The 115,343-nt window shown below is 56.7% G+C and carries 98 protein-coding genes and 6 tRNA genes (2 of these 104 only partly in view); 45 read left to right on the top strand and 59 right to left on the bottom strand.

The window, feature by feature from the left end; all coding sequences use genetic code 11:
- The 3 genes from E0L16_RS05965 to E0L16_RS05955 form a co-directional block, all read right to left on the bottom strand.
- Positions 1-49: the 5' portion of an EAL domain-containing protein gene (locus E0L16_RS05965; protein WP_131636522.1), read on the bottom strand. Its footprint begins 2,141 nt before the window's first position; 49 of the gene's 2,190 nt are visible here — the first part of the coding sequence; its start codon is at positions 47-49; its stop codon lies beyond the left edge, outside the window.
- Positions 50-260: 211 nt separating this feature from the next.
- Positions 261-336: transfer RNA gene (locus tag E0L16_RS05960), tRNA-Ala, on the bottom strand.
- A 41-nt stretch (positions 337-377) separates the two neighbouring features.
- A tRNA-Ala gene (locus E0L16_RS05955) sits at positions 378-453 on the bottom strand.
- A 217-nt stretch (positions 454-670) separates the two neighbouring features.
- Here E0L16_RS05955 and E0L16_RS05950 point away from each other — a divergent pair.
- Positions 671-1,033, top strand: coding sequence for a YfeC-like transcriptional regulator (locus tag E0L16_RS05950; RefSeq protein ID WP_063868121.1), 363 nt, complete (start codon positions 671-673; stop codon positions 1,031-1,033).
- A 1-nt stretch (position 1,034) separates the two neighbouring features.
- Positions 1,035-1,421: a YfeC-like transcriptional regulator gene (locus E0L16_RS05945; protein WP_203464997.1), complete on the top strand. Its 387-nt coding sequence runs from the start codon at positions 1,035-1,037 to the stop codon at positions 1,419-1,421.
- A gap of 51 nt (positions 1,422-1,472) precedes the next feature.
- On the opposite strand, the gene gltX is transcribed toward E0L16_RS05945, so the two are convergent.
- Complete coding sequence (gene gltX / locus E0L16_RS05940) at positions 1,473-2,888, bottom strand: glutamate--tRNA ligase (protein WP_063868117.1); 1,416 nt, start codon at positions 2,886-2,888, stop codon at positions 1,473-1,475.
- A gap of 258 nt (positions 2,889-3,146) precedes the next feature.
- On the opposite strand from gltX, the gene E0L16_RS05935 reads away from it, so the two are divergent.
- From E0L16_RS05935 to E0L16_RS05915, 5 genes are all read left to right on the top strand, one after another.
- A tRNA-Val gene (locus E0L16_RS05935) sits at positions 3,147-3,222 on the top strand.
- A gap of 41 nt (positions 3,223-3,263) precedes the next feature.
- Positions 3,264-3,339: transfer RNA gene (locus E0L16_RS05930), tRNA-Val, on the top strand.
- Positions 3,340-3,368: 29 nt separating this feature from the next.
- Positions 3,369-3,444, top strand: a tRNA-Val gene (locus E0L16_RS05925).
- A 4-nt stretch (positions 3,445-3,448) separates the two neighbouring features.
- Positions 3,449-3,524, top strand: a tRNA-Lys gene (locus E0L16_RS05920).
- Positions 3,525-3,661: 137 nt separating this feature from the next.
- Positions 3,662-4,003: a FlxA-like family protein gene (locus E0L16_RS05915; protein ID WP_107533451.1), complete on the top strand. Its 342-nt coding sequence runs from the start codon at positions 3,662-3,664 to the stop codon at positions 4,001-4,003.
- Here E0L16_RS05915 and E0L16_RS05910 read toward each other — a convergent pair.
- On the bottom strand, positions 3,994-4,935 hold the full coding sequence (locus tag E0L16_RS05910; protein ID WP_131636521.1) for a LysR family transcriptional regulator: 942 nt from the start codon (positions 4,933-4,935) through the stop codon (positions 3,994-3,996). The genes E0L16_RS05915 and E0L16_RS05910 overlap by 10 nt on opposite strands.
- A gap of 89 nt (positions 4,936-5,024) precedes the next feature.
- Here E0L16_RS05910 and E0L16_RS05905 point away from each other — a divergent pair, with 89 nt between their 5' ends.
- On the top strand, positions 5,025-6,020 hold the full coding sequence (locus E0L16_RS05905; RefSeq protein ID WP_131636520.1) for a bile acid:sodium symporter family protein: 996 nt from the start codon (positions 5,025-5,027) through the stop codon (positions 6,018-6,020).
- On the opposite strand, the gene E0L16_RS05900 is transcribed toward E0L16_RS05905, so the two are convergent.
- From E0L16_RS05900 to zipA, 3 genes are all read right to left on the bottom strand, one after another.
- On the bottom strand, positions 6,017-6,232 hold the full coding sequence (locus E0L16_RS05900) for a DUF3820 family protein (protein WP_131636519.1): 216 nt from the start codon (positions 6,230-6,232) through the stop codon (positions 6,017-6,019). The genes E0L16_RS05905 and E0L16_RS05900 overlap by 4 nt on opposite strands.
- A 1-nt stretch (position 6,233) precedes the next feature.
- Positions 6,234-8,249, bottom strand: coding sequence for an NAD-dependent DNA ligase LigA (ligA, locus tag E0L16_RS05895; RefSeq protein ID WP_131636518.1), 2,016 nt, complete (start codon positions 8,247-8,249; stop codon positions 6,234-6,236).
- Between the two features lie 68 nt (positions 8,250-8,317).
- On the bottom strand, positions 8,318-9,331 hold the full coding sequence (gene zipA, locus E0L16_RS05890) for a cell division protein ZipA (RefSeq protein ID WP_131636517.1): 1,014 nt from the start codon (positions 9,329-9,331) through the stop codon (positions 8,318-8,320).
- Between the two features lie 229 nt (positions 9,332-9,560).
- Between zipA and cysZ the strand changes: the two genes are divergently transcribed.
- The 5 genes from cysZ to crr all read left to right on the top strand — a co-directional run bounded on the left by cysZ (position 9,561) and on the right by crr (position 14,352).
- Entirely contained in the window at positions 9,561-10,322 is a 762-nt protein-coding gene (cysZ, locus tag E0L16_RS05880; protein ID WP_131636516.1) for a sulfate transporter CysZ, read from the top strand.
- A 163-nt stretch (positions 10,323-10,485) separates the two neighbouring features.
- Entirely contained in the window at positions 10,486-11,457 is a 972-nt protein-coding gene (gene cysK, locus E0L16_RS05875; RefSeq protein WP_006811453.1) for a cysteine synthase A, read from the top strand.
- A gap of 317 nt (positions 11,458-11,774) precedes the next feature.
- Positions 11,775-12,032 carry a phosphocarrier protein Hpr gene (gene ptsH / locus E0L16_RS05860; RefSeq protein WP_000487600.1) on the top strand — a complete coding sequence of 86 codons (258 nt, stop codon included), beginning with the start codon at positions 11,775-11,777 and terminating at the stop codon, positions 12,030-12,032.
- Between the two features lie 45 nt (positions 12,033-12,077).
- Positions 12,078-13,805: a phosphoenolpyruvate-protein phosphotransferase PtsI gene (gene ptsI, locus E0L16_RS05855; protein ID WP_006811455.1), complete on the top strand. Its 1,728-nt coding sequence runs from the start codon at positions 12,078-12,080 to the stop codon at positions 13,803-13,805.
- A 43-nt stretch (positions 13,806-13,848) separates the two neighbouring features.
- Positions 13,849-14,352 (top strand): PTS glucose transporter subunit IIA, encoded by a 504-nt coding sequence (crr, locus tag E0L16_RS05850; RefSeq protein ID WP_022648946.1) that lies wholly within the window; start codon positions 13,849-13,851, stop codon positions 14,350-14,352.
- Positions 14,353-14,396: 44 nt separating this feature from the next.
- Here crr and pdxK read toward each other — a convergent pair whose 3' ends face one another.
- The 10 genes from pdxK to E0L16_RS05800 form a co-directional block, all read right to left on the bottom strand.
- Entirely contained in the window at positions 14,397-15,233 is an 837-nt protein-coding gene (gene pdxK, locus E0L16_RS05845; RefSeq protein ID WP_063868102.1) for a pyridoxine/pyridoxal/pyridoxamine kinase, read from the bottom strand.
- Between the two features lie 5 nt (positions 15,234-15,238).
- Complete coding sequence (cysM, locus tag E0L16_RS05840) at positions 15,239-16,150, bottom strand: cysteine synthase CysM (protein WP_131636515.1); 912 nt, start codon at positions 16,148-16,150, stop codon at positions 15,239-15,241.
- 113 nt (positions 16,151-16,263) lie between these two features.
- On the bottom strand, positions 16,264-17,358 hold the full coding sequence (gene cysA, locus E0L16_RS05835; protein WP_131636514.1) for a sulfate/thiosulfate ABC transporter ATP-binding protein CysA: 1,095 nt from the start codon (positions 17,356-17,358) through the stop codon (positions 16,264-16,266).
- Complete coding sequence (gene cysW / locus E0L16_RS05830) at positions 17,348-18,223, bottom strand: sulfate/thiosulfate ABC transporter permease CysW (RefSeq protein ID WP_131636513.1); 876 nt, start codon at positions 18,221-18,223, stop codon at positions 17,348-17,350. Before cysW ends, cysA begins: the two co-directional genes overlap by 11 nt.
- A complete protein-coding gene (gene cysT / locus E0L16_RS05825; RefSeq protein ID WP_107533459.1) occupies positions 18,223-19,056 on the bottom strand; it encodes a sulfate/thiosulfate ABC transporter permease CysT in 834 nt (277 codons plus the stop codon). Before cysT ends, cysW begins: the two co-directional genes overlap by 1 nt.
- Complete coding sequence (locus E0L16_RS05820) at positions 19,056-20,069, bottom strand: sulfate ABC transporter substrate-binding protein (RefSeq protein WP_131636512.1); 1,014 nt, start codon at positions 20,067-20,069, stop codon at positions 19,056-19,058. The genes cysT and E0L16_RS05820 overlap by 1 nt, the downstream gene beginning before the upstream one ends.
- Before the next feature lie 176 nt (positions 20,070-20,245).
- A complete protein-coding gene (locus E0L16_RS05815; protein WP_131636511.1) occupies positions 20,246-21,145 on the bottom strand; it encodes a Dyp-type peroxidase in 900 nt (299 codons plus the stop codon).
- 92 nt (positions 21,146-21,237) lie between these two features.
- The gene (locus E0L16_RS05810) at positions 21,238-21,813 is read right to left on the bottom strand and encodes an RpoE-regulated lipoprotein (protein ID WP_063868091.1); all 576 of its coding nucleotides are present in this window, start codon (positions 21,811-21,813) and stop codon (positions 21,238-21,240) included.
- A 63-nt stretch (positions 21,814-21,876) separates the two neighbouring features.
- Positions 21,877-22,326: a DUF2919 domain-containing protein gene (locus E0L16_RS05805; RefSeq protein WP_107533460.1), complete on the bottom strand. Its 450-nt coding sequence runs from the start codon at positions 22,324-22,326 to the stop codon at positions 21,877-21,879.
- On the bottom strand, positions 22,313-22,738 hold the full coding sequence (locus E0L16_RS05800) for a GNAT family acetyltransferase (RefSeq protein ID WP_003861292.1): 426 nt from the start codon (positions 22,736-22,738) through the stop codon (positions 22,313-22,315). Before E0L16_RS05800 ends, E0L16_RS05805 begins: the two co-directional genes overlap by 14 nt.
- A gap of 212 nt (positions 22,739-22,950) precedes the next feature.
- On the opposite strand from E0L16_RS05800, the gene amiA reads away from it, so the two are divergent.
- A complete protein-coding gene (gene amiA, locus E0L16_RS05795) occupies positions 22,951-23,826 on the top strand; it encodes an N-acetylmuramoyl-L-alanine amidase AmiA (protein ID WP_023314619.1) in 876 nt (291 codons plus the stop codon).
- On the top strand, positions 23,826-24,725 hold the full coding sequence (hemF, locus tag E0L16_RS05790; protein WP_131636510.1) for an oxygen-dependent coproporphyrinogen oxidase: 900 nt from the start codon (positions 23,826-23,828) through the stop codon (positions 24,723-24,725). The genes amiA and hemF overlap by 1 nt, the downstream gene beginning before the upstream one ends.
- A 64-nt stretch (positions 24,726-24,789) precedes the next feature.
- Here hemF and maeB read toward each other — a convergent pair whose 3' ends face one another.
- Positions 24,790-27,069, bottom strand: a complete 2,280-nt coding sequence (maeB, locus tag E0L16_RS05785) for an NADP-dependent oxaloacetate-decarboxylating malate dehydrogenase (protein ID WP_131636509.1) — start codon at positions 27,067-27,069, stop codon at positions 24,790-24,792.
- A gap of 286 nt (positions 27,070-27,355) precedes the next feature.
- Here maeB and tal point away from each other — a divergent pair, with 286 nt between their 5' ends.
- A complete protein-coding gene (gene tal, locus E0L16_RS05780) occupies positions 27,356-28,306 on the top strand; it encodes a transaldolase (RefSeq protein ID WP_063868086.1) in 951 nt (316 codons plus the stop codon).
- Between the two features lie 19 nt (positions 28,307-28,325).
- The gene (tkt, locus tag E0L16_RS05775; protein WP_131636508.1) at positions 28,326-30,314 is read left to right on the top strand and encodes a transketolase; all 1,989 of its coding nucleotides are present in this window, start codon (positions 28,326-28,328) and stop codon (positions 30,312-30,314) included.
- An 81-nt stretch (positions 30,315-30,395) separates the two neighbouring features.
- On the opposite strand, the gene E0L16_RS05770 is transcribed toward tkt, so the two are convergent.
- From E0L16_RS05770 to aegA, 3 genes are all read right to left on the bottom strand, one after another.
- Positions 30,396-31,439, bottom strand: coding sequence for a DUF1176 domain-containing protein (locus E0L16_RS05770; protein ID WP_131636507.1), 1,044 nt, complete (start codon positions 31,437-31,439; stop codon positions 30,396-30,398).
- Positions 31,440-31,549: 110 nt separating this feature from the next.
- A complete protein-coding gene (gene nudK / locus E0L16_RS05765; protein WP_131636506.1) occupies positions 31,550-32,140 on the bottom strand; it encodes a GDP-mannose pyrophosphatase NudK in 591 nt (196 codons plus the stop codon).
- A 67-nt stretch (positions 32,141-32,207) separates the two neighbouring features.
- A complete protein-coding gene (aegA, locus tag E0L16_RS05760; protein ID WP_131636505.1) occupies positions 32,208-34,184 on the bottom strand; it encodes a formate-dependent uric acid utilization protein AegA in 1,977 nt (658 codons plus the stop codon).
- A 152-nt stretch (positions 34,185-34,336) separates the two neighbouring features.
- Here aegA and narQ point away from each other — a divergent pair, with 152 nt between their 5' ends.
- Positions 34,337-36,031 (top strand): nitrate/nitrite two-component system sensor histidine kinase NarQ, encoded by a 1,695-nt coding sequence (gene narQ / locus E0L16_RS05755; RefSeq protein WP_131636504.1) that lies wholly within the window; start codon positions 34,337-34,339, stop codon positions 36,029-36,031.
- Positions 36,032-36,172: 141 nt separating this feature from the next.
- Entirely contained in the window at positions 36,173-39,286 is a 3,114-nt protein-coding gene (gene acrD, locus E0L16_RS05750) for a multidrug efflux RND transporter permease AcrD (RefSeq protein WP_063868071.1), read from the top strand.
- A 108-nt stretch (positions 39,287-39,394) separates the two neighbouring features.
- Here acrD and ypfM read toward each other — a convergent pair whose 3' ends face one another.
- Positions 39,395-39,454 carry a protein YpfM gene (ypfM, locus tag E0L16_RS05745; protein WP_102751470.1) on the bottom strand — a complete coding sequence of 20 codons (60 nt, stop codon included), beginning with the start codon at positions 39,452-39,454 and terminating at the stop codon, positions 39,395-39,397.
- 387 nt (positions 39,455-39,841) lie between these two features.
- On the opposite strand from ypfM, the gene E0L16_RS05740 reads away from it, so the two are divergent.
- From E0L16_RS05740 to E0L16_RS05730, 3 genes are read left to right on the top strand one after another with little or no spacing between them, the layout of a single operon-like run.
- Positions 39,842-40,198: an ArsC family reductase gene (locus E0L16_RS05740; RefSeq protein ID WP_131636503.1), complete on the top strand. Its 357-nt coding sequence runs from the start codon at positions 39,842-39,844 to the stop codon at positions 40,196-40,198.
- 3 nt (positions 40,199-40,201) lie between these two features.
- Complete coding sequence (gene dapE, locus E0L16_RS05735; RefSeq protein WP_131636502.1) at positions 40,202-41,329, top strand: succinyl-diaminopimelate desuccinylase; 1,128 nt, start codon at positions 40,202-40,204, stop codon at positions 41,327-41,329.
- Between the two features lie 24 nt (positions 41,330-41,353).
- Positions 41,354-41,551: a YpfN family protein gene (locus tag E0L16_RS05730; protein ID WP_000383991.1), complete on the top strand. Its 198-nt coding sequence runs from the start codon at positions 41,354-41,356 to the stop codon at positions 41,549-41,551.
- Between the two features lie 64 nt (positions 41,552-41,615).
- Here E0L16_RS05730 and ypfH read toward each other — a convergent pair whose 3' ends face one another.
- The 6 genes from ypfH to dapA all read right to left on the bottom strand — a co-directional run bounded on the left by ypfH (position 41,616) and on the right by dapA (position 48,073).
- The gene (gene ypfH / locus E0L16_RS05725) at positions 41,616-42,311 is read right to left on the bottom strand and encodes an esterase (protein ID WP_131636501.1); all 696 of its coding nucleotides are present in this window, start codon (positions 42,309-42,311) and stop codon (positions 41,616-41,618) included.
- A 73-nt stretch (positions 42,312-42,384) separates the two neighbouring features.
- On the bottom strand, positions 42,385-44,331 hold the full coding sequence (locus tag E0L16_RS05720; RefSeq protein ID WP_131636500.1) for a tRNA(Met) cytidine acetyltransferase TmcA: 1,947 nt from the start codon (positions 44,329-44,331) through the stop codon (positions 42,385-42,387).
- Positions 44,331-45,200, bottom strand: a complete 870-nt coding sequence (ypfJ, locus tag E0L16_RS05715; RefSeq protein ID WP_063450479.1) for a KPN_02809 family neutral zinc metallopeptidase — start codon at positions 45,198-45,200, stop codon at positions 44,331-44,333. Before ypfJ ends, E0L16_RS05720 begins: the two co-directional genes overlap by 1 nt.
- Before the next feature lie 120 nt (positions 45,201-45,320).
- Positions 45,321-46,034: a phosphoribosylaminoimidazolesuccinocarboxamide synthase gene (purC, locus tag E0L16_RS05710; protein WP_001171626.1), complete on the bottom strand. Its 714-nt coding sequence runs from the start codon at positions 46,032-46,034 to the stop codon at positions 45,321-45,323.
- Between the two features lie 109 nt (positions 46,035-46,143).
- A complete protein-coding gene (gene bamC / locus E0L16_RS05705) occupies positions 46,144-47,178 on the bottom strand; it encodes an outer membrane protein assembly factor BamC (RefSeq protein WP_063868060.1) in 1,035 nt (344 codons plus the stop codon).
- A 16-nt stretch (positions 47,179-47,194) separates the two neighbouring features.
- On the bottom strand, positions 47,195-48,073 hold the full coding sequence (gene dapA, locus E0L16_RS05700) for a 4-hydroxy-tetrahydrodipicolinate synthase (RefSeq protein WP_063450481.1): 879 nt from the start codon (positions 48,071-48,073) through the stop codon (positions 47,195-47,197).
- 145 nt (positions 48,074-48,218) lie between these two features.
- Between dapA and E0L16_RS05695 the strand changes: the two genes are divergently transcribed.
- Entirely contained in the window at positions 48,219-48,788 is a 570-nt protein-coding gene (locus E0L16_RS05695) for a glycine cleavage system transcriptional repressor (protein WP_000213743.1), read from the top strand.
- Positions 48,788-49,258 (top strand): thioredoxin-dependent thiol peroxidase, encoded by a 471-nt coding sequence (gene bcp / locus E0L16_RS05690; RefSeq protein WP_045141746.1) that lies wholly within the window; start codon positions 48,788-48,790, stop codon positions 49,256-49,258. Before E0L16_RS05695 ends, bcp begins: the two co-directional genes overlap by 1 nt.
- Before the next feature lie 82 nt (positions 49,259-49,340).
- Here bcp and E0L16_RS05685 read toward each other — a convergent pair whose 3' ends face one another.
- Positions 49,341-50,405, bottom strand: a complete 1,065-nt coding sequence (locus E0L16_RS05685) for an AI-2E family transporter (protein WP_063868052.1) — start codon at positions 50,403-50,405, stop codon at positions 49,341-49,343.
- Between the two features lie 220 nt (positions 50,406-50,625).
- On the opposite strand from E0L16_RS05685, the gene bepA reads away from it, so the two are divergent.
- Both bepA and arsC read left to right on the top strand, forming a co-directional pair.
- Positions 50,626-52,089: a beta-barrel assembly-enhancing protease gene (bepA, locus tag E0L16_RS05680; RefSeq protein WP_131636499.1), complete on the top strand. Its 1,464-nt coding sequence runs from the start codon at positions 50,626-50,628 to the stop codon at positions 52,087-52,089.
- Between the two features lie 13 nt (positions 52,090-52,102).
- A complete protein-coding gene (gene arsC, locus E0L16_RS05675; RefSeq protein ID WP_131636498.1) occupies positions 52,103-52,459 on the top strand; it encodes an arsenate reductase (glutaredoxin) in 357 nt (118 codons plus the stop codon).
- Here arsC and E0L16_RS05670 read toward each other — a convergent pair.
- A complete protein-coding gene (locus tag E0L16_RS05670; RefSeq protein ID WP_131636497.1) occupies positions 52,456-53,280 on the bottom strand; it encodes a helix-turn-helix domain-containing protein in 825 nt (274 codons plus the stop codon). The genes arsC and E0L16_RS05670 overlap by 4 nt on opposite strands.
- 147 nt (positions 53,281-53,427) lie before the next feature.
- Between E0L16_RS05670 and celB the strand changes: the two genes are divergently transcribed.
- From celB to E0L16_RS05655, 3 genes are read left to right on the top strand one after another with little or no spacing between them, the layout of a single operon-like run.
- The gene (gene celB, locus E0L16_RS05665) at positions 53,428-54,747 is read left to right on the top strand and encodes a PTS cellobiose transporter subunit IIC (protein WP_131636496.1); all 1,320 of its coding nucleotides are present in this window, start codon (positions 53,428-53,430) and stop codon (positions 54,745-54,747) included.
- Between the two features lie 3 nt (positions 54,748-54,750).
- Positions 54,751-55,707 (top strand): glycosylasparaginase, encoded by a 957-nt coding sequence (locus E0L16_RS05660; RefSeq protein ID WP_131636495.1) that lies wholly within the window; start codon positions 54,751-54,753, stop codon positions 55,705-55,707.
- A complete protein-coding gene (locus E0L16_RS05655; RefSeq protein ID WP_131636592.1) occupies positions 55,707-57,125 on the top strand; it encodes a leucyl aminopeptidase family protein in 1,419 nt (472 codons plus the stop codon). The genes E0L16_RS05660 and E0L16_RS05655 overlap by 1 nt, the downstream gene beginning before the upstream one ends.
- Positions 57,126-57,208: 83 nt before the next feature.
- On the opposite strand, the gene E0L16_RS05650 is transcribed toward E0L16_RS05655, so the two are convergent.
- From E0L16_RS05650 to E0L16_RS05635, 4 genes are all read right to left on the bottom strand, one after another.
- The gene (locus E0L16_RS05650; RefSeq protein ID WP_211482948.1) at positions 57,209-57,910 is read right to left on the bottom strand and encodes a DnaA inactivator Hda; all 702 of its coding nucleotides are present in this window, start codon (positions 57,908-57,910) and stop codon (positions 57,209-57,211) included.
- A 96-nt stretch (positions 57,911-58,006) separates the two neighbouring features.
- Positions 58,007-59,296: a uracil permease gene (gene uraA / locus E0L16_RS05645; protein ID WP_131636494.1), complete on the bottom strand. Its 1,290-nt coding sequence runs from the start codon at positions 59,294-59,296 to the stop codon at positions 58,007-58,009.
- An 82-nt stretch (positions 59,297-59,378) separates the two neighbouring features.
- Positions 59,379-60,005 (bottom strand): uracil phosphoribosyltransferase, encoded by a 627-nt coding sequence (upp, locus tag E0L16_RS05640; RefSeq protein WP_040074548.1) that lies wholly within the window; start codon positions 60,003-60,005, stop codon positions 59,379-59,381.
- 217 nt (positions 60,006-60,222) lie between these two features.
- A complete protein-coding gene (locus E0L16_RS05635; protein WP_131636493.1) occupies positions 60,223-61,653 on the bottom strand; it encodes a 6-phospho-beta-glucosidase in 1,431 nt (476 codons plus the stop codon).
- Between the two features lie 266 nt (positions 61,654-61,919).
- Between E0L16_RS05635 and purM the strand changes: the two genes are divergently transcribed.
- The 4 genes from purM to ppx all read left to right on the top strand — a co-directional run bounded on the left by purM (position 61,920) and on the right by ppx (position 67,426).
- Positions 61,920-62,957: a phosphoribosylformylglycinamidine cyclo-ligase gene (purM, locus tag E0L16_RS05630; RefSeq protein WP_063450491.1), complete on the top strand. Its 1,038-nt coding sequence runs from the start codon at positions 61,920-61,922 to the stop codon at positions 62,955-62,957.
- Complete coding sequence (purN, locus tag E0L16_RS05625) at positions 62,954-63,595, top strand: phosphoribosylglycinamide formyltransferase (RefSeq protein WP_112791615.1); 642 nt, start codon at positions 62,954-62,956, stop codon at positions 63,593-63,595. Before purM ends, purN begins: the two co-directional genes overlap by 4 nt.
- Positions 63,596-63,823: 228 nt before the next feature.
- A complete protein-coding gene (ppk1, locus tag E0L16_RS05620; RefSeq protein ID WP_006811494.1) occupies positions 63,824-65,884 on the top strand; it encodes a polyphosphate kinase 1 in 2,061 nt (686 codons plus the stop codon).
- 3 nt (positions 65,885-65,887) lie between these two features.
- Complete coding sequence (ppx, locus tag E0L16_RS05615) at positions 65,888-67,426, top strand: exopolyphosphatase (RefSeq protein WP_063868035.1); 1,539 nt, start codon at positions 65,888-65,890, stop codon at positions 67,424-67,426.
- Between the two features lie 4 nt (positions 67,427-67,430).
- On the opposite strand, the gene E0L16_RS05610 is transcribed toward ppx, so the two are convergent.
- The gene (locus E0L16_RS05610; RefSeq protein ID WP_131636492.1) at positions 67,431-69,671 is read right to left on the bottom strand and encodes an EAL domain-containing protein; all 2,241 of its coding nucleotides are present in this window, start codon (positions 69,669-69,671) and stop codon (positions 67,431-67,433) included.
- A 366-nt stretch (positions 69,672-70,037) separates the two neighbouring features.
- Here E0L16_RS05610 and E0L16_RS05605 point away from each other — a divergent pair, with 366 nt between their 5' ends.
- Positions 70,038-70,208 (top strand): YfgG family protein, encoded by a 171-nt coding sequence (locus E0L16_RS05605; protein ID WP_064910267.1) that lies wholly within the window; start codon positions 70,038-70,040, stop codon positions 70,206-70,208.
- Positions 70,209-70,495: 287 nt separating this feature from the next.
- On the opposite strand, the gene E0L16_RS05600 is transcribed toward E0L16_RS05605, so the two are convergent.
- A complete protein-coding gene (locus E0L16_RS05600) occupies positions 70,496-71,332 on the bottom strand; it encodes a MipA/OmpV family protein (protein ID WP_131636491.1) in 837 nt (278 codons plus the stop codon).
- 203 nt (positions 71,333-71,535) lie between these two features.
- Here E0L16_RS05600 and E0L16_RS05595 point away from each other — a divergent pair, with 203 nt between their 5' ends.
- From E0L16_RS05595 to oqxR, 3 genes are all read left to right on the top strand, one after another.
- Positions 71,536-72,213: a response regulator gene (locus E0L16_RS05595; protein WP_112791776.1), complete on the top strand. Its 678-nt coding sequence runs from the start codon at positions 71,536-71,538 to the stop codon at positions 72,211-72,213.
- Positions 72,213-73,601 (top strand): sensor histidine kinase, encoded by a 1,389-nt coding sequence (locus tag E0L16_RS05590; protein WP_131636490.1) that lies wholly within the window; start codon positions 72,213-72,215, stop codon positions 73,599-73,601. The genes E0L16_RS05595 and E0L16_RS05590 overlap by 1 nt, the downstream gene beginning before the upstream one ends.
- Positions 73,602-73,754: 153 nt before the next feature.
- Positions 73,755-74,234 (top strand): efflux pump transcriptional repressor OqxR, encoded by a 480-nt coding sequence (gene oqxR / locus E0L16_RS05585; RefSeq protein ID WP_063868028.1) that lies wholly within the window; start codon positions 73,755-73,757, stop codon positions 74,232-74,234.
- A 66-nt stretch (positions 74,235-74,300) separates the two neighbouring features.
- Here the strand turns inward: oqxR and oqxB are convergent, their stop codons facing one another.
- Together oqxB and oqxA are read right to left on the bottom strand one after the other, a co-directional pair.
- On the bottom strand, positions 74,301-77,453 hold the full coding sequence (oqxB, locus tag E0L16_RS05580) for a multidrug efflux RND transporter permease subunit OqxB (protein ID WP_063868027.1): 3,153 nt from the start codon (positions 77,451-77,453) through the stop codon (positions 74,301-74,303).
- Between the two features lie 23 nt (positions 77,454-77,476).
- Positions 77,477-78,652, bottom strand: coding sequence for a multidrug efflux RND transporter periplasmic adaptor subunit OqxA (gene oqxA, locus E0L16_RS05575; RefSeq protein WP_063868025.1), 1,176 nt, complete (start codon positions 78,650-78,652; stop codon positions 77,477-77,479).
- Positions 78,653-78,987: 335 nt separating this feature from the next.
- Here oqxA and E0L16_RS05570 point away from each other — a divergent pair, with 335 nt between their 5' ends.
- Entirely contained in the window at positions 78,988-79,341 is a 354-nt protein-coding gene (locus E0L16_RS05570) for a helix-turn-helix domain-containing protein (protein WP_107533486.1), read from the top strand.
- A 412-nt stretch (positions 79,342-79,753) separates the two neighbouring features.
- Here the strand turns inward: E0L16_RS05570 and E0L16_RS05565 are convergent, their stop codons facing one another.
- The 3 genes from E0L16_RS05565 to guaB all read right to left on the bottom strand — a co-directional run bounded on the left by E0L16_RS05565 (position 79,754) and on the right by guaB (position 84,134).
- Entirely contained in the window at positions 79,754-80,134 is a 381-nt protein-coding gene (locus E0L16_RS05565; RefSeq protein WP_131636489.1) for a membrane lipoprotein lipid attachment site-containing protein, read from the bottom strand.
- 888 nt (positions 80,135-81,022) lie between these two features.
- A complete protein-coding gene (gene guaA / locus E0L16_RS05560) occupies positions 81,023-82,600 on the bottom strand; it encodes a glutamine-hydrolyzing GMP synthase (protein ID WP_006811514.1) in 1,578 nt (525 codons plus the stop codon).
- 67 nt (positions 82,601-82,667) lie between these two features.
- Complete coding sequence (guaB, locus tag E0L16_RS05555; protein WP_039270203.1) at positions 82,668-84,134, bottom strand: IMP dehydrogenase; 1,467 nt, start codon at positions 84,132-84,134, stop codon at positions 82,668-82,670.
- A gap of 159 nt (positions 84,135-84,293) precedes the next feature.
- Between guaB and xseA the strand changes: the two genes are divergently transcribed.
- The 3 genes from xseA to E0L16_RS05540 are packed head-to-tail and all read left to right on the top strand — an operon-like array spanning position 84,294 to position 87,095.
- Positions 84,294-85,667, top strand: a complete 1,374-nt coding sequence (xseA, locus tag E0L16_RS05550; RefSeq protein WP_107533506.1) for an exodeoxyribonuclease VII large subunit — start codon at positions 84,294-84,296, stop codon at positions 85,665-85,667.
- 58 nt (positions 85,668-85,725) lie between these two features.
- Positions 85,726-86,745, top strand: coding sequence for a M4 family metallopeptidase (locus E0L16_RS05545; RefSeq protein ID WP_131636488.1), 1,020 nt, complete (start codon positions 85,726-85,728; stop codon positions 86,743-86,745).
- Positions 86,745-87,095 carry a protealysin inhibitor emfourin gene (locus E0L16_RS05540; RefSeq protein WP_063450506.1) on the top strand — a complete coding sequence of 117 codons (351 nt, stop codon included), beginning with the start codon at positions 86,745-86,747 and terminating at the stop codon, positions 87,093-87,095. Before E0L16_RS05545 ends, E0L16_RS05540 begins: the two co-directional genes overlap by 1 nt.
- On the opposite strand, the gene E0L16_RS05535 is transcribed toward E0L16_RS05540, so the two are convergent.
- The 16 genes from E0L16_RS05535 to E0L16_RS05460 all read right to left on the bottom strand — a co-directional run bounded on the left by E0L16_RS05535 (position 87,092) and on the right by E0L16_RS05460 (position 110,320).
- Entirely contained in the window at positions 87,092-87,313 is a 222-nt protein-coding gene (locus tag E0L16_RS05535; RefSeq protein ID WP_131636487.1) for a zinc ribbon domain-containing protein, read from the bottom strand. The genes E0L16_RS05540 and E0L16_RS05535 overlap by 4 nt on opposite strands.
- A gap of 58 nt (positions 87,314-87,371) precedes the next feature.
- On the bottom strand, positions 87,372-88,913 hold the full coding sequence (locus E0L16_RS05530; RefSeq protein WP_131636486.1) for a peptide MFS transporter: 1,542 nt from the start codon (positions 88,911-88,913) through the stop codon (positions 87,372-87,374).
- Between the two features lie 301 nt (positions 88,914-89,214).
- A complete protein-coding gene (der, locus tag E0L16_RS05525) occupies positions 89,215-90,687 on the bottom strand; it encodes a ribosome biogenesis GTPase Der (RefSeq protein WP_022648998.1) in 1,473 nt (490 codons plus the stop codon).
- A gap of 112 nt (positions 90,688-90,799) precedes the next feature.
- On the bottom strand, positions 90,800-91,978 hold the full coding sequence (gene bamB, locus E0L16_RS05520; RefSeq protein ID WP_063450509.1) for an outer membrane protein assembly factor BamB: 1,179 nt from the start codon (positions 91,976-91,978) through the stop codon (positions 90,800-90,802).
- Positions 91,979-91,988: 10 nt separating this feature from the next.
- Complete coding sequence (locus E0L16_RS05515) at positions 91,989-92,609, bottom strand: YfgM family protein (RefSeq protein ID WP_063450510.1); 621 nt, start codon at positions 92,607-92,609, stop codon at positions 91,989-91,991.
- 13 nt (positions 92,610-92,622) lie between these two features.
- Positions 92,623-93,897, bottom strand: a complete 1,275-nt coding sequence (gene hisS / locus E0L16_RS05510) for a histidine--tRNA ligase (protein WP_107533511.1) — start codon at positions 93,895-93,897, stop codon at positions 92,623-92,625.
- A gap of 81 nt (positions 93,898-93,978) precedes the next feature.
- A complete protein-coding gene (gene ispG, locus E0L16_RS05505; protein WP_003860619.1) occupies positions 93,979-95,097 on the bottom strand; it encodes a flavodoxin-dependent (E)-4-hydroxy-3-methylbut-2-enyl-diphosphate synthase in 1,119 nt (372 codons plus the stop codon).
- Positions 95,098-95,123: 26 nt separating this feature from the next.
- Positions 95,124-96,128, bottom strand: a complete 1,005-nt coding sequence (rodZ, locus tag E0L16_RS05500; protein WP_063868017.1) for a cytoskeleton protein RodZ — start codon at positions 96,126-96,128, stop codon at positions 95,124-95,126.
- Positions 96,129-96,419: 291 nt separating this feature from the next.
- Complete coding sequence (gene rlmN / locus E0L16_RS05495; RefSeq protein WP_003860623.1) at positions 96,420-97,586, bottom strand: dual-specificity RNA methyltransferase RlmN; 1,167 nt, start codon at positions 97,584-97,586, stop codon at positions 96,420-96,422.
- Between the two features lie 147 nt (positions 97,587-97,733).
- A complete protein-coding gene (gene ndk, locus E0L16_RS05490) occupies positions 97,734-98,165 on the bottom strand; it encodes a nucleoside-diphosphate kinase (protein ID WP_131636485.1) in 432 nt (143 codons plus the stop codon).
- Between the two features lie 124 nt (positions 98,166-98,289).
- Positions 98,290-99,165, bottom strand: coding sequence for a 4Fe-4S binding protein (locus E0L16_RS05485; protein WP_131636484.1), 876 nt, complete (start codon positions 99,163-99,165; stop codon positions 98,290-98,292).
- Positions 99,165-99,953, bottom strand: a complete 789-nt coding sequence (locus tag E0L16_RS05480) for a dimethyl sulfoxide reductase anchor subunit family protein (protein WP_131636483.1) — start codon at positions 99,951-99,953, stop codon at positions 99,165-99,167. The genes E0L16_RS05485 and E0L16_RS05480 overlap by 1 nt, the downstream gene beginning before the upstream one ends.
- Positions 99,946-100,575, bottom strand: coding sequence for a DMSO/selenate family reductase complex B subunit (locus E0L16_RS05475; RefSeq protein WP_131636482.1), 630 nt, complete (start codon positions 100,573-100,575; stop codon positions 99,946-99,948). The genes E0L16_RS05480 and E0L16_RS05475 overlap by 8 nt, the downstream gene beginning before the upstream one ends.
- Positions 100,572-102,950, bottom strand: a complete 2,379-nt coding sequence (locus E0L16_RS05470) for a DMSO/selenate family reductase complex A subunit (RefSeq protein WP_345788982.1) — start codon at positions 102,948-102,950, stop codon at positions 100,572-100,574. Before E0L16_RS05470 ends, E0L16_RS05475 begins: the two co-directional genes overlap by 4 nt.
- Positions 102,951-103,038: 88 nt before the next feature.
- Positions 103,039-105,366, bottom strand: coding sequence for a peptidoglycan glycosyltransferase PbpC (gene pbpC, locus E0L16_RS05465; RefSeq protein WP_131636480.1), 2,328 nt, complete (start codon positions 105,364-105,366; stop codon positions 103,039-103,041).
- A 1-nt stretch (position 105,367) separates the two neighbouring features.
- Positions 105,368-110,320 carry an alpha-2-macroglobulin family protein gene (locus tag E0L16_RS05460; protein ID WP_131636479.1) on the bottom strand — a complete coding sequence of 1,651 codons (4,953 nt, stop codon included), beginning with the start codon at positions 110,318-110,320 and terminating at the stop codon, positions 105,368-105,370.
- 289 nt (positions 110,321-110,609) lie between these two features.
- On the opposite strand from E0L16_RS05460, the gene E0L16_RS05455 reads away from it, so the two are divergent.
- From E0L16_RS05455 to E0L16_RS05440, 4 genes are all read left to right on the top strand, one after another.
- Positions 110,610-112,154 (top strand): PTS transporter subunit EIIC, encoded by a 1,545-nt coding sequence (locus E0L16_RS05455; protein ID WP_107533519.1) that lies wholly within the window; start codon positions 110,610-110,612, stop codon positions 112,152-112,154.
- 12 nt (positions 112,155-112,166) lie between these two features.
- Entirely contained in the window at positions 112,167-113,534 is a 1,368-nt protein-coding gene (locus tag E0L16_RS05450; protein WP_112791755.1) for a 6-phospho-alpha-glucosidase, read from the top strand.
- A gap of 89 nt (positions 113,535-113,623) precedes the next feature.
- Positions 113,624-114,469, top strand: a complete 846-nt coding sequence (gene sseA, locus E0L16_RS05445) for a 3-mercaptopyruvate sulfurtransferase (protein ID WP_131636478.1) — start codon at positions 113,624-113,626, stop codon at positions 114,467-114,469.
- The gene (locus tag E0L16_RS05440; protein WP_063450521.1) at positions 114,469-115,239 is read left to right on the top strand and encodes a MurR/RpiR family transcriptional regulator; all 771 of its coding nucleotides are present in this window, start codon (positions 114,469-114,471) and stop codon (positions 115,237-115,239) included. Before sseA ends, E0L16_RS05440 begins: the two co-directional genes overlap by 1 nt.
- Positions 115,240-115,256: 17 nt before the next feature.
- Here the strand turns inward: E0L16_RS05440 and sseB are convergent, their stop codons facing one another.
- Positions 115,257-115,343: the 3' portion of an enhanced serine sensitivity protein SseB gene (gene sseB / locus E0L16_RS05435; RefSeq protein ID WP_131636477.1), read on the bottom strand. The gene runs 690 nt beyond the window's last position; only the last 87 of its 777 coding nucleotides appear in the window; its start codon lies off the right edge, out of view — the gene reads right to left on this strand; the stop codon is at positions 115,257-115,259.

Raw genomic sequence — 115,343 nt, 5'->3', positions numbered from 1 at the left:
CCAGGGCAATCATAAATATTTTTACATTATTGTAAATTTTTCTATTCATTAATCCGTGTGATCTATTTAACCATCGTCTTATTGACCGGATGGATAATAGGTTTATTAATTACACGAATCAAGTTCAGGTCTATTTATAGACTTGTTTATTGATTTGGATTGAGGTGATGTATAGAAAACGACATTGCTGGCAACAAAAAGAGTCTAAACATTTTACAAGATATAAAAAAACCCCCGTCTTGCGACGAGGGTTTAAATTTTGGTGGAGCTAAGCGGGATCGAACCGCTGACCTCTTGCATGCCATGCAAGCGCTCTCCCAGCTGAGCTATAGCCCCACATGTTACTTTACCTACCGCACTCTGTTGGGTTCAGAGTTTGGTGGAGCTAAGCGGGATCGAACCGCTGACCTCCTGCATGCCATGCAGGCGCTCTCCCAGCTGAGCTATAGCCCCATCGTAAAGCTGTCATGTTGACGGGCGGCATAATATGAATTCCGCCGCAACGTGTCAACGGCAAATTCAGCCTCCGCCTTTCAACCGCCGAAAAATCATGCAAATGAATCACTTTGCGAGCCTGCTCGCAGCCAGGAGTTAAGCTTGTCACGTTTTCACGTAAAACGGTGCTATAAAATGAACCACTAATTAACCCCACAGATATTCAGGAAATTGTATGATCAAGGAACGAATGACGCCAGAAGAGTTAGCCCTGCTGACTGGCTATAGCCGACAGACCATCAATAAATGGGTACGTAAAGAGGGTTGGATTACATCGCCAAAACCAGGCGTTCAGGGTGGCAAGGCGCGTCTGGTACACGTCAATGAAAAAGTGCGCGACTTTATTCGCAGCGCACGCAGGGTGACAGAGTCGCCGGAAATGCCAGATAAGGCGTACCACGACGGTTCACTTCACGCCCTGCTCATGACGCTGGCGAATGAAATGACGCCGGATGAGCAAAAGCAGATGACATCGCTGTTACTGCGGGAAGGGATTACCGGATTGTTACAACGCTTAGGGATTCGCGACCAACGCTAATATGAAAAGATTACGCAGCAAAATGACCACGGAAGAGCTGGCGGACAGTCTGGGCGTAGCCCGACAGACCGTTAATCGCTGGATACGACAAAAAGGATGGAAAACGGAGGGGATTAATGGTGTTAAAGGCGGAAGAGCGCGGGTGATATGCATTGATGCGCACGTGAAGGAGCACATCATAAGCCTTCCCGCCATGCGTAACCGTCAGGCTGTTTACCACGTTGCGGAAAGCCCTTCCCTCTATGGCGTGGCGACCTCACCCAGCCTGCTTCCACAAATCATCGACTCGCTGGAAAACATGACGGCTGTCGAACAGGAACGTTTGCGCGCACTGCTCGCGCGTGAAGGTTTGCAGGGTTTCCTTACGCGTCTTGGTATTGCTGAATAACAGGCAAAAAAAACGGCAGGTCACCCTGCCGTTATGTGTATTACGCGGGCATTACTGCTGGCTTTCGCGCTCAGCGATAAAGCCTAGCGCCTTGTTGATGCGCGCAACGCTACGCGATTTACCAATTGCATGTACGGTCACGTCCAGCGCCGGAGACTGGCCTGCCCCCGTTACCGCAACGCGCAGCGGCATACCGACTTTACCCATGCCAATTTCCAGCTCATCAGCAGTAGCCTGAATCGCGTGGTGCACATTTTCCGCTGTCCATTCGGTAATGGCTTCGAGCTTGTCTCGCACCACTTCCAGCGGCTGACGCGCAACCGGACGCAGGTGTTTCTTGGCCGCGTCCGCGTCGAACGCGTCAAACTCTTCATAGAAATAGCGGCAGCTTTCGGCAATCTCTTTCAGCGTTTTGCAACGCTCGCCAAGCAGTTTCACCAGATCCGCCAGTTCCGGGCCAGTACGGGTATCGATGTTTGCCTGCTCAATGTGCCATTGCAGATAAGTCGCCACATATTCTGGCTGCATGGTATTGATGTAGTGATGGTTCAGCCACAGCAGCTTGTCGGTGTTGAAAGCGCTGGCGGATTTGCTCACCGAGTTCAGAGAGAACAGGTTGATCATCTCTTCGCGGCTGAAGATCTCCTGGTCGCCATGGGCCCAGCCCAGACGCACCAGGTAGTTCAGCAGCGCTTCCGGCAGATAGCCGTCATCACGGTACTGCATTACGCTCACCGCGCCGTGGCGTTTGGACAGTTTTTTGCCGTCGTCACCGTTGATCATCGATACGTGCGCGTACACCGGTACCGGCGCGTTCAGCGCTTTCAGGATGTTGATCTGACGCGGGGTGTTATTGATATGGTCTTCACCACGGATCACGTGCGTGATTTCCATATCCCAGTCGTCCACCACTACGCAGAAGTTATAGGTTGGCGATCCGTCAGTACGACGAATAATCAGATCATCCAGCTCCTGGTTGCTGAATTCGATCGGGCCGCGGATCTGGTCATCAAAGATAACAGAGCCTTCCTGCGGGTTAGCAAAACGCACAACGCACGGCTCATCGGCAGCATGCTCGCTGTGGTCGTGACGGCAACGACCGTCATAACGCGGTTTTTCGCCTTTTGCCATTTGCTCTTCGCGCAGTGCATCCAGACGCTCTCTGGAGCAGTAGCACTTATAGGCCGTGCCCGCGACCAGCATCTCGTCAATGACGTCGTTATAGCGGTCAAAACGTTTGGTCTGGAAGTACGGGCCTTCGTCCCACTCCAGATTCAGCCAGTTCATCCCATCCATAATGGCTTCAATTGCTTCCGGCGTTGAGCGCTCAAGATCGGTGTCTTCAATACGCAGCACAAACTCACCTTTGTTGTGGCGTGCGAAAAGCCAGGAATAGAGAGCGGTACGTGCACCACCGACATGCAGATAGCCTGTCGGGCTCGGCGCGAAGCGAGTTTTGATTTTCATGAAATGGCCTTACGTTATAAAGATGCCGGTAATCGGCAAATCCTGGGAAGAAAACAATGGGCAATATTCTATCACTGTGGGCCGATTCCTCAATGTCGATAACTTTATCCGGTTCGAGATTGCTGTTTTTGTTTAGAAATCATGCGCCACAGTCCGTTTTGCGATCGTTTTGACTAATTTTACGACGAACGAATAAAAACTTTAGAAAATGCGTTGACTCATTTTCAACTCTCCCTATAATGCGACTCCACACAGCGGGGGTGATTAGCTCAGTTGGTAGAGCATCTCCTTTACACGGAGGGGGTCGGCGGTTCGAGCCCGTCATCACCCACCATCTACTTCGGTAGACTCGCAGTGTAGATAAGAATTGAGATTGGGCGATTAGCTCAGTTGGTAGAGCATCTCCTTTACACGGAGGGGGTCGGCGGTTCGAGCCCGTCATCGCCCACCATTCTCACCTTATCGCAGCAGTTCCGAAATGGGCGATTAGCTCAGTTGGTAGAGCATCTCCTTTACACGGAGGGGGTCGGCGGTTCGAGCCCGTCATCGCCCACCATTTCGGGTCGTTAGCTCAGTTGGTAGAGCAGTTGACTTTTAATCAATTGGTCGCAGGTTCGAATCCTGCACGACCCACCAATGTAAAAAAGCGCCCTAAAGGCGCTTTTTTGCTATCTGCGATATAGCACATCCTCATTGCAGCCAGACCGCTTGTTTTACTCAAGATCACGCCTTCTTTGCCGATACCTCTATTTTATGGCGAAAAGGATCTCAATATGACAACTCTTAAGCCCGTTTCTCTGTCGGCGATGGACATCGGCAGCGTAGACAACAGCTCCGGCGGAAACGACATTGCTTCCCGGATCACCCGTCTGACCAAACAGATAACGAAAGTCACTCAGCAGCTCAAAGAAGTCGCCATGGGTGATGCCACGGCAGAAGAGAAGCAAAAGCAGCAGGAATTACTCGAATCTCAGCTGGCTATGTTGCAGGCACAGCTGGCGCAATTGCTGCGTCAGCAGGCAGAAGAGGCAATGCCAAAACAGGAAAACGGTCAGGCCGTGGCGGAAGGCATCAATAAGCCCTCCGCAGACCATAAGGTTGATATCTACATCTGATCGCTGTTTTCGTTAAAGAGCGGATCGCGCGTGCGGGCCTCCATCAAACGCCCGGCCTGCATGCGCACCACATCCCAGCAGGCGTGCGCCGCTCCAGAAAGAGACCTGTTTTTACGGCGTACCAGCATCAGCTGGCGTTCAATACAGGGCAAGAAACGCTTCACCGTTAAACGACTCCCCTGCGGCAGTGGCAGCGCCAGCGCCGGCAGAACGCTGATGCCAATCCCCGCTTCAACCATCGGAAACAGCGTGGCAGGATGCCCAATTTCCTGCACAATGGTTGCCTTAACGCCCTGCGCGGCCAGTGCGGCATCTATCAGCGGACGGCTGCCAGAGGCATAATCCTGTAGCACCAGGTTTGCCCCCTGCAAGGCTTGCCAGGTCACCTGCGGCAGCGATGCCAGGGGGTCATCATCGCGGCAGAGCAATAAAAAGGGCTCCGAGAGCACCACTTCACATTCCAGGTCGCTTACCGCTCCGGGGTCAATGACAATTCCGAAATCCACCTCTCCCTGACGAATACTCTCCAGCACCCACTGCTGCGGCCTGTCGTGCAAAACAAAATCGATATCCGGATAGCGGTGATTACTTTCCGCAATGCACTGAGGAATAAGATGCGCCGAAATCGTCTGGCTCGCCGCAACTCTCACGGTGCCGGAAAGCTGTTGCCCGAGCCGCCCGACATCCCGCAGCGTACTGTTCAGTTCATCCAGCAGCCTCTCCAGACGCGTTGCCAGCTGCTGCCCCGCTTCGGTGAGCACCACTTCTCGCGTCGTACGGTCAAGCAGCTTCACCCCCGTTTGCGTTTCAAGCTCCTTAACGCTATGGCTCACCGCCGACTGGCTGAGGCCAATCATCTCCCCTGCCCGGCTAAAGCTGCGAGCCTGCGCGACGGTGACGAAAACGCGAAGCTGACGTAACGAATAATTCATCTGTTTAATTCATGAATGGATGCAATAAATCAATTTTATTTCTCAAAGGGAAGAAAGCACAATAGCGGCATCTGTTTTCAGGAGTGATTATGAAACTTTTTCGTATCCTTGATCCGTTCACGCTGACCCTGATTGGAGTCGTTTTGCTGGCCTCGTTCTTCCCGGCGCGAGGCAGTTTTGTGCCCATTATTGAAGGCGTGACCACGGCAGCCATTGCCCTGCTGTTCTTTATGCATGGCGCCAAGCTTTCCCGGGAAGCCATTATTGCAGGCGGTAGCCACTGGCGACTGCACCTCTGGGTAATGTGCAGCACCTTTATCCTCTTCCCGTTACTGGGCGTACTGTTTGCCTGGTGGGCGCCGGTGAATGTCGACCCCGCGCTGTACTCCGGCTTCCTCTATCTGTGCATTTTGCCGGCCACGGTGCAGTCCGCTATTGCTTTTACCTCGCTGGCGGGCGGCAACGTCGCGGCGGCGGTTTGCTCTGCTTCCGCTTCCAGCCTGCTGGGGATCTTCGTTTCACCGCTGCTGGTCGGTCTGCTGATGAACATGCACGGTGCGGAGGGCAACCTGGAACAGGTGGGTAAAATTTGTCTGCAACTGCTGCTGCCGTTTGTGCTCGGACACTTATCCCGCCCCTGGATTGGGGAGTTTGTGGCGAAACACAAAAAATGGATCGGCAAAACGGATCAAAGCTCCATTCTGCTGGTGGTTTACACGGCCTTTAGCGAAGCCGTTGTAAACGGCATCTGGCACAAGGTGGGCGCCGGATCGCTGCTGTTTATTGTGGTGGTGAGCATTGTTCTGCTGGCCATTGTCATCGCGGTAAACGTCTTTGTGGCCCGCAGGTGCGGCTTCAATAAGGCCGATGAAATCACCATCGTCTTCTGCGGGTCGAAAAAGAGCCTGGCTAACGGGATCCCGATGGCCAATATCCTGTTCCCGACCTCGGTCATTGGGATGATGGTGCTGCCGCTGATGATTTTCCATCAGATCCAGCTGATGGTGTGTGCGGTACTGGCGCGGCGCTATAAGGCGCAGACGGAAAAGCTGGCGCAGGAAGAGACCCGCGCCGCGAAAGCTTAAGGACGCTTCAGGGGCTGAACCAGCTGGGTCAGCCCCTCAGTTTTGATCATTAACGTGATAGCCATCAGCTCGCCCAGTCGCCCGGCGGGGAACGCATCCTTACGGGCAAACCACAGCAGATACTCTTCCGGTAAATCAATCAGCCTGCGGCCCTTATATTTACCGAACGGCATCTCCGTATTGGCGATCTCAACGAGCTGCTCTTTTTCCACGTTATTCTCCTAACAGGCGCATCATTTCGTCTTCGTCGATCACCTCGATGCCGAGCTCCTGCGCTTTGGCCAGCTTCGAGCCGGCCGCTTCCCCGGCAATCACCAGATCGGTTTTCTTCGACACGCTGCCCGCCACTTTCGCCCCCAGCGCCACCAGGCGGGCCTTCGCGTCATCGCGCGAAAGCTGACTCAGGCTACCGGTCAGCACCACCGTTTTACCGGCAAACGGGCTGTCGATTTCGTCGGCATTCACCACTACCGGGGCGGGCCAGTGAATCCCCTGCTCCAGTAATTTACCGATCACCTCACGGTTGCTCTCTTCGGCGAAGAAGTTAAAGACGTGGGTGGCGACCACGATGCCGACATCCGGGACTTTCTGAAGCTCGTCGATGCTGGCTTTCTCCAGCGCCTCCAGCGTGCCGAAATACGCCGCCAGCCCCGCCGCCGTCGCCTCCCCGACTTCACGAATGCCGAGCGCGTAGAGGAATCGGGCAAAGGTGGTGTTTTTGGCTGCCTCAAGTGCGTTAACGACGTTCTGGGCGGATTTCGGTCCCATACGATCGAGGCCGGTCAGCTTGCCTGCCGTCAGCGTAAAGAGGTCCGCTGGCGTATGGACGTACTCTTTCTCAACTAACTGGTCGATGATCTTGTCACCCATTCCGTCCACGTCCATCGCCCGGCGTGAGACGAAGTGCTTCAGGGACTCTTTACGCTGTGCGCCGCAGATTAACCCGCCCGTACAGCGCGTTACCGCTTCACCTTCCACGCGCTCTACGTCAGAACCACATACCGGACAGTGGGCCGGAAACTCAATGGCGCGGGTGTCGGCAGGACGCTCTGACTCCACAACGTTGACCACCTGCGGGATCACGTCGCCCGCGCGTCGAATCACCACTTTGTCACCGATGCGCAGGCCCAGGCGGGCAATTTCATCGGCGTTATGCAGCGTGGCGTTGCTCACCAGCACGCCGGCCACCTGTACAGGCTCCAGACGCGCTACCGGCGTAATCGCCCCCGTACGCCCTACCTGAAACTCCACGTCGCGAACGAAGGTCATCTGCTCCTGCGCCGGGAACTTAAAGGCCACCGCCCAGCGCGGCGCACGGGCCACAAACCCTAACTGTTCCTGCAACGCCATGGAGTTAACCTTGATCACCACGCCATCAATATCAAACCCGAGTGTGGGGCGATCCTCTTCAACCTTACGGTAGAACGCCAGCACCGCCTCCGGAGAGTCGCAGAGCTGCACGCGGTTGCTTACCGGTAACCCCCACTCTTTGAACTGCAATAAGCGCCCGAGATGGGTATCTGGCAGCTCGCCGCCCTCCAGGATCCCGACGCCGTAGCAGAAGAAAGTAAGCGGTCGCTTCGCGGTGATGCGCGGATCGAGCTGACGCAGAGAACCTGCCGCCGCGTTACGCGGGTTAGCAAACACTTTTCCCCCGGTACGACGCGCTTCTTCATTGATCTTTTCAAAGCCCGCCTGCGGAAGGAACACCTCCCCGCGCACTTCCAGACGGGCTGGAATGTTCTCGCCACGCAGCTTAAGCGGGATCGCACGTATGGTGCGCACGTTGGTGGTGATGTCTTCCCCGGTGGTGCCATCGCCGCGCGTTGCGGCACGCACCATCACGCCGTTCTCATAAAGAATGCTGACGGCCAGACCGTCCAGCTTCAGCTCGCAGCACCAGCTCAGATTGTCGACACTCTTCAGGCGATCCTGCACGCGCTTATTGAAAGCCAGAAAACTCTCTTCATCAAAAACGTTATCCAGCGACAGCATCGGCACTTCGTGACGCACCTGACTGAAAGCGCCCAGCGGCTCGGCGCCGACACGCTGCGTCGGGGAGTCTGGCGTAATCAGCTCCGGGTGCTGCGCTTCCAGCTCGCGCAGTTCACGCATCAGGCGGTCATATTCCGCATCCGGCACTTCCGGTGCATCCATAACATGATAGAGATATTCATGATGGCGAAGCGTGGTTCGCAGTTCAGTAAGTTGTTGTTCGATTGAGTCCATATCGCACCATCAATGAGAAAAACCCCCGACAAGCGGGGGTTGAGGAGGGGTTGACGTTAACGCGACGATTACGCGTTCGCTTCCTTAACTTCGCGGATGCGGTCCTGATATTCGCGCAGTTTCTGCGGCGTCATCATTCGACGCTGATCGTCGAGCACCACACCGCCCACTTCGTCGGCGATGTGCTGAGCGGACTGTAGCATCAGCTTAAAGTTTTGCAGTTCGTCACCGTAGGACGGCACCTGCATAAAGATCGTTACGCCTGGCGTGACGAAATCACCGGTCATTTCCGGGTCAAACGTGCCTGGATTCACCATATTGGCCAGGCTAAACAGTGCCGGGCCGCTGCCGTCAGGACTGAGGTGGCGATGGAAAATATTCATGTCGCCGAACTTGAAGCCTGCCTGCTGGATGCTGTTAAGCAGCACGTCACCGTTCAGATGGGTGCCGTGATGGGCAGCCACGTTCATGATGATCACTGCTTCTTTACGCTGCGGCTTTTCAACAACCGGTTCTGGCGCTGCTACCGGCTCTGGCTCAACGCGCGGAGCGGGCTGTGCCGCAGGCGGTACGGGTTCAGGCTGCGGTTGCTGCACTGGCTGCGGCTGCTGTACCGGCTGTGGCTGCTGAGCCGGCTGTGGCTGTTGCACTGGCTGAGCAGGCTGATGCACAGGTTGCGGCTGTACAGGCTGTGGCGCAACGGGCTGCGGTTGCACAGGCTGCTGCGGCGGATGACGCACAGGTTCTTCCACTGGCGGCGGCGCTGGCTGGCGCGGCTGGGCAGAGGCATACGGTGGTTGATACTGATGCTGCGGAGCGCGGGGAGCTTCATGCTCTCCATGCGCTGCGCCGGGCGCAGTATTGACCCGATGAACACGGACTTCACCCACGCCGTCGTCGTCAAGGCCGTCGACGTCGTCTTCAACGTCATCGTCGTCACGACTGGACTTCATGCGCTTCAGTGGACGATCGCGAAACATAGAGGAACGCTCTTTACGGCTGGTCCAGAAACCATGTACCAGTAAAGCGATTATGGCGATCGCGCCAACAATGATTAATATCAGACGCAAATCCTGCATCATTATATTCTCTGTTGTTCTAACACCTTGCCACCACGGCAAACATTTACTCACTAAGAGTATTTGCCGTTTACGTCAAGTGCAAGTGTATGCAGAGCATTCACAGCATAAAGATGAACTAAATCGTGCTTTTTGCTGGTTTTTCGAACATTTCCGAACTGGTCATTGGCCCGTAACTGGATAATATAGGCGGGCAATTCCACTGGTTGTGTAAAAAGGAGTACAGCCTGGTATGGTTTCAACATCTTCTTCTACCCCACGTAGCGGGGTCTGGTATTTTTCACAGGGCTGGAAACTGGTCTCCCTGCCGGGCATTCGACGCTTCGTTATTTTGCCGCTGCTGATCAACATTCTTCTGATGGGGGGCGCGTTCTGGTGGCTGTTCACCAGGCTGGAAAGCTGGATCCCTTCCCTGATGAGCTATGTGCCGGAATGGTTACAGTGGCTGGACTACCTGCTCTGGCCGATAGCGGTCATTTCCGTGTTGCTGGTTTTCGGCTATTTCTTTTCGACGATAGCAAACTGGATAGCCGCGCCGTTCAACGGTCTGCTGGCCGAACAGCTGGAAGCGCGCCTGACCGGTGCGACCCCGCCTGACACGGGCGTACTGGGGATCATGAAGGATATCCCCCGCATCATGAAGCGCGAATGGCAGAAATTTGCCTGGTACCTGCCGCGCGCGATTGTGCTGCTTATCCTTTATTTCATCCCTGGTATCGGCCAGACGGTGGCCCCCGTACTGTGGTTCCTGTTCAGCGCCTGGATGCTCGCCATCCAGTACTGCGACTACCCGTTCGATAACCACAAGGTGCCGTTTAAAGAGATGCGCACCGCCCTGCGCACTCAGAAGGTTGCCAATATGCAGTTCGGCGCGCTCACCAGCCTGTTCACCATGATTCCATTCCTGAATCTGTTCATCATGCCCGTTGCCGTTTGCGGCGCGACGGCGATGTGGGTGGACTGCTACCGTGCTAAGCACGCGTTATGGAAGTAATGCAAAAATGTGTAAAAGAGGGGTGGCTTATGCCGCCCCTTATTCCATACTGATCCCCATTATTTCCTTGCAGCATATAGATATGCGATTTCCTTACTTCCCCATACTTATTCAACAGGTATGCTGAGTCGGTATCCCAATTTCATACAGTTAAGGACAGGCCATGAGTAAGATTTATGAAGACAACTCGCTGACTATCGGTCATACGCCCCTGGTTCGACTGAACCGTATCGGTAATGGACGCATTCTGGCGAAGGTCGAATCTCGTAACCCAAGCTTCAGCGTGAAATGCCGTATCGGTGCAAATATGATTTGGGATGCTGAAAAACGTGGCGTGTTGAAGCCCGGCGTTGAGCTGGTGGAACCGACCAGCGGTAACACCGGTATTGCCCTGGCCTACGTTGCAGCGGCGCGCGGCTATAAGCTGACGCTGACCATGCCTGAAACCATGAGCATTGAGCGTCGCAAGCTGCTGAAAGCGCTGGGTGCAAATCTGGTCCTGACCGAAGGCGCGAAAGGCATGAAGGGTGCGATTCAGAAAGCGGAAGAAATCGTCGCCAGCGATCCGGCAAAATATCTGCTGCTTCAGCAGTTTAGCAATCCGGCCAACCCGGAAATTCATGAGAAAACCACCGGTCCGGAAATCTGGGAAGATACCGACGGCCAGGTTGATGTCTTTATCTCCGGCGTAGGTACCGGCGGTACGCTGACCGGCGTGTCTCGCTATATTAAAGGCACGAAAGGTAAAAAAGATCTGATTACCGTTGCCGTTGAGCCAACCGACTCACCGGTTATCGCTCAGGCGCTGGCGGGAGAAGAGATTAAGCCAGGCCCGCACAAAATCCAGGGCATCGGCGCAGGCTTTATTCCGGGCAACCTGGATCTGAAGCTGATCGATAAAGTGGTTGCCATTACCAATGAAGAAGCCATCTCCACGGCGCGTCGCCTGATGGACGAGGAAGGCATTCTGGCGGGTATCTCTTCCGGTGCGGCGGTTGCGGCTGCCCTCAAACTTCTGGAAGATGAAACCTTTACCAATAAGAATATTGTGGTTATCCTGCCTTCTTCGGGTGAGCGTTACTTGAGCACCGCACTGTTTGCCGATCTCTTCACGGAGAAAGAACTGCAACAGTGATGCCAGTATGTTAAAAACGCGTAAAAAAGCACCTTTTCAGGTGCTTTTTTGTGGCCTGCTTCAAACTTTTACCCCTCCTGGCATTGCTTCACCCCGTTGGGTCTGGTATTTAAACCAGCAATTATTTTGATGCGCGAAATTAATCAGTGAACGAAATAGCGCTGCTGAATCGATTTTATGATTTGGTTCAAGTCTTGCTTTCACTGCATAATGTTTAATGACGATTGAAACGTCAGCGCTAACAATACAGGCTAAAGTTAAGTCGCCAGGCTAGACTTTAGTTCCACAACACTAAACCTATAAGTTGGGGAAATACAATGTTCCAGCAAGAAGTTACCATTACCGCTCCGAACGGTCTGCACACCCGCCCTGCTGCTCAGTTTGTTAAAGAAGCGAAAGGCTTCACTTCTGAAATCACTGTGACTTCCAACGGCAAAAGCGCTAGCGCAAAAAGCCTGTTCAAACTGCAAACTCTGGGCCTGACTCAGGGTACCGTTGTTACCATTTCTGCTGAAGGTGAAGACGAGCAGAAAGCAGTTGAGCATCTGGTTAAGCTGATGGCTGAACTCGAGTAAGTTTACCGGGTTCTTTTCAATATCAGTCACAAGTAAGGTAGGGTTATGATTTCAGGCATTTTAGCATCCCCGGGTATCGCTTTCGGCAAAGCACTGCTGCTGAAAGAAGATGAAATCGTCATTGACCGGAAAAAAATTTCTGCCGACAAGGTTGATCAGGAAGTTGAACGTTTTCTGAGCGGTCGTGCCAAGGCATCTGCGCAACTGGAAGCGATTAAAACTAAAGCTGGTGAAACTTTCGGTGAAGAAAAAGAAGCCATCTTCGAAGGGCACATTATGCTGCTCGAAGATGAGGAGCTGGAGCAGGAAATCATAGCCCTGATTAAAGATAAAGGCATGACGGCCGACGCGGCTGCGCATGAAGTTATCGAAGGTCAGGCTTCTGCCCTGGAAGAGCTGGACGATGAATACCTGAAAGAGCGTGCGGCTGACGTACGTGACATCGGTAAGCGCCTGCTGCGCAACATCCTGGGTCTGGCCATCATCGATCTGAGCGCGATTCAGGACGAAGTGATCCTGGTTGCCGCTGACCTGACCCCGTCTGAAACCGCACAGCTGAACCTGAACAAGGTGCTGGGTTTCATTACCGATGCAGGTGGCCGTACTTCCCACACCTCAATCATGGCGCGTTCTCTGGAACTGCCAGCTATCGTGGGTACCGGTAGCGTCACCTCGCAGGTGAAAAACGACGACTATCTGATTCTGGACGCCGTAAACAACGTGGTTTACGTCAACCCAACTAACGATGTGATCGAGCAGCTGCGTTCCGTTCAGGAGCAGGTTGCTACCGAGAAAGCAGAACTCGCTAAACTGAAAGACCTGCCGGCCATCACGCTGGACGGCCATCAGGTTGAAGTGTGCGCTAACATCGGTACCGTACGCGACGTTGACGGCGCTGAGCGCAACGGTGCGGAAGGTGTAGGTCTGTATCGTACTGAATTCCTGTTCATGGACCGCGACGCACTGCCAACTGAAGAAGAGCAGTTTGCCGCGTACAAAGCGGTTGCCGAAGCGTGTGGCTCACAGGCCGTAATCGTTCGCACCATGGACATCGGCGGCGACAAAGAGCTGCCGTACATGAACTTCCCGAAAGAAGAGAACCCGTTCCTGGGCTGGCGTGCCGTGCGTATCGCCATGGATCGCAAAGAGATCCTGCGTGACCAGGTTCGCGCTATCCTGCGTGCATCCGCTTTCGGTAAGCTGCGCATCATGTTCCCGATGATCATCTCTGTTGAAGAAGTGCGTGCACTTAAGAAAGAGATTGAAATCTACAAGCAGGAACTGCGTGACGAAGGTAAAGCGTTTGACGAGTCAATTGAGATTGGCGTGATGGTGGAAACACCGGCAGCCGCGACCATTGCGCGTCATTTAGCCAAAGAAGTTGATTTCTTTAGTATCGGTACCAATGATTTAACGCAGTACACCCTGGCAGTTGACCGTGGTAATGATATGATTTCACATCTCTACCAGCCAATGTCGCCGTCTGTACTGAATTTGATCAAGCAAGTTATTGATGCTTCTCATGCAGAAGGTAAATGGACTGGCATGTGTGGTGAGCTTGCAGGCGACGAACGTGCTACACTTCTGTTGCTGGGTATGGGTCTGGACGAATTCTCTATGAGCGCCATTTCCATCCCGCGCATCAAGAAGATTATCCGTAACACGAACTTCGAAGATGCGAAGGTATTAGCAGAGCAGGCTCTTGCTCAACCGACAACGGACGAGTTAATGACGCTGGTTAACAAGTTCATTGAAGAAAAAACAATCTGCTAATCCACGAGATGCGGCCCAAATTACTGCTTAGGAGATAAGTCTAATGGGTTTATTTAGTAAACTGTTCGGTGACAAAAGCAATAGCGACTCCGGAACTATTGAGATTGTTGCTCCGCTCTCCGGCGAGATCGTCAACATCGAAGACGTGCCGGATGTAGTGTTTGCTGAGAAAATCGTTGGTGATGGCATTGCTATCAAACCAACTGGCAACAAAATGGTTGCTCCAGTTGACGGTACCATTGGTAAGATTTTTGAAACCAACCATGCGTTCTCTATCGAATCTGATAGCGGTATCGAACTGTTCGTTCACTTCGGTATCGACACCGTTGAACTGAAAGGCGAAGGCTTCAAACGTATCGCGGAAGAAGGCCAGCGTGTGAAAGTTGGCGACCCGGTGATTGAATTCGATCTGCCACTGCTGGAAGAAAAAGCGAAGTCTACCCTGACTCCGGTTGTTATCTCCAACATGGACGAAATCAAAGAGCTGATCAAACTGTCTGGCAGCGTTACCGTGGGTGAAACCCCGGTTATCCGCATCAAGAAGTAATTCTTGCCGCACGGTAAAATGGCGCCTTCGGGCGCCATTTTTGTTTATGCAGGCAGAATAAGCTCGTCGTAGCCTTTCGACTGCGTGTAGATCATCACGTCAGTCACTCTGTCACCTGCCATGCGAATGGCGTCAGCCACGGTTTTCCCGCCGACGATACCGCTCACCAGCTCCGAACAAAACAGATCGCCTGTCCCTTTCAGGTCCGTCTCTACGCGCGGGTGCGCGCTTACGGTAACGCCCTCTTCGCTGACCAGCACCACATGAATATTCTGCGGATCGTCAGCCACTGGCGCGCTGGTAATGGCTACCCACTTCAGCGTGTCGGAGAGCAGCCCCTGCGCGGCGGCGATGGCGCTCTCTGGCGTACGGCACGATTTACCGCTCAACACTTCCAGCTCAAACACGTTGGGCGTAATGCCCTGGGCCAGCGGCAGCAGGTGCTCACGGTAGGCTTCAGGAATTTCAGGTTTCACGTACATCCCGCTGTCGACATCCCCGATTACCGGGTCAACCAGCACCAGCAAATCGGGATGCTGTACCTTTATCGCCTTTAGCCACTGCGCCAACAGCACGATCTGGCTGGCGCTGCCCATATAGCCGGTCGTGACCGCTTTTAACTCACGCAGGATCTCCCGCTCTTCCAGCGCCTTAAGGTAGCCGCTAAACCACTCATCCGGGATGACACCGCCGTAGAAGGTGTCGTAGTGCGGCGTATTGCTGAACAGCACCGTTGGCACGGCGGTAACGTTCAGCCGGTGGGTGCGAATATTCGGCACCGCGATGCTGTTGCCTACGCTGCCGTACACCACCTGCGACTGTACGGCGACAATATCGGTTTGCTGCGCCCGGGTATTATCCCGGAATAAAATCATCTCCATGACGCTTAGATCCCCGCCCCCTGCGAATAACTCTCTTCACCAAAGACGCCGGTAGACAGGTAACGATCGCCGCGATCGCAAATAATCGCAACCACCACCGCTCCCGGCGTGGAATTGGCCACCCGGATCGCGCCCGCTACGGCACCGCCAGAGCTGACGCCGCAGAAGATGCCTTCACGCACGGCCAGCTCACGCATGGTATTTTCCGCCTCGCGCTGATGAATATCCAGCACCTGGTCCACAAGCTGCGCATTAAAGATGCCCGGCATATACTCCGCGGGCCAGCGGCGAATGCCCGGAATACTGCTTCCCTCTTCCGGTTGTAGGCCGACAATCGTCACCGGGCTTGCCTGCTCGCGCAGAAAGCGTGACACACCGGTGATCGTGCCCGTGGTGCCCATGCTGGAGACAAAGTGGGTGATACGCCCGTCGGTTTGCTGCCAGATTTCCGGGCCGGTGGTGGTGTAGTGCGCGTACGGGTTGTCCGGGTTATTGAACTGGTCGAGCAGCTTGCCTTCCCCTCGCCCGGCCATCGCCAGCGCCAGGTCGCGCGCCCCTTCCATCCCCTGCTCTTTGCTCACCAGAATCAGCTCGGCCCCGTAGGCGCGCATGGCGGCCCGGCGCTCCTGGCTCATGTTGTCCGGCATCAGCAGCTTCATGCGATAGCCCTTCAGCGCGGCAATCATCGCCAGTGCGATACCGGTATTACCGCTGGTGGCTTCAATTAACACGTCGCCGGGCTTTATCTCGCCGCGCTTTTCGGCCTGGACAATCATCGACAGCGCCGCCCGATCTTTTACCGAGCCTGCCGGGTTATTGCCTTCGAGTTTGACCCAGATTTCGCTGCCGTTGTTCGGCACCATGCGCTGAAGTTTGACCAGAGGGGTGTTGCCGATGGTGTTTTCTAATGTATTCATGATCGCTGTCCAATAAAAAGCCCGGTGGCGCGCAGCGATCCGGGCCTACAGACGTCATATTGTAGGCCGGGTAAGCGCAGCGCCACCCGGCAAAACTACGTAATCCTAACCTATCAGGCTGACTCCGCCAGAGCAATATCCTCGCGCGTCTCGATGCGCTCGTTGCCGTGATAAATGCGCGCGTGTTGCAGCCCCACAAACAGGCGTTCCCCCCGGTGTGGCGGCTCATCGTCACGCATAACCACGGTCAGCGGCTCGGTATACCAGCCCAGCGGCTGAACGACCAACTGGGTGTAGTGACCTTTAGGGCTCGCTTCCAGCACCTGCACCGGGAGCGGTGAATCCAGGCTGGTACGGCGGCTGACGTCCACTTCCCACGGACGCAGGAACAGATCGACCGGCCCCTGATGCCCCGGGGTGTAGCCCAGCGGCCAGCGGTGCGCCCCAACGTGAAACTGACCGCCGCGAATGGTGCCCTGAAGACGGTTCACCTCGCCCATAAACTCCAGCACGAAGCGGGTCGCCGGTTCACGCCAGAGCTGCTCTGGCTCGTCAACCTGCTCAATGTTGCCCTGACTCATCACCACCACGCGGTCGGCCACTTCCATCGCCTCTTCCTGATCGTGGGTCACGAAAACGCTGGTGAACTGGAGCTCTTCATGCAGCTGACGCAGCCAGCGGCGCAGCTCTTTTCGCACCTGCGCATCCAGCGCGCCGAATGGTTCATCCAGCAGCAAAATTTGCGGCTCAACGGCCAACGCGCGCGCCAGCGCCACGCGCTGCTTCTGTCCACCTGAAAGCTGGGCCGGGAAACGGTCCGCCAGGTGAGCCAGCTGCACCATCTCCAGCAGTTTGGTCACTTTCGCTTTGATGGTGGCCGCATTCGGGCGCTCACGACGCGGCAGTACGGTCAGGCCAAACGCGATGTTGTCGAATACCGTCATGTGGCGGAACAGGGCGTAATGCTGGAACACAAAGCCCACCTTACGGTCGCGGGCGTGCAGGCGGCTAACGTCCGTACCGTGGAAGCGGATATGTCCGCTGGTCTGATGTTCAAGCCCGGCGATAATACGCAGCAGCGTGGTTTTACCGGAGCCAGACGGCCCCAGCAGCGCCACCATTTGTCCGGAAGGGATATCCAGCGAGATATCATTCAGCACCTGGGTGCGACCAAAAGACTTCTTAATATTGGCAATCTCAATGCTCATGATTTCCCTCCTGATGCTGACGTTTTTCCTGATTCTCTAAACGCCACTGCACCACACTCTTCAAAAACAGGGTCAAAATCGCCATCAGCGTCAGCAACGCTGCGGCAGTAAAGGAACCGACGGTGTTGTAGTCCTGTTCCAGTAATTCAATCTGTAGCGGCAGCGACAGGGTTTCGCCGCGAATCGAGCCGGATACCACCGACACCGCGCCAAACTCACCAATCGCACGGGCGTTGGTCAGCACCACGCCGTAAAGCAGCGCCCAGCGGATATTCGGCAGCGTCACGCGGCGGAACATCTGCCAGCCGGTGGCGCCCAGCAGCACGGCCGCTTCATCCTCATGGCTGCCCTGGCTTAACATCACCGGCACCAGCTCGCGCACCACGAACGGACAGGTCACAAAGACCGTCACCAGCACCATGCCCGGCCAGGCGAACATAATTTGCAGGTCGTGTTGATCCAGCCAGCCGCCCAGCGGGCCGTTAGAGCCGTAAAACAGCAGATAGACCAGACCGGCCACCACCGGCGACACCGCAAACGGGATATCCAGCAGGGTCAGCAGCAGCTGACGCCCCGGGAAGTTAAAGCGGGTCACCAGCCAGGCCAGCAATACGCCAAACACCAGGTTCACCGGGACGGTGATCAGGGCAATCATCACCGTCAGCCAGATGGCGTTGAGCATGTCCGGATCGGCCAGGTTTTGCAGCGCGGGCATAATCCCTTTGCTGAAGGCCTGAACGAAGATGTACACCATCGGCACAACGAGAATGAAGGCAGAGACCAGCACGCCCGTACCAATCAGAAACCATTTGCCCCAGTTGATGCGGGGCGCGTCATAGCGCTTCAATTGCGTAACTTCCGCCATCAGTGACCTACCACACGTCGACCAAAGCGACTTTGCAGAGTGTTAATCGAGAACAGCAGCAGCAGCGACGCGGCAAGGATCACCGAGGCAATCGCGCTCGCGGCCGGATAATCAAACTCCTGCAAACGGACAAAAATCATCAGCGAGGTCACTTCGGTTTTCCACGCGATGTTCCCGGCGATAAAAATGACCGCGCCAAATTCACCGAGGCTGCGGGTAAACGAGAGCGCAACACCCGCCAGCAGGGCCGGAGAAAGTTCCGGCAGCACTACCTTGCGGAAGCTTTGCCAGCGCGTGGCCCCCAGCGTTTCCGCGGCCTCTTCGTATTCGGGGCCTAATTCTTCCAGCACCGGCTGCACGGTACGCACCACAAACGGGATGCTGGTAAAGGCCATCGCTACCGCGATACCGAGCCAGGTATAGGTCACTTTGATATCAAACTTTGCCAGCCATTCGCCGTAGAAGCCGTTTACGGAGAACAGCGACGCCAGCGTCAAGCCGGCCACCGCCGTCGGCAGCGCAAACGGCAGATCCATCAGCGCGTCGAGCAGCGTACGGCCCGGGAAGCGATAGCGGGTTAAGATCCACGCCATCAGCAGGCCAAACACGCCGTTGAAAATCGAGGCCACGAACGCCGACAGCAGCGTGACCTTGTAGGCCGCCACCACCTGCGGGTTAGTGACCACTTCCCAGTACTGGGACCAGCTCATCTCAGAGAGCTGCACCACCAGCGCGCTGAGCGGCAACAGCAAAATCAGACAGACGAACAGCAGGCTGGTCCCGAGGCTTAAGGTAAAGCCCGGCAGCACGCGTCTGGAGGAGACTGCAAACATTACTTACGCCCCGCCGCCAGCAGTTTGTCTAACTCACCGCCGCTGGCAAAATGGGTTTTCATCACCTCAGGCCAGGCGCCGAAATGGTCTTCCACGCGGAACAGCGCGGTCTGCGGGAATTTATCCTTCAGCTTGTTCATTACGTCCGGATTGTTGACGCGGTAGTAATAGTCAGTAATCACCGTCTGCGCCTGCGGGCTGTACAGATAGTTGAGATAGGCTTTAGCTGCCTTTTCGGTGCCGTTAGCCTTAACGTTTTTATCCACCCACGCCACCGGGAACTCGGCCAGAATATTAGTTTTCGGGATAATGACCTCAAAGCCCTGCGCTTCATATTGCTTGCGGATGTTGTTCACTTCGGATTCGAAGCTGATCAGCACGTCGCCCAGCCCGCGCTCGGCGAAGGTGGTGGTTGCGCCACGGCCGCCGGTATCAAACACCTCGACGTTTTTCAGGAACTGGGTCATAAACTGTTCGGTTTTCGCTTTATCGTTACCGTCAGCTTTGTCCGCCGCGCCCCACGCTGCCAGGTAGGTATAACGCGCGTTGCCGGAGGTTTTCGGGTTCGGGAAGATCAGCTTTACGTCACGACGCACCAGGTCGTTCCAGTCGTGAATGTTTTTCGGGTTGCCCTTGCGCACCAGGAAGCCCATGGTGGAGTAGAACGGTGAGCTGTTGTTCGGCAGGCGGCTTTGCCAGTCCGCCGGGATCAGCTTGCCTCTGTCGTGCAGGATCTGCACGTCCGTCACCTGGTTATAGGTCACCACATCCGCCTTCAGCCCCTGCAAAATGGCCAGCGCCTGCTTGGACGAGCCGGCGTGAGACTGTTTGATGGTCAGCTTGTCGCCGTTGTTCTCTTTCGCCCACTGCTGTTCGAAGGCGGGATTAAGGGCGGCAAACAGCTCGCGCGAAACATCATAAGAACTGTTCAGTAACTCAGTTGCCTGCGCCTGCGCCACCAGCAGTAAGCCTGCCAGTGCCAGCGATCCTTTTTTCAGTACAGTAACGGCCATTGCGCGCCCTTATAAATGTGATGACTATCTTATAGTCATAATATTTATAACGGAGTCTAAAGGAGTAACGGTTTTATATACCGTTTGGTGATTTGGAAGCAGAAAAGGGAATAAGGGGTGCGGGAGAAATTGCCGGGTGGCGCTAACGCTTACCCGGCCTCTATGTGGAGTGCGTTTTACAGCGCCAGCAGGCGCTCCACGGACGGCGCAAAGTAGTAGCCGCCGGTGACCGGGCGGGTGAAGCGCAGCATGGCGTCGCGCTTGCCGTCGGTATCGCCAAACATGCTCAGCAGCTGCTGTTCAATGTTATAGAGGCGCGCGCAGTAGGCGCAGAAGTACAGGCCATGCGTACCGCTTGCGGTGCCGTACGGCAGGCTCTGGCGAACAATCTTCAGCCCCTTACCGTCTTCTTTAAGATCAACGCGGGTCAGGTGGGACGTCACCGGACGCGCATCGCCATCAATCTCTTCATTGGCATCTTTGGTGCGGCCAATCATCATCTCCTGGTCATGCACGCTCATGCGGTTAAGCTGCTTGAGGTTGTGCTCCCAGCGCTGGACAAACACATAGCTGCCGCCCGCGTCCACGCCGTCCTTGATAACAGCCACGTCACGACGCGTCTCTTCCCCGGCCGGGTTTTCGGTGCCGTCGACGAAGCCGCTTAAATCGCGCTCTTCCACCCAGCGGAAACCGTGGATTTCTTCCTGCACGTTAATGCTGTCACCAAAAGCCTCAATTGCTGCCTGAGCGACGGAGAAGTTCACGTCGTGGCGCAGGGAGAGAATGTGGATCAGCACGTCGTACTGGGTGGCTGGCGCGAGACCTTTACCATAAGGCATGAAGTCCTTCAGCTCTTCCGCGCCTTCGCCGCCGCTCAGCTGACGCCAGACGGTGTTGCCAAAGGCCACTACCGCGCCCAGATGGGCTTCCGGGAATTTGGCCTGGAAGGTGGCCAGTTTATCAACGAAAATTTTGCTGGCCCCGCGCAGGGCATCCACGTCCCCGTTGACGTTGGCTTCAATCCAAATCGCCGCGCGGCAATGTTCTGGCAAAATGCCACTCTGAACCTGAGACATCGCTCCTCCTGAAAAAAAGATGCCACGACAGCGTGGCATTGATGGCGGCTATTATACCCGGATTTCAGCGAGGCGGTTTGCTCAGGCGCAAATTACTGCTTCCAGATAATTTTGCTCACTTTCCACTTTTTCAGGGTGTCGTCAGACGGCATTAACCCTTCCGGACCGTTCCAGGTGCCGCTGAAAACGTAGCTGATGTGCTGGCTGCCTTCGGCCTTACACTCAACCGCGACGCTGTCGTCCGACGGCGCGCTGGCGCAGTGGCCAAACGCTTTCTGATACAGTTCGCCAAACGGCGTTCCCACCTTCACGCCACCCGAGGCTGGAATAGCCTCATCCATCACCGCGATGCGGTTTACCGTGCCTTTATCGCCGTTAATGACCATCGCCACCTTGTCGTCTTTCAACGCTTCGAAATAGCGCACGATGTTGCCGTTCTCGGTTTTCATGCCGCTGCGCAGGCGATAATCACCGCCGATGGCATCCTGAATGGCGTCCTGATCCAGTGCCGTCGAGGCGGTGATGTTGCCCACGCCCTGCTCGGTCACTTCCATTGAGGAGCCAAACCAGTTCCACGGATAGGCCGCAGACCAGTTGATGGAGGAGAGCGTGGAACAGCCGGTTAACGCCAGCGGGAGAGCGCATAAAAGTAAACGCAGCGATTTCATTGAGACGTCCTTACGTAGTAAATCAACGCTTGTTGGAGTGCGGTATCGGCAAAAAGTGCCGTGTTAATCTGACTCTTGCGTAAAACAGGCGCGTAAACGGGGGTTAGTGAGTAACCACAGCAGCGCGACAATATCCGCCACCACCAGCGCAATACCGATACCGGAAAGCGGCTCGCCGTACAGCCAGAGCACGGGTTGCCAGACCAGGAGCACAACCTGCGCCAGGATCAGCAGCCAGCGAAGCGCGCGCCAGACGCGAGGAATGGCCTGCCGCCGTCCGCTGCACAGAAATGCCAGGACCGCCGGTACGCCGGGCAGCAACCCCAGCCAGAACGCATCGTGATCGGGATAAAAGAGATTCAGTAACGTATCGCCCTGCCCGCGCGACGCGCCAGCCATCACGAACAGCACCCAGGTTCTGGCCTGCAACAGCAGAACGCACCAGAACAAAAAAGGCAGACGCAGACGACCGTGAACATCATAGTCGCCGGGGTGGAACTCAGTACTCTTCATCTTCGATCAGGCGCTTACCCAGCGTCAGCACGTCCGCGTGCTCGTAGCCCAGACGTTCATACATGCCCAGCACCACGTCGTTATCTTCCCGGACCATAATCTGGATTTTCGGGCAGCCACGGGCGATCAGCTTCTTTTCCAGACGGTTAAGCAGCGCGTTGGCGATGCCGCGCGCGCGATATTCCGGGTGTACGCCCAGATAGTAGGCCGACCCGCGGTGGCCGTCATATCCGCCCATCACCGTCCCGACCACCTCGCCGTTCACTTCCGCGACCAGAAACAGACTGACGTCGTGATTCACCTTGCGTTCGATATCCATTTCCGGATCGTTCCACGGACGCAGCAGATCGCAGCGCTCCCAAAGGGTGATCACCTCTTCGAAATCTTCCTGGCGAAAAACGCGTATCTCCATGGTATTAACCGCCTTTTCGGGTTTAAAAACAGTGATTATGGCGTGAACGCCGCGTTTAGCCAATAACCAGCGAAAATCGTCTAAAAATTTGGCATAATGTCACTTTGTCACGTATTGAAATGAAAAGTAAAACAATTCTCAATAAGGACTGTCGTAACGGTAAACACGATACGATATAACACCAGGACCTCATTTTTTAGTATTCAGGCCGCATGAGCACATTCAAACCATTAAAAGCACTCACATCGCGTCGTCAGGTTCTCAAAGCGGGGCTGGCGGCCTTAACGTTAACGGGCATCGCAAAGCAGGCTCAGGCAAAAGAAGAGAGCACGCTTAAAACCAGTAACGGACACAGCAAGCCGAAAACCAAAAAAGCCGGCGCAAAGCGTCTGGTCATGCTCGATCCGGGCCACGGCGGGATCGACACCGGCGCCATTGGCCGAAACGGTTCGAAAGAAAAACACGTCGTGCTGGCAATTGCAAAAAATGTGCGCGCAATTTTACGCAGCAACGGTATTGACGCCCGCCTGACGCGCACGGGCGACACGTTTATTCCGCTGTACGACCGCGTGGAAATTGCCCACAAGCACGGCGCCGACCTGTTTATGTCCATTCACGCGGATGGCTTCACAAACCCTTCCGCCGCCGGCGCGTCGGTGTTTGCGCTCTCCAACCGCGGCGCCAGTAGCGCCATGGCGAAATACCTTTCCGACCGCGAAAACCGCGCGGATGAAGTAGCCGGTAAAAAAGCGACCGACAAAGATCATCTGTTGCAGCAGGTGCTGTTCGACCTTGTGCAGACGGACACCATCAAAAACAGCCTGACGCTCGGCTCGCATATCCTCAAGCGGATCAAGCCCGTGCACCGCCTGCACAGTAAAAGCACCGAGCAGGCCGCGTTTGTGGTGCTGAAGTCCCCGTCCATTCCGTCCGTGCTGGTTGAGACCTCGTTCATTACCAACCCGGAAGAAGAGCGCCTGCTCGGCACCAAGGCGTTTCGTCAGAAGATCGCGAACGCCATCGCCTCCGGGGTGATCAGTTATTTCAACTGGTTCGATAACCAAAAAGCGCACTCCAGGAAACGTTGATGAAACCCAATGCACAGCTGGTCAAAACCTTCCTGATGCAGTTGCAGGATGAAATTTGCCAGAAACTGACCGCCGCAGACGGCGGTGAATTTCAGGAAGACGCCTGGCAGCGCGACGCGGGCGGCGGCGGGCGCAGCCGCGTGCTGCGTAACGGCGGCATTTTTGAACAGGCCGGCGTCAACTTCTCCCATGTACACGGCGAGGCAATGCCGGCATCCGCTACGGCGCATCGGCCCGAGCTGGCGGGGCGCAGCTTCGAGGCGATGGGCGTCTCGCTGGTGGTGCATCCGCATAACCCGTTTGTGCCGACCAGTCACGCCAACGTGCGCTTTTTCATCGCGGAAAAACCGGGAGCCGATCCGGTCTGGTGGTTTGGCGGCGGTTTTGACATGACCCCCTATTACGGCTTTGAAGAGGACGCCGTGCACTGGCACACCACCGCGCGCGACCTCTGCCTGCCGTTTGGCGAAGACGTTTACCCGAAATACAAAAAGTGGTGCGATGACTATTTCTATCTGAAGCACCGTGACGAGCAGCGCGGCATCGGCGGGCTGTTCTTTGACGATCTGAATACCCCGGATTTTGATACCGCGTTCAGCTTTATGCGCGCGGTGGGTGACGGCTTTACCGACGCCTATTTGCCGATTGTCGAACGCCGCAAAAATACCGATTACGGGGTGCGCGAACGTGAGTTCCAGCTTTACCGCCGCGGGCGCTACGTAGAGTTCAACCTGGTGTGGGATCGCGGGACGCTGTTTGGCCTGCAAACCGGTGGACGCACGGAGTCCATTCTGATGTCGATGCCGCCACTGGTGCGCTGGGAATACAGCTACGCGCCAAAAGAAGGCAGCCCGGAGGCTGCCTTGAGTGAGTTCCTTAAAGTACGCGACTGGATTTAACTGCCGGATGGCGCTGCGCTTATCCGGCCTACTCAATCCCCAGGTCGGGTAAGCAAACGCGTCATTACAGCGGCTGCGTCTGCGCCTCAACCACCGCCAGCGCCACCATGTTCACGATACGACGCACGGAGGCAATCGGCGTTAACACATGCACCGGTTTTGACACCCCCATCAGTACCGGCCCTACGGTCACCCCTTCAGAACTCGATACGCGCAGCAGGTTGTAGCTGATACGCGCTGCTTCCACGTTCGGCATAATCAGCACGTTCGCCGAGCCTTTCAGCGGGCTGTCCGGCATGCGCTCGTTACGAATGCTCTCCACCAGCGCGGCATCGCCGTGCATCTCGCCGTCAATCATCAGCTCCGGCGCGCGTTCGCGCACCAGCTTCAGCGTCTGGCGCATCTTGCACGCCGCAGCGGATTTGGATGATCCGAAGTTAGAGTGCGACAGCAGCGCCACTTTTGGTTCGATACCAAAGCGGCGCACGGTTTCCGCCGCCATCACGGTGATCTCCGCCAGTTCGTCCGGGGTTGGATCGTCGTTAACGTAGGTATCGGCGATAAAGGTGTTACCGCTCGGCAGCAGCAGCGCGTTCATAGCTCCGGCAGTATGGACGCCCTCGCGATAGCCGAAGATCTCCTGCACCACGCTGAAATGCTCGTGGTATTCACCGATAGTGCCGCAGATCAGCGCATCCGCCTCACCGCGGTGTACCATGATCGCGCCGATCACCGTGGTATTGCTGATCACCGCCCGCTGCGCCTGCTCCTGGGTGATCCCGCGACGCTTCATGATCGAATAGTATTCGTTCCAGTACTCTTTGAAGCGCGGATCGGATTCGTTGTTAACGATCTCAAAGTCCACGCCCGGCTTAATTTGCAGACCCAACTTCTGAATACGCATCTCGATCACGCTCGGACGACCAATCAGGATCGGTTTCGCCAGCCCTAAAGTGATCAGCTCCTGCGTGGCGTGCAGCACGCGCGCCTCCTCCCCTTCCGCCAGCACCACGCGCTTCGCGTCGGCGCGCGCCTGGGAGAAGATCGGCTTCATAAACAGGTTGGTTTTGTAGACGAACTCGGTGAGCTTATCGACGTAGGCATCGAAATCGTCAATAGGACGCGTCGCTACGCCGGAGTCCATCGCCGCTTTGGCCACCGCTGGCGCGATCTTCACGATCAGACGCGGGTCAAACGGTTTTGGAATGATGTAGTCCGGACCGAAGCTCAGATCCTGATCGCCATAGGCGGAGGCGACCACTTCGCTCTGTTCGGCGTGCGCCAACTCCGCGATGGCGTGAACGGCGGCCAGCTTCATCTCTTCGTTGATTGCCGTGGCGCCCACATCCAGCGCGCCGCGGAAGATGAACGGGAAGCAGAGCACGTTGTTCACCTGGTTCGGATAGTCCGAACGGCCGGTGCAGATGATGGCGTCTTCACGCACCGCCTTCGCCAGCGGCGGCAGAATTTCCGGCTCCGGGTTTGCCAGCGCCAGGATCATTGGCGCGCGCGCCATCTTCTGCACCATCTCCTGGGTCAGCACTTTCGGGCCTGAACAGCCGAGGAAGATATCCGCGCCGTCAATCACGTCCTCAAGCGTGCGCTTGCCGTCGTCTTCAACCGCGTACGCCGCCTTGGTTTCCGCCATGTTCGGCTCGCGGTCTTTGTAAATCACGCCCTTGGAGTCGCAAACCACGATGTTGTGTTTCTGCATCCCCAGCGCCACCAGCAGGTTCATACAGGCGATGGCCGCGGCGCCCGCGCCGGAGACCACCATGCGCACGTCGGAGAGATTTTTCTCCACCACGCGCAGGCCGTTGAGAATGGCGGCGGTACTGATAATCGCCGTGCCGTGCTGGTCGTCATGGAACACGGGAATGTTCATACGCTCGCGCAGCTTCTGCTCGATATAGAAACATTCCGGCGCTTTGATATCTTCCAGGTTGATGCCGCCGAAGGTCGGCTCCAGCGCCGCCACCACGTTGATAAATTTATCCGGATCCAGCTCGTCCACTTCGATATCGAATACGTCGATACCGGCAAATTTCTTAAACAGCACGCCCTTGCCTTCCATCACCGGCTTACCGGCCAGCGCGCCGATATTCCCTAACCCCAGCACCGCCGTACCGTTAGAGATCACCGCCACCAGGTTGCCGCGCGCGGTGTATTTGTAGGCTGCCAGCGGATCTTTTTCGATTTCAAGGCACGGGGCAGCCACGCCCGGCGAGTAGGCCAGCGCCAGATCGCGCTGGGTCGCCAGCGGTTTGGTAGGGGAAACCTGGATTTTACCCGGAACAGGAAACTCGTGAAAATCGAGAGCGCTTTGTTTTAACTGATCATCCATCTTGTTATTCCTTTCACGTTTCGGCCAAAAAGGGTGATGTCGACGGTCCTGTGCACACCCTGGTGTGCCGCATAGTATCGCCGCAGGCAGGCTCCTAAACTTTGAAGGCTGCCAAACTCTCACCATTGCAGAATAAAAATTGTTATCAATTTATAACAGCCATGTTACCCGTCTCAGAGGGCAATGCCTCCCCCGTCTGCTATGCTTTTTTGTTAAGTCCATCATGATTTTCTCAGAAGTGTGAACTAACGCACTCGACTAACTCTTTTATTTCCAAGGAGTAATTATGAACCAGCTAGACGGCATCAAACAATTTACCACCGTGGTTGCAGACAGCGGCGACATCGAGTCGATTCGTCACTACCAGCCGGAAGACGCGACCACCAACCCCTCGCTGCTGCTCAAGGCGGCGGGGCTTGCGCACTTTAGTCATCTGATTGATGACGCCCTTGCCTACGGCAAACAGCGCGGGAAAACGCAGGAGCAGCAGGTCGCCGAAGCCAGCGACAAGCTGGCGGTCAATATCGGTGCGGAAATTCTTAAAAGCATTCCGGGACGCGTCTCCACCGAAGTGGACGCCCGGCTCTCGTTCGACCAGGAAAAGAGCATTAACAAGGCTCGCCGCCTGGTGGAGCTCTACCAGGAGCAGGGAATCGATAAGTCGCGCATTCTGATTAAGCTCGCGTCCACCTGGGAAGGTATCCGCGCGGCAGAAGTGCTGGAAAAAGAGGGGATCCACTGCAACCTGACGCTGCTGTTCTCGTTTGCCCAGGCGCGTGCCTGTGCCGAAGCGGGCGTGTTCCTGATCTCCCCGTTTGTCGGACGTATTTATGACTGGTATCAGGCGAAACAGCCGATGGATCCGTACGTGGTGGACGAAGATCCGGGCGTGAAATCGGTGCGTAATATCTACGACTATTACAAGCAGCACCGCTATGAAACCATCGTGATGGGGGCAAGCTTCCGCCGCACCGAGCAGATCCTCGCGCTCGCGGGCTGCGACCGCCTGACCATCTCCCCTGACCTGCTGAAAAAGCTACAGGAGAGCGATGAAACGGTGATCCGCAAGCTGGTGCCAACCTCTACCGTGCTGCCAAAACCGAAAGCCATGACCGAAGCGGAATTCCGCTGGGAGCACAATCAGGACCCTATGGCCGTGGAAAAACTGGCGGACGGCATCCGTCAGTTTGCCGTCGACCAGCGCAAACTCGAAGATCTTCTTGCCGCCAAACTTTAACCTTGCCACGGAGTGAACTATGTCCCGTAAAGAGCTCGCCAACGCCATTCGCGCCCTCAGCATGGATGCCGTACAAAAAGCCAATTCCGGCCACCCTGGCGCCCCCATGGGGATGGCTGATATCGCTGAAGTGCTGTGGAACGACTTTCTGAAGCACAACCCCACTGACCCGACCTGGTATGACCGGGACCGTTTTATTCTCTCCAACGGTCACGCCTCAATGCTGCTCTACAGCCTTCTGCACCTTTCCGGCTACGACCTGCCGCTTGAGGAGTTAAAAAACTTCCGCCAGCTGCACTCCAAAACGCCGGGCCACCCGGAAATTGGCTACACGCCGGGCGTTGAAACGACCACCGGACCGCTGGGCCAGGGGCTGGCGAACGCCGTCGGCCTGGCAATTGCCGAACGTACGCTGGCCGCGCAGTTCAACCAGCCCGACCACGAGATTGTCGATCACTACACCTACGTCTTTATGGGCGACGGCTGTCTGATGGAGGGGATCTCCCACGAGGTCTGCTCGCTGGCGGGCACGCTGGGGCTGGGCAAGCTGATTGGCTTCTACGATCACAACGGCATCTCCATTGACGGAGAAACCGAGGGCTGGTTTACCGACGACACGGCGAAGCGCTTCGAGGCCTATCACTGGCACGTGGTGCACGAGATCGACGGCCACGATCCGGAAGCGGTGAAAAAAGCGATTCAGGAAGCGCAGAGCGTCAAGGATAAACCGTCCCTGATTATTTGCCGCACCACCATCGGCTTCGGCTCGCCGAACAAGGCGGGCAAAGAAGAGGCGCACGGCGCGGCGCTGGGTGAAGAGGAAGTGGCGCTGACCCGTCAGAAACTCGGCTGGAAACACCCGGCCTTTGAGATCCCAAAAGAGATCTACAGAGCCTGGGATGCGCGCGAGGACGGTGAGAAAGCGCAGCACGCGTGGAACGAAAAATTTGCCGCCTACAAAAAAGCGCACCCGGAGCTGGCCGCCGAGTTTACCCGCCGCATGAGCGGTGGCCTGCCGGAGGACTGGGAGGAAAAAAACCAGTCGCTGATTGAGAACCTGCAATCCAACCCGGCGAAAATCGCCACCCGTAAGGCGTCGCAGAATACGCTGAACGCCATTGGCCCGATCCTGCCCGAACTGCTGGGCGGCTCGGCGGACCTGGCGCCAAGCAACCTCACCATCTGGTCCGGCTCTAAATCCCTGAAGGAAGACATTGCCGGGAACTACATCCACTACGGCGTGCGCGAGTTCGGGATGACCGCTATTGCCAACGGCATCGCCCACCACGGCGGCTTCGTGCCGTACACCGCCACCTTCCTGATGTTTGTCGAATATGCCCGTAACGCGGCGCGTATGGCGGCACTGATGAAAGCACGGCAGATCATGGTGTATACCCACGACTCCATCGGGCTGGGTGAAGATGGCCCGACGCACCAGGCGGTAGAGCAGCTGGCGAGCCTGCGGTTAACGCCAAACTTCAGCACCTGGCGTCCGTGCGATCAGGTTGAAGCGGCTGTGGGATGGAAGCTGGCCGTTGAGCGCCATAACGGCCCTACGGCGCTGATCCTGTCGCGCCAGAACCTGGCGCAGATTGAGCGCACGCCAGAGCAGGTGAAAAATATCGCCCGCGGTGGATACATTTTGAAAGACAGCGGCGGCAAGCCGGACGTGATCCTGATTGCCACCGGTTCCGAAGTGGAAATCACCGTGAAAGCGGCGGAGAAGCTGACCGCCGAAGGTCACGCGGTGCGCGTCGTTTCTCTGCCTTCAACGGATATCTTTGACGCGCAGGATGAGGCGTACCGGGAATCGGTGCTGCCTTCGAACGTTGCAGCGCGCGTGGCGGTGGAGGCAGGTATTGCCGACTACTGGTATAAGTACGTGGGGCTGAAAGGGGCGATTGTGGGCATGCGGGGCTACGGCGAGTCCGCCCCTGCCGATAAGCTGTTCCCGTACTTCGGCTTTACCGTTGAGAACGTAGTGGAGAAGGCGCTGAGCGTGCTGTAGTGCGATCTGCGTTGCCGGGTGGCGGCTGCCTACAAATCGCCAAAACGTAGGCCGGGTAAGCGGCAGCACCACCCGGCAAAACTACCTCGTGATCCACAGCGTGGGCCAGGCATCTGGCCCATTCCAGTTATCACAGCTTGGCTCTTCCGCGTAGCGCACCAGGCGGAAACGCTGGCCGTTAAAACGCCAGCGGGTCTGGATCCCACAGTCGCCAATCCCGCGTCCCAGCGCCAGCGTCGTCAGCTCGCGCGTTTTTTCATCGAAGCTGGCATTCATCAGCTCCATGTCGCTACTTTGGCTGGACGGGATAAACGGCAGGCGCAATTTCACGCTCCTGGCCGCAAAGGGTTTTTTACGCGACACCAGCCACGCCAGATCGACGGTATTGTACGCCCCCGCCTCACAGCTGATGATCATCAGCGCTTTGTCATCGGTCAACGCGGTAACGCGCACTTCGCGTCGGTTCGGATCGAGGGAGCACTGGCTGTGGTTCATGCGCCAGGTACCGTAATCCAGCAGATCGTTCAGTTCGCGATGGGTCAGCGGCGTTGGCGTCGGGTTCACCACGGCCACCTTTTTTAAGGCGGGTGCAGGCGGCACACTCAGCGGTGGACTGTCCCCTTTTTTAATCCATGCCGTTTCGCTGCCGACGCGTTTTTGCTGGGCGTCGATAAACAGCAGCGCAGCTTTCAGACCGGCCAGGGAGATCGTCTGCTTCCCGCCGCGCAGGGTCAGCGCCTGTCCTTCCTGAATGGTTTTCAGAAACGTGGTGATGGTGCCCGTATCGTCTGTTTTAAGGTGCCAGGGGGTTAACTGCCAGTGCTTCGACGTGAACGTAAGCGGAACATTGTCGAGCAGCAGGCGCGGGGCGATGTCAGGCTCTTTCACCGGAGGCGCAGAAAGCCCGCCGAGATCGATGCGCAGGCTGGCGTCCGTCTTGGCTCCCGCGCTGCGGCTCAGCGTCATGACCAGACCGCGATGCTCGCCGGTGTTTCGCGCCACGCAAAAATTCTGGTTATTGCAGGTAACCTGCCAGTCTGAAAAAGACTGCTGCGCAGGTGCGGCCCACGCCAGAGGCGCAGGAAGCACGCAGATGAAGAAGAGAAGAAAAACGCAGTAGCGCATGAATGGCACGGCCCCGGAAAACGAAAAGGTCAATCTGGGGCGTATCTTCGTGCCCTGGACGGGCTGGCTCAATCGGATTTATCGGATAGATTTATCTGAAATACAACTTATCACGCTCGCGGCGAAGCGCTCATCAGCCCGCTGGTTTGCAGATACTGCAACAGGATCACCGCTTTACCGTCGCGGATCTCGCCGCGTTTCACCATGTCGACAGCCTGAGCAAAAGGCATTTCCAGGACTTCAATGTCTTCGTCATCCACGCCGCCGCCCCGGTGCGTGCGCTGGGCATCGGTGTATTCCGCAATGAAGAAGTGGACCAGCTCGGTAACGCCGCCAGGGGACATAAAAAGCTCAAAGACTTTTTGCACCGCACCCACTTCAAAACCCGTCTCCTCGATAGCCTCTTTGCGGATACACACTTCCGGCTCATCGTCATCAAGCAGGCCTGCGCAGGTTTCAATCAGACGTCCGTCCGCGTTGCCATTGACCCACGTGGCGATGCGAAACTGGCGGATCAGCACCACGCTCTGCTTTTCACGGTTATACAGCAGAATGGTTGCCCCGTTGCCCCGGTCGTAGACTTCGCGTTTGTGGCGAATAACGTCCCCGTTCTTGCGGGTCAGATCGTAAGTGATGTTACGCAGGACAAAGTAATTTTCAGAAAGGATTTTGTCTTTAATAACGCTAATGTTCAGGGACATACGGGCTCCACGGCAAAATGAGTCTGTTTATACTACGCCGTGAAGCCCGCTTTGTCGCCCGTCGGCGTTAATGCATGCTGCGCGGCGGCACGCCAAGCCAGTCCATGATCCCCTGCGCGGCGTGGCGCCCTTCCGCCATCGCGGTGACCACCAGATCCGCACCGCGCACCGCATCGCCGCCGGCAAAAATCTGCGGATTCGAGGTCTGGTAGCGATAACGGCTCTCAACGGACGCCCTGATACGCCCCCGCTCGTCGGTGTCGACGCCCTGTGCCTGAAGCCACGGCATGGCGTGCGGAGTAAACCCGAACGCCATGATGACCGCATCAGCAGGCATCACAAACTCGCTGCCCGCCACCGGGACAGGCCGCCGCCGCCCCTGCGCGTCCGGCTCGCCCAGCGCGGTGCGCAGCATTCGAATGCCGTTGACCTTGCCGTCTGCATCCAGCGTAAGCTCAACCGGCTGAACGTTAAATTCAAACGCCGCGCCCTCTTCTTTCGCGTTTTTAACCTCTTTTTTGGAGCCCGGCATGTTGGCCTCGTCCCGCCGATAGGCGCAGGTCACCTTCGCCGCGCCGTGTCGAAGCGCGGTACGCACGCAGTCCATCGCCGTATCGCCCCCGCCCAGCACCACCACGTTCAACCCCTGCGTGTCGATAAACGGCGCGTCAGCGACGGGCTCAAGACCCATTACGTTCCGCGTGTTCGCCACTAAAAACGGCAGCGCGTCATACACGCCCGGCGCGTCCTCATGGGGAATACCGGCTTTCATGGAGCGGTAGGTCCCTACGCCGAGGAAAACGGCATCGTAGTCGTTTTGCAGCTGTGCCATCGACACGTCTTTCCCCACTTCGCAGTTTAGCTCGAAGCGGATACCCATCGCGCTGAATATCTCTCTGCGCCGCGCTAACAGGGATTTATCCAGCTTGAAGGCCGGAATACCGAAGGTGAGCAAGCCGCCGATTTCCGGATGACGATCGTAGACCGTGACCTCAACGCCGCTGCGCACCAGTACGTCGGCGCAGGCCAGCCCTGCCGGACCGGCACCGATGATGGCGACGCGCTGACCGACCGGCATAACGTGGCTGACGTCCGGCATCCAGCCCGCCGCCAGCGCCCGATCCGAAATATGCCGTTCGATATTGCCAATGGTCACCGCACCCGACGCATCCCGCAGGGTGCAGGCGCCTTCACATAATCGATCCTGGGGGCAGACGCGCCCGGTAATTTCCGGTAAACAGTTGGTCTGATGAGAAAGCTCGGCCGCGCCGACGATGTCCCCCGCCCTGACCCGTTCAATCCACTGCGGAATGTGGTTATGCAGCGGGCAGGTCCACTCGCAAATGCTGTGCTCGCCGCATTTCAGGCACCGGGATGCCTCGCGGTGCGCCTGTTCCGGGCGAAACGGCAGGGAGATCTCGTTAAAATGGCGGGCGCGCGCGTCGGGGCTGAGCTTGTCCGGTTCACCGCGCGCCGGGGTATTTTGCCTCTGCTGCCGTTTGGTTTGCGGGCGTTCTGCCTGAACCGCTTCGCTGTGCCACGGCTGCGCGTCCAGCCTTGCACTGCGCTCGCGCCGTGACTTCGCCAGGTTCTCCAGCACCGCCGGGGTAGCCAGCGTGAGCACGTTTGCCGGGCAGTTTTCGACGCAGGCCGGACCCTGCGGCCTTTCCAGGCAGAGGTCGCATTTATGCGCCGAGGCCTTCACGCGGTCATTCTCCAGCGGGGTGACCAGCATGTCCATCGTGCCAAACGGACAGGCCACCACGCAGGCTTTACAGCCAATGCATTTTTGTTGATTCACCTGTACGCTGTCGCTGTGTTGCGTGATAGCGCCGTTCGGGCAGCTTTGCGCGCAAGGCGCGTTTTCGCAGTGGTGACAGGTGACGGGGCTAGTGCGGGTAGCGGAGGTAAGGACCGTAATGCGGGGATGAAAATGGCGCTCGCTCAGTACGTGCTGTTCCCCGTTGTGCGCCATCACACAGGCGACTTCGCAGGCGCGACAACCGATACACTCCTGACCGTTGACCATAATAAAACGATTCATAACTACACCTGTTTTTGGTTCAATAACCTTATTTTTTCTATTGTTATCGTATTTACCCACAGCGGCATGGCGACGCAATGTTCAAATGCCCAGGAAGCCGAACTATTTCCAGTGAACCTGTGGCAGATCAATTTTATTCAGGAAGCTGATGAGTGACCGTTAAACGCCCCGTTTCGGGAAGCCTGGCTCGGGCTTTCTTTTTGATGATTGTATTGTCCGTGTTAATCAGCGCCATTGCGCTGGTCACGCTCGCCAGCAGCCAGCGCGACGCCGAGGCGATTAACATCGCCGGATCGCTGCGCATGCAGAGCTACCGCCTGGGCTACGAGATGCAGCGCGCCAGCTCGTCGCTGGCAGAACACCGCGCGGTCTGGCAGAAAACCCTGAGCGCACCTGCGTTGCAGAAGTTAAACCGCTGGTATGTGCCGGAGGACGTCAAGCAGCGTTACCGGCAGCTCCACCTTGCCTGGCAGGAGATGGATAAGCGCATCGCCAGCGGCGACACCGGGTGGTATCAGAACCACATTGAGGATTTCGTTGGCCGAATAGATGCCTTTGTGCTGGCGCTTCAGCACTACACCGAACATAAAATTCAGCTGGTCATTTTCATGTCGCTGACCGGCGGGCTGGGCATTTTGCTGCTGGCGCTATTAACCCTGCGGCGGATCCGGCATCAGGTGGTGGTGCCGCTGAATAATCTGGTGGCGGCGAGCGAGCGTATCGAACAGGGGCAATTCGATACCCCCGCGCCGGATACCGCGCTGCCTAACGAACTGGGCCAGCTTTCCCGTGCCTTCAACCATATGTCGGCGGAACTGCACACCCTGTATCGTTCCCTTGAGCAGTCCGTTGCCGAGAAAACCCGCCATCTGAATGAAGCGCATCAGCAACTCGACATGCTGTTCAAATGCTCGCAGGCGCTGAATACCGGGCAGATAGACAGCCACTGCTTCCGGCATATGTTGCAGATTGTGCATGAATACACGCAGATGAATTATCTGCAATTGCGCACCAGCGACGACTGGCGGCTGTGCGAAGGGCAGGAAACACCGGGCGAGAAGATGCACACGTTACCGGTGTTAATGCAGGATACCCTGTACGGCGAACTGCGCTGGCAAAGCACGACGGGCGATGTGCCCCTGCCGCTAATGGAAAGCGTGGCGACGATGCTGGGCCGGGGGCTCTATTTCAATCAGGCGCAGAAGCACTATCAGCAGTTGCTGCTGATGGAGGAGCGCGCCACCATCGCCCGCGAGCTGCACGATTCGCTGGCGCAGGTGCTCTCTTATTTGCGTATTCAGCTTACGCTGCTGAAGCATGCCGTGCCGGGCGACAATGCTCCCGCACAGACCATCATTACGGATTTCTCCCGCGAGCTGAATAACGCCTGGCATCAGTTACGCGAACTGCTCACCACCTTCCGTCTGACGCTCAATCACGCCAATCTTCCTGCCGCGCTACAGGAGTCTCTTGACGGGCTGCAAAGCCAGACCAGGGCGAAGCTGGTGCTCGACTGCCGTCTCTCGTCCCTGGCGCTGGACGCGCAAAAACAGGTGCACCTCTTACAGATTGTGCGTGAGGCGGTGCTGAATGCGATTAAACATGCCGACGCGAGCGAGATCGTCGTCAGCTGCGTCACCGCTGCGGACGGCACGCACACGGTCACTATCCGCGACAACGGTATTGGCATCGGCGACGCCAGTGAACCGCCGGGGCACTACGGGCTGAATATCATGCGCGAACGCGCGGGACGACTCGGCGGGACGCTGGGCTTTTCCCAGCCGCCGCAGGGCGGTACGCAGGTCAGCGTAACGTTCCGGACGCCTGCGGATCGGGCTGAAAAATAGCGAGAAAGCAGGCGCGCTGAAAAAAGCGCATGATAATTTACATTATCTCCTTTATTTCTCCACGTTTGGCCTGCGCCTTCCCGCTACAGTGTTGCGGGCAATATACAATAATGACGTGCTGCATAACGAGGTCACTTTTTCATGGCGAATTTTTTCATCGATCGCCCCATTTTTGCCTGGGTGCTTGCAATCCTGTTGTGTCTGACGGGTGTCCTGGCGATTACGTCACTTCCCGTTGAGCAATACCCCGACCTCGCGCCCCCCAACGTGCGTATCACGGCGAACTACCCTGGCGCCTCGGCGCAGACGCTGGAAAATACCGTCACGCAGGTTATCGAGCAGAACATGACGGGTCTCGATAACCTGATGTACATGTCCTCGCAAAGCAGCGCCACGGGCCAGGCGACGGTCACCCTGAGCTTTACGGCGGGCACGGATCCCGATGAAGCGGTACAGCAGGTGCAAAACCAGCTGCAATCCGCCCTGCGCAAACTGCCTCAGGCGGTGCAGAACCAGGGCGTTACCGTGCGTAAAACCGGTGACACCAATATTTTGACCATCGCGTTCGTCTCAACCGACGGCTCGATGGATAAACAGGACATCGCGGACTACGTCGCCAGTAATATCCAGGATCCGCTCAGCCGCATCAACGGCGTGGGCGATATCGACGCCTACGGCTCGCAGTATTCCATGCGCATCTGGCTGGATCCCAACAAGCTGAACAGCGTGCAGATGACCGCCAAGGATGTCACCGACGCTATCGAATCGCAGAACGCACAGATTGCCGTGGGGCAGCTGGGCGGTACGCCCTCCGTGGATAACCAGGCGCTTAACGCCACCATCAACTCCCAGTCGCTGCTCCAGACGCCCGAACAGTTCCGCAATATCACGCTGCGCGTGAATCAGGACGGGTCGGAAGTGCGTCTGGGGGATGTCGCCACCGTGGAAATGGGGGCGGAAAAATATGATTACCTGAGCCGCTTTAACGGCAATGCCGCGTCCGGATTAGGGGTGAAGCTGGCCTCCGGTGCCAACGAAATGGCGACCGCGCAGCTGGTATTAGATCGTCTGGACGAGCTGTCGCACTATTTCCCGCACGGCCTGGAGTATAAAGTCGCCTACGAAACCACCTCGTTCGTTAAGGCCTCTATCGAAGACGTGGTGAAAACCCTCCTCGAAGCCATCGCGCTGGTGTTCCTCGTAATGTACCTGTTCCTGCAAAACTTCCGCGCCACGCTGATCCCCACTATTGCGGTGCCGGTGGTGCTGCTGGGAACCTTTGCGGTGCTGTATGCCTTTGGCTACAGCATCAACACCCTGACCATGTTCGCCATGGTGCTGGCCATCGGCCTGCTGGTGGATGATGCCATCGTGGTGGTGGAAAACGTCGAGCGCATTATGAGCGAGGAAGGGCTTTCGCCCCGCGAGGCCACGCGCAAGTCAATGGGGCAAATTCAGGGCGCGCTGGTCGGTATCGCCATGGTGCTGTCGGCGGTATTTATCCCGATGGCTTTTTTTGGCGGCACCACGGGCGCGATTTATCGCCAGTTCTCGATCACCATCGTCTCCGCGATGGTGCTCTCGGTACTGGTGGCGATGATCCTCACCCCTGCCCTTTGCGCGACGCTGCTCAAGCCGCTGCACAAGGGTGAGCATCACGGTCAAAAAGGCTTTTTCGGCTGGTTTAACCGCATGTTCAACCGTAATGCGGCGCGCTATGAAGCGGGCGTGGGCAAGGTGCTGCACCGCAGCATGCGCTGGATGGTGGTGTATGTCCTGCTGCTTGGCGGCATGGTCTTCTTATTCCTGCGGCTGCCCACCTCCTTCCTGCCGCTGGAAGATCGCGGCATGTTTATCACCTCCGTGCAGTTACCGAGCGGCTCGACCCAACAGCAAACCCTGAAGGTGGTGGAAAAGGTTGAGAACTACTTCCATACCCAGGAAAAAGATAACGTGGTCTCCGTTTTCTCTACCGTCGGCTCTGGCCCTGGCGGTAACGGGCAAAACGTGGCGCGCATGTTTGTGCGCCTGAAAGACTGGGATCAGCGCGACAGCGAAACCGGCTCCTCTTTTGCCATCATTGAGCGCGCCACCAAAGCGTTCAACAAAATCAAGGAAGCGCGCGTTTTCGCCAGCAGCCCGCCCGCCATCAGCGGTCTGGGCAGTTCAGCCGGGTTTGATATGGAGCTTCAGGACCACGCGGGAGCCGGGCACGACGCGTTAATGGCGGCTCGCGATAAACTGCTGGAGCTGGCCGGGAACGATCCACAGCTTACGCGCGTTCGCCATAACGGTCTGGATGACAGCCCTCAGCTCCAGGTGGATATTGACCAGCGTAAAGCGCAGGCGCTGGGCGTTTCCATCGACGACATTAACGACACCCTGCAAACGGCATGGGGCTCAAGCTACGTAAATGACTTTATGGATCGTGGCCGCGTGAAGAAGGTCTACGTTCAGTCCGCCGCCAAATACCGCATGCTGCCGGACGATATTAACCGCTGGTATGTGCGCAATAACACCGGCGGTATGGTGCCGTTCTCGGCGTTCGCAACGTCCCGCTGGGAGACCGGATCGCCGCGTCTGGAGCGCTATAACGGCTATTCGGCGCTGGAGATTGTCGGGGAAGCCGCGCCGGGCGTCAGTACCGGTACTGCAATGGACATTATGGAAAAGCTGGTTCAGCAATTGCCGACCGGTTTTGGCCTGGAGTGGACGGCGATGTCCTACCAGGAACGGCTTTCCGGTGCGCAGGCGCCTGCCCTCTATGCCCTTTCGCTGCTGGTAGTTTTCCTCTGCCTGGCGGCGCTGTATGAGAGCTGGTCAGTGCCGTTCTCGGTGATGCTGGTGGTGCCGCTCGGGGTTATCGGCGCGCTGCTGGCCACCTGGATGCGCGGCCTGGAAAACGATGTCTATTTCCAGGTCGGGCTCCTCACCGTTATCGGATTGTCGGCGAAAAACGCCATTCTGATCGTTGAATTTGCCAACGAGATGAATGCCAAAGGCCACGAGCTGATGGCCGCCACGCTGCATGCCTGCCGTCAGCGCCTGCGCCCGATCCTGATGACGTCTCTGGCGTTTGTGTTCGGCGTCCTGCCGATGGCCACCAGCTCCGGCGCCGGCTCCAGCAGCCAGCACGCGGTGGGAACGGGCGTCATGGGTGGAATGATTTCCGCGACGATTCTGGCGATCTATTTCGTCCCGCTGTTCTTCGTGCTGGTACGCCGCCGTTTCCCGCTGAAGGATAAGCCGGAATAACCCGTTGAAATAAAAAAGGCGGCTTTATCGGCCGCCTTTTTATTGTGTGATGTTTTCACACTATGGTTATTTTAGTTAATTAAGTGCTCTTGCAATTCTGACCGGAATTTATTTACGAAGCATGCCTTCGATAAAGTCTTTCCAGTTCCCCATTTCACGTTCAATCATAACAACCTCTCTTATTATTATGCGCATTCTACGAAAACGTATCATCATTGTGAAGCCACTTTATCCGATTGCTGTGATTGCGCCCCGCTATGTGGGTGGGTTTAAGATCACTATGAGCGTTGCCGGATAAATTTTATGTGACCTACAGCAATATTTTGAAATAGTCAGAAAAATGACAGCATTTTAAATTTCCCTCTGAGTTTATTGGTTATTTAAACAGGATGGACAACTATGCTTAAAAGATGAAAGACTATTCAGCTTACAGCTGTTCGTTGAATTATGGAGAATTGTAAATCACGAAAAATTCCGAATGTGGTATATTCCACTTAAGGATATATCTTCGAAAATATTGAACATTTAATCCACAAAAGAACAAAAGGATTCACCATGGTTGTGATGTACGGCATTAAGAATTGCGACACGATCAAAAAAGCCCGCCGCTGGCTGGAAGCCCACAGCATTGACTATCGCTTCCACGATTACCGTGCCGACGGGCTTGACCCGGCGTTTCTCCATTCCGCCATCAACGAGCTGGGCTGGGAAGCGCTGCTGAATACCCGCGGGACCACCTGGCGTAAGCTGGATGAATCTCTCCGGGCCACGATCGACGACGCCGACAGTGCCGCCAAACTGATGCTTGAAATGCCGGCAATCATCAAACGCCCATTGCTCTGCAAGCCAGGTCGGCCTATGCTGCTGGGTTTCAGTGAAACCCTTTATTCAGATTTTTTCGTTGAGGTGTAGTCTATGTCATGCCCGGTCATTGAGCTGACTCAGCAGCTTATTCGCCGTCCTTCCCTTAGCCCGGACGACGCAGGTTGTCAGGCACTAATGATTGAGCGCCTGCGTGCCATCGGTTTTACCGTGGAACCCATGGATTTTGGCGATACGCAGAACTTCTGGGCCTGGCGCGGTCAGGGGGAGACGCTGGCGTTTGCCGGACATACCGACGTGGTTCCTGCGGGTGACGCAGACCGCTGGATCAACCCGCCTTTTGAGCCGACCATCCGCGACGGTATGCTGTTTGGACGCGGCGCGGCGGACATGAAAGGTTCCCTGGCCGCGATGGTCGTGGCGGCAGAGCGCTTCGTTGCCCAGCATCCAAATCATAAAAACCGTCTTGCGTTTCTCATCACCTCTGATGAAGAAGCCAGCGCCCACAACGGCACCGTGAAGGTCGTTGAGGCGCTGACGGCGCGCAACGAACGCCTGGACTACTGCCTGGTGGGCGAACCGTCCAGCACCGAAGTGGTGGGCGACGTAGTGAAAAATGGCCGCCGTGGCTCCCTGACCTGTAATTTGACCCTACATGGCGTGCAGGGCCACGTTGCCTATCCTCACCTGGCGGATAACCCGGTACACCGTGCAGCGCCGATGCTGAACGAGCTGGTGGGCATTGAGTGGGACAAAGGTAACGAATTCTTCCCGCCAACCAGCATGCAGATTGCCAACATCAAGGCCGGCACCGGCAGCAACAACGTCATTCCCGGCGATCTCTTCGTCCAGTTTAACTTCCGCTTCAGCACCGAGCTGACCGACGAAACGATCAAAGCACGCGTGGTTGCGCTGCTGGAGAAATATCAGCTGCGCTATACCATTGACTGGTGGCTTTCCGGGCAGCCGTTCCTGACGCAGCGCGGTAAACTGGTGGATGCGGTGGTGAACGCCATTGCGCACTATAATGAGATTAAGCCACAGCTGCTGACAACGGGCGGCACGTCTGACGGACGCTTTATCGCCCGCATGGGTGCACAGGTTGTCGAACTGGGCCCGGTTAACGCGACGATTCACAAAATCAACGAGTGTGTGAACGCAGCGGATTTACAACTGCTGGCCCGCATGTATCAACGTATTATGGAGCAGCTCGTCGCCTGACGGGTGCTTACAGAGGATTAGCGAATGGACTGGCTTTCAAAGTACTGGTGGATCCTGGTGTTGGTGTTTCTGGTAGGCGTGCTGCTTAACGTGATCAAAGATCTCAAGCGCGTTGACCATAAAAAGTTCCTTGCCAACAAGCCGGATCTTCCGCCACATCGTGATTTTAACGACAAGTGGGACGATGAAGACGACTGGCCGAAGAAGGACCAGAAGAAATAATTGTGCACACCCCTCACCCTGACCCTCTCCCCAAAGGGGAGAGAGGCTGGGGGTGAGGAGCAACTCACATAAACTCTACAATATCATCATCATTCGGCTTACCGCCGCTGAGCGCTTCATCAAAGTAGTGCTTCGGTACGGTATAGCGCAGATGATCGAGCGCAAACTGCATGCTGCGATCGTCAATGGCATGCCCCAGATCGTCCACGATATCCAGCGTCACATCCCCGCCTTCACGCACCAGCGCGTCCAGGGCTGCAACCGCATGCGAAAGCTCAATCACCCGGTCTTCACCCCCGTGGATCAGATGGATCGTGGTCTGCGTCGTCGCGCTTTGCGGCAGCGTCGCGAAGCGGCCGTTAAAGGCAATCACGCGGGACGCCAGCCCCGGCTGCGCTTTTACGCTCTCAAGGGACATGATAGACCCCTGCGAAAAGCCAATCAGCGCCGTCGCGTCGGCACCCACGCCGCTCTGCTGTTGCCAGTAGCGAACGGTGTCGATAAACGCAGGCATGGCGGCATCAACGCGCGCCTGACGGCTTTCTTCCGTCACGCCCTCAACGGAGAACCACTGCCGTCCGTTCGGACCGCACGACTCCACGCCACCGATGCTGACGATCAGCGCCTGCGGGAAAACGGGTGCAAACCAGCTGCCTATCTGTCCCATGTTGACGGCATTGTCGCCCACGCCATGAAACAGAAGCAGTAACTGTTTAGCCGGTGTGTCCGGGCTTTGCACAACAAAATGGTCATGTTTCATGGCGATCTCCTTAATTGATAAGCAGGATTTTACGCCTCTGCGGGGTAATGACCATGCCACTTTACTGAAGAAGTCATTGAAAAAATTGCCATTGCAAAATGTCGGCTTTCAGCTGCTGGCTGCGGGGATAATCAAGCCTTTCAAGCGCTTGTGCGGTTTCTTCGCGTAATTTTGCCAGCAGCGCTTTCCGTCCGACGTCGTGTGTATGCCCTTCCATTTTTCCGCGCAGCGCTGGAAGCGGCATCTCCACGGCTGACAACAACCGGGTCAGCGCCGCTACCGAGGTCGAAAACGCCCGGTGCGCAAAGGCAAATCCCGCCAGCTCCAGCCAGTCGTCACTATTAAGGGTAGCTTCCCACGCATCCGTCACCGGGATCTTTTCGCCGTTCCAGGCCGACAGGACGCGCATATCACGACATAAACGTTGATGTGCCTGCTCGCAGAGCTGATGCCCCGCCTCGCTTAACGGCAGCAGCGCCATCGCCGTATAGCACCCGCTGCTCGCCTCCCGATGGCTACCCATTCGCACCAGCACAAAACCGCACTGCTGCCAGAAGCGCCACAGCTCGTCGGTAAAGCCAAAGCTGACCGAGAGATAATCTTCTCCACTGGCGCTACGGATCAGCCGCTGGCCGATGCCTTCCCGCTGGCGATGAGGATGAACCGCAATGCGGCTGACGCGTCGGCCCTGAAGCGTCGCCGCGAGGGGCGAGCCGCCGTGCGCCGCCAGCGACTGCGCCACCAGATTTCCACGCGGCCGACGAAAGCCCGCCCATACCGCGCGGCTCAGTTCAGGGGATAATCCCCCCTCCTCCACCAGCCAGAGCGCGCCCGCGATGTCCGCGCCTGCGTGCGCAACGGCAAAGTGCTGGCCGGGGGCGTCCATCATCCGGCGTAAATCGAGGGGTGAGGTGCGGTAGTGCGCGGCGCACAGCAGTTCGTATACGTTTGCCACGCGCGCCGGATCGCTCTCCCACGCGCGTGGCTCCAGCGACCTTAAACATACTTCGCCTGCCGGTTTGCGGTCGATAAGCGCATCGTCAAACAGCAGCGCGTTCGCCACAATCCGCTCAAGCGGACATCCGGCAGCCCAGCGAACGGGCGTTGATAAGGTATAACGCCGCAGCCCGCTGAACCGGGCGCAGAATTTAAGCAGAAATCCCCTGCCCGTTCCTTCATAGCCCTGTACCGTTGTGGTCAATAGCACGCGCGGAAATCGCGTCACCAGCTTCTCGAGCAGCGGCCCGGGAACAGCGGCCGCCTCATCGACAATCAGCCAGTTGGCCTGCAACGGGGAGGCCAGCAATGCATCCGGAGCCATAAAGTGAAAATGTTCGCCAGCAAAACGCGCGATGACGTCCGTCGCCCCTTTGGCCGGTGCCGTCACCACCGCATTCCCGCGTATGCCGTTGAGCAACATGCCTGCTAGCGCTGACTTTCCGCGCCCGCGCGGTGCCGTAACGGCGGCCACGCCCGCAGGCATCGTCAGAAGGGCGTCGAGGATCTCAGCCTGCTCGCGCTGCGGTTCACCGCTGGCGGGCTGCCAGGCGGGGATATCTGGCGTAACGGGAAGGCGCAGGGAATGGTGCTGCTGCCAGACGATAGCGTCCGAATCGGCGGCAAGCGTCCGGCAAAAATGGTGAACAAAATGCGGGGTGGCGATCGGCTCTGCGCTGTCGCTCCAGCGCAGAGAATCCCTGTCGGGCCTGTCGGCCCAGACGGCGAACGGCGGCACCAGCAGCACCAGAAGGCTCCCGGCGCGCAGCGTCCCGCTGAGGGCGGCGAAGGCCGAGACGTCAAACCCGTCTCGCGCGTCAAAAACGGCGTGCAGGTATTCACGTCCCAGCAGGCCGCTGATGGACTTAGACGGGTTCTCCTCCAGCCACAGCCAGTCTCCCGGTAACGTGTTGCTCAGGGTAGTCGCCTGGCTCAACGTCCACGCTTCATCGCCGCTGAGCACCACCAGCCGGCGGTGCCCGGTACGCTGAAGCTGACTAACCAGCGCTTCAAACCCCAGCATCACATTGCTTTGCCGAAGGTATCACACTGTGACGGGTTGCCGCTGTCGAAGCCACGCTTAAACCAGCTGTAGCGCTGTTCGGAGGTGCCGTGGGTAAAGCTGTCCGGCACAACGCGCCCCTGGCTCTGCTGCTGCAAGCGATCGTCTCCAATCGCCTGAGCGGCATTCAGGGCCTCTTCCAGATCGCCTGTTTCCAGCACGCCCTGCTGCTGCATACTGTGTCCCCAGACGCCAGCGAAACAGTCCGCCTGAAGCTCCATGCGCACGGAAAGGTGATTCACCTCCGCCTGAGACGCATTCTGCTGCATCTGACGCACCTTAGGCTCAATGCCGAGGAGCTTCTGCACGTGATGGCCTACTTCGTGCGCGATCACGTAGCCCTGGGCAAAATCGCCGTCGGCGCCCAGCTTGCTTTTCATGTCGTCATAGAAGGAGAGATCGATATAGACGGTGCTGTCCGCCGGGCAGTAGAACGGCCCCATCACGGACTGTCCGGTGCCGCAGCCTGTGCGGGTTGCGCCCCGGTACATCACCAGTTTTGGCGGCTGATAGGTCCGCCCCATTTTCTCGAACTGCTGACCCCAGGTATCTTCGGTCGTCGCGAGAATAACGGAAGTAAATTTCGCCGCTTCATCTTCATTCGGGCTGATGGAGCGCTGCGAATACTGCTGCTGTTGCCCGGTTTCACCGGTCATTAAACCGGTCAGATCGACGCCGTAGTAGCCCGCCACCAGCACAACGACCAGCAGAATAATACCGCCCTTGCCGCTGGGTAACCGGAAACCTGGCCCGCCCATAGACGGACCACCGCCACCACTGCTGCGTCTGTCTTCTACGTTGTCACTTTCACGACGCCCTTGCCAGCGCATAAACACCTCGAACTATTCCATTTATAATAGCTATGATCGTAGGCGGTTAATGAAAGGATTACCATAGTAAACAAGGATAAGACGCCAAAGGATGCAAACATCCTTTGGCAAATGCGCGTATTAGTCGAGCTTAACGCCTAAACGGTGAGCAACCGCTTCGTACGCTTCGACCACCCCACCCAGGCTTTGGCGGAAACGGTCTTTGTCCATTTTATCCAGCGTCTCTTTGTCCCACAGACGGCTACCGTCCGGAGAGAATTCGTCGCCCAGCACCACTTCGCCTTTGTACAGACCGAACTCCAGCTTGAAATCGACCAGGATCAGGCCCGCGTCATCAAACAGCTTTTTCAGCACGTCGTTGGCTTTGTAGGTCAGTTCCTGCATGCGCGCCAGGTTCTCTTTGCTTACCCAGCCGAAGGTTTCGCAGTAGGATTCGTTGACCATCGGGTCGTGCATGGCATCGTTTTTCAGGAACAGATCGAACAGCGGTGGATTCAGTTCGATACCCTCTTCAATGCCCAGACGCTTCACCAGGGAGCCTGCGGCACGGTTACGGATAACGCACTCTACCGGCACCATATCCAGTTTTTTTACCAGACATTCCGTATCGGACAGCAACGCTTCCATCTGAGTCGGGATACCAGCTTCGGCCAGCTTGGTCATAATGAAGTGGTTGAACTTATTGTTCACCATGCCTTTACGATCGAACTGCTCAATGCGCGCGCCGTCTCCTGCTGACGTATCATTGCGGAACTCGAGCACCAACAGATCCGGGTTTTCCGTGCTGTATACGGTTTTCGCTTTGCCACGATACAACTCAGCTTGCTTCTGCATCTTCATTACTCCTGGTGTGATGATTTGTATTCAAAACTGGGCATATTATGCCACGCACACGTTTGCGTAGCACGAAAATAAAAAGGGCTGGATTATCCAGCCCTCGCTATTATTTGCTGAATGCGGCCTGGAAGGCAGCGACCAGCGCATCGTTTTGCGACTGGGTCAGCGTGTGTCCTTTCGGATCGATAAATTGCAGGCTGCTGCGGTTATCGAGGTCGCCGACCTGGATTTTGTAGTCACCGGAAGGCAGCTGCGGATCGCTTGCCCCCAGTTCCTGCCAAGCGCTATCGGACAGCGGCTTATAGGTCGCTGTGATGCTGCCCGTTGAACGGGTGCTGTCGGTCACCTTCATGCCCACTTTTTCAAGCGTAGCCGGCAAACGCTGCCAGGTCTGGTTAAACGGCGCACGCACCACCAGCATTGGCAGACCGGTATCATCGGCACCGCTCTGCACGTCAAACGTTGAACCGTTACGGTTCTGCGCGGCGTTAGCGGCATCGGTGGCGTTCTTATCCAGACCCGCTGCAATCACGTTCAGCATTTCGGTGCTGTAGCGCTGCAAGGCAGCCGGATCGGCAATCGGTTTGCCCGCCTGCTCAAGATTTAACAGCTTAACGGTAACCGCCTGCTGATAACCCTGCGGCTTAACGGAGACTTGATAACGACCGCGATACTGCTGATCTTCATCGAGACGGTTCCACTCAATCCAGTCGGTGGTTAAGGTCTGACTGGCGTCGTCGCGTTTATCAATCGTGTAATTTTTCGACTGAATTACGCTCACCACCTGCGGCCACAGCGTGGTGCCGCGTGCGCTTTCCACCAGCAGAGAGGCCGTATCACCGGTAAACTGAGTACGCGCGCCACTCACCAGCGCCAGAGGCTGAGCCGGCGGACGAATATCAAGCGCTTTACCCACCAGACCGCTACCGTTCGTGACCGGAATATTATAATCACCGTTCTGAATCGGCAGGATCATGCCGGCAGGCGCGTGAAGTTCAGCAAGCGGCGGCGAATCCAGATAGGATTCATCACCGCTCACCTGGCGCTTGTAGCGCGAGTCTGAACTACAGGCAGCGAGGAGCATAACAAGCGAAACACCCGCAACCTTCGCCAGGCGCGACTTCTGTACTGAATAAGCCATCAAATCTCCCTAAACTTTACAGCAGACCGGCATGCTTCAGCGCGCCAGCGACAATTTCACGACCGTGGTCGGTAATAGGTGTCATTGGCAGACGCAGCGTGTCGGTTGCTACAAGCCCCAACTCCTTACATGCCCATTTCACTGGGATCGGATTGGGTTCGACAAATAATTTATTGTGCAACGGCATCAGACGCTGATTAATCACGCGAGCTTCATCAAAGTGACCGGCTGCGGCCAGCTTGCACATGTCAGCCATATCGCGCGCCGCAACGTTCGCCGTCACGGAAATCACGCCATTTCCTCCGAGCTGCATAAAGTCCAGCGCGGTCGCATCGTCACCGCTCAACAGGATAAAGTCGTCTGAAACCAGCTCTTTGATCTGATGAACGCGGCTTAAGTTCCCTGTCGCCTCTTTAATCCCGATAATATTTTTTACTTTCGAGAGACGGCCAACGGTTTCCGGCAGCATATCGCAACCGGTACGAGACGGCACATTATACAGAATTTGTGGCAAGTCAGTATGTTCGGCGATGGCTTTGAAATGCTGGAACAAACCTTCCTGAGTAGGACGGTTGTAGTAAGGCGTGACCGTCAGACAGCCAACCACGCCGCTGTCGTTAAAACGCTGGGTCAGGCTAATGGCCTCAGCCGTTGCGTTTGCGCCCGTACCGGCGATGACCGGAATACGCCCGTCAGCCAGCTCAAGGGTCAGCATCACAACGTCGCCGTGCTCGTCGTGGCTCAGCGTTGCGGATTCACCGGTAGTCCCTACCGAAACGATCGCCGAGGTTCCATTGGCGACATGGTAATCAATGAGCTTCTTCATGCTTGACCGGCAGACATTACCTTTTTCATCCATCGGTGTAACAAGCGCGACAATACTTCCCGTGAACATGAGCCATCCTCTGTGCGAACAAGAGCCTCAATGTTACGTTTGGAACTGTAATAAAAGCAAGCGACCTGAGGCTCTCAGGCGGTTGTATGCATGTTTTTTTTATGCTTTCCTTAGGAAGACTTAACCACGCAAAGGAAGAACAGGTTTGACAACCTCATCACAACATTACCTGGTTATCACTGCGCTGGGTGCTGACAGGCCGGGTATCGTGAATACCATCACTCGCCACGTGAGCAGCTGCGGCTGCAATATCGAAGACAGCCGGCTGGCTATGCTGGGTGAAGAGTTCACGTTCATTATGCTGCTTTCCGGAACATGGAATGCCATTACCCTCATTGAATCTACCCTGCCGCTGAAGGGCGCAGAGCTGGATTTACTGATTGTGATGAAGCGCACCACCGCGCGCCCGCGTCCGGCTCTGCCTGCCACGGTCTGGGTACAGGTTGAAGTGCCTGATTCACCTCATCTGATTGAACGTTTTACGGCGCTGTTTGACAGCCATCAGATGAACATTGCCGAACTGGTTTCCCGCACGCAGCCGGGTGATGAGAACGCCATCCCGACGCTGTTTATTCAAATTACTGCCCACAGCCCTGCCTCGCAGGATGCGTCAAATATCGAGCAAGCATTCAAAGCCCTCTGTACAGAATTACACGCGCAAGGCAGTATAAGCGTCGTCGATTATTCGCAGCACGAACAGGATGGAGTTGAGTAATGAACCCACTGAAAGCCGGTGATATCGCACCGAAATTTAGCTTACCGGATCAAGACGGCGAGCAAGTAAATTTGACCGACTTCCAGGGACAGCGTGTTCTGGTCTATTTCTACCCGAAAGCCATGACGCCGGGCTGTACCGTACAGGCCTGCGGTTTACGCGATAACATGGATGAGTTGAAGAAAGTCGGTGTGGAAGTGCTGGGCATCAGCACCGATAAGCCAGAAAAGCTGTCACGCTTTGCGGAAAAAGAGCTGCTGAACTTCACGCTGCTTTCCGATGAAGACCACCAGGTTTGCGAGCAGTTTGGCGTCTGGGGTGAGAAGTCCTTTATGGGCAAAACCTACGACGGGATCCACCGCATCAGCTTCCTGATTGGCGCTGACGGTAAAGTTGAGCACGTGTTTGACGACTTCAAAACCAGTAACCACCACGACGTGGTGTTGAACTGGCTGAAAGAAAGTGCCTGAAAGTGAGTGTCGGGTGGCGGCTTCGCCTTACCCGACCTACAAGAATAAGTAGGCCGGGTAAGCGCAGCGCCACCCGGCAAAACTACTTCTCTTCCACCGCCGGCACATCCGGCCATGCGTGGACCACGGCTTTAATCAGCGTCGCCAGCGGTATGGCAAAGAACACGCCCCAGAACCCCCACAGACCGCCGAAAATCACCACTGACAGAATAATCACCAGCGGATGCAGGTTAACAGCTTCTGAGAACAGCACCGGTACCAGCAGGTTACCGTCCAGCCCCTGAATGATCAGGTATACCGCGAAGCAGCTCCAGAACTCCGTGCCCAGACCAAACTGGAACAGCGCGACGCCGACGACCGGAATGGTCACCACAAACGCGCCGATATACGGGATGAGGACCGAGAATCCAACCAGCACCGCCAGCAGCAGCGAATAATTCAGCCCAAAGATCACAAAGCCAACCCAGGTCGCCACGCCCACCACAATCATCTCCAGCACCTTGCCGCGAATGTAGTTGGTGATCTGCTGGTTCATCTCCTGCCAGACCTGCCCGGCCAGGCCGCGATTGCGCGGCAGCACGCGGCGTACCGCGTTCAGCATCTGCTCTTTATCTTTGACCAGGAAGAACACCATCAGCGGCACGAGGACCAGATAGACGGCCAGGGTCAGCAGCCCCACCAGCGAGGCCAGCGAGTACTTCACCACCGAATCGCCCATGGTCATGATGCGGGCGCGCATGTTTTCGGCCATCGCATCGATGATCCCGGCGTCCATCAGCGCGGGATAGCGGCGCGGCAGCGTGGCGGCAAAATCAGACAGTTTATTCAGCATGCCGGGCATATCGCGGATCAGGTATATCCCCTGTTGCCAGGCGATGGGCATGACCACGAAGGACATCAGCAGCAGTATACCGACAAACAGCACCAGCACGATGCTGGTCGCCCAGCGGCGGGAACAGCCGATATGTTCCAGACGCGCGGTGGGCCACTCCAGCAGATACGCCAGCACGATCGCCACCAGCAGAGGAGCCAGCAGGCCGCTAAAGAAGAACAGGATACCGAATCCGGCAACCAGAATAACCAGTAAAGCAATGGCTTCCGGATCGCTAAACCGACGCCGATACCACTGCATTAACATTTCGAGCATACAACCCTTCCCTGAATCGAATGGCGGGAGTGAGACGGTGAATTGTATCTAACTGTCACAAAAAAGACTTTTCTTTTTGTTCCACTGTCAGGTTTCGCAAAACCCTGATGAATGGGATTTTCTTCATCTCATAACACGGCTACACTCGCAGGGCAGCGGAGATGAACGTTATGCGGGTTCATCGGTCAAATTAGCACATCCAATATACAGGACAGTGGTTATGTTCAGGCAGTTGAAAAAAACACTGGTTGCGACACTGATTGCCGCCGTGACGGTCGGCCAGGTGTTGCCCGCTTTCGCTGACTCGTCCGATTCATTGCCGGACATGGGCACCACGGCAGGAAGCACGCTCTCCATCGGGCAGGAGATGCAGATGGGGGATTATTACGTACGCCAGCTGCGCGGCAGTGCTCCGCTGATCAACGACCCTTTGCTGGTCCAGTACATCAACGGTCTGGGGATGCGGCTGGTGGCGCACGCGGACTCGGTAAAAACGCCCTTCCACTTCTTCTTAATCAATAACGACGAAATCAACGCCTTCGCCTTCTTTGGCGGGAACGTGGTGCTGCATTCGGCGTTATTCCGTTATTCCGATAACGAAAGCCAGCTGGCGTCAGTCATGGCGCACGAAATTTCGCACGTTACCCAGCGCCATCTGGCGCGTGCGATGGAAGACCAGAAGCGTAACGCCCCGCTGACCTGGGTGGGCGCGCTGGGCTCTATTCTGCTGGCGATGGCCAGCCCGCAGGCCGGGATGGCGGCCCTCACCGGGACGCTGGCGGGAACGCGTCAGGGGATGATCAGCTTTACCCAGCAGAACGAGCAAGAGGCAGACCGCATCGGCATTCAGGTTTTACAGCGTGCAGGCTTTGACCCGCAGGCCATGCCGAGTTTCCTGGAAAAACTGCTCGACCAGGCACGCTACTCGTCGCGTCCCCCTGAAATTCTGTTGACCCACCCGCTGCCGGAAAGCCGCCTCTCGGATGCGCGTAACCGTGCCAACCAGATGCGTCCGGTGGTCGTGCAGTCTTCGCAGGATTTCTACATGGCAAAAGTGAGAACGCTTGGCATGTACAACTCCGGGCGTAATCAGCTCACCAGCGATCTGCTGGACGCGCTGGCGAAAGGCAACGTGCGCGAGAAAAACGCGGCGCAGTATGGTCAGGCGCTCCAGGCTATGGAGGCCAGCAAATACGATGAAGCGCGTAAAGCGCTACAGCCGCTTCTGGCGGCGGCCCCAAATAACCCGTGGTATCTCGACCTCGCCACCGATATCGATCTGGGACAGAAAAAAGCGACCGATGCGATTAATCGCCTGAAAGGGGCGAAAGATCTTCGTAACAATCCGGTATTGCAGCTTAACCTGGCGAACGCTTACTTACAGGGTGGACAGCCCGGCGAGGCGGTGACCATTCTGAACCGCTACACCTTTAACAATAAAGATGACCAGAACGGCTGGGAGCTGCTCGCCCAGGCGCAGGGGCAACTGGGTAACCGCGATCAGGAGCTAGCCGCGCGTGCGGAAGGTCTGGCGCTGGCGGGCCGCCTCGACCAGGCCATTTCCCTGTTGAGCAGCGCCAGTTCACAGGTGAAGCTCGGCAGCCTGCAACAGGCCCGCTACGACGCGCGAATCGACCAGCTGCGCGGCCTGCAACAACGCTTTAAGCCGTACGAGAAGATGTAATAAAGGAGAAGTCATGACAGACGCGGTAAAAATTTACCATAACCCTCGCTGCTCCAAGAGCCGCGACACCCTCAGCCTGCTGAAGTCTAACGGCATCGAACCGGAAGTGGTGCTGTATCTGGAGACGCCGCCGGACGCGCAGACGATCCGTCAGCTGCTTAAGATGCTCGATATGGGCAGCGCGCGCGAGCTGATGCGTCAGAAAGAAGATCTGTATAAATCGCTCAATCTGAACGATACACATCTCACTGAAGAGCGGCTGATTCAGGCAATGGTCGAGAATCCAAAGCTGATTGAGCGTCCGATTGTGGTGGCGAACGGCAAGGCGCGTATCGGTCGTCCGCCGGAAGACGTGCTCGAAATCGTCTAATCGTTACGCCGCAGCGCTTCCAGAAACGCCTGCGGCGTACGCTCTCCCAGCTTTTTCTGCGCTTTCCCCCGGTTGTAAAAATCACACAGTTGAATCAACAGCTCTCCCATCGGTTCTTTGTTCACCCGTGGAATGATGTCGCGTAACGGCAGCGCCACCAGTACGGCGCGGATTTGCTGCGGATGCGCTTTCACGCTAACGCTGTGCACCGGCAGCGTCACCGCCAGCCCAAAAGTCTCAACAGATTGAATATCAGCCGGACACGCTTCCAGCACCTCATTCGCCCAGTGGGTTAACAACTGCGGGGAAACGCCGGCATAAAGCCGGGCGTAGCACCAGCCGCTGACGGGTTCACGCGCCCAGAGTAGATGTTGCTCGCCACCGTCGTCCATATGCAGCGACAGCGGCTGATGATGCAGGAGTAGTTTCTGCGGCATGATGCCGGCCTTCAGCGCCTTCTTGCCCTGCAACAATGCCCCCTTTTGTTTTACCGAAGCCGGCTTGAGGTAGCGGTTCAGGGTCGCGCGGGAAACGGCGATCCCGAGTCCGTCATTCACCAACAGCAGAAGCTCATCCAGCGGCGCACCGGAGATATCCCGCAGGGCATTTATCAGTGACGCCTGTTCCTGTCTCAACGCTTTGTGTATCACTTTGGGCGTAGTGTGGTTATCCGATACCTGGTCGCGGTTGCGCCAGCGCCTGACGGTGGTGACCGAGATCCCCAGCTCAGTGGCCAGCTCTCTGTCGCTTTTATCGGACTGCTGAAGGTAGCGACGGATACGCGGCGTGGTCGTGGCGTTGGCATGCAGTTTGATTTCCATCGCGTCTCTCTCCGCAACTAATCTCATGAGATTTATTATGCAGCAGCGAATGCTTTGTGACCGATTTCACCTTTCGCGCGCCGCGCTTCACTGATAATCCACAGACATAACATAAACCACACCCCTCAATCTTGTACGGAGTTCACAATGAACAATGTTCTGGGATTTCTTGAAGCAAAACTGATGCCGCTGGCGGCGAAAACAGCCCAGCAGCGCCATCTTGGGGCCATTCGTGGGGCCTACGTTTCATTCATGCCGTTTATCATCGTCGGCTCCATCCTGCTGGTGATCTCCTCTTTCCCTAACCAGGCCTATCAGCAGTTTATGTCTCAGGCCTTTGGTGCCAGCTGGAGCGCGATCATTGAGATCCCGTTCAACGCGGTGTTCTCGACCATGTCGCTGTTTATCAGCTTCCTGGTGGCCTACCGCCTGGCGGAACACTACGGCGAGGACCGCATCTCCTGCGGCATCCTGGCGCTGGTCGCGTTTCTGATCCTGACGCCTTTTATCAAAGTGGCGGAAAACGGCGGTATTACCGTGATGCCGGTGGAGTGGATCGGCAGCAAAGGGCTGTTCGTGGCGATGATCGGTTCCCTGCTGTGGACGGAACTGTTCTGCTGGCTGAAGCGCAAAAAGCTGGTCATCAAAATGCCGGACGGCGTGCCCCCGGCGGTACAGGAATCGTTCGCGGCGCTGATCCCGGCCCTGCTGGTGATGATTCTGGTGCTTATCATCCGCATCATCTTCGAAAACACCCATTACAGCACCATCCACCAGTTTATTTATGAAGTGGTTGCTACCCCGGTGCGCCACTACGGCACCTCCTATTTCGGTGCGCTGATGACGGTATTCAGCATCACCATTCTGTGGTCAGTGGGCATTAACTCCGGTTCGATGATCAATGGCATTATTCGCCCGCTGTGGATGGAGAACCAGACCGATAATATCGCCGCGATCCAGGCGGGGACGACGCCGCCGCACATTATCACGGAACAGTTTTTTGACATGATCTGGATGGGCGGCGCGGGGGCCACGCTCTCATTGGTGATCGCAATGCTGATTTTCGCCCGCAGTAAAAACATGCGCGAAGTGGCGCGCCTCGGCGCAGGGGCATCGGTATTTAACATCAACGAGCCGATCCTGTTTGGCCTGCCGGTGATCATGAACCCCATCATGCTTATTCCATTCAACCTGGTGCCGCTGGTGCTGGTCACCGTGCAGTATGTGGCGATGAAGGTTGGCGCGGTCGCCGTCACCACCGGGGTGTTTATCCCCTGGACGCTGCCGCCGGTTATCAGCGGTTTTATCGTCACCGGCCACCTGAGCGGCAGCGTGATGCAGCTGATCAACCTGCTGATTGGCGCCATGCTGTACTTGCCTTTCATGCGTATCGTGGATAAACAGTACCGCGCCGCGGAACTGACCCCGGTGACGCAAACCGACACCACCCTTGCAAAACAGGAGTAAAGCATGTGGGGAATTATCGCAACCTGGCGAATGGCGCTTGAAGGGGTAACGGAGTCTGCGTCTGCCCTGGCGGCGGGAAAACCGGTCGCCACGGCGGTGGTTGATGCCGTCGCCGCCGTCGAAGACTTCCCGCTGTATAAATCCGTCGGCTACGGCGGGCTGCCGACCGAAAACGGTGAGGTGGAGCTGGACGCGGCGTATATGGACGGCGACACGCTGGCGTTCGGCGCGGTGGGGAATCTGGTGGATATCGCCAACCCGGTGCGCGTGGCGCATGCGCTCAGCCGTCAGCGCTACAACAGCCTGCTGGTCGGCCAGGGCGCGCGCGAGTGGGCGCTGAGCCAGGGCTTTACCGACAAAACCATGCTCACGGATCGCGCCATGCAGCACTACCGCAAGCGCTGTCGCGAGACGCTGGATAAGGGGTTAAGCCCCTACGATGGGCACGACACCGTCGGCGTTATCGGTCTCGATAAACAGGGCTCAATGAGCGTTGCCACCTCCACCAGCGGCCTGTTCATGAAAAAACGCGGTCGCCTCGGGGACTCGCCGATTATCGGCTCCGGCTTTTACTGCGACAGCGAAACCGGGGCGGCCACCGCCACGGGCGTCGGTGAAGACCTGATGAAAGGCTGCACCAGCTACGAAATCGTTCGTCGCATGGCGCAGGGCATGACGCCGCAGCAGGCGGCGGATTCGGTCGTCTTTGAACTCGAAGACAGGCTGATGTCGCGCTTTGGCCGCGCGGGCGATCTCTCCGTGGTGTGTATGAACAACAGAGGCGAGTTTGGCGCCGCAACCAACATCAAAACCTTCTCGTTTGTGGTGGCGACGGCCCGCCAGCCGCTCACGGTTTTTCGTACCGAGCGCCTGCGGGAGAAAACACATTATCACGCGGTAGACGAGGCGTGGATGCAGGCCTATGCCGCGCGGATCCGCGCGCCCATTGAGGAGTCATGATGATTACATATCAGTTTATCAGCGCGCTTACGGACGCGAAGCCGAACAGCCATTTGATTGCGCGCTCGGCCAGTTCTCTGTTACCGGAAAGCGCGCTTGTTGATGAAATGCGCGACTCTGACGGCATCGCGGACACCCGCTTTGGCTGCGCGCCGTTTGCCCGTATCACCCTGCTGCCGGATGGGCTCTGGCATGACGCCCTGACCGAAGGGCTGCTCGCTGCCCTGCGGCCGCTGCTTGCCGCCCCCGCCAGCGCCGATATCGTGCTGGACGTGACGGATATCGACGAGGTGGTGCTGGCGCAGGTGCTGCGATTTCTCTTTAACCAGGCGCACAGGCTGAGCGATCTGAAGCTCAAGAAAACGGACGACGCGGTGCGTCTTACGTGCATCACCGCCCTCTGCCTGCCGGAACAGCGGGCGAAGCTGGAGACGATCTTCCGCCAGCAGCAGGCTATTGCCCTCGGAATGGTCGCGGCGCGGCGGCTGGCGGATATCCCGTCTGACCGCTGTACGCCGCAGTTTGTGGTCGAAGAGGCGCAAAAACTGTGTGCCGCCTACCCTGCCCTGCGCTGCGAGGTGCTGAACGAAAAGGATATTGTTGAGCAGGGTCTTGGGCTGCTGCACGCGGTTGGCAAAGGGGCGGCCTGCCCGCCGCGTCTGCTCGCTGTCCACTATAACGGTGTCTCTGACGGCCCGGTACGCTGCTATGTCGGTAAAGGCATTACCTTTGACACCGGCGGCCTGTGGCTGAAGGAAGGCGCGGGCATGTACACCATGAAATATGACATGTGCGGCGCGGCTAACGTGCTCGGGCTGATGCTGGCCGTTGCGGAGCTGAAATTGCCCGTACGCATCATGGGCGTGCTGGCGCTGGCGGAGAACGCCATCGGCCCGGAGGCGATGCAGCCCGGCACGGTGGCAACGGCCTGCAACGGCACCACCGTTGAAATTAATAATACCGATGCCGAGGGCCGGCTGGTGCTGGCAGACGCCATCGCCTGGGCCAGCCAGCGGCACCCGCAGGCCCGCTATATCATTGATATGGCAACGTTAACGGGCGCGGTGGTGAAAGCGCTGGGGTATGAGCTGAGCGGATTAATGACGCAGGATGAACCGCTGCGCGAAGCATTGACGGGAGCGGGTAAGCGGAGCGGTGACGAGGTATGGTCCCTGCCGCTGGACGCACGGCTGAAAAAGCAGACCGACAGCGCCATCGCCGATCTGTGCAACACGCCGACCAACAATGTGGCGATCAGCGCCTCGGCGGCGTGGCTGCTGCACCACTTCTGCCCACCGACGATCCCGTGGGCGCATCTGGATATCAGCGGAACGGCGCTATGGCGGGAGAACGGCAGGAGCGTGGCGTCGGGAAGGCCGATTCCACTGCTGGTGGAGCACCTGGTGGGGGATCTTTAGCCGGGTGACGGCTGCGCCTTACCCGGCCTACAAGGAGAGCGGTTTTCGTAGGCCCGGTAAGGCGTCGCCGCCACCGGGCATAACTACAGCTTAAGAATATCTTTCACAAACGGAATGGTCAGCTTGCGCTGGGCGGTAATGGACGCGCGATCGAGCTGATCGAGCGTATCAAAGAGCGTACGCATCTCGCGATCCAGCCGCTTCAGCAGGAAACGGCCCACGTCTTCCGGCAGTTCGAAGCCGCGCAGTCTTGCCCGCAGCTGAAGCGCCTGGAGTTTGTCTTCATCCGACAGCGGTTGCAGCTTGTAGATTTGCCCCCAGTCCAGACGAGACGCCAGATCCGGCAGCCCAAGATTGAGCTGACGCGGTGGACGATCGCCGGTGATCAGCAGCCGGGTTTTGCCCGACTCCAGAATGCGGTTATAGAGGTTAAAGATTGCCATTTCCCACGGCTCGTCCCCTGCCACGCATTCAATATTATCGATGCAGACCAGGGAAAGATGTTCCATGCCCTCAAGCACTTCAGGCACAAACCAGGTACGTTTATCCAGCGGCACGTAGCCGACCGCATCGCCGCGCGCCGAAAGCTCGGCACAGGCCGCATGCAGCAGGTGGCTGCGCCCCGCGCCTTCGCGTGACCAGATATAGATGTATCCGCTGTGTTCCTGGCGCAGCACATTTTGCAGTGCAGCCAGTAAAGAGGGGTTATCACCCGGCCAGAAACTCGCGAAAGTTTCATCGTCAGGGAGATAAAGTGGCAGAGAGAGCTGTGCCGGTCCGTTCAGAAATACCTCAACCAGAGATCTTACATAAAATCGGAATGGAGTTTAACACGGAACCTGCAAGGAGAGAACCGGGCGATCCGTCGCCCGGCAGGACGATCAATGTAGCGCTTTTTCGCTTTCATCCGCGTCCAGGACCACCTCTTCCGGGCGGATCACCGAGATCAGCTTGAAAATCAGGCTGAGGCCGACGCCCACGATGGTCGCCAGCGCCATACCCTTCAGCTCCGCTGCGCCGATGTGCACCTTCGCACCGCTCACCCCGATAATCAGGATAACGGAGGTCAGGATCAGGTTCTGCGCTTTGCTGTAATCCACTTTGGATTCAATCAGCACGCGAATACCGGAGGCACCGATCACCCCGTACAGCAGCAGCGAGACGCCGCCCATCACCGGCACCGGGATAATCTGGATCGCTGCCGCCAGCTTGCCAACGCAGGAGAGCAGAATGGCGATGATCGCCGCGCCGCCGATAACCCAGGTGCTGTAGACGCGGGTGATCGCCATTACGCCGATGTTCTCGCCGTAGGTGGTGTTTGGCGTGGAGCCGAAGAAGCCGGAGATGATGGTGGAGAAACCGTTGGCAAACATGGAGCGATGCAGGCCCGGGTCGCGGATCAGGTCGCGCTTCACGATGTTCGCCGTCACCACCAGGTGGCCGACGTGCTCGGCAATTACCACCAGCGCGGCAGGCAGAATGGTGAAGATAGCAAACCATTCGAAGCGCGGGGTGTAGAAGGTTGGCAGCGCGAACCAGTGCGCCTCGGCAATCGGCGTAGTATCCACAACGCCCATGACGAAGGAGAGCGCATAGCCCGCCAGTACGCCGATCAGGATCGGGATAATCGCCATAAAACCGCGGAACAGCACGGAGCCAAACACCGTCACGCCCAGCGTCACCAGCGAAATAATGATGGTTTTAGAATCCGGTGACTGACCGTCCGCCGGCAGCAGGCCGGCCATGTTCGCCGCCACGCCAGCCAGCTCCAGGCCGATGACGGCAACGATAGCGCCCATCGCCGCAGGCGGGAACATCACGTCCAGCCAGCCGGTGCCCGCTTTCTTCACGATGAAGGAGACCAGGCAGAACAGGACGCCGCACATGATAAAGCCGCCCAGCGCGACCTCATAACCCAGCGGCAACAGCAGCAGTACCGGAGAGATAAAGGCGAAGCTCGACCCGAGATAGGCCGGAATTTTGCCTTTACAGATAAAGAGGTAAAGCAGCGTACCGACGCCGTTGAACAGCAGCACGGTAGCCGGGTTAATGTGAAACAGGATTGGCACCAGCACGGTTGCGCCAAACATGGCGAACAGGTGCTGCAAACTAAGCGGGATTGTCTGTAAAAGCGGCGGTCTTTCACTCACCCCGATAGCACGGCGCGTCATAGTGTTTTCCTCTGAGTGTTATTGTTGGTTTTTATTCAAAAAAAAGCCGACTATCAAAGTCGGCTTCTTTATCGTTATTCGATTATTTAGTACCAAAAATCTTATCGCCGGCATCGCCAAGTCCCGGGATGATGTACCCGTGCTCGTTCAGCCCCTGGTCGACGGATGCGGTATACAGTTCAACGTCCGGGTGCGCTTTTTCCAGCGCCGCAATACCTTCCGGCGCTGCGACCAGGACCAGCACTTTAATGCTGCTGCATCCGGCTTTTTTCAGCAGGTCGATGGTGGCGATCATCGAACCACCGGTCGCCAGCATCGGGTCAACCACCAGCGCCATACGCTCGTCGATGTTAGAGACCAGCTTCTGGAAGTACGGGACCGGCTCAAGGGTCTCTTCGTCACGGTAGATACCCACCACGCTGATACGCGCGCTTGGCACGTGCTCCAGTACGCCTTCCATCATGCCCAGACCCGCACGCAGGATTGGCACCACGGTAATTTTTTTACCTTTGATCTGCTCAACCTGTACCGGACCGTTCCAGCCTTCGATGGTCACTTTTTCCGTTTCCAGATCGGAGGTTGCTTCGTAGGTCAGCAGGCTGCCCACTTCAGAAGCCAGTTCGCGAAAACGCTTCGTGCTGATGTCATGCTCACGCATCAGGCCCAACTTGTGTTTAACGAGTGGGTGTTTCACTTCCACAATCTTCATTCTCTTTCTCCTCTGAGGTGGCATCCGCAAAAAAATCGCGGGATTATACCGCTTTTTTCCGATTGCGCCATACCCAACTTGCTTGACGTATATCAATCAAAAACAAAAAAGCCGGAGGCAGGGCTCCGGCTTGGGTGCGGGATCTTGCCCGGTGGCGCTGCGCTTACGCGAGCCTACGTGTATTGTAGGTCGGGTAAGCGTGAGCGCCACCCGACAATTAGAGGTTATCGCCGTTGCTGGCAATCACCTGCTTATACCAGTCGAACGACTTCTTCTTGCTGCGGTTCAGCGTGCCGTTCCCTTCGTTATCTTTATCGACAAAGATAAAGCCGTAGCGTTTCTTCATTTCACCCGTTCCGGCAGAGACCAGGTCGATACAGCCCCACGGGGTATAGCCCATCAGATCGACGCCATCTTCCACCACCGCTTTTTTCATCTCGCGGATGTGTGCAGACAGATAATCAATGCGGTACTGGTCGTTTACCGTGCCGTCGCTCTCCTGCACGTCGATCGCGCCAAAGCCGTTTTCAACAATGAACAGCGGGAGCTGATAGTGATCCCAGAACCAGTTCAGAGAGTAGCGCAGGCCGACAGGGTCAATCTGCCAGCCCCAGTCGGATTTCTGCACGTACGGGTTAGAGACCAGACTCTTGCTCTCGTCGTAATCCAGCGCCGGGTTATCTGCCGTCGCTTTGGTGGCGAAAGACATGTAGTAGCTGAACCCGATGTAATCCACGCAGCCCTGCGTCAGCGCGGCCTTATCTTCTTCGGTGATATCCAGCGCGAAGCCGCGACGCTCGAAGTAGTTGAGCAGATGCTGCGGATACTTGCCGCGCACGTGCACGTCGGTGAACCAGTAGCGGCGATGCATGGCGTTCATCGCCATCATCATGTCGTCCGGCGCGCAGGTCAGCGGGTAGATGGGGCACATGGCAATCATGCAGCCGATTTGCAGCGACGGGTTGATCTCGCGCCCCGCCTTCACCGCCAGGGCGCTGGCCACCAGCTCATAGTGCGCCGCCTGGAACATGACCGGCTCGCGGTCTTCACCCGGCGCATATTTCAGCCCGGAGTTGGTGAACGGCGCAAAGTCTTCGTGGAAGTTTGCCTGGTTGTTGATCTCGTTAAAGGTCATCCAGTACTTCACTTTGTGCTGATAACGCTCAAAAACGACCTTCGCGAAGCGCACGAAGAAGTCGATCAGCTTACGGTTGCGCCAGCCGCCGTATTCCGTTACCAGGTGGAAAGGCATCTCGAAGTGGGAAAGCGTGATAACCGGTTCAATGCCGTGCTTCAGGCACTCGTCAAACAGGTCATCGTAGAATTTAAGTCCTGCTTCGTTCGGCTCCAGCTCGTCGCCTTTCGGGAAGATACGCGTCCAGGCGATGGAGGTGCGGAAGCATTTGAATCCCATCTCGGCAAAGAGTTTGATGTCTTCTTTATAACGGTGGTAGAAATCAATGGCTTCGTGGTTTGGGTAATTTTTCCCCTCCAGCACGCCGTTGGTGATTTCACGCGGCACGCCGTGGGCGCCCGCGGTCATGACATCGGCAACGCTTACCCCTTTGCCGTCCTCTTTCCAGCCGCCTTCAAGCTGGTGCGCCGCAACGGCTCCACCCCACAGAAAACCTGCTTTAAATCCAGACATTTGCTTTCCCTCATTCTGCGTTATTTTCTGCAAAAACAGTTACAGAAACCGGTTTCAGTTTGATGATGTGCAAAGGGGAAAGCCGTTGCAAGCAGATCGCAGAAACCGGTTTCATTTTCGTGAACAGAGTCAAGTTTGTCGCCCTTTACCGGCCACTGAGAAAAAAAGATCTTCGCGCCGAGAATAGGCTCGCAAACGTTTGCCTGGACTGTTAGAATTGCGCCGATTTTTCTTACTAGCTATGCAATCGCGTGGGGACTTGAGCCGTGACCAACAAAACTTCTCTCAGCTACAAAGATGCCGGTGTTGATATTGACGCAGGTAATGCGCTGGTTGACCGAATCAAAGGTGTGGTGAAAAAAACCCGCCGCCCGGAAGTGATGGGTGGCCTGGGTGGATTCGGCGCACTGTGCGCGCTGCCGCAAAAATATCGTGAACCTGTGCTGGTCTCGGGTACGGATGGTGTAGGGACAAAACTGCGCCTGGCGATGGATCTTAAGCGTCACGATACGATCGGTATCGATCTGGTGGCGATGTGCGTCAACGACCTGGTGGTACAGGGCGCTGAGCCGCTGTTCTTCCTGGATTACTACGCGACCGGCAAGCTGGACGTGGACACCGCAGCCAGCGTCATTAACGGCATCGCCGAAGGCTGTCTGCAATCCGGCTGTGCGCTGGTCGGCGGTGAAACCGCTGAAATGCCCGGCATGTATCACGGTGAAGATTATGACGTCGCAGGCTTCTGCGTTGGCGTGGTAGAAAAATCAGAAATTATCGACGGCAGCAAAGTGGCTGACGGCGATGTGCTGGTTGCGCTGGCCTCCAGCGGCCCGCACTCTAACGGCTACTCTCTGGTACGTAAAATCCTCGAAGTGAGCGGTTGCGACCCGCTGACCACCGAGCTGGACGGCAAACCGCTGGCCGATCACCTGCTGGCCCCGACCCGCATCTACGTGAAAAACGTACTGGCGCTGATTGAGAACGTCGACGTTCACGCTATCGCTCACCTGACCGGCGGCGGCTTCTGGGAAAACATTCCGCGCGTGCTGCCGGACAATACCCAGGCGGTAATCGACGCCTCCTCATGGCAGTGGCCGTCCGTCTTCAACTGGCTGCAAACCGCCGGCAACGTGAGCTCGCACGAAATGTACCGCACCTTTAACTGCGGCGTGGGCATGGTTATCGCCCTGCCGGCAAGCGAAGCGGATAAAGCGGTTAAGCTGCTGACAGAAAAAGGTGAAAACGCGTGGAAAATCGGTACGATTAAAGCGTCCGATTCCGAACAGCGTGTGGTCATTGAATGAAAAACATCGTGGTGCTTATTTCCGGCAACGGAAGCAATTTGCAGGCAATCATAGACGCCTGCAAACAGAAGAAAATTAATGGCACCATTCGGGCAGTATTCAGCAACAAGGCCGATGCGTTCGGCCTTGAGCGCGCGCGGGAAGCCGGTATTCCCGCGCACGCGCTGGAAGCCAGTCAGTTTGCGGGCCGTGAAGCGTTTGACCGCGAACTGGTGCAGGAAATTGACGCCTACGCGCCCGACGTCGTGGTGCTGGCAGGCTACATGCGCATCCTGAGTCCGGCTTTTGTTGAACACTACGCCGGTCGGCTGCTCAATATTCACCCTTCCCTGCTGCCAAAATACCCCGGCCTGCACACCCATCGTCAGGTGCTGGAGAACGGCGATGAGGAGCACGGTACCTCCGTGCATTTCGTCACCGACGAGCTGGACGGCGGTCCGGTGATTTTGCAGGCGAAAGTACCGGTCTTTGACGGCGACAACGAAGACGACGTGACCGAACGCGTACAGACGCAGGAGCACGCCATTTATCCCCTGGTGGTAAGCTGGTTTGTCGATGGACGCCTGGAGATGCGCAACGGCGCAGCCTGGCTGGACGGCGTGAAGTTGCCTCCGCAGGGTTATGCGGCCGAAGAGTAGTCTGTTTGAATTGCCCGGCGGCGCTTCGCTTTCACGGGCCTACGCTCCCGTAGGTCGTGGTAAGCGCAGCGCCACCCGACACCCCACCCCCAACCCTCTAAAATCCCCAACAAAAAAAATAACTGTCATACTTTTCTGGCACTGTTGGACATATCGTGGAAATGCTCGCCATAATAAGGACGAGACGGATTTACCACGTCCTGTGATTGAACTGGAGTGTGAGCTGTAATGGGTCAGGAAAAGTTATACATTGAGAAAGAGCTAAGCTGGTTAGCATTCAACGAACGTGTACTTCAGGAAGCGGCCGATAAAAGCAACCCGCTGATTGAGCGCATGCGTTTTTTAGGCATCTATTCCAACAATCTGGATGAGTTCTATAAGGTTCGCTTTGCCGAACTGAAGCGCCGAATCATCATCAGTGAAGAACAGGGCTTAAACTCCCACTCGCGGCATCTGCTTGGAAAAATCCAGTCTCGCGTCATGAAAGCCGATCAGGAATTTGATGGCCTCTATAACGAGCTGCTACTGGAAATGGCACGCAATCAAATCTTTCTGATCAACGAACGTCAGCTCTCCGCGAATCAGCAAAACTGGCTTCGCCACTATTTCAAACATTATCTGCGCCAGCACATCACCCCGATTTTGATCAACCGTGAAACCGATCTGGTGCAGTTCCTGAAAGATGATTACACCTATCTGGCAGTGGAAATCATTCGCGGTGAGACCATCAACTATGCGCTGCTGGAAATTCCGTCCGATAAGGTTCCGCGCTTTGTGAACCTGCCGCCGGAAACGCCGCGTCGACGTAAGCCGATGATTCTGCTTGATAACATCCTGCGTTACTGCCTTGACGATATCTTCAAAGGCTTCTTCGATTACGACGCGCTAAACGCCTACTCGATGAAGATGACCCGTGACGCCGAGTACGATCTGGTGCACGAGATGGAGGCCAGCCTGATGGAGCTGATGTCCTCCAGCCTCAAGCAGCGCCTGACCGCAGAGCCGGTGCGTTTTGTTTATCAGCGCGATATGCCGGACGCGATGGTGGAAATGCTGCGCGATAAGCTGACCATCTCCCGCTACGATTCCATTATCCCCGGCGGGCGTTACCACAACTTTAAAGATTTCATCGGCTTCCCGAACGTTGGCAAAGCCAACCTGGTGAACAAGCCGCTGCCGCGCCTGCGCCATATCTGGTTCGATAAGTTCCGCAACGGGTTCGACGCCATCCGCGAGCGCGATGTGCTGCTCTACTATCCGTATCACACCTTTGAACACGTGCTGGAGCTGCTGCGTCAGGCCTCGTTCGATCCGAACGTGCTGGCGATTAAAATCAACATCTATCGCGTGGCGAAAGATTCCCGCATCATCGACGCGATGATCCACGCGGCGCACAACGGCAAGAAAGTGACCGTGGTGGTTGAGCTACAGGCACGCTTCGACGAAGAGGCCAACATCCACTGGGCGCGCCGACTGACGGAAGCGGGCGTGCACGTCATCTTCTCCGCGCCGGGGCTGAAAATTCACGCCAAGCTGTTCCTGATTTCCCGTAAAGAAGGCGACGACGTGGTGCGTTATGCCCATATCGGCACCGGTAACTTCAACGAGAAAACCGCGCGAATTTACACCGACTACTCGCTGCTGACGGCCGATGCGCGCATTACCAACGAAGTGCGTCGGGTGTTCAACTTCATCGAGAACCCGTACCGCCCGGTTAGCTTCGACTACCTGCTGGTGTCCCCGCAGAACTCGCGCCGCCTGCTGTACGATATGATCGACAAAGAGATCGCCAACGCGCAGAACGGGTTGTCGTCCGGCATCACGCTGAAGCTCAACAACCTGGTGGACAAAGGCCTGGTAGACCGCCTGTACGCGGCCTCCAGCTCCGGCGTGCCAGTTAATCTGCTCATTCGCGGCATGTGCTCGCTCATCCCCGAACTGGAAGGCATCAGCGACAACATCCGCGTGATCAGCATTGTGGATCGCTATCTTGAACACGATCGCGTCTATATTTTCGATAATGCCGGTGATAAGCGCGTATATCTCTCTTCCGCCGACTGGATGACGCGTAATATTGATTACCGTATTGAAGTGGCGGCGCCGCTGCTGGATCCCCGCCTTAAGCAGCGTATTCTGGACATTATCGAGATCCTGTTCAGCGATACGGTGAAAGCACGTTATATCGACAAAGAACTCAGTAATCGCTATGTACCGCGCGGCAATCGCCGAAAAGTCCGGTCGCAGCTGGCGATTTACGATTACATCAAATCACTTGAGCAACCCGATTAACCTATGCCAATAAACGATAATACCCCACGCCCGCAGGAGTTCGCTGCGGTCGATCTTGGCTCAAACAGTTTCCATATGGTCATCGCCCGCGAGGTGGATGGCGCGATGCAGATCATCGGTCGCCTGAAACAGCGTGTGCATCTGGCCGATGGTCTTGATGCGCGTAACATGCTGAGCGAAGAGGCAATGGAGCGCGGGCTAAACTGCCTGTCGCTGTTCGCAGAACGTCTGCAAGGCTTTTCGCCGTCCAGCGTCTGCATCGTCGGGACGCATACGCTACGCCAGGCGCTGAACGCGCCGGAGTTTCTGAAGCGCGCGGAAAAGGTCATCCCCTACCCGATTGAGATCATCTCCGGTAACGAAGAAGCACGCCTGATTTTTATGGGCGTGGAGCATACCCAACCGGAAAAAGGCCGCAAGCTGGTGATTGATATCGGCGGCGGCTCAACTGAACTGGTGATTGGCGAAGACTTCGAGCCGCGCCTGGTGGAAAGCCGCCGTATGGGCTGCGTCAGCTTCGCGCAGATGTATTTCCCGGGCGGCGTAATCACCCGCGAAAACTTCCAGCGCGCGCGCATGGCCGCCGTGCAAAAACTGGAAAACCTGGCCTGGCAGTACCGTATTCAGGGCTGGAACGTGGCGCTCGGGGCATCGGGTTCGATTAAAGCCGCCCACGAAGTGCTGCTGGCGATGGGTGAAAAAGACGGGTTTATTACGCCTGAGCGCCTGGTAAAACTCACCGAAGAGGTGCTTAAGCATAAGAGCTTCGACGCCCTGAGTCTGCCGGGCCTGTCCGACGAACGTAAAGCGGTGTTCGTCCCGGGGCTGGCGATCCTGTGCGGCGTGTTTGACGCGCTGGCGATCAAAGAGCTGCGCCTCTCTGACGGCGCCCTGCGCGAAGGCGTGCTGTATGAGATGGAAGGCCGCTTCCGTCATCAGGATATACGCAGCCGCACCGCCCAGAGCCTGGCGAACCAGTACAACATCGACCGCGAGCAGGCGAAACGGGTTCTGGAAACCACGGTTCAGATGTACGAGCAGTGGGAGGAGCAGAATCCGAAGCTGGCGCACCCGCAGCTCGCCGCGCTGTTAAAATGGGCCGCGATGCTGCACGAGGTGGGGCTGAACATTAACCACAGCGGGATGCATCGTCATTCAGCCTATATTCTGCAAAACAGCGATCTGCCTGGCTTCAACCAGGAGCAGCAAACCATGATGGCGACGCTGGTGCGCTATCACCGCAAAGCCATTAAGCTCGACGATCTGCCGCGCTTTACGCTGTTCAAGAAAAAGCAGTTCCTGCCGCTGATTCAGCTGTTGCGCCTTGGCGTGCTGCTTAATAACCAGCGTCAGGCAACCACCACGCCACCGACGCTGAAGCTGAAAACGGACGACCATCACTGGACGCTGAGCTTCCCGCACGACTGGTTCAGCCAGAACGCGCTGGTTCTGCTGGATCTGGAAAAAGAGCAGCAGTACTGGGAAGCGGTCACCGGCTGGCTGTTGAAGATTGAAGAAGAGAGCTCTGAGGCAGCCGCGTAATGGCTCAGGCGCTTTCCTCAGAAGGCTGCGTTTCGAGCAATGTTTCGAGCTCCACCGGCAGCCCAATCAGATAGCCCTGCACATAATCGATACCTAGCGCGTGTACCGCGCTACGTATCTCTTCTGTTTCCACGTATTCCGCCACCACCAGCATTTTCTTCATCCGGGCCAGATGGCAAATGGAGGCCACAATCTGGTAATCCAGACTGTTGCTGACAATATTGCGAATAAAGCCGCCGTCGATTTTGAGGATGTCGGCATCCACGCTTTTTAACCGCGCGTAGCTGGCGTACCCGGTGCCAAAATCATCAATGGCGATCCGTATCCCCATTTTTTGTAATTTCCTGAGGTTGGTTTCCGCCCGATCCGCATGACCAAAGGCGCTGCTTTCGGTCACCTCAAAAATCAGTTGCCACGCTTCAACGGCATATTTCGCTAGCAGGCGGCTCACCTCGAGCGGGAACTGAGCCCGGTAGACGGTAGACGGTGCAAGGTTGATCGCAAAGCGCTGGCCCGGCAGACGCTGACGGTGCTGCGCCAGGAAACTCAACGTACGCTCGAGTACCCATAAATCCACACGCGACGATAAGCCAAACTCCTGTGCTATGGGCAGGAACTGCTCGGGAAAGATCAGCGCACCGTTATCGTCGCGCATCCGCAGCAGCACCTCGTGGTAACGATCGCCGCGCAGCCCGCGAACCGGCTGAACCAGCAGGGTAAAGGCATCCTGCTCCAGCGCGGCCTGCAAACGACTCATCATCGCCACCTTATCTTTCAGGCTACGCTGCAAATGAACGGCCCCGCGCTGCTGAAGATTTTCCGGGTGGTTGGTGGAGAGGGAGAGGTCGGCCACGATGCCCAGTTCCCCCAGCACCAGATAGAGATGATTGACGGGAGAGCGTACATAGCAGTAGCTCACGCCGACCTGAGGCTGTACCGGCATACCATCCCAGATAAAAACGAACTGCTTGATATGCTCGTCCAGCGTCTCAATACGCCGCTGATGCGACTCCGCATCCAGACGCACCGCCATGTCATACCCGGTGAGGTGATAGACGCGCTCATTTGGCTGGAGGGTGCCATTTATCCATTGCGCCAGCTGCTGTTTATACTGGATGCGCAGCAGTACGCCGTAATTACGCCCCAGCACTTCCAGCTCGGGTACGCGCAGTAAGCAGAGCGCCGACCAGGGGTTACTGGCCAGCTCGCGCGACAGCGCCCGCAGATTCGGCATATGCACAACCGGATCGAGAAACGCCTGTCTGCGGGAACGAATATTAATGGCGCGCTGGCGTGTCGCCAGCATCGACATGTAGATGACGATAAATGAAAAGACCAGATAGCTGGAGGAGGTAATCGCCAGCTGAATGTCATAGCCCTGATGCTGCGGAATGTAGTGATAATAATAGTGAATCGACACCAGCAGGACCGGCGTCCAGATAATCGACATCAGCTTGTAGCCGAAGCGCATTGCGCCCCAGAGCATCACGGGCATCAGCAGAGACAAGGTATAGTTTGTACTGAAAATAGAGCTGTTGATGTTCATGGGCAGCAGCAGCATGCCCAGCAGCCCGCCCAGCGCTAAAAACCACGCCACAAACTCTACGACGGTGACCTTTTTGTCTATTTGCGCGCGAATCTGGGATATCAGCCCTTTGACGTAGCGCGGATGGCGAATCAGACGGATCAGCAAATAGCTGAGCGGCACGCCCGTCAGCCCGCTCACCAGCAGCGCCTGATAGTTAATGAGCGTGCGGATGTTGAAAGGATTTAACCCTGCCAGGCTCTGGCGGCTTTCGTACACGCCGAGATACACCGCAAACTGAAACAGTATCAAAAAGAGCGTTGCGGGGCAGAAAACCTGCCAGAAAATACGCTGTCCCATCAGGCGCACGTCGCCGTACGCGGTCATATTGCGTCGGGGCGCAAACACGCGATAACCGCCCCAGCTGAGCACCAGGGGAACGATAAAATGCAGAATGCCGGCCACGGTTTCATACAGCCCAACGGAAGGGTAATAGCGTAAAAACAGCGACACCACGATGCCGGGGAGCGCCTCCATGCCGAAGAACAGCATCAGCGTCAGCAGAAAAGAGAGCGGTAAATAATAGAGCGCAACGATACCCTCGCCCAGCTGCGTTAAGGTATTTGCCACGCTCAGCACCGGGAGTAACACCACGGGTAAAATAAGAGGAAGTGCCCACCAGCGGTCTTTATTTTGCTTCAGGATGTGCTGAATATTCATAGATGCTCGTTTACAACCCTTGCGCTCCAGAGGGTAAGTGAAGACAGGCATCCAACCTGACGTATAAATTGCCTGGAAAATTCCTGGCAAGCAGTGGAGGAAGGATTTTAAATACCAGAGGCGGGATTCCGTTGACCTAAATCAAATTAAATTATCTGAATAAATCTTTCTTACGTTTTTTTTGAATATTTTTCCTGTAATTATCAAGGCGATAAATAAATGCGTTGTTTTTAATAACATAAATTAATGTAAGCATTGACGGTATTTTACATTCTGACGAATTGACCCTGACTTGCAGCTGTGCCTTAATAGCCGCATCGCCCAAAAGGGTATACTCAGGAAAATAAAGTGAGTCAGGCTACGCGTATGCGAAAACGACATCGATTCAACACCCGGATGACCCGCATCATACTGCTCATCAGCTTCATGTTTTTCTTTGGCCGCTTTGTTTATTCCTCCATCGGCGCCTGGTATCACCATCAGGACAAAATTCAGTCGCAGCAGTCAGGTCTTGTGGTGGATACGCCCGAGCGCTAACGCTTGTTCGTTCCCGGCAGACAAACTGTATCGCACTGTATCCCGAGCGCTACGCTGACAAACCGGTACAAAACGCCCGCAAAAGCAAACATCCCCGATACATAAAAATGGTCTTCTGTATCCCTCGCCATAATAAACTGATGAGGAGAGACACAGATGATTCGTCGATATTTCCTGCTTCCTGTATTTGCGCTGACGTCATTTGCTGGCGCACGGAGCGTTTGCCGACGGCAGCAGCTGAAGCGAGTATGTGTTCAGCAAAAAGCCCCTTCCCCCTCGCTTAACCATCAGAAGCTATATGCCACCTTCAGGCTTCCCGTAGGGGACGTTTTACGCTGAACAATCGGGCTATCGCCTGCATCACCCGTCAGCTGCGTAACGCCGGCTGCGGCAAGCAGGCTCCAGCGAGAGGTGAGCTTATGAGTCCAGTCCAGGTTCAGCGAATACGCATATATTCCGGCTCCGGCTTCATGTCGGGCAAATCGCGATGCGGCCGACTGGTCGGCGCTGACGCCGTAGTACGTTTGCATGTACTTGCTGGAACCCCAACTGCCGGTCAGCGCCAGCGTTACCGTATTTTTGGGAGATGTATAAAGCGGGCTGGCAATGCCGAAATGCACAGCTTCCCCGTTGTCTCTCTCCGAAACCGGAACCTCAGCCTGCATCTGCACGTTAAGCCAGTCGGTCACCTTGTATTCCAGCCCGGGCACAACGATAGCTGAGCCTTTAACGTCACCCATTCCTCGCAGGTAGTCGCTGCCGGAGGCGATCGAATCGCTGCTTACATCGCGATCCTTACGTCCTGCGCGATAGCTCAGCGCAGCGTTGTAGTTCAGGTTGCCAAAGCTATTGCCGTAGCCGATCCCCCGCATGGTGCTGACAAAGAAACCATTCGCCATAGCGTAATCAACCACCTGAGCCGCCGTAACGCGGCTCTTATCCGAACCGGAATAGCGTGGCGCAACGTCGACGCCGCCCCCCAGGGTTAACACATTGCCCTGAGGCTGATCAGCCGCCAGCGCCGGGGCGGCCAGTAACGCCAGGACGGCCCCCGGCAGGATGCTTTTCATGCTGCGACCGATGCGTGAACGGGGGAAATTATGACGCAGTTTGATGTTTCTCATTAAAGAAGCCCTTTGGATTCAGATAATTACGATACAAGCGGTGTTAAACGCCAGAACGAACATTCTGAATACCCACCCTGAGGTTCTAATGAGCCGTAAATGAAGAAATGCTGAAGCACGTGAACGTGCTGTAAACACTGAATAATTCCTGTTACCGTTTTTTCTTCAGTTGTTCTTCATTCTCTGTTGATACAGTGACCAATGTGAAAATTCTCCTCATTGAAGACGACCTGGATCTCGGCAATGGCGTACGTATCGCCCTTGCAGATCAGGGATTTGATGTTATATGGGTACGCCGCAAAGAGGATGCGCTGCATCAGCTTGCGCTCTGCGTGCCGGAACTTATTTTGCTCGACCTGGGGCTACCCGATGGCGATGGCATGAGCCTGATGACGCGCCTGCGTCAACAGCTTAAGGGCGTTCCCGTCATCATCCTGACGGCGCGGGGCACGCTACAGGACCGCCTGTGCGGGCTGGATGCAGGTGCAGACGACTATCTGGTTAAACCTTTTGTTCTCGCCGAGCTGCTGGCGCGCGTACGGGCCCTTGCGCGGCGTAGCTATGGCTTTGAAAATGAAGCAATCGAAATTCGCGGTTTATCGCTTCATGTGCCGACGCGCCGCGTGACCGTAAGCGCACGTCACGTTGAACTGACGGCCAGTGAATATGCGCTGCTTGAAACCTTAATGCTGCGCGCCGACCGCGTGCTTACGCGGCGGTATCTGGAAGAAAGAATATTCGGCACAAAAGAAAACCTCAGCAACGCGCTCGACGTGCATATGGGTAACCTCCGGCGAAAGATTGGCGAGGGCTTTGTGCGAACGGTGCGCGGCGTTGGGTACGTCATTGATACCGTACCGGTTCAGAAGGCGGCAGGCTGATGCGTAAAGTTTGGTATCACCTCAGGCTCCCTACGCTGGTCAGGCGAATGATGGTCGCCCAGATGCTGCTGCTTACGCTGCTGTGGTGTCTTTTTTTAACCTTCATTTTGCTGGAAGACCTGCGCAGCCCGCCAATCCTTACGGGCAGTGAGACTTACGAAACCGTTTTTTCTCTTGTCGAGAGCATGGACGATCGCCCGCAGGCGCGTGATGTTGTGCTGGCAGCGTTCAGCAAAGCGCTGCGGGAGGGATATGGCGGCGGCGAAGATCCGGAGCTGTCCATCAACCTCATTGTTCGCAAGCATAATGAGGTTATTTATTCATCGCCTGGCGCGCCAACGGAGGTGAAAAATAGCCGCCTGGGGGAAATGCAGCGTGTCGAGACTGAGGACCACGCCTGGACGAGCCGTACGCTCAAATCCGCGTACTCCGACGTGGAGGTCACCCTCTTCACCCCGGCCGGGAGCTGGAATTTCTTTATCTACCTGAACTCGCGCGGCTACTACGTCATGCCGCTGATGATATGCATCCCTTTTCTTCTGTTTCCCGCGTGGCTGTCAATCCGCATCGCGATGCGCCCCTGGAACAGGGTGGTGAATGAAATTTCATTGCGTACGCCGGACGATCTCTCTCCTTTAAAGTCCGTCCCGAGGCACAGGGAGCTTCGCCAGACGGTGGACGCGATTAATGACTTTCTCGCCAGGGTGCGGGAAAGCGCCGAAAGGGAGAGAATTTTTATTGCCGATGCCGCACACGAGCTGCGAACGCCTCTGGCCGCGATGCGGATCAACGTCGAGGCGTTGCAGTCCTGGGTCACCAGCGAAAGCCAGCAGGAGCTGCTTGCAGGCATTGTTCGCAGCAATAGCCGTGCTGCTCGTCTCGTCAATCAGCTTCTGCTGATGCAGCACAGCGAAGCGCACATCGACACGGTTATGGAGCCTGTGCCGCTGACAACGCTTATTCAGGAGCGCATGGCTGCCCTGGAGCCGCTGGCGTCGGCGCGCAGTATTGAGCTTGAGTTTTTCGCCGACGATGAAATCCGGGTCGCAGGCATCCGGGAACGGCTGGTGTCACTGATCGACAATTTGATCGAAAATGCCGTGAAATACAGCCCCGAGGGGGGACGCATAGAGGTGCAGCTGCAATCGAGAGAGACATCCGCTCAGCTGCGCGTCTCGGATGCGGGGCCCGGCATTCCGGTTGAACTGCGGGAGCGGGTGTTCGACAGGTTTTTCCGCGATCCCAATCAGATCCAGAGCGGGAGTGGCTTAGGGCTTGCCATCGTCAAAGCCGTTACGCAGCAGCACAACGGCAGGGTCAACCTGAGCACGTCAGCAGAAGGTGGCCTGATGGTGACCGTTGACTTCCCGACCCCCGCGTTCGCATGAACGGAAACGCGGCGCTCCCCAACGGCTGCGTTATTTTGCGGATGCCGCAGATTGCTTCAATAAGATTACCGTATTTGTTATATTGTTACTTATTGATTATTCACCTCTGCGGTGCCAAAAAGAACAAGATTCACCGCGACCCAGGACAGAAAAATGCTAGATTACCGCTTCCCGACAGCTTTGCAGATGGTTCTCAGCGTAGCGATGGCGGAGCAATCGGGTGAACGTTCGACGAGTGCAATCCTGGCCTACGGCCTGGAGGCGAATCCGAGCTTTATCCGCAAGTTAATGGTTCCACTCGCTCGCGACGGCATTATTGTCTCCACGCTTGGCCGCAACGGCTCTATTCACCTTGGCCGTCCGGCGGAAGAGATTACCCTGCGTGATATTTACCTCTCCGTCACGGAAGATAAAAAGCTGTGGGCGTCCCGTCCTGACGTCCCGGCCCGCTGCGTGGTCAGCGCCAACGCCTGCTGGTATTTCAAATCCATTGCTGATGAAGCGGAGCAGGCTTCGCTGGAGGTTTTAGCGCGCCATACCGTCGCCAGCGCGCTGGAAGAGGTGAAAAAGGCCGACACCAGCGGGTGCGATCCGGTGCCGGAAATCTGTACGCAGCATAAAAAAGCGCCTTAATCCTTTACGGACGGCGAAAAAAAACCGCCTTCACTGTGAAGGCGGTTTTTTATTGTCTGCTACGTCCTACGCAGGCAACACCTCTCTTTCCGCTTTGCCGCGCGTCACGAACTTACGCAGCGTGACGTAAAAGACCGGCGTCAGGAACAGCCCAAACAGCGTGACGCCCAGCATACCGGAGAACACGGTGATCCCGGTGACGCCGCGCACTTCGGCACCCGCGCCGTGGCCGAGAATGAGAGGGATCGTCCCGGCAATAAAGGCGATTGAGGTCATCACAATCGGACGTAAACGCAGGCGGCACGCTTCCAGCGCGGCTTCCATAATGCCTTTGCCCTGCATTTCCAGCTCGCGGGCAAACTCTACGATAAGAATCGCATTCTTACAGGCCAGCCCCATCAGCACTACCAGACCCACCTGCACGAAGACGTTGTTATCGCCCCCGGTCAGCCAGACGCCAAACAGCGCGGAGAGCATGGTCATCGGCACGATGAGGATCACCGCCAGCGGCAGCGTCCAGCTCTCATACAGCGCCGCCAGCACCAGGAACGCCAGCAGTACCGCGACCGGGAAGACGATCAGCGCCGTGTTGCCCTGAGTTGCCTGCTGGAAGCTCAGGTCCGTCCATTCAATATTCATTCCGTTCGGCAGGATCTGCTTAGACATGGCGTCCAGCTGCGTCATGGCCTGCGCGGAAGAGAGCACGCGAGGATCGGCATCGCCAATGAGATCCGCCGCCGGGTAACCATTGTAGCGGATCACCGGGTCCGGTCCGTAGGTGGTGCTGATATTCACCATACTGCCGATCGGCACCATTTCGCCGAGGTTATTGCGGGTACGTAAATTCGCAATATCCTCCACGCTGTCGCGGAACTGCCCGTCGGCCTGCGCCATCACGCGCCAGGTGCGGCCAAACTGGTTAAAGTCGTTTACGTATGACGAGCCCAGATACGTTTGCAGCGTACCGAAAAGATCGGTGAGCGACACGCCCTGCGCTTTCGCCTTATCCCGGTCGACCTGCACGTCCAGCTGCGGAACGTTAGCCTGATAGGTTGAGATGGGGAAGTGCATCCCCGGCGTCTGCATAATTGCGCCGGACATGGTGTTCACCGCATTTTGCAGCGCGCCATAGCCCAGACCTGCGCGATCCTGAATATACAGGGAATAGCCCGACCCCTGTCCCAGCCCCAGAATCGGCGGCGGCAGAATCGAGAAGCCGAAGCCCTGCTGGATTTGCGCGATTTTCGCGTTGATCTCCGCGTTAATTTCCGCCGCAGAGTGTTTACGCTGGTCGAACGGCTTCAGGCCAAAAAATACGGTCCCGGTGTTCGGCGTATTGGTGAACTGGAGCGCATTCAGGCCAGGAAACGCGACCGCATAATCCACACCTTCGGTATTCATACCGATTTCGCTCATTTTGCGGATCACCGCATCGGTACGCGCCAGCGACGAGCCTTCCGGCATTTTCACGCCGCCGATCAGGTACAGCTTATCCTGCGTCGGAATAAACCCGCCGGGTACGGCTTTAAACATCACGCCCGCGGCACAAAGCAGCAGCAGATAAACCGCAAACACCGCCCCGCGTCGGCCAAGCGTTTTGCCCACCAGCCCCTGATAGCCGGTCGAGCTGCGGTGGAAAAAGCGGTTAAACGGACGGAAGATCCAGCCAAACAGACGATCGATAAGCCGGGTCGGAAAATCTTTCGGCGCGCCGTGCGGTTTCAACAGCAGCGCGGCCAGCGCTGGCGAGAGCGTCAGCGAGTTGATCGCGGAGATCACCGTTGAAATGGCTATCGTTACCGCAAACTGCTTGTAGAACTGGCCGGTAACGCCAGAGAGGAATGCCATCGGCACAAACACCGCGCACAGCACCAGCGCTATGGCGATAATCGGCCCGGACACTTCCCGCATCGCCTGATGCGCTGCCGCAAGCGGGGCGAGCCCCTCTTCAATATTTCGCTCGACGTTCTCCACCACCACGATGGCATCGTCCACCACGATACCAATCGCCAGCACCAGCCCGAATAAACTCAGGGTATTAAGCGAAAAGCCCAGCAGATAGAGAATACTGAACGTGCCCACGACGGATACCGGCACCGCGATCAGCGGGATGATCGACGCCCGCCAGGTTTGAAGGAACAGGATCACCACCAGTACGACCAGCACCACCGCTTCCAGCAGCGTCTGCACCACCGCGCGGATGGAATCGCGGACGAAAACGGTCGGGTCGTAAGGCGCCGCCCATTTCATATCGTCCGGAAAACGGGTGGAGAGTTCGTCCATTTTCGCACGCACCGCGTTAGACAGATCGATGGCGTTTGCCCCGGGAGACTGGAAGATACCAATCCCGACCGCGTCTTTATTGTTGAGCTGCGAACGCAGCGCATAGCTGCCGGAACCCATCTCGATGCGCGCCACGTCGCGCAGGCGGACGACCGTCCCATCCTGCGTAGTTTTCAGGACAATATTGCCAAACTCTTCTTCGGTATGCAGCCGGCCCTGAGCATTAATGGAGATCAGGAAATCGCTCTCTTTCGGCAGCGGCTCGGCACCAAGCTGCCCGGCGGACACCTGCACGTTCTGCTCCTGCATCGCCGTCACCACGTCTGAGGCCGTCAGCCCGCGCGCCGCCACCTTGTTTGGGTCCAGCCAGACGCGCATCGCGTATTCGCCAGAGCCGAAGATCTGAATCTGCCCCACGCCGGGCAGGCGCGCCAGCTCGTCCTTCACCTTCAGCGTGGCGTAGTTACGCATGTAAAGTGAATCGTACTTACCGCCGGGCGAAAACAGATGCACCACCAGCGTCAGCGTCGGGGACTGTTTCTGAGTGGTGATGCCCAAACGCCGCACATCTTCCGGCAGACGCGCTTCAGCCTGCGCTACCCGGTTTTGCACCTGAACCTGCGCCTGATCCGGGTCGGTACCTGGACGGAAGGTGACGGTGGTCACCAGCACGCCGTCGGAACCCGCAACGGACTTCATGTACATCATGTTTTCAACGCCGTTGATCGCCTCTTCCAGCGGCGTTGCCACGGTCTCGGCAATCACCTTCGGGTTGGCGCCCGGATACTCCGCGCGTACCTGCACGCTTGGAGGGACGACGTCAGGATATTCGCTCACCGGCAGCAGCGGGATGGCGATTAATCCGGTGATAAAAATCAGAATCGACAGTACGGCGGCAAAAATCGGCCTGTCGATGAAAAAACGGGAAAAGTCCATGGGTTGGATTCTCAGGTAAGGGATCAGTTAAGAGCGGTGCTGGCGGTCATGGAAACGGTTTTCGCATTAACCGGCATACCCGGCATAAACACTTTTTGTAAACCATCGACGATGACTTTATCCCCAGGATTCAGCCCCTGCTGTACGATGCGTAAACCGTCGGCCAGACGCCCGGGCGTAATATCGCGACGCTGCGCTTTTCCCTCTTTATCAACGACATAAACATATTTGCGATCCTGATCGGTCAGCACCGCTTTATCGTCAACAAGCGTGGCTTTAAATTCCGCGCTGCCCGGCAGGCGCACGCGGGCAAAAAGACCCGGCGTGAACTGACGCTGCGCGTTATCTAACAGGGCGCGCATGCGGATCGTTCCGGTACTCGGCGTGAGCTGATTATCAAGAAAATCCACTTTGCCCTGGTGGGGATAACCCTCCTCACCGGTCAGGCCGATCTCCACCGGCAGCGCCGTATGATGACTGGACGCCCCCTGCCCGCTGCGGGCAAGGTTCTGATAGTGCAGGTAGGTTGACTCGTCCACGTCGAAGTAGACGTAAACCGTCTTCTGCGAGACCAGGGTGGTGAGCACGCTGGCGCTGTCGCCGGCGGTGACCAGATTACCGCTGGTGATCAGTGCACGGCTGGCGCGGCCATCGATGGGCGCGGTCACTTTGGTGAAGTCCAGGTTAAGCTGCGCGGCATCAACCGCCGCCTGCGCTGCGCGAATGTCGGCCTGCGCCTGGGTGGCGGCCGAACGACGCTGCTCCCACTCTTCACGGGAAACCACGTTAGTGTTGACCAGTTTATCGGTCCGGTTAGCCTCGCTTCGCGCCAGGCTGGCCTGCGTTTTGGCTCTCGCCAGCGCCGCCTGCGCCTGTTCCAGCGCGGCGCGATAGGTTCGGTCGTCAATCGTGAACAGCACCTCGCCCTTTTTCACCTCCTGGCCGTCGGTGTAATTCACTTTATCAATGTAGCCGGAGACGCGCGGGCGCAGCTGGACGCTTTCCACCGCCTCAATGCGACCGTTAAAGCTGTCCCACTGGCTAATGGATTTCACAACCACGTCAGCGGCGCTGACGGCGGGCGCCTGCGGCGCAGCATTTTGCGCGACGCTGTCATCGCACCCGACCAGCAGCGCGGAGAGTAATATCACCCCCATCGCGCTCAGATGAAAGTTACCCCAGGTTTTTTGCAGGCTCATTATTTTTATTCCGGTTATTGTAGCCGCCGGGCAAGACGCAGCGGGAGGCGCCGCGCCACTTCCTTTGTCCGGGCTGGCTGAAGGCCATTTGTGTCGTTCATCGCCACAAAACTGTAACAGTTGCGAATACACTATCGCGGCGATTGTAGGAAGGCGCTTAATTAAGTGCAAGAATAATTGTTGCACTTTATGTGCTATTTGCGGTGAAGGTGAATAACCTGTTTTTAGAAGGGATTTAAATGTAACAATAATACTTGCAATTAAAGCAAAAACGGGCCACCTTTAAATGCAACAAACAAAGATGCTTTTTGATGCGTGGCGTAGGGGGAAGCAAGATGAACACGGGTGCATTCATTCACGATTTACTCGACTGGATCGACAACAACCTTGATAGCCGTCTGGACATTGAAACCGTCTCCAGGCGAGCCGGGTATTCGAAATGGCATCTCCAGCGGATCTTCAAAGAACATACCGGCTCCCCTCTCGCCGAATATATTCGCGCACAAAAGCTGCAAAAATCGGTTGAGCGCCTGGCCCACAGCGATGAACCGATTCTGAACGTGGCGATCGCGCTCGGCTTTGACTCGCAGCAGTCCTTCAACCGCAGCTTTAAGCGTCAGTACGGTCAGGCGCCAGGCGCATGGCGGCGCAGTATCGGCTGCCGTGGATCGCGGCAGATGAGCCAGTAGCTGACGTTACGGTCGGATATCGGTTACACATTAAAAACTCTCTGTAAACAGGAAGTTTTATTCAGCTTTACCTATATATGACATTGCAGAAAAGGTTACTGTGTAGCTACCTTATTCCAATGCAATTATTAAAATAATTAATGAATTGCTTTGAGGCAAGGCAACCGTAAACAAGCCCATTCATTTAAAGGCGTTTAAGATCTGGTTAACGTTATCCGCTTACAAACAGCTCAATCGCGTGCAGGGGTACAGCAAGACGTTTCCCGAGCGGCACCGGAATACAAACCACAGCGTGCTACAGTGTCGGTGTCAGTAAATGCCTGTACGACATTTGCGTCTAGACGCAGTAAATAAGCAAAACGCATTCAAGATCTGATATGAAAAAGGCCGCTATGGCGGCCTTCGTAACATGTCACGCTACGCAGTTGTTACCTCTCCAGGATACGTTTTTAATAAACTTATCATCACCAAACTCAACATAAATTGTGCAACGCATATCAACTGAATACCCCCCCGTTGAATAAGCATTGGTTGTTGAATATAAACTATTGCCAATAAGATTGGCATTTGTGTTATAGGTTGTTGTTTGCGGTATGTATACAGATCCTGAGTTATCATAAACATAGACCTTATTCCCATCGGGTGATGTCAACTCACCGTTTGGGTAACCCCATTGTTGAATCAGTGAATTTATTGGCTGTCCTCTCCAGGTCAGCATATTCCTTTCAAATTGTGCAGCCGTCTGGCATCCAGCCAAAATAACAACTGCCAAAACCAGAAATATTTTTTTCATATAAATTTCCTACTGCTTTCCCTAATTCTGGCGCTCAGCTGGCTGTGTTTCGCCTGGCTTCCACCAGCTTGTTGTAATGAATTACCGCTACGCGCGGTCCAGTCCCCTGTCGTTGCAGCCAAGGATAGGTTTCTCATGAAGCTAAAGCTGAATCAATTGAAAGGTGCTTACTTTAGCATTCCAGAGGTTGGCGAATGGAGTGATCATACGCCCGGCTTTCAGTGTATCAGTTCCGAAGAAAGTTTTTTATCCTAAAGCGTTTCTGAAGTTGGGTGTTTAGCAGTTTGGTTAAATGCATTGCGAAACTCAACACCGGGCCGCCGCATATGGCTGCGATACTCGAACCATAGCGTGTAAGGTCATGGAATAGCAAATCGTCATAATGGCCGAATGAGCCGCCTTTCACAGTATTGTCTTTACCCCCCCGCAAATCATTCAACTAGCCTGAATCTCGGTGACTGAACCGCCATGCTCGACAATACGTTCTAAAGGTCGCCCACTACACTCTTAGTTAACTCAATCTTCATTATTTCGCCGAGCGTGGGCAAAAATCCCGTTCGATTACCGTCTGCTTCCTGTCATGGATTCAGTCGGCCGGGACGACGTGTTTAATGTAGCTGTAGGTATATACCTCGAATATTTCAGCATCGGCTAACTATCATATTCCGTAGCGTTTCAACACAGCTTGCAGCTGACCTGCCTCCAACAGTGTTTTTCTAAAAATTAATTTCGCGCTAGTTTCCTACAAATTGATACCGTCACCTGTACCGTCGAAAAATGTGGTGTAGAGTGAATAGATATGAGTAGCTATAAACAAAAACCCTCTGCAATTACAGAGGGTTAGAGATGATATTGAATAGATATGATGTGCTATGAACTAGCTATACATCATTCCCACTCAATCGTCGCCGGTGGCTTACCGCTGATGTCATACACCACGCGGGAAATGCCGTTAACTTCGTTGATGATGCGGTTAGACACGCGGCCTAAGAAGTCATACGGCAGATGCGCCCAGTGCGCGGTCATGAAGTCGATGGTTTCCACCGCACGCAGGGAGACAACCCAGTCGTACTTACGGCCATCGCCCATCACGCCGACGGAGCGAACCGGCAGAAACACGGTGAACGCCTGGCTTACCTTGTTGTACAGGTCAGCCTTGTGCAGCTCTTCGATGAAGATCGCGTCCGCACGACGCAGCAGGTCGCAGTACTCTTTCTTCACTTCACCCAGCACGCGCACGCCGAGGCCCGGGCCCGGGAACGGGTGACGGTAGAGCATGTCGTACGGCAGACCCAGCTCCAGGCCGATCTTACGCACTTCATCTTTGAACAGCTCGCGCAGCGGCTCAACCAGGCCCATCTTCATCTCTTTCGGCAGGCCGCCCACGTTGTGGTGAGATTTGATGACGTGCGCTTTACCGGTTGCGGAGGCCGCAGACTCGATCACGTCAGGGTAGATAGTGCCCTGCGCCAGCCACTTCACGTCTTCCAGCTTCAGCGCTTCTTCGTCGAACACTTCCACGAACACGCGGCCAATGATTTTACGTTTCGCTTCCGGATCGTTCTCGCCCTTCAGCGCGTCGAGGAAGCGCTGTTCGCCTTCCACGTGAACGATGTTCAGACCGAAGTGGTCGCCAAACATGTCCATTACCTGCTGGGCTTCGTTCAGGCGCAGCAGGCCGTTGTCCACGAAGACGCAGGTCAGGTTTTTACCGATCGCGCGGTGCAGCAGCATCGCGGTGACGGAGGAGTCCACGCCGCCGGAGAGGCCGAGGATCACTTTGTCATCGCCAACCTGCTGGCGGATACGCTCCACGGCGTCGTCGATGATTTTTGCCGGGGTCCACAGGGCTTCACACTGGCAGATGTCACGCACGAAGCGCTCCAGCATACGCATACCCTGACGGGTGTGGGTCACTTCCGGGTGGAACTGCACGCCGTAGAAGCGTTTTTCCTCGTTCGCCATGATGGCGAACGGGCAGCTTTCGGTGCTGGCAACGGTCACGAAGTCGGACGGGATGGCGGTGACTTTGTCGCCGTGGCTCATCCACACGTCCAGCAGCGGCTTGCCGTCTGCGGTCAGGGAGTCTTCAATACCGCGCACCAGCGCGCTGTCGGTAACAACTTCAACCTGCGCGTAGCCGAACTCACGCTCGTTAGAGCCTTCTACGTGGCCGCCCAGCTGCATCGCCATGGTCTGCATGCCGTAGCAAACGCCGAACACCGGTACGCCCGCTTCGAACACGTACTGCGGTGCGCGCGGGCTGTTCTCTTCGGTGGTGCTTTCCGGACCGCCGGAGAGGATGATGCCGCTTGGATTGAACTCGCGAATCTGTGCTTCCGTGACATCCCACGCCCACAGCTCACAGTAAACGCCCAGCTCACGCACGCGGCGCGCCACCAGCTGAGTGTACTGAGAACCGAAGTCCAGGATGAGAATGCGATGTTTATGAATGTTTTCCGTCATTGACGCTAATTCCGAGGCAAGTGAAACAAAACAAAGCGCCCGGCATTGAGCCGGGCGCGGAAATTTATCAGGAGCCCAGACGGTAGTTCGGGGACTCTTTGGTGATCGTCACGTCGTGAACGTGGCTCTCCTGGATACCCGCACCGCTGATGCGTACGAATTCCGCTTTGGTACGCAGCAGGTCGATGGTACCACAGCCGGTCAGACCCATACAGGAGCGCAGGCCGCCCATCTGCTGGTGAATGATCTCTTTCAGGCGGCCTTTATAGGCCACACGGCCTTCGATACCTTCCGGCACCAGTTTGTCTGCGGCGTTATCGGTCTGGAAGTAACGGTCGGAGGAACCTTTGGACATCGCACCGAGGGAGCCCATACCGCGATAGGATTTATAAGAACGGCCCTGGTAGAGTTCGATTTCGCCCGGGGATTCTTCGGTACCGGCCAGCATAGAGCCCACCATCACGGCGGCTGCACCTGCGGCGATCGCTTTGGCGATGTCGCCAGAGAAGCGGATACCGCCGTCAGCGATAACCGGAATACCGGTCCCTTCCAGCGCTTCAACCGCGTCAGAAACCGCGGTGATCTGCGGAACGCCCACGCCGGTAACGATACGGGTAGTACAGATGGAGCCAGGGCCAATACCCACTTTCACCGCGCTGCAACCCGCTTCCGCCAGTGCGCGAGCGCCTGCGCCCGTTGCCACGTTACCGCCGATGATCTGGAGATCCGGGTATTTAGCACGGGTTTCACGGATACGTTGCAGAACGCCTTCGGAGTGGCCGTGGGAGGAGTCAATCAGCAGCACGTCAACGCCCGCAGCAACCAGCGCGTCAACGCGCTCTTCGTTACCTGCGCCCGCGCCAACCGCAGCACCGACGCGCAGACGGCCATGCTCGTCTTTACAGGCGTTCGGTTTACGTTCTGCTTTCTGGAAATCTTTAACGGTGATCATGCCGCGCAGGTGGAAGCTCGCATCCACAACCAGCGCTTTCTCAACGCGTTTTTCGTGCATTTTCGCCAGCACGACGTCGCGGGTTTCACCTTCACGCACGGTCACCAGACGCTCTTTAGGCGTCATGTATACGCTGACAGGCTGGTTCAGGTCAGTGACAAAACGCACGTCACGACCGGTGATGATGCCCACCAGCTCGTTATCTTCGGTCACAACCGGGTAGCCTGCGAAGCCGTTACGCTCGGTCAGCGCTTTCACTTCGTGCAGGGTGGTGGTTGGCAGAACGGTCTGAGGGTCGGACACAATACCGGATTCATGTTTCTTCACGCGGCGAACTTCTTCCGCCTGGCGCTCGATAGACATGTTTTTGTGGATAAAGCCAATGCCGCCTTCCTGTGCCAGGGCGATAGCCAGACGCGCTTCCGTCACGGTGTCCATTGCTGCGGAGAGCATAGGAATGTTCAGACGAATGGTTTTCGTCAACTGCGTGCTGAGGTCGGCAGTATTCGGCAGAACGGTGGAATGAGCGGGAACGAGGAGGACGTCGTCAAACGTCAGTGCTTCTTTAGCGATACGTAGCATGGGCAATATCTCTGACCTGGGTGGTTAAATATTGCCGTGGCATTATACAGAGCGTAACCGATTGCATCTACACTTTTTTGAAAAAAATGCTTGCGCTCCCCTCTCAGCAGGTTACTATCGACTGAATAACTTGCTGATTTAGAATTTGATCCCGCTCACATGTTATCCTCTCAATCCCCCTCAATTTATACTGTCAGCCGCCTTAATCAGACGGTGCGTTTGCTGCTTGAGCAGGAAATGGGGCAGGTCTGGATCAGCGGTGAAATCTCTAACTTCACGCAGCCCGCTTCCGGCCACTGGTACTTTACGCTAAAAGACGACACCGCCCAGGTGCGCTGTGCCATGTTCCGCAACAGCAACCGTCGCGTGACCTTCCGTCCTCAGCACGGCCAGCAGGTTCTGGTGCGCGCCAATATTACCCTGTATGAGCCGCGCGGCGATTATCAGATTATCGTCGAGAGCATGCAGCCCGCCGGTGAAGGCTTGCTGCAACAGAAGTACGAGCAGCTTAAAGCCATGCTTTCGGCTGAGGGGTTGTTTGACCAGCAGTTCAAAAAGCCCCTGCCCTCACCTGCCCACTGCGTGGGGGTTATCACCTCGAAAACCGGTGCGGCCCTGCACGATATTTTGCACGTGCTGAAGCGTCGTGACCCTTCCCTGCCCGTTATTATCTACCCGACTGCCGTTCAGGGTGACGATGCGCCGGGGCAGATCGTACGCGCCATTGAGCTGGCGAATGCGCGTCAGGAGTGCGATGTCCTGATCGTCGGGCGCGGCGGCGGCTCGCTGGAAGACCTGTGGAGCTTTAACGACGAGCGCGTGGCGCGGGCGATCTTTGCCAGCCTTATTCCTGTCGTGAGCGCCGTCGGTCACGAAACGGACGTGACGATTGCGGATTTTGTCGCGGATTTACGCGCGCCCACGCCGTCTGCGGCGGCAGAGGTGGTCAGCCGTAACCAGCAGGAGCTGCTGCGTCAGATCCAGAACGCGCAGCAGCGCCTGGAGATGGCGATGGACTATTTCCTCGCTAACCGCACCCGCCGCTTTACCCAGCTTCACCATCGTCTGCAACAGCAGCATCCTCAGCTGCGTCTGGCGCGCCAGCAAACCGTACTTGAGCGTCTGCGTCAGCGCATGAACTTCGCGATAGATACCCAGCTTAAGCGCGCAGTATCCCGCCAGCAGCGCGTCACGCAGCGTCTGAATCAGCAAAATCCGCAGCCGACCATCTACCGTGCGCAAACGCGGATCCAGCAGCTCGAGTATCGCCTTGCGGAAAATATTCGTTCACGCCTGAGCACCACCCGCGAGCGTTTTGGCAATGCGGTCACCCATCTGGAGGCCGTCAGCCCGCTCTCCACGCTGGCGCGCGGCTACAGCGTGACCACCGCGACGGACGGCAAAGTGCTGAAACAAACGAAACAGGTAAAAGCCGGGGATGTGCTCACCACCCGTCTTTCAGACGGCTGGGTTGAGAGTGAAGTCAAAGAGATCAAACCGGTGAAAAAAACACGTCAGCGTAAAAGCGGATAAATCTTCGCCGGTTACAAACTATACTGCTGCTATTGCCTTTTTTAATAAGGAGAGCAGCATGCCCCATCTACATAGCGTCATCCCTCCGTATATTCTTCGTCGTATTATCGAAAGCGGGTCAGAGCCCCAGCAGCGCTGCGCCCGTCAGACGTTAACCCACGTGCAAACCCTGATGGCGCATATGCCGGGTAAGCCCGCCGCGCCGCACGTCAATAAAGCCGGTCAGCTTGAGCGTGACATCTACGATGCAAAACAGACCCAGGAGCTGCCGGGTACCCAGGTGCGCTATGAAGGCCAGCCGTCTAACGGCGATGTGGCGGTGGATGAAGCGTACAATTATCTGGGCATCACACATGATTTCTTCTGGAAGGAATATCAGCGCGATTCGCTAGATAACAAAGGGCTGATCCTCACCGGCACCGTGCACTATGGCCGGGAGTATCAAAACGCCTTCTGGAACGGCCAGCAGATGGTCTTTGGCGATGGCGACGGGGAAATCTTCAACCGCTTCACCATTGCCATCGACGTGGTGGCGCATGAGCTGAGCCACGGAGTGACGGAGACCGAGGCCGGACTGATCTACTTTGAACAGTCAGGCGCGCTGAACGAGTCGTTATCCGACGTGTTTGGTTCGCTGGTGAAGCAATACCATCTTAAGCAGACTGCCGATCGGGCAGACTGGCTGATTGGCGAAGGACTGCTGGCGGAAGGCATCAACGGGAAAGGGCTGCGCTCTATGTCTGAACCGGGCACCGCCTATAACGATCCCCTGCTCGGCAAAGATCCGCAGCCCGGGCATATGAAAGATTTCATTAAGACGCGCGAGGATAACGGCGGCGTACACCTCAACTCCGGCATCCCCAACCGGGCGTTTTACCTGGCCGCGACGGCGATCGGCGGTTACGCCTGGGAAAAAGCCGGTTATGCCTGGTACGACACGGTGTGCGATCGCAATCTGGCGCAGGATGCCGATTTTGACGCTTTCGCAAAACTGACGATCGCCCACGGCGAGAAGCGCTCCGGTAGTGACGTTGGGGCGGCAATTAAACAAGCCTGGGAACAGGTGGGAGTACTGTAATGCAGGTACCGGAACTGACGGATGACGCCGTGGTTGAGCTGGCCCGGGAAGGCGGCGTCGCCTTTATTCCTAAGCTGAGCGGTCAGCGCACTATCGCCCTCTCCACGCTCAACGAGGCGCAGCGTCAGCGCGTGGTGAATATTCTGGAACAGGCTATCCCGCGCGGGCAGCCGCCGGGCCAGGTGTCGTCCCCGGGCAGCGGCGATCAGCGCTATTTTCGCATTCAGATCATCTGGACCCGGCACAATCAGGCGCAGTATACCGATATTATCGTGCTGGTTCCGGAGCAGGAAGCGCCGGAATCGCTGATTGAGCTGTGGCAAAAAGGCGAAGGCTGCGTGTGCGATTAAGCCTTGGCCCTGACGAACTCGACGCGTTTTTTTGAGATCAGCCCGTGACCGTTCGGACAGAAGTAATCCACCGCGCCGCAGGCTTTGAGTACCTGAAGCGGCTGGTGACAGTCAGGGCAGCGCGCTTCGAGGGGAATATCTTTATTGCAGCTGTCGCAGTGCGCGACACCGTTTTGCGGCTCGAGCTCTGCGTGGCAGTCAGGACAGGTAATGGACATGCTCTCTCCCGTTAAGTTGGGCCGGGGCAGGATAACCGCCCCGGCAGTCTGAGAATTATCAGGCTTCAGTAGCCGTTTTAGTCTGCGCATTTTCCAGCATGCGACGTACCGGAACAATGAGGACGATCAGCACCGCAGCACAAATCAGCAGCGCGATGGAGCAACGGGCAAAGAGGTCCGGCAGCATGTCCAGCTGGTCGGCCTTCACATGCCCACCAATGAGGCCCGCCGCCAGGTTACCCAGCGCACTGGCGCAGAACCACAGGCCCATCATCTGGCCGCGCATTCTTTCCGGTGCCAGCAGGGTCATGGTTGCCAGGCCGATTGGACTCAGGCACAGTTCCCCGAGCGTCAGCATCAGGATACTGCCCACCAGCCAGAACGGCGATACCCCTGCCCCACCGTTGCTCAGCACGTTCTGTGCCGCCAGCATCATCAGCCCGAAGCCGCCTGCCGCACACAAAATACCAATGACGAACTTGGTGATGCTGCTCGGGCGAATATTATTGCTCGCCAGCTTCGGCCATGCCCAGCTAAATACCGGGGCCAGCAGAATGATGAACAGGGCATTAATCGACTGGAACCATACCGCCGGGATTTCAAAATCACCGATCATGCGGTTAGTGTAGTCGTTGGCGAACAGGTTGAAGGAGGTTGGCTTCTGCTCGAACGCGGACCAGAAGAACGCGGCGGAGACCAGCAGAATAAAGCACACCAGCAGCCTGGCGCGCTCTTTGCGGTTCAGACCGGCGAAGATGAACAGGTAGATAAAGTAGAGCGCAACGGAGGCGGCGATCACATACACCAGCACGCTGGCGACCGCGACCGGATTGATCACAATCACGCCCTGGGCAATCAACGTAACGATGATTGCAACACCCACCGCCAGCGCCAGCAGCCAGGCACCTACGCCGTTACGTTTCACCACCGGGCTGTTCCAGGTAGAGTCCAGACCCACTTCAGCGTCATAGCGCTTCATGGCCGGAACGGCAAACACGCGGAAGATGATCAGTGCCACCAGCATCCCGATACCGCCGATACCAAAGCCCCAGTGCCAGCCGTGCGTTTTGATCAGCCAGCCGGAAATCAGCGGGGCAATGAACGAGCCCATGTTGATGCCCATATAGAACAGCGAGAAACCGCCGTCACGACGCGCGTCGCCCTTTTTGTACAGGGTACCGACCATGACCGAGATACAGGTCTTAAACAGGCCGGAGCCGAGCACGATGAACATCAGGCCGATGAAGAACAGGTTGTCGCCCATGATGGCCGACAGCGCGATCGACAGGTGACCAAGCGCAATAAGAATCGAACCGTACCAGACGGCACGCTGCTGGCCGAGCCAGTTATCCGCCAGCCAGCCGCCCGGCAGCGCGGCCAGGTACATGGTTCCGGCAAAGATACCGACAATCGCCGAGGCGTTTTCGCGCGCCAGGCCCATCCCGCCGTCATAGACGGTGGCGGCCATAAACAGGATCAGCAGCGGGCGAATACCGTAAAACGAGAAACGCTCCCACATCTCGGTGAAGAACAGCGAACCGAGCGGATAAGGATGGCCGAAGAAGGTTCGGCTCTCTTTTTGATTAACAGAGGATTGCATAATTCTCCCGAAAAGGTATGTGTCGTGCTTGTAAACACCAGCATGTACGCCGAACGGTTACGTATCCGATCGATTTTTTACATGCGGCGAAAAGTTGGTTAACCATTTGATAACCAGGCGCTAGTTTTGTCTAGTACCGAACCCTGGACTTTAAGACGAAAATTCGACGATTGTCTACTTTCTTAGATATAAACATGGTTAAAAGTGAATAGTGATTGACATCACAGAGACTTAATCAAGGCCTGCCGCCAGGCATAAAAAAACCCGCGACAGGCGCGGGTTTCAGTGGGAAGAGCAAGGCTTATTTGCTTTTCTTAATGTGCTTAATCAAACGCTTACGCTTACGCATCTGGTTCGGCGTCAGGGTGTTGCGTTTATTCGCAAACGGGTTTTCCCCTTCCTTAAACTGAATACGGATAGGCGTACCCATTACGTCCAGCGACTTGCGGAAGTAGTTCATCAGGTAGCGCTTGTAGGAATCCGGCAGATCTTTCACCTGATTGCCGTGGATCACCACGATAGGCGGATTATAGCCACCGGCGTGGGCATATTTCAGCTTCACGCGACGACCGCGCACCAGCGGCGGCTGGTGATCTTCCGCAGCCATATTCATGATGCGGGTCAGCATCGCCGTGCTCTGGCGGCGGGTAGAGCTGTCGTAGGCTTCACGCACGGATTCGAACAGGTTACCAACGCCGCTGCCGTGCAGCGCAGAGATAAAGTGTACGCGGGCAAAGTCGATAAAGCCCAGACGGAAGTCCAGGGTTTCTTTCACCTGTTCACGCACCTCGTTGCTCAGGCCGTCCCACTTGTTGACGACAATGACCAGTGAGCGCCCACTATTGAGGATAAAGCCGAGCAGAGAGAGATCCTGATCGGAGATACCTTCACGTGCGTCAATCACCAGCAGCACTACGTTCGCGTCTTCAATCGCCTGAAGGGTTTTGATCACCGAGAATTTTTCCACCACATCGGTGATTTTCCCGCGCTTACGCACGCCTGCGGTGTCGATAAGGACATACTCACGTTCATCGCGCTGCATCGGAATATAAATGCTGTCACGCGTTGTGCCCGGCATGTCGTAAACCACCACGCGTTCTTCACCCAGAATACGGTTAGTAAGCGTAGACTTACCTACGTTAGGGCGACCAACGATAGCCAGCTTAATAGGCAGATCCTGCGGGTTGAAGTCGTCTTCCGGCTCTTCCTCGCCTTCTTCTCCGGCTTCAAACTGCGCCCAGTATTCGGCGTCTTCGTCCACCTCTTCCGGCGGATTCACTTCATCCACCCACGGCAGCAGAACGGTTTCCAGCAGGCTGGTCACGCCGCGGCCATGCGAAGCCGCGATAGGATAAATATCGCCCAGGCCTAAGGACCAGAAATCCGCAACGGCCTGATCGGCATCGATACCGTCAGTTTTGTTCGCCACCAGGAAGGTTGGCTTTTCGCGTGAACGCAGATGTTTGGCAATAGCAGAATCCGCAGGCATCAGGCCAGCGCGCGCATCCACCATAAACAGAACCACGTCCGCTTCTTCGATAGCCAGCAGAGACTGCTCTGCCATGCGGGTTTCTACGCCGTCTTCCGTACCGTCAATACCCCCGGTATCGATACAGATGAACTCGCGTCCTTCCACCTCTGCACGACCGTACTTACGGTCACGCGTCAGCCCCGGGAAATCCGCAACCAGCGCATCACGGGTGCGTGTTAAACGGTTAAAAAGAGTGGATTTTCCAACATTAGGGCGCCCGACAAGCGCGACCACAGGTACCATGTTTGAAGCCTCATAAAATTCAAAATAACGTCGCTTTCGCGGCGTTTTTAAAAATGTCAAAACGGCTCCTGAGTGAACAGGAGCCGTTTAGTATACTACAACCGCCGTGTAATTAACGCGTGATCGCGTACAGCGTGCCGTCTTTTGCCTGAATCAGCAGTTTGCCGTCAGCCACAACCGGGTCGGTCAGGAAGCCTGAGCCGTCCACCTTCTGCTGCGCCACGAAGCGGCCATTCTCTGGATCGATCCAGTGCATATAGCCTTCGCTGTCGCCCACCACCAGGCTGCCGTTATACAGTGCCGGTGCGGTCAGCAGACGGTGCAGCAGATCGCTCTGCGTCCACAGCGTCACGCCACCTTCGGTGCTCAGCGCCAGCAGACGGTCGTTCTGATCCACCATATAAATACGGTTGCCGTCGACGATGAAATCGTTCACGGAGCCCAGTTCACGTTTCCACATGATCTGGCCGCTACGCAGATCCAGCGCCGTCAGGTTGCCGTTATACGCCAGCGCGTAAACCACACCGTCAACGATAACTGGCGTCGTGTCCACGTCGCTCAGACGGTCAATTTCAGTTGAACCGGTCGCCTGAGAGATACGCTGCTGCCAGATCATCTGACCTTGCTGCATCAGTACCGCACTGACGCGGCCGTTGTCACCGCCCACAATAGCGGCGCCGAAGGCGGTCGCCGGAGCAGATTCACCGCGCAGAGACAGCGCTGGCATATCCAGGTTAACGGTCCATTTTACCAGACCGTCGGCTTCGTTCAGCGCCTGAAGCTGGCCGTTGCTGGTATGGATCAGCACCAGCCCGTCGCTCACGACCGGACGAGACAAGGATTCACCGGCAACGGCGGTCTGCCATGCAACAGAACCGTCGCTGGCATTGAGCGCGTAAACCTGCGCTTTTTCGCTGCCCACGTACACGTGACCACCGGCAACGGTCAGGCCGCCAGAAAGCAGTGCAGGCTTACGGGAGAACCAGCCGTCTTTTTCCGCCAGGTTAATGGACCACACTTCTTTTCCGTCATCCGCGTTCAGCGCTTTGACGGTGCCTTTGCGATCGGCTGCATAGACCACGCCGTCAGCAAACGCCGGGTGCAGGTTGGAATAAAAATCGCCAATACCATCACCCACGGAGGTATCCCAGGCGGTGGATGGCGTGAACTGGTTTTCAACCGTCGGCAGCGGGGACATTTTGACAACGTCTTCTTCGCCACTGAACAGTGAACAACCGCTCAATAACGTAACAGAAAGCAGTCCTGGCAGAAGTAATTTACGCAATTGCATTGGGTCCCTCTCAGACGGACAAATTATTTATTTTCATCTGCATCATTTCGCTCAGCGCAGGTGAAGCTTTGCTATCCACGCCAGCTTGCCACGCTTTGCGCGCGCCCGCTTTGTCACCTTTGCTCAGCAGTGCTTCACCGCGGAGATCGGCAACGATGGCGGCAAAGCCTTCGCCTTTGATGGTATCAAGCGTTTTCAGCGCGTCGTCAGCTTTTTTCTGCTGAACCTGAATACGTGCCAGGCGCAGATTAATTACCGCTTTCAGATTTTCGTCACTGGCAGCAGCAAGCCCCTGGGACAGCTGCGCAGCGGCTTTGTCCAGTTCGTTTTTATCAACATACTGCTGAGCCACTTCCAGCGCAGCCAGTGCGCCGTAGGTGTTTTTGTTGTCAGCGGCAAATTTTTCCGCGGCCGCCAGGGTTTGCGGCCGATCGGCACTGATTGCGCTAACGGTATTTTCGTAGTTCAGGGACGAACCGCGAGCAGAGTCAGCCTGATGATTGTTCCAGTAACGCCAACCTACCAGCGCACCTACACCTAAAATAACCCCAACAACCAATGCCTTGCCGTTTTCGGCAAAGAAGCGTTTAACCGCATCCACCTGGTCGTGTTCGTTCTCGTAAATTTCCACGCAGTCCTTCTCCTTAGCCTAATAGAGTGCGCAAGTGTGCCGCAACGCCGTCCTGCGTTACCGTAGTTTGCTCACCAGAGCGCAGGTCTTTCACTACCACTTCGCCGTTGGCCACTTCGGACTCACCCAGCACCAGTGCGATACTTGCGCCCCACTTATCGGCACGAGCAAACTGTTTTTTAAAGTTGCCGCCGCCGTGGTTGGTCATCAGCTTAACGTCCGGCAGCGCATCGCGCACGCGTTCGGCAAGCTGCATTGCCGCAGACTGCGTATCCGCACCTGAGGCCACCAGGTATATATCGACAACAGGATCGGCTTTAAATTCCGGATTAACTGCCTGAACCAGCAAAACAAGTCGCTCAAGGCCCATCGCGAAGCCAACAGCCGGTGCTGCACGACCACCCAGTTGCTCAACCAGACCGTCATAACGACCGCCGGCACACACGGTACCCTGCGAACCGAGGCTGGAGGTGACCCACTCAAACACGGTGCGGTTGTAGTAGTCCAGACCGCGAACCAGACGCTGGTTAACGGTATAAGCAATGCCCGCCGCTTCAAGCAGCTTGCACAGGCCGGCAAAGTGTTCGCGGGAATCTTCGTCCAGGTAGTCACCCAGTGCAGGCGCATCGTTCAGCAGCGCCTGTACGTCAGGATTTTTGGAATCGAGTACGCGCAGCGGGTTGCTGTACATACGACGCTTACAATCGTCGTCCAGCTTCTCTTTATGCTGTTCCAGGAATGCCACCAGCGCATCGCGATAGTTCGCACGCGCTTCCAGAGAACCGATTGAGTTCAGCTCCAGTGAAACGTGCTCAGAAATACCGAGCGCACGCCACCAGCGGGCTGTCAGCATAATCAGTTCAGCGTCGATATCTGGGCCTTGCAGGCCAAACACTTCCACGCCAAGCTGGTTGAACTGACGATAGCGGCCTTTCTGCGGACGTTCGTGGCGGAACATCGGGCCGATATACCACAGGCGCTGCTCCTGATTGTACAGGAGACCATGTTCGATGCCGGCGCGTACGCAACCCGCCGTCCCCTCAGGACGCAGGGTCAGGCTGTCGCCGTTGCGGTCCTCAAAGGTATACATCTCTTTTTCAACCACGTCGGTCACTTCACCGATCGCGCGTTTGAATAACGGGGTCTGCTCTACAATCGGCAAACGAATTTCGCTGTAACCGTAGCTGCCGAGCACCTGCTTCAGTGTGCCTTCAATGCGCTGCCAGATGGCGGTTTCGCCAGGCAGATAATCGTTCATGCCGCGGATGGCTTGAATGTTTTTTGCCACGTTTATTCTCTTTCTATATACAAAAAAGAACCCAAAGAATGGGCTCAATCATACATGGGAAGCAGCCTGCTTCCCATCACGTTATTTTTCAACCTGCTGAACGCTGATGCGCTGCGCTTCGTCCATCATCGTCGCTTTTGCGCGAATGCGGGCTTCGAGCTGGTCGATCATGTCGCTATTATCCAGACGATCTTTACGAACGCCATCTTCATAGAGACCACTTTTCTTGTTACCGCCGGTCACGCCCAGCGTGGACACCAGCGCTTCACCCGGACCGTTAACCACGCAACCGATGATGGACACGTCCATCGGGGTGATGATGTCTTCCAGACGCTGCTCCAGGGCGTTCACGGTGCCGATCACGTCAAATTCCTGACGTGAACAGGTTGGGCAGGCAATGAAGTTGATCCCACGTGCGCGGATACGCAGTGATTTCAGGATATCAAAACCGACTTTGATTTCTTCCACCGGATCGGCGGCCAGAGAGACGCGTAACGTGTCGCCGATGCCTTCAGAGAGCAGCAGGCCAAGGCCAATCGCCGATTTTACTGAACCGCTGCGCAGACCGCCCGCCTCGGTGATCCCAAGATGCAGCGGCTGATCGATCTGTTTCGCCAGCAGGCGATACGATTCAACGGCCAGGAAAACGTCAGAGGCTTTTACGCTCACCTTGAACTGATCGAAGTTAAGGCGATCCAGATGATCGACGTGACGCATGGCGGATTCGAGCAGCGCCTGCGGCGTTGGCTCGCCATACTTTTCCTGAAGATCTTTTTCCAGAGAGCCGGCGTTCACGCCGATACGGATTGGAATGTTTTTGTCGCGGGCGCAGTCAACCACCATGCGAATGCGTTCTTCATTGCCGATGTTGCCTGGGTTAATGCGCAGGCAATCGACACCGTATTCAGCGACTTTCAGCGCGATACGGTAATCGAAGTGAATATCGGCAACCAGCGGCACGCTCACCTGCTGTTTGATCAGTTTGAACGCCTCAGCGGCGTCCATGGTCGGCACAGAGACGCGAACAATGTCCGCGCCTACGCGCTCTAACGCTTTGATTTGATTGACCGTCGCTTCCACGTCCGTGGTGCGCGTATTGGTCATCGACTGGACGGCGATAGGCGCCCCATCGCCGATTGGCACGTTCCCAACGTAAATCCGTTTCGATTTTCTACGTTGAATAGGAGCCTGGTTATGCATGTAAAATCTCCCGCATTGCCCGTCTGTTACTGTGCTGCTGATTGTTCGGCATTAACGGTAAGACGCGCAACCTGGTTAGTTCTGATAAAGCGGCTCAGATCGACAGGTTTTCCTTGATACTGGATCTGTACCGCTGCCGGTGCGCCGATTTTAAGCTTGTAAGGTGCCTGGCCCGTTAGATTTAACGTGCCATCTTTGCGTTGCAGGCCGCTGAACAGCTTTTTACCTGTTGCGTCAGTCACTTCCAGCCAGCAATCCGCCGTAAAATTCATTACCAGCGCATTCGGGTCAACGGCAGGGGCCGCCGTACCAGCCGGGTCAGTTGGCAGCGACGCCGCGGTGTTATCCGTCTGTGCCGTTGCCGCAGGTGCGGTATCAACATTTGCCTGTGAAGGCGATACCACCGCATTCTGATCCTGAGCCTGGGTTGCTGGCGCGGTATTCGCCGTCGCCTCTGGCGCTGGAGCAGCTTCGGTTGCAGGCGCGTTCGCTGCTGCCGTCTGCGGTTCGCTGGAGGTCGAAGCCCCTTCCGTACTCAGCGGCACGCTTTGTGCACCGTTGGATTGATTAAGCTCAGCGGAGGACTGATCGGCCATGGTGGTGATCTCTTCCTGCTGCGCTTTGTGGTTTTGCCACCACCATGCGCCCGTCAGGCCGACAACCACAAACAGAACCAGCCAGGTAAAGCTCATCAGCCAGCCATCGCGTTTTTTACGACGCTTACCCAGCGAGAAGCTTTGCATCGGCGCCACTTTTGCTGCACGTACCGGCGCCTGCTTCTCCATCATCGGCAGTAATTCGTCTTCAGGAATATGAACCAGTTTGGCGTAAGAACGGATATAGCCGCGCAGAAACGTTGAAGCCAGATCGGCAGGAGCCTTATCTTCTTCAATGTCGCGAACGGTGGACACCTTCAGGCACAGGCGTTCTGCAACGGCTTGCTGGCTGAGTCCGAGTTGTTCACGGGCGTTGCGAAGACGAACGCCAGTGGAGAGTGCTGCATTTTGATCGTGAGTGGCTTCAGTATTCATTCGCTACAACTACTGGTACGTGAAAATAAGGGTTCAGGTGCCGGTGAGTCACAATGCCACCCGCACCGCGAAACTTCAGGTCAGTTAACCTGGAACAAACAGTATAAGACTGTCGGGCCGCAGATGACAGCGCTGGCGGGCCTTCACGCTAAACTGTTGTTACGTCGTTACATACTGCCCGAAAGTCGTATGAAACGCACCGTAATTATTAATCAGTTGTAATGATTGTGGCTGATTATTCAGTAAATTAATGCTTCACGGCGCAAAAAATGCGCCGTGTCTGCATAATAATCAGACGGTTTTAACCGCGATTGACTCACCCTGCATGCGCTTACGCAGCGTACGTTTGGTACGGTCAATAACGTCCCCCGCCAGCTGACCACAGGCTGCGTCAATATCATCACCACGCGTTTTACGCACGATGGTGGTGAAACCATACTCCATCAGCACCTTGGAGAAGCGATCGATACGGCTGTTTGAGCTACGGCCATACGGCGCGCCCGGGAACGGGTTCCATGGGATCAGGTTGATCTTGCATGGCGTATCTTTCAACAGTTCTGCCAGCTCGTGAGCATGCTCGGTACCGTCGTTGACATGATCCAGCATCACGTATTCGATGGTCACGCGGCCCTGGTTGGCGTTGGATTTCTCCAGGTAACGGCGCACGCCGGCCAGGAAGGTTTCGATATTGTACTTTTTGTTGATCGGCACAATTTCGTCACGGATGGCGTCGTTTGGCGCGTGAAGGGAGATTGCCAGCGCGACGTCAATCATGTCGCCCAGTTTGTCCAGCGCAGGCACAACGCCGGAAGTAGAGAGCGTCACGCGGCGCTTGGACAGACCAAAACCGAAGTCGTCGAGCATGATTTCCATCGCCGGCACGACGTTGGTCAGGTTCAGCAGCGGTTCACCCATCCCCATCATCACCACGTTGGTGATGGGACGCGTACCGGTGACTTTCGCCGCGCCCACGATTTTCGCGGCACGCCAGACCTGGCCGATGATTTCCGACACGCGCAGGTTACGGTTAAAGCCCTGCTGCGCCGTCGAACAGAATTTGCACTCCAGCGCACAGCCCACCTGAGAAGAGACGCACAGCGTGGCGCGATCGTCTTCCGGGATATACACGGTTTCAACGCGCTGATCGCCAACGGCAATGGCCCACTTGATGGTGCCATCCGAGGAGCGTTGCTCTTCCACCACTTCCGGCGCGCGGATTTCCGCCACTTCTTTAAGCTTATTGCGCAGCACTTTGTTGATGTCCGTCATGTCATCAAAGTTGTCGCTGCAATAGTGGTACATCCATTTCATGACCTGATCGGCACGAAACGGCTTCTCGCCCATCTCTTTAAAGAACTCGCGCATCTGCTGACGGTTCAGGTCCAGCAGGTTAATTTTTCCATTTTTATTGGGAACCGCAGGAATGGCGACTTCGGAGGTATTCACTAATTCAGACATAATATTTTCCGGCCTCGTTGTTACACGTTGTGGCCCTTGGTGGGTTGAAAAGAAACGCCCCGGTAAGCAGTCTGCTCGTCCGGGGCGTTGCATTGTACAAAGTCTGGCGCAGGGATGCCACGTTTGCACGCGGCATTTACGAAATAATTAGCGAGTGCGCGGGCACACTTCGCCTTCAGCGAAGAAGAACGCGATTTCGCGCGCAGCAGATTCAACGGAGTCGGAACCGTGGGTGCCGTTCTCGGTGAAGCTGTCTGCATAGTCAGCGCGCAGAGTACCGGCCAGCGCGTTGTCCGGGTTGGTTGCACCCAGCAGGTCACGGTGACGCTGTACCGCGTTTTCGCCTTCCAGTACGGATACCACGATTGGGCCAGAAGTCATGAACTCGATCAGACCGTCAAAGAATGGGCGACCTTCGTGCTCAGCGTAGAAACCGCGAGCCTGCTCAACGGTCAGGTGCAGCATTTTGGTGCCAACGATCTTAAACCCTGCTGATTCAAAGCGAGCGAAGATGCTGCCAATAACGTTTTTTGCCACCGCGTTTGGTTTGATGATGGAAAAAGTACGTTCAATAGCCATTGATAACCTCTGTAAAATGTTCTGTTGTTTTTGCATACCTGAGTATGGTGTGGCGCGGATTATAAAGAGCAATAGCGCCATTGCCTATGGTTATGCATAACATTTTTTTAAAATGAGACGAAGATTAGCAACAGCCCGTATTTCGCATACCGTATTGATGGTGAAAACAGAGCGGACACTGCTTTTCATCAGGCGTAAATGACCAGAAATGACGGTGGCACGCCAGGCAAACAGCTTCATATGCCGGTATGGCCACGCTTTTCGCTGTCCCCTCTGTTTCCGTCACTTTTATCGCCCCATGCTGGCACACCGCTTCGCAGCCGCCGCAGCCGGTACAGCGCCCGGTTTCCACGACCAGTTCAGCGTTCTCAAACCGAATCGCGTTTTCCGTACAGCTCCGCCAGCACGCGCCGCACAGTACGCACGTTCCGGCGTCGAGGGTGATATCTGCCTCGCTAAACGCAGAAAACGCCCTGCGCAGTTCACGCTGACCGGGCACGACGCTACAGGCCCGGACATCCTCGCGGGGTACGTGCATCAGCGCGCGGCGGGCGATATTTACCTCGCTGGCGGGTATCAGTTTAAACGCCCACGCCGCTTCACCGCGTCGACGAAGCGCAAGATTGAGCCGGGCAATCGCCAGCAGCCAGTCAAGGTACTGCTCCGCGTCGATACTGATAAAACGAACGTGGTGCTGCACGTGCCACCGCAGCAGCTCATTCACCCCGGGCGCACGTTCAGTAAAAGGCCCAACCAGCGTATCGCCATACAGAAAGCGTTTTCGCGGCGTGATGCCGGCGATCGCCTCCGTGGGGCAGACAAACAGGCAGTCACCGCATTCAATACAGCGGCTCTCATCAACCGAAATGCCTGCGTCCGTAAAAGAAAAAGCCTGCACAGGACAGGCGTCCGCACAGGCGCCGCATGAAGCGTGGCGAAAACGGCGACGGACGCACGCCTGCGTCACGTCCATCGCCGGGGCAAACGTTAATCCGCCCATCAGCCAATACTGAAGAAAACGAAGCGCAGCATCAGCTCACCCACAATCAGCAAGGCGCTGCCCAGCAGCATTGTGCCGCGCGCCACTCTTAAGCCGCCCGCAGCAAAGCACAGCAGACCCGCAACAGAAACGCACCAGCTCAGCAGATGCACGGTGCGCAGTTGCTCCAGCATCCGTAGCGGAGCGTGAGGGAACGTCACTACGGCGTTGTCCATGGCAGTGATGTCCGCCAGCCAGACGGGCTGCATCACCAGACGCACAAGCACCAGCAGCGTGACAATGCCCACCGCCGCACGGACGTTGATGCGGGCATGCGGCGCACAGGCCATGCAGGCTGAGCCGATGATCCCCACCGAGCCGATAAACAGCACCAGCGTGTTAATGTGCTGCCACGTCACCACGGACGCATGCATGTAGATCTGCGCCATGCAGAACACGTCGACCAGACCCACCAGACCTGCCACAACCAGCAGCGGCTTCCAGCCCGGCTTTCTGACAAACATCAGCAGCACGGCGAGACCAAGCGCCGCAAGGTAAAGGCTGGCAAAGATGATCTCACGGCTTAGCCAGGAGCTGGAGACGTGGCGCAGCGCGTTAAGCGCATTAAGCGGATAGCCCATATGCAGCGCTGAGGCGAGCAGCCCAAGGCTTGCCAGCATAAACGCGCCGACGGCAGGAAGCAGCGCGCTACGTTGCGAAGCGTACGCGCCCCCGAACGCCAGCCAGAGCGTAACGCCAACCGATCCTTGCAGGAACAGCGTAAAAATCAGCAGCGGTAACTCATGCATGACGTTTCCCCTCTTTCTCTGCGCCCTGATGCGCCTTGATCACCAGGTTTGGTTTGGTTAAGGAGGAATCAGGTAACCCTTTCACATCACAGACCGCACCATACTTCGCCCGCAGTTCATCAATCGGCCCGAATTTAATCGCTTCGAGTGGACAGGTTGCCACGCAGACGGGCTGTTCCCCCTTCGCCTGGAGATCCACGCAGAAATCACATTTGGACATCTGCCCGGTCTGCTCGTTGAGCTGGGGCGCGCCGTAAGGGCAAGACCACGCGCAGTACCCGCAACCCACGCACTTATCCGTATCAACACGCACAATGCCGTCCCCCGGACGCTTATGCATCGCGGTGGTCGGACAGTTTTTGGTGCAGATTGGGTCTGCACAGTGGTTACAGGAAATAGAGAGCGTGTAGGCAAAAACGTTATTGCTGACGCCGCCCTGCCCGGTCGGGATAAAGCTCCCGCCGTTCACTTCATAAACACGACGGAAACGACGTCCGACCTCAAGGTTGTTTTTATCTTTGCACGCCACCTGGCAGGCCTTGCAGCCCGAGCAGCGAGAAGAGTCGATATAAAAACCCAGCTGTTTGTCGCTCACCGGCGCGTAGTGTTTAAACTGACTCATGCTTTAGCTACCTCCACCAGCATGGTTTGATGGGAATTCCCTTTCGCAAGCGCGGTAATACGGGCAGAACTGAGCACGTTCGCGCAGCCGCCCTTATCGATACCCTGCGCGTCCGGCTGCCACCAGGCGCCAGCCTGCATGGCGACAACGCCTGGAATAATGCGCGGCGTGACCTCCGCCGGGATCTCGCAAATGCCGCGGGCGTTATGAATACGCACGGTATCCCCCTGCGCAATGCCGCGCTTCTGCGCATCCTGTGGGTTGATCCACAGCTTTTGCTGTTGGGCCTCAATTAACCACGGGTTGGCGTACTGGGTGGAGTTAGCGCGGTTTTTCCCCTTCCAGGTGATCAACTGAAGCGGGAAGCGTTTCGCCAGCTCGTCTTCCGGCCCTTCATGGGCAGGCACGTAGTGCGACAGCGCCGGAATTTCCGGATGTTGCATGTCGTACAGACGCTTCGAGAAGATCTCAATTTTACCGGAGGGCGTCGGGAACGGATGATTCTGCGGATCGCGAATGTTGTCTTCAAAGGCGACGAAAGGCGCGCTTTTGAAGAGGTGCTGGCGCGTTTTCTGAAGCGTCGCGAAGTCCGGCAGGTTTTCGTCTGGCATGGCGAGCCGCGTCTGTTCCCAGATGTGCTCAATCCACGCTTTTTCATCACGGCCTTCGCTGAATGCAGGTTCGACGCCAAGCTTAGCAGCAACTTCCCGCAGCCAGTCGTAATCTGAACGGCGTTCGAATTCGGGTTCAATCAGCTTCTCTGACAGGATGAGATAGCTTGCGGTGCCCCAGGTTTCGCCGATATTCCAGCGTTCCATGAAGCTGGTTTCCGGCAGGAGAAGGTCGGCGTACCTGGCGCTCGGCGTCATAAACAGATCGCTTGCGACGATGAACTCGATTTTCGACTCATCTTCCAGAACACGGGTTGCCTGATGCAGATCCGGGTTCTGGTTAGCCAGATAGTTGCCCGCCAGCGAGAACAGGATGCGGATATTGCTGTCCAGCTTCTCTGCATCCTTCAGGCCGTCTTCCGCCGTTACCTTAGAAGCATCATCGGCGGCCTGTACCCAGTTCATTACCGATATCTTGGCCTTCACCGGGTTTTCCGGCATTTCGGGGCCTGCGGCAAATTTCCGGTTTGCGCAGCCGCCATAGCCTGCCGCCCAGCCGCCCTTCACCCCGACGTTACCCGTCAGCGTGGCCAGCAACGTCGAGCCGCGTGCGGTGCGCTCGCCGCAGTTATGGCGCTGCGGCCCCCAGCCCTGGATCAGCGCGGCGGGTTTGGTGGTTGCGTAGTCGCGCGCCAGTTGACGAATGGTTTGCGCAGGCACGTGGGTGATTTTCTCTGCCCACTCGGGCGTTTTCGCCACGCCATCTTTTGCGCCGCTCAGATAAGCCATCAGGGATTCATTAGCCGGAACGCCTTCTGGCATGGCGTCTTCGTCAAAGCCCAGGGTATAGCGCTGAATAAAGTCGCGATCGTGCAGGTTCTCCGTGACGATCACGTACATCATCGCGTCCATCAGGGCGTTGTCTGTTGTGGGGAGCAGCGGGATCCACTGGTCGGCCAGGGAGGAAACCGTATCGGAATAGCGTGGGTCGACAACGATAAAGCGCGTCCCGTTTTGCTTCATCTTCTGATAGAAGTGATTGCTGTGCCCGAAGATCGTTTCCGTCGGGTTATGTCCCCAGAGAATGACCAGCTTGGTGTCCAGCAGCGTGTCCAGAGAGCTGCCGCTGGCGGCGGTGCCGTAGGTATACGGCGTGGCTGCCGCCGTGTTACCCATACTGACCGAGTGATAGCTTTCGAGATAGCCGCCGGTTAAGTTCAGCAGACGACGAACCATTTTATCGCCGGAGAACGTCCCGCCGGAAACCGCCGTACCCACATGAACATAGCGTGAAGCCGCACCGTATTTTTGCGTAATGGTTTTTAAATGATTCGCAATTAGGGTGGTGGCTTCATCCCAGGTAATACGCTCGAATTTTCCTTCACCACGTTTACCCACTCGTTTCATTGGATATTTTAGCCGATCGGGATGATAAACAAATTTCCGATAAGCCCGACCACGAACACAGGCGCGCATTATCGGCATTTGCGGATCCAGCGCGTTATCCGGACGCGTTGAAATTCGGGTCACAACGCCTTCACTGACGTGAGCACGAATATCGCACTTACCGCCGCAGTCAAACGTGCTACAGGTTTGCACCACTTTTTCTTCAGGCGTAGCGTCCGATACCGCCGCGCCCTGTGCCTGTGCTTTGCCCGTTTTGATGACAAACGGCAGGGCGGCGAGCGCCGATCCTGCCTGAATAAACTGACGCCGGGATATGGCGGGAATAATCCCCTCTCCCTGATGTTTATTTTTTTTCATTGCTCGTTCCTGAAAATAAAAACGCATTCTCGTTTTTTTTCAGGAACGAATATTGATAATTATCAAGCTAACTCTTCAGGAGTAACACTTAGCGATCTAATTCAAAATTCACCGTCGCCGTTTGTCCTGTTTCATCTAATACAATTAATTGATATTTACCCGTCAAATATAATTGTAATGAATAATTCTTTTGATGGCCGTCCAGCGGCTCGCCGTTCAAAAACCACCATCGCTGCCCCTCCCCGCCGCTGGTTGAAACGAAGAGGGTCATATTTTTCTCGCCCGGAAGACGTTTAATGACCGCGCCTTCCCTGATGCCTGACAGCATCAGCGGTGCTGCATTGTGGTTATCCAGCGGGGGGCAAACTCCGGAACGGGCGGGGAGACGAGCAGCCCGTTTTTCGGCAGCAGGCAGCCAGGGCTCCAGCGGCAACGGCCAGACATCCAGCACTTTCTCTGTGGCATCCGGACAATCCGCCGCGACGCGTTTTCCTGCCTTATCCAGCCAGACCGGGAAACGGATCCCGCGAATTCCCTCCTGTTCCGGCAACAGCAGCGTAGGTGGTTCACTGCCTTGAAGCAGCCAGGTTGACAGCCGACGCCGACAGTTTTCGCTGCCTTCAGGCAGAAACTGGCCGCCTGGCCAGCAAATCACGCCCCGTCCAACGCTGGCAGGACGCGGATCGCGCGGCAGGCGCGCTTCATCCACCATTGAGCGTGACTGAAGCATGTTATTTACCTGATTAAGGAGCGGAACCGCGCTGGCGAAACCAAACTGCCCCGCAACGGGCGTACCGTCCGGACGTCCAGTCCAGATACCGATGACATAGCGGGCATTCACCCCGATGGCCCAGGCATCACGGTAGCCGTAGCTGGTGCCCGTTTTCCAGGCCAGCGGCGCAACCTGGGGCAGCGCGCTGTCCGGCAGGGGCTGCGCTTCGTTGGCAAGTATGCGACGAATAATCCACGCCGCGCCCTGCGACAGCAGCGGACGTTCGATCAGCGGATCGCCAGGCTGTAAACGCAGTCGGCCCGCCTTACCCTGACGCGCAAAAGCGCTGTAGGCGGCAGCGATATCAGCCAGGCGCGCTCCGGCGCCTCCCAGAATCAGGGAGAGATTGGGCTGCGCACCCGCAGGGAGAATGAGCGGTAATCCCGCGTTGCTCAGCATGCCTGCAAAGCGTTTTGGACCGTACGCTTCCAGTACCTGCACAGCAGGCAGGTTGAGGGAACGCACCAGAGCTTCGCTCATGCTGACCGGCCCGTGAAAGCCACTGTCAAAGTTGCCGGGACGATAATCTCCCGTTTTTCTTGGGACATCCTGAAGCAGCGAGGCGGGATGGATGAGACCCTCGTCAAGCGCCATGCCATAGATGAATGGCTTGAGAACCGATCCCGGAGATCGGATCGCATTGACCATATCCACGTGGCTAAAACGGCTGTCATCATTGATATCTACCGAACCAACCCAGCCACGTACTTTCATGGACGTATGATCCACAACGATCATCGCCAGCGAACTGCGGGCGGGCAGGCGCGATTTCCAGTTCATTGCCAGCTCTTCAAGCTGTCTTTGCAGGACTGCATCCAGCGTGGTGACTATTTTTGTGTCACGACTTTTACTGAGCATCATGCGTGAAAAGAGCGGCGCCAGCTGCGGCATCTGCCGGGGAGCCAGCCACACCGGTTCTTCACGGGACTCTTTCACCTGTTTCTCTGACCAGACGCCCTGAGTCAACATGCGGTCGAGCACTTTGTTACGCGCCGCTTCCGCACGCGCCGGCCAGCGGTCCGGACGCAGACGGCTTGGCGCCTGCGGCAGCACCGCCAGCAGCGCCGCGTCGGAATAGCTCAGCCGTGAGGGCGGCTTTCCAAGATAAGTCCAGCTTGCAGCGCCCACGCCCTGCAACGTGCCGCCAAACGGGGCACGGTTTAGATACAGCGTAAGAATGTCACGCTTGGAGAGATGCCACTCCAGCTGCATCGCCCGCCACAGCTGGCGAATTTTGCCGCCAAAGGTGCGCGGATGCGGATCAAGCAGGCGCGCCACCTGCATGGTCAGCGTACTCCCGCCTGACACGACTCTCCCGGAAGTGAGATCCTGCCAGGCGGCACGCAGTACAGAAAGCGGATTGACGCCAGGGTGGTCCCAGAACCAGCGATCTTCATACTGGATCAGCGCTTCCAGATAGCGTGGGGAGACGTCTTTAATGGTAACCGGATAGCGCCAGATGCCTTCGCTGTCGGCAAAACGCCACAGCGGGACGCCCTGCTCATCCACGACCACTCGCGCAGGGTTGACCTCTTTCAGGGGCAACGGCCACACGCGGTCAGCGACGACAATCAGCCCCCCTAAAACGAGAAGCGCTCCCGCCAGCCACAGCCAGCGGGAGCGAATCAGGCGCGTTATCCGCATTTTACGGTACAACGATCAGCGGGCCACTGGCCGCCCCCGTTGCTCGCCACTGCGGAACGTACATGGACTCGACCATCGGAACAGGCACCTGGTAGGTTCCCGGCGTAACGGCACGTGCCAGATAAACCAGCGTGACCGGCTGACCTTCGTTGACCGGCACGGCGGCCACAAAACGATCGTCGCGGAATTCCATGTGCTGGATATCAGACTGCTGCATCTGATTAAGCAGGTTTTGCACCTCACTGCCGCTGTCCGGCAGGCTGGCGCTGCTGCTCGCCAGATTCTGATTTTCCAGCTCCAGACCTGCCGGGAGCAGATCCACCACCAGGGCATCCGGCACGTTCTGGCTGGCCTTCACTTCCAGCCACACCAGAACCAGTTCTCCGCTCTTCAGCGAAGAGAGCGACTTGCTGCTGCCGTCTGTTGCCAGAATATGACGTTCTATCTGTAAGACGTGAGAAGATGGCTGGGGCGCATACTCCGGATAGCCAGTAGTGTCCAGTCGTACCCACAGCGGCGTCGTGCCGGTATTCGTCACCTGCAACGCGCCAAGCTGGTCGCTATTCAGGTTTTCTACCTGCGCTTTATCACTGCTCTGGGCCTGTTCAGAGAGGTTAGTCGTTGCCTGCCATACGCCGGAAAGCGTTTGCAGTGAACGCCCGGCCAGGAACAGTGCATTACTCTCCTGGGTTGACAGCCAGCGCTGGCTGAACGCGTCTTCAGATAAGGCGTTCAGCAGCCTGTTTTGCGCATCCGGCAGCAGCTTGTACTCTTCCAGAAGGGAGAGCATCAGCGCATTATCACGCAGCTGGCTGCCGTAATCCGCCATCCAGTTTCGGCTGTCGTTACGGGGAGTTTTGAGAGCCAGATCCAGCGCCTGCTGGCTGCGTGGAGCATCTCCCATCAGTTTGAGCGCCATGCCCAGCTGCATCAATGGCAGTCCGGAAGCGGCCTGAGCGTGACGATCCCAGATTTCACGCAGCGCACCGAGCGGCGCTTTTTGCTGACGTGCCAGCACCAGCGACGCGTATGCCTGGACAGCAAATTTGCTGGCCTGGGTGTCATCGCTGTAGCGGATGGACATCATGCCCGGATCCTGCAAGTAGCGCAGCAGTCGGCTGTTGGCGTTATTCACTGCCTCGGCTGGAACGCTGTAACCCTGCTCCCCAGCGCGCACCAGGAAGTCCGTGACGTACGCGGTCAGCCAGTACTCTTCCGGTCCGTTTTTATCCCATAAGGCAAAACCACCGTCGTCACGCTGCATTTGCAGCAGACGGGAGATCCCTGTATCAATGGCCGCACGGCGTTTTTCGTCGGTATCGCCTTTAATGCCCAGCGCCTTCAGCTGTGCCGCGTTGGTATAAAGCGACGGGAACAGGCCACTGGTGGTCTGCTCAAGACATCCGTACGGATAGGCCTGAAGTTCACGAATGTAGCGGGCCAGGTTCAGGGGGGGCTTACCGCTGAGCAACAGCTGTCCCTGTAGCGTGGCAGGCGAGAAACCGTCAATATGCTGTGCTGGCGCGCTCCAGGATTCACCAGGGTTCAGCATCGTGCCCGTATTTACCGTTTGTGCCGGGAATGCGGGACGCACGCCAATTTTCCAGCTCTTCTGCTGCGGGGCAAACGTCTCGCCCGGAAGCTGTAAGCCGGTTACCTGGGCGGCGATCTCTCCGTCACCGTATCCTGCCTGCGCTCGCACCGGAATAAACAGAGTGCTACGCGCGCCAGGTGGCAACTGAACCGGCTCTGGCTGTGCGCCTTCCAGCGACAGATTGCCGTTTGCGGTTAACGTAATGTTCAGCGTTTGCGGCTTGTCAGTCAGGTTCGTCAGATCCAGCGTCAGCCTTGAGGTATCCCCGCTCGCCAGGAACCGCGGCGTGTTAAGCTCGGTGATAATCGGCGCAGCCACTACGACTTTGCTTTCGCTGCTGCCGAAATCGTCTTCCGTCCAGGCCTGTGCCATCAGACGCAGTTCGCCGTTGAAATCACCAATCGGCAGCGTGATAGTGCCTTCGCCATTGGCATCAAGCGTAACCGGCTGCGCCTGCTGGGCAATAATGGTGACATGGTTCACCGGTGGCTTACCGCCGCGTTTCAGTTCATCGCCGTCCCCCCCAAAGCGCAGTGCGGCCATGCGGCCCTGGCCCTCAATAACCTGGCCGTAAACATCATAGATATCCGCGCCATAGCGCTTCTGGCCGAAGAAAGCTTCCCACGGATCCGGCGTAACGTAGTCGGTGATGTTCAGCACGCCGCTATCAACGGCCGAGACCAGCACATTGACTTTCTGCGGCACAGCTCCCTCTTTCACGCTGGCCTTCACCTTCACTGAAAGCGTCTGGTTCGGGCGCATTTTTTGCGGATTCTCAAGGGCAATGTTGAGACGACGATTTTCGTCGCCCATCGGCAGGTGCAGCAATCCAACCGCGCGCTTCGGCGTGGCGGATTTGGATTTATCGCCGGGACGAACCACCAGCGTGCTGAGATAGAGATCGTGACGCTTCCAGGCTTTATCCACCGGAATAGAGAGATCCAGACCGTTTGCCGGCACGTCGATCTCTTTCCACCACAGCGGTCCTTCGCTGGATTCGATCATCGCATAGCCCTTGCCTGCTGCCGGGGCCGCAATGTGCAGGTTAATGGTATCGCCCGGCTGATAAGCGGGTTTATCCAGCTTCAGCGTTACGCGGTCTGGACGTGCAGCGCCCGTGCCATCGCTGTTATCCTGCCAGCTGTAACCGGCCCAGAAGCGTACGCTGCTGACCATGTCATCAGGCGCTTTCACTTCCAGACGGTATGAGCCCCACTCCACCGGGAAGGTGACTTTTCCGGTTTCATCGGCCTTGAGGTTAAGCTCCTGCTCGCCCTCAACCAGATCTTTTTGATCGAACTGAGACTGCCAGCCCTCACTCTCGGACCAGTTCCAGAAGTAGTCACGGCGCTCACGGATAAGACGCACCTGCAAGCCGGATACCGCTTTTTTCGCCCCGCTGGCATCGGCATAGACAATGTCAAAGCTGGCGTTGCCGTTCTCATCGACGATCGGCTGGTTGACGGTGGTATCGGTACGGTAGTCATAAACGGCCTTGCTGGCGAACTGTGGGCGGATCCCCGGGAGTTCAGCCGCAGGCCAGATAGCCTGCTCAGCGCGTCGTGTCACCGGACGCCCGCCTGATTCCAGCAGGCTGGCCTGCAAAATCAGTTGCAGCGGCGAGTGCGTATCTTTCCACTGGCTTTCGGTGGTTACCTGCCCGCGACCCTTTTCGTCCAGCGTAAGCTGTACTTCATCCAGGCTGCGGCTCAGGTTTTCCTCGGCAATATCACCAAACTGGAAGCCAGGCAGTGCAGGAACGGCGTCGCGTAGCGGGCGCAGGAAAAGCTGTCCTTGCAGAGCATTGCCGTTAGCCGGTGCGCCATACAGGTAATAGCCCACCACGTTAAAGTCCACATTATCCTGCGGGGAAACCGGTGTTTTTTGCCCGGTCAGATTCAGCGCCATACGCTCAGGCATAAAGTCTTCGACGTGGAAATCCCACATGCGCTGCTGGTTATCGCCCGTATTTGCGCGAATATGCCACATGCCGGTCTGGGCGCCGCTATCAAGCGGATAGTTGAAGCGATAGAGACCGTTCTCGGGTTGCACAACGACCGTACGTGCTACCTGTCCGTCCGGACGCAGCACGTCAAGTTTTACCGGCTGATCGGGAAGCGGTTTTCCGTCGCTGTCGCGCAGCAGGCCGTTAAGGATCACCGTTTCACCCGGACGATAGAGATCGCGCGGGCCAAACATAAAGAACTGCTTGCTGTACCCGGGCTTGCCGGCGATATCAAATTCCGCCAGATCCAGCGCCGGAAGCTTGAGGTCAAGAAGCGTGGTCTGGCCGTCTTTGCTGGCCAGGATCAGCGCGGCTTCTTTATCGGTTTCCAGTTTCGCATGACCGTCGGCGTCGCTGTTCGCCTCGGCAAGGGTCTGCCCTTTATCGTTCAGCAGGGTAACGGTCACGCCTGACTGCGCCGCACCGTTTTCAAGACTCTGGGTGAAGATGTCCAGGCGGTTATGATAACGGTGAGCGGACAGCCCAATATCACTTAAGGTAAAGAGCGTCGCGGCGTTACTGTAGTTATAGTGACCGGCTTGATTCATCACGGCGATATAGACGCCAGACTGCTGGAGCGGCTTAATCTCTTTGAGCGGCAAAAGCAGTTTTTCACGCGTGTTGCGCGCCGGGTTGAGGTCGAAACGGCCGGTATAGACCAGTTCCGCCATCTTCAGCAGGTTGTCGGATTCCCAGTTGGTCAGCGAGTTACGGTACTCCCACTGGCTGACAAACGAGGCCAGCGACTCCGGCTTCACGCGGTAGAAGTTGACGTCCACGTTGCTGACGTTAAGCGCCATCACCGGCAACCCTTCCACCACTTTGCCCGGCAGCAGCGAACCGCGGCTGGCGAATCCGACCGTCGGCTCAATATCCCGTGTCGTAAGCGCCTTTTCATAGCTCTTATCGAAGGTTGCGTTATTCAGTGCCTGTAGGCCATGCTCAACGGTGACGACCAGATTACGATTCGGCTCCAGGTGGCGCAGGCGCAGCTCCTTAAGATTGGGCGCCAATTCCCATGCACCGTCCACCTTCCCGCTTTTCTTATCCACCACGTGCACCGTTTTGGCGAAATCCTGATCGGGTTTCAGAGGTACAGAGAAGGTCAGAACCAGCGTCGCGGCGCCGTCGAGTTGCACTTCAGAAGCATCCAGCAGCGTCAACGCCTTGCCCTGACTCTGCGCGGCCAGCTTAGCCAGCTTTTCAGGATCAGCTTTTTCCGGGGCTTTCTGTTGTGATGCCGTAGACGCTGCGGGCGCAGCGGCCTGAGGTTTATCGTCGCTGTTATCACAGCCGACAAGCGTAAAGGTGGTGAGCAGCGCGAGAGAGATCGCGGCTAAGCGAAACGGTTTCATCCTGTGTCCCTGGCCTGAGGGGGGCCTGTTGGTCGTCGTCCGGATAAGTATTATCCGCAAGTTTCGTTAATACAAAAAGTCCAATTTTATAATCTGGAAAACGCCTCGCAGAATTGCATCGCGCTCACCTGTGGGGATTGGAAGCGCGATCACACGGCGTAACGTAACATGTTACCTTTCACGTCATTTGTTTTTAAAACAACAAGATAGCTGGATAAACTCGCGCTGAGCCTGCTAGTTTTATGCCCATGACGCACCCCGAGTGCGCGGTTCAATAAGAGAGAAAGCCATGAAACGAGCCGTGAACGCCCTACAAAATTTCGGAAAATCACTTTATGGACCTGTACTTATCTTACCCATCGTCGGCCTGTTTATCGCCTTTGGCAATGTACTGGGTAACGGCAATCTGGCCGAGTACCTGCCGTTTCTCGGCCATCCGCTGATCCAGAATGTGGGCCAGCTGATCGCCAAATCTGCCGTGTCGGTGCTGGTCAACCTGGCGCTGGTGTTTGCCGTCGGGATCCCCATTGGACTGGCAACGCGAGACAAAGGCTACGCGGCGCTGATTGGGCTGGTGACCTTCATCGTATTCATTAACGCGATGAACGTGACGCTACAGCTTCAGGGTGAACTGGCTCCGGCTGAGCAGATGAAAGCCGCCGGACAAAGCATGGTGCTGGGCGTCCAGGTGCTGGAGATGGGCGTTTTCGCCGGGATCCTGACCGGGGCGCTCTCCGGTTATTTGTACAACAAATATTCCGGCGTACAGTTTAACGGCGCGATGGCGATTTACTCCGGCCACTGCTTTGTGGCGATTGTCATGCTGCCCGTCTCTATGCTGCTCGGCGTGGTCATGAGCGAACTCTGGCCATACGCGCAGCACGGGATTAGCGCCCTGGCGCTGGCTATTAAAGGCTCTGGTCCGTTCGGCGTGGCGATCTACGGTTTCCTTGAGCGCATTCTGGTACCGACGGGCCTGCATCATCTGGTCTATACGCCGTTCCTGTATACCGAACTGGGCGGCACGCAGGAGGTGTGCGGCACGGCTTACCAGGGGGCGCGCAATATCTACTTCGCCGAGATGGCCTGCCCGGACGTCAAACAGCTCAGCAGCACCGTGGTATGGGATGCGCGCGGCATCAGCAAGATGTTTGGCCTGCCCGCCGCCGCGCTGGCGATGTACATGACCGCGAAGCCAGAGCGTAAGGCGATTGCGAAGGCCATTCTGATCCCGGCGGCGCTGACCTCGCTGCTGGTCGGCGTAACCGAGCCGATTGAATTCTCCTTCCTGTTTGTCGCCCCGCTGCTGTTCGTGGTGCATGCGGTGCTGACCGGCATCGGCATGATGCTGTTCTCGCTGTTTGGCGTTCACGCCATCGGCGCCAACGGAATTATCGATTTCATCCTCTACAACCTGCCGCTCGGCACGGAGAAATCCAACTGGCCAATGTACATCGTGGTGGGGCTGATCATGTTTGCCCTCTACTTCGTGGTGTTCCGCTTCCTGATCCTGCGTTTCAACATGAAAACGCCGGGCCGTGAAGATGAGGATCGGGAGACGCGCCTCTACAGCAAGCAGGAGTACCAGGCGAAGGGGAATAACGACGGGCTGGGCGAATCCATCGTGGTGGGTCTGGGCGGCCGGGAAAATATTGAAGTCGTTGATAACTGCTACACCCGCTTACGCGTCACGGTGAAGGACGTCGACATCATCGACGAACCGCGCCTGAAAGCGACCGGGGCGAAAGGGGTTATCAAACAAGGTAACAACGTTCAGGTGGTCTACGGGCTGCATGTCAAAAAAATGCGAGAAGCCGTTGAGACGTTTCTCTGAAAGGAGCTAAAAATGTTTACACCCCCCTTTATTCTGTCGATTGCCGGCGGCGGCAGCACCTATACGCCGGGTATTGTGAAAAGCCTGATGGTACGCCTGGATGATTTCCCTCTGGCAGAGATCCGCCTGTACGACATCGACGAGGCGCGTCAGAAGACCATTGCGCCCGTGGTGGAGAAGGTCATTCGCGACCACAGCCAGAGCATCAAATTCACCGTCACCAGCGACCCGGAAGTGGCCTTCAGCGGCGCGCACTTTGTTTTTGCCCAGATGCGCGTCGGGCAGTACAAAATGCGCGAGCAGGATGAAAAAATTCCGCTGCGCCACGGCGTGGTCGGCCAGGAAACCTGCGGCCCAGGAGGTCTGGCGTATGGCCTGCGCACGATCCTGCCGATGGTCGAGCTTATCGATCGAGTGGAACGCTACGCACACGAGAAAGCGTGGATCGTGAACTACTCCAACCCGGCGGCGATTGTTGCGGAAGGCGTGCGTCGCCTGCGCCCCAACGCACGGGTGCTGAACATCTGCGATATGCCGGTCGCGGCGATGCGTAATATGGGGGCCATACTGGGCGTGGATCGTCGCAGGCTGGAGGTGGACTATTTTGGTCTCAACCACTTCGGCTGGTTTACCCGTGTGCTGGTGGACGGCGAGGACAAATTACCGGAGCTGCGTAAACATATCGCGAAGTTTGGCCTGCTGACGGAAGATGCTGCAAAAACCGACCCGCAGCACTCGGATCCGTCGTGGGTGAAAACCTGGCGCAACATCAAGCCGATTATGGATAACTTCCCGGAGTATCTGCCGAACCCGTATCTACAGTACTACCTGATGCCGAACCAGATTGTGGAGCATCAGAACCCCGACTATACCCGGGCCAATGAAGTGATGAACGGGCGTGAGAAAAAGCTGTTCGCCGCCGCCGAAGAGTACCAGCGCACCGGAATTTTACCGGATGCCTTCCACGTAGGTGTCCACGGTGAGTTTATCGTCGATGTCGCCTGCTCGCTGGCGTTCAACCTGCGCCAGCGTCATCTGGTGATGGTGGAAAACCGCGGGGCGATTACCAACCTGCCTTATGATGCGGTGGTGGAAGTGCCTGCCTATATTACCTCCGAAGGACCAGAGCCCGTCCGCGTGGGTCGGGTGCCGCTGTTCCACCAGACGCTTTTACAGCAGCAGCTGGCCTCTGAACAGCTGCTGGTTGAGGCGACCATCGAAGGCAGCTATGAGAAAGCACTTCAGGCGTTCACCCTGAACCGCACCGTGCCGACCATGGAACACGCGAAAGCGATCCTGGATGAGATGATCGAAGCCAACCGCGACTACTGGCCTGCACTGCAAAAGGCCTGGCAGGACGGCGAAGCGGTGAAAAAATAGGGGCTTGCTCGCGAGTTGAACGTGGTTAGCTTGTCGGTGTCAGAAAAAACACCGACAATCCTTTTTTACGGAAAAGAATGGAGGCAACCATGTCCACCTCATATTTTGTCGCTGCCGACTGGCTGATTGAGCACGGTGACGACCCGGAAGTTCAGATTATTGATGCGCGCATGGCCCCTCCGGGGCAAGAGCATCGTGACGTTCCCGGTGAATACCGCGCAGGGCATCTGCCAGGCGCGGTATTTTTTGATATCGAAGCGCTTTCCGATCACACCTCTCCCCTGCCGCACATGCTGCCGCGTCCGGAAGCGTTTTCCGTGGCGATGCGCGAGCTGGGCATCAGCAAAGACAAACATCTTGTTGTTTACGATGAAGGCAATCTGTTCTCCGCGCCGCGCGCGTGGTGGATGCTGAAAAACTTCGGCGTGGAAAAAGTGTCGATTCTGGCAGGTGGGCTTGCGGGCTGGAAACGCGATGAGCTGCCGCTCCAGCAGGGTGACGTCACGCTGCCGGAAGGCGATTTCGACGCGTCGTTTGACCCACACGTGGTGAAGCGTCTGACCGACGTGCTGGTCGTCAGCCACGAAAAGACGGCGCAAATCGTCGATGCGCGCCCAGCACCCCGCTTTAACGCTGAAGCGGATGAACCACGTCCCGGGCTGAGGCGAGGCCATATTCCGGGTGCGCTGAACGTGCCCTGGGGTGATCTGGTGTTTGAAGGCGAGCTTAAAACCACCGATGAACTGCGTGCCATTTTTGAACGTCAGGGCGTGGATCTGCATCGTCCGATTATTTCCAGCTGCGGCTCCGGCGTGACGGCCTGCGTGGTGATTCTGGCGCTGGCAACTCTTGGCGCGAATGACGTGACGCTGTATGACGGCGCCTGGAGCGAATGGGGCGCGCGGGACGATCTGCCGGTTGAACCGGCGAAATAATGGATAACCGCCTGGCAACGCTGTTAACGCGCGGGTCCTCGCTGACCCGCGCGGAGTATCGCGTCCTCGCCCACCTCACGGAGCATCCGCTGCTGGTGGGCAACATCACGGTGCGCGAGCTGGCGCTGGCGACATTTGTCTCCACCGCGACGATTATGCGCCTGTGTCAGAAGCTCGGATTCAGCGGCTTTAGCGAGTTTATCTGGCACTGCAAGCAGCTGCTTTCAGACACGCCGCACATCACCGTGCAGCCTGAGCAGCATGCGGAATTACCGGCGCTGTTCGCTCAGTTTATTGCCAACTATCAGCACACCTTTCAGTGGGTCACCCAGGCCAAACGCCAGCAGTTTGCCAGCCTGCTGCGCCAGAAAGAGAGCTTCTTTCTTTACGGCGCCGGGTTTTCGTATCTTTTTGCCGAGTACCTGACCAAGAAGTTGCAGGTGCTGGGCAAAACGGCGTTCATCTCCGGGCCGGGGGACAGCCGGAATATTTTTCTCAGTAACGCCGCGCGTTATCAGGTGTTTATTGCCGTCTCCCGCAGCGGCGAAACGGAGCAGGTACTGGATAAAGCGCGGATAGCCAAAAACGTCGGCATGACGGTCGTCGCCTTTACCCGAGCCTCCGCCAATACGCTGGCGGGCATGGCGGATCTGCATTTCGCGCTGTATGACGAGGCGGTGCACTTCGCTGCCGAAGCCGCGGGCGTGACGTCGTTTGAGTCGAATCTGGTGCTGCTGATGGATTTACTGCTGCTGGAGGCAACGGGGTGAGGCTCACCCCGCCGTAATTAAATAATGCGGTTGGTTTTAAGATCGCGCAGGAAGCCGCCCCAGCGACGCTCGTAAAACGGGGTGATGTGCTCGGTAATAAAGTG

It is taken from the genome of Enterobacter quasihormaechei (assembly GCF_004331385.1).
GTDB classification, from domain to species: domain Bacteria; phylum Pseudomonadota; class Gammaproteobacteria; order Enterobacterales; family Enterobacteriaceae; genus Enterobacter; species Enterobacter quasihormaechei.
The sequence above is the reverse complement of the archived record's forward strand: the minus strand, read 5'-3'. Positions and strand labels throughout refer to the sequence as shown.

Bases quoted from the DNA above. Each gene is read 5' to 3' on its own strand.
- E0L16_RS05950 (WP_063868121.1), top strand. From the start codon at position 671: ATGATCAAGGAACGAATGACGCCAGAAGAGTTAGCCCTGCTGACTGGC.
- E0L16_RS05945 (WP_203464997.1), top strand. From the start codon at position 1,035: ATGAAAAGATTACGCAGCAAAATGACCACGGAAGAGCTGGCGGACAGT.
- gltX (WP_063868117.1), bottom strand. From the start codon at position 2,888: ATGAAAATCAAAACTCGCTTCGCGCCGAGCCCGACAGGCTATCTGCAT.
- E0L16_RS05915 (WP_107533451.1), top strand. From the start codon at position 3,662: ATGACAACTCTTAAGCCCGTTTCTCTGTCGGCGATGGACATCGGCAGC.
- E0L16_RS05910 (WP_131636521.1), bottom strand. From the start codon at position 4,935: ATGAATTATTCGTTACGTCAGCTTCGCGTTTTCGTCACCGTCGCGCAG.
- E0L16_RS05905 (WP_131636520.1), top strand. From the start codon at position 5,025: ATGAAACTTTTTCGTATCCTTGATCCGTTCACGCTGACCCTGATTGGA.
- ligA (WP_131636518.1), bottom strand. From the start codon at position 8,249: ATGGACTCAATCGAACAACAACTTACTGAACTGCGAACCACGCTTCGC.
- zipA (WP_131636517.1), bottom strand. From the start codon at position 9,331: ATGATGCAGGATTTGCGTCTGATATTAATCATTGTTGGCGCGATCGCC.
- cysZ (WP_131636516.1), top strand. From the start codon at position 9,561: ATGGTTTCAACATCTTCTTCTACCCCACGTAGCGGGGTCTGGTATTTT.
- cysK (WP_006811453.1), top strand. From the start codon at position 10,486: ATGAGTAAGATTTATGAAGACAACTCGCTGACTATCGGTCATACGCCC.
- ptsH (WP_000487600.1), top strand. From the start codon at position 11,775: ATGTTCCAGCAAGAAGTTACCATTACCGCTCCGAACGGTCTGCACACC.
- ptsI (WP_006811455.1), top strand. From the start codon at position 12,078: ATGATTTCAGGCATTTTAGCATCCCCGGGTATCGCTTTCGGCAAAGCA.
- crr (WP_022648946.1), top strand. From the start codon at position 13,849: ATGGGTTTATTTAGTAAACTGTTCGGTGACAAAAGCAATAGCGACTCC.
- pdxK (WP_063868102.1), bottom strand. From the start codon at position 15,233: ATGGAGATGATTTTATTCCGGGATAATACCCGGGCGCAGCAAACCGAT.
- cysM (WP_131636515.1), bottom strand. From the start codon at position 16,150: ATGAATACATTAGAAAACACCATCGGCAACACCCCTCTGGTCAAACTT.
- cysA (WP_131636514.1), bottom strand. From the start codon at position 17,358: ATGAGCATTGAGATTGCCAATATTAAGAAGTCTTTTGGTCGCACCCAG.
- cysW (WP_131636513.1), bottom strand. From the start codon at position 18,223: ATGGCGGAAGTTACGCAATTGAAGCGCTATGACGCGCCCCGCATCAAC.
- cysT (WP_107533459.1), bottom strand. From the start codon at position 19,056: ATGTTTGCAGTCTCCTCCAGACGCGTGCTGCCGGGCTTTACCTTAAGC.
- E0L16_RS05820 (WP_131636512.1), bottom strand. From the start codon at position 20,069: ATGGCCGTTACTGTACTGAAAAAAGGATCGCTGGCACTGGCAGGCTTA.
- E0L16_RS05815 (WP_131636511.1), bottom strand. From the start codon at position 21,145: ATGTCTCAGGTTCAGAGTGGCATTTTGCCAGAACATTGCCGCGCGGCG.
- E0L16_RS05810 (WP_063868091.1), bottom strand. From the start codon at position 21,813: ATGAAATCGCTGCGTTTACTTTTATGCGCTCTCCCGCTGGCGTTAACC.
- E0L16_RS05805 (WP_107533460.1), bottom strand. From the start codon at position 22,326: ATGAAGAGTACTGAGTTCCACCCCGGCGACTATGATGTTCACGGTCGT.
- E0L16_RS05800 (WP_003861292.1), bottom strand. From the start codon at position 22,738: ATGGAGATACGCGTTTTTCGCCAGGAAGATTTCGAAGAGGTGATCACC.
- amiA (WP_023314619.1), top strand. From the start codon at position 22,951: ATGAGCACATTCAAACCATTAAAAGCACTCACATCGCGTCGTCAGGTT.
- hemF (WP_131636510.1), top strand. From the start codon at position 23,826: ATGAAACCCAATGCACAGCTGGTCAAAACCTTCCTGATGCAGTTGCAG.
- maeB (WP_131636509.1), bottom strand. From the start codon at position 27,069: ATGGATGATCAGTTAAAACAAAGCGCTCTCGATTTTCACGAGTTTCCT.
- tal (WP_063868086.1), top strand. From the start codon at position 27,356: ATGAACCAGCTAGACGGCATCAAACAATTTACCACCGTGGTTGCAGAC.
- tkt (WP_131636508.1), top strand. From the start codon at position 28,326: ATGTCCCGTAAAGAGCTCGCCAACGCCATTCGCGCCCTCAGCATGGAT.
- E0L16_RS05770 (WP_131636507.1), bottom strand. From the start codon at position 31,439: ATGCGCTACTGCGTTTTTCTTCTCTTCTTCATCTGCGTGCTTCCTGCG.
- nudK (WP_131636506.1), bottom strand. From the start codon at position 32,140: ATGTCCCTGAACATTAGCGTTATTAAAGACAAAATCCTTTCTGAAAAT.
- aegA (WP_131636505.1), bottom strand. From the start codon at position 34,184: ATGAATCGTTTTATTATGGTCAACGGTCAGGAGTGTATCGGTTGTCGC.
- acrD (WP_063868071.1), top strand. From the start codon at position 36,173: ATGGCGAATTTTTTCATCGATCGCCCCATTTTTGCCTGGGTGCTTGCA.
- E0L16_RS05740 (WP_131636503.1), top strand. From the start codon at position 39,842: ATGGTTGTGATGTACGGCATTAAGAATTGCGACACGATCAAAAAAGCC.
- dapE (WP_131636502.1), top strand. From the start codon at position 40,202: ATGTCATGCCCGGTCATTGAGCTGACTCAGCAGCTTATTCGCCGTCCT.
- E0L16_RS05730 (WP_000383991.1), top strand. From the start codon at position 41,354: ATGGACTGGCTTTCAAAGTACTGGTGGATCCTGGTGTTGGTGTTTCTG.
- ypfH (WP_131636501.1), bottom strand. From the start codon at position 42,311: ATGAAACATGACCATTTTGTTGTGCAAAGCCCGGACACACCGGCTAAA.
- E0L16_RS05720 (WP_131636500.1), bottom strand. From the start codon at position 44,331: ATGCTGGGGTTTGAAGCGCTGGTTAGTCAGCTTCAGCGTACCGGGCAC.
- ypfJ (WP_063450479.1), bottom strand. From the start codon at position 45,200: ATGCGCTGGCAAGGGCGTCGTGAAAGTGACAACGTAGAAGACAGACGC.
- purC (WP_001171626.1), bottom strand. From the start codon at position 46,034: ATGCAGAAGCAAGCTGAGTTGTATCGTGGCAAAGCGAAAACCGTATAC.
- bamC (WP_063868060.1), bottom strand. From the start codon at position 47,178: ATGGCTTATTCAGTACAGAAGTCGCGCCTGGCGAAGGTTGCGGGTGTT.
- dapA (WP_063450481.1), bottom strand. From the start codon at position 48,073: ATGTTCACGGGAAGTATTGTCGCGCTTGTTACACCGATGGATGAAAAA.
- bcp (WP_045141746.1), top strand. From the start codon at position 48,788: ATGAACCCACTGAAAGCCGGTGATATCGCACCGAAATTTAGCTTACCG.
- E0L16_RS05685 (WP_063868052.1), bottom strand. From the start codon at position 50,405: ATGCTCGAAATGTTAATGCAGTGGTATCGGCGTCGGTTTAGCGATCCG.
- bepA (WP_131636499.1), top strand. From the start codon at position 50,626: ATGTTCAGGCAGTTGAAAAAAACACTGGTTGCGACACTGATTGCCGCC.
- arsC (WP_131636498.1), top strand. From the start codon at position 52,103: ATGACAGACGCGGTAAAAATTTACCATAACCCTCGCTGCTCCAAGAGC.
- E0L16_RS05670 (WP_131636497.1), bottom strand. From the start codon at position 53,280: ATGGAAATCAAACTGCATGCCAACGCCACGACCACGCCGCGTATCCGT.
- celB (WP_131636496.1), top strand. From the start codon at position 53,428: ATGAACAATGTTCTGGGATTTCTTGAAGCAAAACTGATGCCGCTGGCG.
- E0L16_RS05660 (WP_131636495.1), top strand. From the start codon at position 54,751: ATGTGGGGAATTATCGCAACCTGGCGAATGGCGCTTGAAGGGGTAACG.
- E0L16_RS05655 (WP_131636592.1), top strand. From the start codon at position 55,707: ATGATTACATATCAGTTTATCAGCGCGCTTACGGACGCGAAGCCGAAC.
- uraA (WP_131636494.1), bottom strand. From the start codon at position 59,296: ATGACGCGCCGTGCTATCGGGGTGAGTGAAAGACCGCCGCTTTTACAG.
- upp (WP_040074548.1), bottom strand. From the start codon at position 60,005: ATGAAGATTGTGGAAGTGAAACACCCACTCGTTAAACACAAGTTGGGC.
- E0L16_RS05635 (WP_131636493.1), bottom strand. From the start codon at position 61,653: ATGTCTGGATTTAAAGCAGGTTTTCTGTGGGGTGGAGCCGTTGCGGCG.
- purN (WP_112791615.1), top strand. From the start codon at position 62,954: ATGAAAAACATCGTGGTGCTTATTTCCGGCAACGGAAGCAATTTGCAG.
- ppk1 (WP_006811494.1), top strand. From the start codon at position 63,824: ATGGGTCAGGAAAAGTTATACATTGAGAAAGAGCTAAGCTGGTTAGCA.
- ppx (WP_063868035.1), top strand. From the start codon at position 65,888: ATGCCAATAAACGATAATACCCCACGCCCGCAGGAGTTCGCTGCGGTC.
- E0L16_RS05610 (WP_131636492.1), bottom strand. From the start codon at position 69,671: ATGAATATTCAGCACATCCTGAAGCAAAATAAAGACCGCTGGTGGGCA.
- E0L16_RS05605 (WP_064910267.1), top strand. From the start codon at position 70,038: ATGCGAAAACGACATCGATTCAACACCCGGATGACCCGCATCATACTG.
- E0L16_RS05600 (WP_131636491.1), bottom strand. From the start codon at position 71,332: ATGAGAAACATCAAACTGCGTCATAATTTCCCCCGTTCACGCATCGGT.
- E0L16_RS05590 (WP_131636490.1), top strand. From the start codon at position 72,213: ATGCGTAAAGTTTGGTATCACCTCAGGCTCCCTACGCTGGTCAGGCGA.
- oqxR (WP_063868028.1), top strand. From the start codon at position 73,755: ATGCTAGATTACCGCTTCCCGACAGCTTTGCAGATGGTTCTCAGCGTA.
- oqxB (WP_063868027.1), bottom strand. From the start codon at position 77,453: ATGGACTTTTCCCGTTTTTTCATCGACAGGCCGATTTTTGCCGCCGTA.
- oqxA (WP_063868025.1), bottom strand. From the start codon at position 78,652: ATGAGCCTGCAAAAAACCTGGGGTAACTTTCATCTGAGCGCGATGGGG.
- E0L16_RS05570 (WP_107533486.1), top strand. From the start codon at position 78,988: ATGAACACGGGTGCATTCATTCACGATTTACTCGACTGGATCGACAAC.
- E0L16_RS05565 (WP_131636489.1), bottom strand. From the start codon at position 80,134: ATGAAAAAAATATTTCTGGTTTTGGCAGTTGTTATTTTGGCTGGATGC.
- guaA (WP_006811514.1), bottom strand. From the start codon at position 82,600: ATGACGGAAAACATTCATAAACATCGCATTCTCATCCTGGACTTCGGT.
- guaB (WP_039270203.1), bottom strand. From the start codon at position 84,134: ATGCTACGTATCGCTAAAGAAGCACTGACGTTTGACGACGTCCTCCTC.
- xseA (WP_107533506.1), top strand. From the start codon at position 84,294: ATGTTATCCTCTCAATCCCCCTCAATTTATACTGTCAGCCGCCTTAAT.
- E0L16_RS05545 (WP_131636488.1), top strand. From the start codon at position 85,726: ATGCCCCATCTACATAGCGTCATCCCTCCGTATATTCTTCGTCGTATT.
- E0L16_RS05540 (WP_063450506.1), top strand. From the start codon at position 86,745: ATGCAGGTACCGGAACTGACGGATGACGCCGTGGTTGAGCTGGCCCGG.
- E0L16_RS05535 (WP_131636487.1), bottom strand. From the start codon at position 87,313: ATGTCCATTACCTGTCCTGACTGCCACGCAGAGCTCGAGCCGCAAAAC.
- E0L16_RS05530 (WP_131636486.1), bottom strand. From the start codon at position 88,913: ATGCAATCCTCTGTTAATCAAAAAGAGAGCCGAACCTTCTTCGGCCAT.
- der (WP_022648998.1), bottom strand. From the start codon at position 90,687: ATGGTACCTGTGGTCGCGCTTGTCGGGCGCCCTAATGTTGGAAAATCC.
- bamB (WP_063450509.1), bottom strand. From the start codon at position 91,978: ATGCAATTGCGTAAATTACTTCTGCCAGGACTGCTTTCTGTTACGTTA.
- ispG (WP_003860619.1), bottom strand. From the start codon at position 95,097: ATGCATAACCAGGCTCCTATTCAACGTAGAAAATCGAAACGGATTTAC.
- rodZ (WP_063868017.1), bottom strand. From the start codon at position 96,128: ATGAATACTGAAGCCACTCACGATCAAAATGCAGCACTCTCCACTGGC.
- rlmN (WP_003860623.1), bottom strand. From the start codon at position 97,586: ATGTCTGAATTAGTGAATACCTCCGAAGTCGCCATTCCTGCGGTTCCC.
- ndk (WP_131636485.1), bottom strand. From the start codon at position 98,165: ATGGCTATTGAACGTACTTTTTCCATCATCAAACCAAACGCGGTGGCA.
- E0L16_RS05485 (WP_131636484.1), bottom strand. From the start codon at position 99,165: ATGGGCGGATTAACGTTTGCCCCGGCGATGGACGTGACGCAGGCGTGC.
- E0L16_RS05480 (WP_131636483.1), bottom strand. From the start codon at position 99,953: ATGCATGAGTTACCGCTGCTGATTTTTACGCTGTTCCTGCAAGGATCG.
- E0L16_RS05475 (WP_131636482.1), bottom strand. From the start codon at position 100,575: ATGAGTCAGTTTAAACACTACGCGCCGGTGAGCGACAAACAGCTGGGT.
- E0L16_RS05470 (WP_345788982.1), bottom strand. From the start codon at position 102,950: ATGAAAAAAAATAAACATCAGGGAGAGGGGATTATTCCCGCCATATCC.
- pbpC (WP_131636480.1), bottom strand. From the start codon at position 105,366: ATGCGGATAACGCGCCTGATTCGCTCCCGCTGGCTGTGGCTGGCGGGA.
- E0L16_RS05460 (WP_131636479.1), bottom strand. From the start codon at position 110,320: ATGAAACCGTTTCGCTTAGCCGCGATCTCTCTCGCGCTGCTCACCACC.
- E0L16_RS05455 (WP_107533519.1), top strand. From the start codon at position 110,610: ATGAAACGAGCCGTGAACGCCCTACAAAATTTCGGAAAATCACTTTAT.
- E0L16_RS05450 (WP_112791755.1), top strand. From the start codon at position 112,167: ATGTTTACACCCCCCTTTATTCTGTCGATTGCCGGCGGCGGCAGCACC.
- sseA (WP_131636478.1), top strand. From the start codon at position 113,624: ATGTCCACCTCATATTTTGTCGCTGCCGACTGGCTGATTGAGCACGGT.
- E0L16_RS05440 (WP_063450521.1), top strand. From the start codon at position 114,469: ATGGATAACCGCCTGGCAACGCTGTTAACGCGCGGGTCCTCGCTGACC.